The organism is Desulfobacterales bacterium (genome assembly GCA_034520365.1).
In the GTDB taxonomy this organism is placed as follows: domain Bacteria; phylum Desulfobacterota; class Desulfobacteria; order Desulfobacterales; family Desulfosalsimonadaceae; genus M55B175.
Window position 1 is genome coordinate 1148892 of the sequence record JAXHNP010000006.1, and the last position, 115343, is coordinate 1264234.

Here is a 115343-nt window from a genome sequence, read left to right on the forward strand (position 1 = left end):
GGCAAGCGGATATGAACCGGCTCTACCTGCGGGTCCGGAAACAGAAAGACTGGTTTGCCGTATCCGGGGAGCTGAAAGTCGATTCCGACCTGGTGCTTTCCATGGAAGAACTTTTATCCCTGCTGGAAGAAACACCGGGCCGGTTCATTCCATTAAAAGACGGCCAGTTTCTGGCATTGACCGAGGCTTTCCGGAAGCGGCTGGAGGAACTTCGCACCTATTCGAAGCCGGCCGGGAAAAACCGGTTGTTTCACCCGTTGGCCGCGCTGCCGCTGGAAGCGTGGGCGGACGATTTCGGCGGCTTTCAGAGCGATTCCCATTGGAAAGCCCAGTTGAAAAAGGTAAACGACGCCCGCTCTTTACAGCCGCAGGTCCCTTCGACATTCAAAGCCGAACTCCGGGATTATCAGATAGAAGGGTATAACTGGCTGGCCCGGCTGGCTCATTGGGGAGTGGGGGCCTGTCTGGCCGACGATATGGGGCTCGGCAAAACCATCCAGGCCCTGGCCATTGTACTGGGCCGGGCGGCCGAAGGGCCGTCCCTGGTGGTGGCCCCTACATCGGTATGCATGAACTGGGAAACCGAATCCCGGCGGTTTGCGCCCACGCTTTCGATCGTCACCCTGACCAACGGGGATCGCGAAAAGATTATGGCGGACCTGAAACCGTTTGATTTTTTATTGGTCAGCTACGGTCTGCTGCAGCAGGAAAAAGTGGCGGAGATGCTGGCCAAGGTGCGGTTTGAGACCATCGTGCTCGACGAGGCCCAGGCCATCAAGAATCTGACCACCAAACGGTCCCAGGCGGCCATGAATCTCAATGGCGGGTTCAAGCTTATCACCACCGGAACCCCCATCGAAAACCATCTGGGGGAATTGTGGAACCTCTTTCAATTCATCAATCCCGGTTTTCTGGGATCGTTTGCGGAATTCAATGAAAAATTCGCCATTCCTATCGAAAAGCATCAGGACCGGAACGTCCGAAGACGATTAAAGCGGCTGGTGCAGCCCTTTATTCTGAGGCGGACCAAGCATCAGGTGATAGAAGAGCTGCCCCAGCGCACCAACATTTTGCTGCACGTGGAATTAAGTGACGAAGAGCGCGCCTTTTATGAGGCCCTGCGGCAAAAGGCCCTGGACAATCTGGACAAGGAGGCCGGGGGCAATGCCGGCAAAAGCATGCACCTGCGGATTCTGGCCGAAATTATGAAGCTGCGGCGCGCCTGCTGCAACCCCCAACTGGTTCTGCCTGATACCGGACTGCCCAGCGCAAAGCTTTCTTTGTTCGGTGAGATTGTTTCCGAACTCCTGGAAAACGGGCATAAAGCCCTGGTATTCAGCCAGTTTACGGGGCATCTGGACCTTATCCGGCAATATGTGGCGGAAAAAGGGATTGCCTATCAGTACTTGGACGGCAGCACCCCGCAAAAAGAAAGAAAGAAGCGGGTGAATGCCTTTCAGGCCGGGGAGGGCGAGCTGTTTTTGATCAGTTTGAAAGCCGGCGGGCTGGGCTTGAACCTGACAGCGGCCGACTATGTGATTCACATGGATCCCTGGTGGAATCCGGCGGTTGAAGACCAGGCGGCCGACCGGGCGCACCGGATCGGGCAGAAACGGCCGGTCACGGTCTACAACCTGGTGGCCCGGCAGACCATTGAGGAAAAAATCGTGGCCCTGCACCGGCATAAGCGGGACCTGGCCGACAGCCTGCTCGACGGCGCGGACATGAGCGGCAAAATGTCCGCAGATGAACTGCTTCGGCTGATTCGGGATCAGTGATAATAAAACTCTGTCCCCGACACCGCACCGTGGTCTTGGGTGAATTTGAAAATCTTTTTAAACCTAATACCTAATACCCAAAACCTAATACCCAAAACCTAATACCCGCAGTTACTTAAAAAACATATTCCAGACTGACATAGAACAGCCGGTCGTCCCGGTCGATATCTTTTGGCTCGCCATAAAGCCCTGAGAGAAGGGATTCCGTATAATCTCGGCTGATAAACTGATAACCGGTCCGCATCTGTAGGGTTTTTTCAACCAAGGGCTGATTCCAGTATACCTCATAGACGCTGCCCCGCGTATTCAGTTTTTGATAGGGGTCGGTTGCCGCGATATTTAACCCCACCCAGTTCTCCGAACCGTTGAAATATTCAAGGCCGATTTTCGGGTTACGCAGTTTTTCAAATGGCAGATGATACCGAAGGCCCAGATATAGTGCCCATCCGTCCTCGGAACCTTCATTGTCGGCAGAGCCCAGATAGGGGCCGGCATTGCCGTAGATCTCCTGCTGGATGCCGTTGAGCACCTCATTTAATTCCGGCGGCATTTTATCGGAGTTGAGCGGCAGGCCGTTGACCCGAATTTTATCTCCGTTTGGCTTTGTTTTGCTGTAGGCCGCACTGGCAAAGACATCAAGCGGCCAGTCAAACAGCCGGTCATTGGAGACTTGAAGGGTGTATTTATCCACATGGCCGAGTTCATCGGGGAATTGGACATTTGGCAATGCGTTTATTGGGGTTCCTTTAAGCATCAAAAACCGGTTCAGATTGTCCCTGAAGGCGTCATCGCCGGTGGGCCGCAGGTTGTCCACCCGGAACCACTGAAGCACGCACAATGAATTATCCAGAAACGGCAGGCGGTTATTCAACTGGACGGTGTAGAAGTCAATATCTTCAAGTCCGTCCGGATCTCTTAAAAACGGGCTGGCATCAATATCATCCTCGCTTCTGGCGTAGACCAGGTTCAGGGATTTGGCAACGGACTGATTAAAATAAAAAGTGAGTGCCGCCCCGTCGGACTCGGCATTAAATGTCAGGTCCGGATAACTGGTCATGCCCGGCCGGTTGTACCGGTATTTGGTTAAATACCCGCCTGAGGTGGGCAGCCGGCCGAAAGTTAAATTAATCTTTCGATTAAGCCATGACGGGCGGTAGTCAACATAGGCCCGTTTAACCTTGAGCGCGGAGTCCGCGGGCTTGTTGGAATAGTGAAAATCAGCGGCCCTGACATCTTCCGGGGTGTTCCAGGTGCCCCAGAGTTTGTACATGGTGAGGGTGGCGTGAAATCGCACCTCCTCACTGGGATCGGCCGAGAATTTGAGATCAAAATAGTTGACAAACGCGTTATCGTATCCTTCCTGGTCCGCGTCGTTATCTTCGCGGTTCAAATCAAAATAGGAGGAACGCAGATAGGCTTCGTTTCCCAGTCGGTATTTTTCGATCAGGCCGGCATCTTTAATGGTCTGTTTGTAGACATGGGTCATATGCTGTTTGAGCGTTTTGATCTGCTCCTGCTGATCAGTGACCTGATTTTCAAGATCACCGGACTCCTTTTTCTGCCGTTTCAGCTTTTGATTCAGTTCATTGACCTGTTTTTCAAGCCGGTCTATTTCTTTTTGATCGTGATCCGCCGCTGCTGCCGGTGCAGCCATCAGGATCAGGCATAAAAAACAGGCGAAAAGGGCGAAGCGTTTGGCATATTGCATTGCTCACCTCCGAATTAAATGTGAATATTTAAATGGGTACTTACCATACCCCGATGCCTTCGGATTCCGGTTCAGCATTATCTGCATGGGTTAAAAGATATTGAAGAATTTTTTCTTTCTGCTCCGGGCTCTGCCACGGGATCTCGGCAAAAATGGCGTGTCCGTTTTTTTCAATCAGCATTCGCCATAAGTTTTTGGGCTTATCCTTTGGTGAGATGCTTTGGGGGGCATGACATTTGCGAAAGCAGATGGCGTTGTCAAAATCCTGCCGGGTGAAGCCTTCTTGGCTGTTTTTTTCCTGGGCCATGGCGACCAGTACAGCGGCAAACAGAATGCATGTGCAAAGCAGTCCGATCCGCAGCAAAGTTTCAGGAATGCGCATTTTCCCCTCCAGTGGTAAACGGCTTATAATCAACTAATCCCAGATACCGATGCCTTCTTTAATGCCATTTGCATCCCGGGCATGGCGCAGTAGATAGATAAGAATCTGATCCTTTTGTTCCGGGCTTTCCCAGGGGATCTTCCGGAAAATGGCATGACCGTTTTTTTCAATCAGAATAATCCACTGTTTTCGGGTTTTCTGGGACGGTGAAAAATCCTTTTCCGTATGGCATCGTTTAAAACAGATGGCGTTTTTAAATTCATTCTGGGGCAGGGGAGGGAGGGATTTTTCTTTTTCTTCGATTTCTTCCATCAGGGAGGGGGACAATTCGATTAATGCTTCCTCATCCAGGGGGGTCAGGGCGTTTATCGGTTTTGACGTAAAAACGGCCAAACAAACCATCATTAAAACAGCGCTGATAACAAAAGCTCTAAACTGATAGGGTTTTATCATTAATTACCTTGCCTGAAGAATTGCATCAATACGTTTAACATTAAATGGCCCTGCGCCGGGTGTCAGCTCATAGTTTCGCGCGGGTCAACAATAAATGGCGCAAAAACTTTCTTTTAGAATCTGACACATGTATCAAAAAAATTTTGGGATTTCAAAGATAAAATAAAAAAAATCATGGGTTACGAAGTTCCCCGTTGGTAATTGGATGCGGCCGGTATTAATTTATACTGAACTGGGGTATGAATGAAAAATCCATGACAGGGGGTCATTCGATGAAAGGATTCAGCGCACTTGGTATATTAACGATCAGCTTTTTGGGACTTGTTTTGATCCTATCCGGCTGCGGCAGGCCGGATACCGGTTTAACCAACGGCCGGTTTTTGCCCTGCCCGGATTCACCGAACTGTGTGTCTTCCATGGCAGAAGGCGCCAGGCACGCGATTGAGCCGATTGCCTATGAGGGAAGGCGCGAGGCGGCCAAAAAGGCGATGCGCACTGTCATTCAATCCATGAAGCGATCCCGGCTGATTGCGGATTCGGAAAATTATATTCATGCGGAGTTCCGCTCGCTCATATTCCGGTTCGTGGATGATGTGGAGCTTTTCTTCCCTGAAGATGCCAATGTGATTCATATGAAATCCGCCTCCCGGACCGGGTATTCGGATTTGGGAGTAAACCGCAAACGCCTGGAGGAAATCCGCCGGCGGTTTAAGTCTATAACCTCAAGGAGTGAATCATATGACACTTAAAAACGCTTGATAGTGACGCGCGGTTTCTCTCGGCTTTTCAATCATGGGCAAATGGCCGCAATTTTCAATCAGGGCTTTTTTGATGCGCGGCGCTTTTGCCGCCAGAATATTTGCGCCTTTGGGGTGCAGAATCCGGTCTTTATTGCCCCATATGACGAGAACCGGCCCCGGATAGTCCAGAATATGGTTTTCCACCGCATAGGGGTTTTTCAGGATATTATCCATGGCCTGTTCGAGAAAACCCCTGTCTGCCTGCATCTGTTTGGCCATATAGACGCGGATCGGACGCGGAATAAAGGGCACCTCAGCAAAGGCCATCTCCATTAATTCGCTGTAGTCTCCCCTATTTTCAAGTAAAAATGGGTTTTCACCGTTCTCTATCATTTGGAAAAGTTCGGAAGGAGGCGCACTGCTCACATGCCCCGGGGCCATCAGGCAAAGGCTTTTTACCTGCTCGGGATGCCGCGCGGCGTATGCGGTGGCAATGCCCCCGCCCATGGAATTTCCGGCCAGATGGAATGATTCGATCTCCAGGGCCGTGATAAAGTCGTGAAGCCTTGAAGCCTGAGCGGGCATTGAGTAATCCCACTGCGGATTTCTCGTCGATTCGCCAAAGCCCGGCAGATCCGGAATAATAATTTTATAATGATCGGTTAAGCGGCCAGCCAGGCGGGTGAAATTATCCTTGTTGCCGCCAAAGCCGTGGAGCAGCACCATCACCGGGCCATCGCCGCCCGTAAGGTAGGCGAATCGTATATTATTCGTGGTAAGCGACCGCTTTGCAATCCCCGCCCTGAATCGTTCAAAGGCAAGGGCGGATCGGCCCATCCAGTCCGGTGACAGATAATAGAGGGCGGCAAGCCCCAACAGCAGCAGCAGGATCAACGTCCCGATAATGGGTTTCAGGCTTTTTTGACGCAAGGCGGTTCCTTCTGATTATTCGTTGAAAGTTTAAGACCCTAAACTCTATTCTTTTGATATCCACTGAACAGCGGGTTTTTTTCTGGACACCGTGTGGCTGTAGTCGTATTTGGGGTGCCCAAGCACAAGGCTGGCATGGATTTTCCGGCCTTCGGGCAGTTCGATAGTTTGGGTTAGCTGCTTGCTGAACCGGCTGGCCAGGGTGACAAAACCGATCATGCAGGTGCCGAGGCCCAGTGCGTGGGCGTAATTCATGATGTTTGTCGCCGCGATATTGCAGTTGGCGGCGCCGAAAAACGAGCGGGCCGGGGCGTGGATTAAAATCAGGACGGGCGCATTGTGAAGGATCAGATCCCGTCCGGCATCCATCTGGGCGATGTAATCATCCATGGGGTCAATGTATTTTTCAAACAGCCGCGCCATTGCCGGGTAAAGCTTTAAGCCGCCAAACACCATTCTGCCGGGCGAGGTTTGGGCCCAGTCATAAATTTTTCGGCCAATGGCAAACACCTCTTCTGACACCTTGTTTAATCGAGCCGGATCTGTAAGCACAGTATATTCCACATGCTGGCTGTTGGTGGCGGTGGGCGAATACCCGGCCAGATCGATGATATTTTGTACAGTCTTGCGCCGTACCGGTTTTTTTAGATACTGCCGCACACTCCGGCGGGTAATAACCGTTTCCCGGCAGGCATTGGGATCAATCCGGTTTTTATCAATCGGCCGGACCTGGCTGGGGTCCAGCTTATCATGGACGATCGCTTCCGTGGGGCAGACCGCTACGCAATGGCTGCACAGGTTACACCGTTCCGGGAGAGCCGCCACCGGCTCCTCGTTTTCTATCTGCCAGACCCCGGATATGCAGTCGCTTACACACCGCATGCAAAGGTTGCATCTGTCCGCCATGCGATAAATCGCCATCGTTCCCGCCTTGTCTTTTGAGTTCTTTGTGGTTGGTGCAGGATATGCGACCGTAACCTAAATTGAGCGTTTCAAATTTTTGAAAATTTAATTTTTAAATTAATTTTAGGATATTGAATAATTTTTCAGTTCAAAAATTTGAAACCCTCCGGGATTTTCAATTTAGGCGTAATTATGTTTTCCGGTGTCGTTCTGTATCGGGGCCACAGATCCGCTAAAATATTTAATTTACTATAGCTTCCCTGATAAATAAACCCCAAATTCCGATTGAACAATACTTCTGAATGAAGGACGAAGATCATGGCTTAATAAAATCGAGTATATCGCCATCCCTGTGGCGCTCACTGGGAGTGTTGGCCAGCGCATTGGCTGTGGCCATGCCCACCGCGGTTTCAATCTTTTTCGAAGAGATGATAAAATCGAGCACTTCTGATGCCGGCCGGCCTTCCAGAGGCAAGACACCGGTAAACAGACTGCAGCGCTCGGGCATGTCCCGGTGAAACGTAAACCCCAACCCGGTCTGGCCGTTATCCAGCATGACCGCGGTGTATCCCAGACCGATCCGCACATCGGCGATGGTTCTGTCGTTTGCGGCGGATTGAAGCGGGCCTTTGATTTGACTGCGAATATCCATGGATACAGACGTCTTCCTTATTTATAATATAATCTGTTATTTCAACTTATTCTGATACTGCCAGTTTGCCGGTGAGGATTCGGCAAGCATCTGTTCACGTCTGCCTTTGGCGGTGATTTGCCCGTTTTCGAGTTTAAGCACATGCGTGATTGAATCCGGCAGCTCCGCCAGCCGATGGGTGACGTATAAAAGCTGGGCGGCTCCCTGACGGCACAGGCCATCCAAGAGATTAATGATACGGCCGCGATAGCAATTATCAAGGCCCAGGCAGGGCTCGTCAAGTATCAAGAGCTGCGGGCGCTTCACCAGCGCCCGGCAGATTAGCACCAGGCGCTGCTCCCCTTCAGAAACCGAGTGAAAAAGATGGCCCGGGAGATGATCCAGGCCCATGGCATGCATCCATTCGGCTGCGGCATCAAGCTGCTCTTGATCCGGTTTCTGGTAGAGGCCTATGGAATCAAAAAAGCCTGAGCAGACCGCCTGCAAACAAGAAAATCCACGGCTGTAGGCGCGCTGGAGTTCCGGCGCCACCCAGCCCATATGCCGTTTGATTTCCCAGATACTTTCCCCGCACCCCCGGGTTTTGCCGAATAATTTGATGTCATTGGCATAGGCCTGCGGGTTATCAGCCAATACCAGGCTGAGCAGCGTGCTTTTTCCCGCACCGTTGGGGCCCAATATGGCCCAGTGCTCACCGGTACGCATCTGCCAGGTGATATCCTTGAGCACTGTTGTGCCCTGATACCGGATAGAGACTTTTTTCATCACCACAAGCGGCGCCTCGTCTGCTTTCAAAGGTCTAAAAGGAGCGGGCAGGCGTCTGATCGGGTTATTGTTTCCGCACTGATTCCCGGCAAAAACCGCTTGCATACAGGACTTGCTGAGTACGCTGTCTTTTTTGCCTTTGGCCAGTATCTGCTTGTCAGAGATGCATAGCGCATGCGTAATGCCGGCCGGAAGATCCGCCGCTGCCGATGTGACCAGCATTATTTTCGTATCAAACGATGCCAGAAGCTTTTCCAGAACATGATCCATCGCCTTTCTGGAGGCGCTGTCCAGGCCGGCCAATGGATTTTCGAGGATGAGCAGTTTGGGGGACTGCATCAGGGCCCGGATAATTTTTATTTTCCGGAATTCCCCGTTGGACAGATGGATCATCCGCCGGTTGAGCAGGTACCGGGCGGACATCTGCTCAAGCAGCATATCCCGCCTTTCAAGTGAGGCGGGGGCATCGGTTTGATGGCCAATGATTTCATAGGGTGAGTGTTTTTGAATATTCGCCGGGTTCAGGTAGTCGCTGACCCTGGCCGAGGCTTCTGTTTCCGCACTGTGCCACCGGGCCTGATGGAAACTCTCCGTTTCATGAGTTTCAATCGCCGCGCGTAGGATTTCCCCGCGCTCCAGATACCCGCGCGCGCGGGATTTGCCGGAAGCCTGACCATCAAAGTAGTATTGGATAACTCCGTCTGCCAGGGGGACTTTTCGCTGAATGGCCTTTACCAGAAGCGATTTGCCGGCGCCTGTGGGGCCGATAACAGCCCAGTGCTGATCCGCAAGGATCTCCCAGCTTAAGTTTTTAAAAAATGGTTTTTCCCCGGTTCGGACGGTGATGTTTTTTAAAACGATAAAGGGCCTGCCGGGGGATAGCGAAACGTTTTCGGAATTTTGGCCCCGGCTGTAGATATGCTGGCGGCGGCAGACCCGGCATCGGCTGTCGCTGCACATCTGGCAGCAAAAGCAGTCCGGGCAGCTATGCTTTTTGGGCGCATCCGGGCTTTGCTCTGGTATGTAGACTTTTCCGGGAAGGCCCGGGATTTCTTTAAACGGCAATCGAAGAGCTCCTGTCAGTCTGCAAAAACCCGGTCCTGACCGCAGAAAATCATGAGTTTTTGATTTTTGGTGCAGGCTAAGGTCATGCCGACGGATCGGGCCAGATCAATGGCCAGGGCGGTAGGCCGGGAGATGCCGATCAAGACTTCCAGCCTCGCACGGGCGGCCTTCTGGACCAGCTCATAGCTGAGTCTCGAGGACATGGCCCCGAAAACGGCCTCATGGAGCCTGTCATCGATTACCGTCCGGCCGATGGCTTTGTCCAGAGCGTTGTGCCGCCCCACATCCTCGGCAAAGGAAAGGGGGGCGAGGGCCTTATCAAATATCATGGCCGCATGGGCGCCGCGGGTTTTTTTGTAAAGCGTCTGATACTCGGGCAGCATATTGATGGCGTGAAACATCGCCGCAGTTGAAAAGCGGCAGTTATTCGGGGCAGGGGTGAGGATCTGGCGGATGTCTGCGGCCATCTCCTTTCCGCAGATGCCGCAGCTGGTCTGGCTGATAAAGCCTTTGCGGTCCAGGATATCCGCGATTTTTTCCCGTCTCTCCGGGGTCAGCAAAACCGTGGCCACATTTACGCCGTCTTCGGTACAGAAGCTAAGCTCCCGTATATCCCGGGCATGATCGATAATGCCTTCAGAAAGGCAGAAACCCGCCACATGGGCCTTTTCATCTCCCGGGCTGCGCATGACGAGGGAGTAGGAGGACCCGTCGATACGAATGGAAAGCGGTTCTTCAATGATTATGGCTTCACTGACCGTCTGCCGGATATTGTCTTCATATACCGTAATCGGCTCTTCCCGATAATTTTGGCTGTCACTATTCACAGTATTCACAGGAATCATCACATTCTTTTTCAGTCAGAATATCCATGACATACAGAATCCGCCGGGCTTTTTCCCGCCGCTTTTCCGTGACCGGCTTCAGATCTGCGGTTTTTAATGCCGCAATGGCGGCGTCTCTGGATGGGATGGCGGCAAATCCCTCGCCAATCATTTTGCCGGTATCCGTATCCAGCACATGCGCATCAATTCCGTTTGTCACAATGGTGACCGGCACCGTGTAGGGCTCGATCAGGCAGGCAGCGGCAATGGCCGGCTTTTGGCGGGACACCAGCGAGCCCGGCCCGTATATCACGATGGCATACACCGTATCGTTTATGCGGATACGGAAATCAATCCGCGCATGGCCGGTGTTGCCGTCTACAGTGACCGGCAGTTCCAGGCGCGGGGTGAGTTCGTTTTTCTGATACCCCTTTTCTTCAACCAGATAGCGGACAATTTTTTGCCTGGCCTGCTCATCATGGGTCAGCGCGATGGTTTCGCCGGTTAAATAGTCCGTGGTTTCACCGAGTATGACGTAGCCTTTGCCCATATTTCTTTCCTATTGACTGTCTAAGCGGCTGATCAGATAAATCCCGTATGTTGCCCGCAAATTCGGCATGAACGCAACATAATTGCCGGTTTTATCCTCCCGGTCCGTATTAATGGTGGCCTCTTTCAGGATGTTAAACCCCACCTCTTTGGCGAATGTCCGAAAATCCTTAATGGAGAGCACCCGGATGTTGGGCGTTTCATACCACTGATAGGGCAGCTGCGGGGTGATCGGGGCATGGCCGGTAAACAAGAGCTGCAGGCGGACGAACCAATGCCCGAAATTCGGGAAGCTGACAATCACCTTCCGGCCGATCCGAAGCATTTCGTGCACCAGCGTCAGGGGTTCGTAGACCTGCTGCAGGGTCTGGCTTAAAACCGCGTAATCAAACGCATCATCCGCGTAATCGTGGATTTCTTCGTTGATATCGCCCTGAATGACCGTAAGCCCTTTGTTGATACACTCCGCCACCCGGGATTCCACAAGTTCAACCCCGGTTTCTTTAACCTGTTTCTCGTGCTTGAGATACTGCAGCAGTTCCCCCTCGCCGCAGCCCAGGCCGATCACCTTAGAGCCGGGCTTGATCCAGGAGGCGATGATTTGCAGGTCATAGCGCACCGCGGTGCTATGTAAGCTGTTCATAGACACTGTCGATAAATCCGCTGATCAGATTGGAAAGCCGTTCATTTGGAAGCAGAAACGCATCATGGCCCCATTCGGCTTCAACTTCGCAGAAACTCACGTCCAGCCCGTTTTTTTTCATGGCCTTTACCATGTCCCGGGACTGGTAGGTTGGATAGAGCCAGTCCGATGTAAAGGAGATCACCAGAAAACGGGCCAGCGCCCGGGCAAAGGCATCCACGGCTGATGTCTGATGCCCCTGCCGGGTGAGATCAAAATAGTCGGCCGCTTTGGTGATGTAAAGAAACGAATTGGCATCAAAGCGTTCAACGAATTTGGCCCCCTGGTGCCGGAGATAGCTTTCCACCTGGAAATCGCCGTCAAAATTAAAAGACAGGTCCTCCCGGTTCTGAAGCCGCCGGCCGAATTTCCGCCGCAAGGCCTCATCAGAGAGATAGGTGATATGCCCGATCATGCGGGCCACGGACAGGCCCAGGTTCGGCTGCGGGCCGTCATAGTAGTTGCCGTTATGCCAGTTCGGGTCTGCGATGATGGCCTGCCTGGCCACCTCGTTGAAGGCAATGGCCAGGGCCGAATGCCGCATGGTGGTGGCCAGGGGGATGGCGGAGTTCACCATCTCAGGGTATTGTAAGCACCATTGCAATACCTGCATGCCGCCCATGGAGCCGCCGGTCATGGAGAGTATCTCTTTTATGCCCAGGTGGTCGAGCAGCGCTTTCTGGGCCCGAACCATATCAGCGATGGTGACCATGGGAAAATCCAGCCCATAGGGTTTTCCGGTTTCCGGGTTAATGGAGGCCGGACCGGTGGAGCCCATGCACCCGCCCAGAACATTGGAGCAGATGACAAAATATTTATCCGTGTCAATTCCCTTGCCTGGCCCCACCATGTTATCCCACCAGCCGGGCTTGTCATCGTTTTCCGAATAATAGCCGGCCACATGGGAATCTCCGGTCAGCGCATGCAGCACTAAAATGACATTGCGTTTATCCGCGTTTAAATGGCCCACTGTTTCATAGGCAATGGTAATGGGCCCGAGCCGGCGGCCGCTGTCTAACACCATCTCATGGGGCGGTTCGGCAAAGGTAAAATATTTTTTTTCAACCCGGCCGACGGAGCGACCGGACTGCGCGTGGGTGATGTATTCGCTCATACACCGACTTATAGAACAAATAAGGGGGGATATCAATCCCCCCTTTTATGGTTCACGGTAAATTTATGGTTCACGGTAAATTTGTTCTATCTATTTTTCAGGCGGGCACGGTGGCCCGCCCTACGCGACAATACCGACATTTTGTAGGGTCGGCCACCGTGCCGACCAAACATGCGAACAACCCCATGGTTATTGGGTTGTTCGCCAGAACAAATTCACCGTGTTTATGGTGTTGTTGGTCTGCGGTCTTAATTTTACAGCAGCAATCGCTTAGGCCATTTCGCGGCGGTCGGACATATCCACCAGCACGCGCTCCCGGGCCTTGTCAATGCCCAGCTCTTTTCGTTTTTTGTCGATATGGGCGACCATCATGGCAGCCATTTCCTTTGGATCCGGGGAATATCCCCATTTGCCGAGGCCCTGCTGTTCCAGGCCGCTGAAGAGCAGGTCATGGAATTTGGTTTCTTCAACAATCGGGAAGGTCACGCCGAATACCGTGTATACGCCGGATGCGACAAAATAGTGCCCGATGGAGATGGCTTTTTCACTCATCCATTCCGGTGCGGCACCGGCAACCGGCAGATCCGCCATGCTTTCGCCAAGGCCGCCGGCATTCACCATTTCCGTGGCCGCAATCAGGATTCGGCTGTTATCCACGCAGGAACCCATACCGAGCACCGGGGGCATACCGACTGCTTCGCAGACCTCCCGCAGGCCGGGACCGGCCAGGTAGGCGGCCTCAGGCGTGAGCAGCCCGGCTTTGGCCAGGGATATCTGCGAACATCCGGTCTGAAGCACCAGCACGTCGTTTTTGATGAGTTCCTTGACAAGCTCCACATGCACATAATCATGCTTTACCCGTGGGTTGGTGCAGCCGACCACGCCGGCCACGCCGCGGATGCGGCCGTTTATAATGTTGTCGTTTAACGGGGTGTAGCTGCCCCGGAAGGAGCCGCCCAGCATATAATTGATGTACTCATGGGAAAACCCGTGAATCCCGGTATTGGTAATTTTGGGGATTTGAACCGGCATATTCCGGTTTTTAAACCGCGAAATCGATTTAATGACGATTTCATCAGTGGTTTCTTTGGGCGTATGCTCATGGAGCTCGATGTGCTGCGCCCCCTCTATGTGGCAGCGCGGGTTGGTGGTAAACAGATACGTTCCATAGCACTCGGCCACCTTGGCCAGTCCCTGCTTGATGCACTGGACATCCACCGCCATTGAGTCCACCGCGCCGGTGACGAGTATTGCCTCTGTGGACATAAAGTTGCCTGCATGCGGCACCCCATGCCGGGAGAGCATTTCAGCCCCGGAACAGCACATGCCGACCAGGTTGATGCCGTCCGCACCGGCCGCCTTGGCCTCCTCGATCAGGGACGGCGCATTAACTGATTCCAGCATGGATTCAAACAGATTGGGCTCATGGCCGTGGACAATGATATTGACCATGTTCTCCTTCAAAACACCCATGTTTACATCCGCTGCCACGGGCACCGGGGTTCCGAAGAGGATATCGGAAATTTCGGTGGCCACCATGGAGCCGCCCCAGCCGTCCGAAAGGGCTGTGCGGCTGCACTGGCGCGTAATGTTTTCATAGTGCTGATCAACGCCCATGTGGGTGCGGTGCATAAGTTCCATGATTTCCCGCATGGCACCCCGGGGAACGATGCCGAGTTTCCGCCATGTTTCCAGGGTCTTTGCCGGCACCCGCTTCATGAACGGGATTTCGCCATCAACCTGCGTGTAAGTCCGCTCAAGTTCTTCATAGAGTTCCCGGGCGATTTCCTCGGGGTCTTTGCCCTCCACTTCAATCCCAACGCTGCGGGCTACAGCCTCCAGCTTAATGGTGTCCTTCACCTTGTAGTCGGTAATTTTGCCGCTTACCACCTCCCGAAAAACATCCAGCATGGACATCCCGTGGTCAGTATGGGCAGCCGCGCCGGAAGCCACCATTCGGCCGAAGTTTCTTGCCATAATGGTATCAATGGTGGCCCCGCATACACCGACTTTGCTGTATGGATCTTTGGCATTCAGCCGGCATGGGCCCATTGAGCAGTGCTTACAGCATGCGGAATCCGCACCGATCGGGCACGCTTTCATGCTGGCGGCGCGATCGAAGGCCGTTTCCACGCCATCTTTTCTGGCTTTGTCCAGCATTTGGGCGGTCGCATCACAAATGGTGACGTCTTTTAAATCCAAAACCTTTTTTTCTTTTTTTTCTTTGCCTGCATCCCTGGATTTGTCTGGCATATATCCTCCTGTTATTTGCTGTTATGGTTGGCTTGAATCATCCGCACCCTAATGAAGCCCGGATGAGGTTTATTTTAATGATACATTATTCAAACTCCATGCCACAATGTAGTATAAGACTCACCACCAAAAATTCAAGCCGAAATCTTCAAAAATCGCGTCATTATGTATTTTTTAAAGAAATGGGTTGTTTGCCTGCAAGCCTCTTTGATCATCTCGGCATAATTTGAATCATATATTTGAAACATTTATGTATCAAATATGGTTTAAATGTTTCAATAACTCATCCAAAGCTGCAAAGGGGATGCCAAAAAAGATTCATACACCGGGCAGCCGGATAAGCATAATAAACCTAATCCCATACAGCCTGTTTGGCAAACCGGCATTTTAAAATCCTGGGTCCCGGGCAAACGGCCCGGGGGAAATACTTAGCGCATAAATACCCCGCGGTCGCGCTGAACGTTTTTACGGATTTGGCATGAGCTGTGCATTATTTGGGAATGTAGATGTTTGCGTAAACAGATATCAATATTAGTCTAAGGGGAAAGGGGAGCGACTTATGATGACGCAAATTGATGAGCTTAAGAAGCAGAAAAACCTGATATATTCAATAGATTGGGATATGACTCCGGAGGAGGCGGTTACTTTGTACCTGGAATGGGGCAATAACTGGGCCCACGGCTACGTCATTCGATCCAAGGATGATTTTTCCAATTATTTCGTCGTATACGCATGGGATGCAGAGCCGGTTATTTACCTGATCCGGCGAAACTCAGAAAAGGCTGAAGAGCTTGCCGAGATTGGAATGCCGGCGGATGTGAAAGAGTGGTTTCTGGACTCTATCGGCCACAACAAGGGCGTATATGCGATAGACGGCCGCGTTAAGCAATGGCTGCAGGAAGAGCTGTACGAAAATTAAATACAGCTTCGGCAAATGAGACAGCAGGGTTTAGATTATGACCGAAGAGAAGAAATATACGGCATATAACCGCCTGATTAATGAAAAAAGTCCCTACCTGATCCAGCATGCGCATCAGCCGGTAAACTGGTATGCATGGGGCAAAGAGGCCTTTGAACGGGCTCATAATGAGGATAAGCCCTTGCTGGTATCCATTGGATATTCAACCTGCCACTGGTGCCATGTAATGGCTGAAGAGTCCTTTGATGACTCGGAAATTGCGGAACTGATGAACAGGTATTTCGTGTGTATCAAGGTGGATCGTGAGGAGCGTCCGGATATCGACGCCCTGTACATCACCGCGGTTTCGTCTTTGACCGGATCGGCGGGCTGGCCCCTGAATGTATTTTTAACCCCTGAGGCAAAACCCTTTTTCGGCGGCACCTATTTTCCGCCGCAGTCCAGGCGGTATATGCCGGGCTGGCCGGATATTTTAGCTCAGGTTTATAAGGCCTGGACGGATCCGGAGCAGCGGAAAAAATTAGAGGACTCGGCGGATGCCATTGTCCGGCGCCTGAAGCAGCATTTGTCGGATCCGCCCGCTAAAGGCAGCGAAACCGATATCTCCCTGAATATGATAAAGGATGCGGCAAAGGCTTTTGCTGAAGATTATGATCCGAAAAACGGGGGATTCGGCAATGCCCCGAAATTTCCCATGCCGCCGATTTTAGAGTTTTTACTCACCTTTAATGGCTTTTTCGGAGAGAATTCCCAGGATGAAAAGCTTAATGAAAAGTCCCTTGCCATGGTCAAGTCAAGCCTGGATGCCATGGCCTATGGCGGCATCTATGATCACCTGGGCGGCGGTTTTCATCGGTATGCCACAGATGCGAACTGGCATGTGCCGCATTTCGAAAAGATGCTCTATGACAACGCCCAGCTGATATCCGTTTATATCAGCGCCTATCAGAAAACCGGTGACGCGCTTTATGCTGATGTTGCAAGGCAGAGCATCGATTATGTGCTGCGGGACATGTCCCATCCGGACGGCGGCTTTTATTCTGCCGAGGATGCGGACAGCGTGCCGCCGGATGCAGACGGTGAACATCCGGCCAAGCGCGAGGGCGCCTTTTATGTTTGGCCCTATCAAGAGGTCCGAAAGGTTCTGGAAAACAGCATGAATAAACAGGCGGCAGATCTATTCTGCTACCTGTTTGATATTCGGGAAGACGGCAATGTGAGCCAGGATCCGTTCGGTGAATTCAAGGGCCGAAATGTCCTTCATCAAATCCGTTCCATAAAAGAGGGAGCGGATTATACGGGGATAAGCGAGGCTGAGGCCCGGCAGTTGGTAGCTGATGCCCGGCAGCGGCTGTTTCAGGATCGCTTAAACAGGCCGCGGCCGCATCTGGATGACAAGATACTCGCTGCCTGGAACGGGCTTATGATCTCCGCCCTGGCGCGGGCGGCAACGGTTTTTGATTCGCCGGAGGATCTGGCAGCCGCTGAAAAATCCGTTAATTTCATCTACAATAATATGTACGTCCCGGAGTCCGGGCAGCTTTACCGCCGCTGGCGGGAAGGGGAGGCCGGGATCAAGGCGCTGGCTGATGACTATGCATTTTTAATCAACGGGCTGATTGATCTTTATGAAGCCGGCTCCCAGCCCTGGCTTTTGGAGTGGGCAACAGCGCTCATGCATCGGTTTTTATCCGATTTCGTGGATACCGCTACCGGGCTGGTTTACTTAACCCCCCAATCCTATGATCCGCATATCGCCTTTCAGGTAAAGGATCTCATCGACAATGTGACCCCATCGGCCGCATCCGGTGCCGCGCTTGGATTGGTAAGATTGTCTAGAATGACCGGCAGCCAAATATTTGAGACAGCAGTTGAAAATATTTTCAGGCATGCCGGTGGGGAAATCAGCCGTTTCCCGAAAATGGCGCCCTGTCTGCTGGTGGCGGTTATGGTATCCATGTCCGATAATTCGTGTAATTCATGAGACATGTCTGTTGCTGCTGTTTTTACCTGAAAAATTGCTCTATGCGTTTGAAACAGCGTTTAAATACATTATTATAATTAAAAGGAGGATTTGACGCATGGCAAAAAAAGATCGGTACCAAGTCCAAACGACATGTCCCCAATGCGGCTGCAGCGCGGTTTCCCATCTGAGCCGCGAAGAGATGTTGGAACGATTCGGCGATGTGCCGAATGTCGAGATGGAATGCACTGAATGCATGAAAAAATATACGGCGGAAATGAAGGATGCCTGCCCGGAGTGGGATCAGGAATGTAAAATGCAGGGATCGTGAGAGCACATCAGAGTGGCATCTGTTTTGCGTTATGTTAAACAGATACCGACGCGTTTGTTAACCGAAACAGAAAAATGAAGAAGAAGGAGGAGATTATGGACGTAAGAGATTTTTGCAATGGTATGGAAGCAGAGCTGACGGCATGGAAAGCCAAGCTGTTCGACGTGGTATCCCGGGCGGATCAGTTAGGTACGGGGGAAAAAGAAAAGGTCTGGGCCAATTTCAATGACATGAAAATGATCATTCAGGATTTGGAAGATAAAGTTGCCGAGTTAAAACATGAGTGTCCATCTGAATGGAGCCCGCAAAAGAAAGAAATCGAGGATGCGCATGTAGATATGCGGAGCAAATACAGCGATACGCTCGATTATATCGGCCAGGCAGCCCCGTATTCCGTACCCGGTTAATGGGTTGGCGAATGGATTAATAGATTAAAGAGCTTTCAAAAAAACGGCCTTCGGGCCGTTTTTTTGGAGTTCAGGTGTAATATCTTTTGAGTTTTTCCGGCGGCACCCCCAGGTAGTAGGCGCTTGACAGCACCCAGTTTCTCAGGGTGCAGGCAAGTACCCCCTCTTTTTCCCAGCGCCTGGCGGATGTATGAACTTTTTGCCGAATAATTTTGATTTTGCTGCCGGATTCCTTAATCCGCTGCATCAGATTAATATCTTCCATGATTGAAAGAGGCCGGTATCCGCCTAACTCCCGGAACAACGGGTGCTTGATAAAAATCGCCTGGTCCCCATAGGGTATCCGCGTCAGGCGCGAGCGCCAGGACGCCATCCGTTCAATTATCCGAAACGCGGGGCCAGGGGCATCAATTCCCAGTTCGAACGCACCGGCGGCAATATTTCGGTCTTTGACTGCCTGGCGAATCCGCGCAAGGGCACCTTCGGGCAGTCGTGTGTCTGCATGGAGGAATAAAAGGATTTCTCCCCGCGCAATATCTGCGCCGGCATTCATCTGGCGGCCGCGGCCCTTAGGAGCGGCAAGGGTTTTTATCGCGGGGTGTCCGCTTATTCCCCGAATGGTTGTTTTTTGCGGATCACCGTCCACCACAATGATTTCCGCCGCGGCATCATCATTTAGCTTTCTTAGCGTATCAAGCGTCTCACAAATAGTCTTTTCTTCTTGAAACACCGGGATGATAATGGATATGTCAGGCGTTTTCATAGCGGGGCTCTGGTATTGACATGCGATAACCCCAGTTCATTTATGAACCGGGTGGTTTCGGCTGCTACATGGCCGCTGGCATTTTTTTGCCGCTGGATAAAATCCATTAGATCCGTATACGTGTCAATATCCCACCACCGGGCCAAATAATGAACAGAGGTGTTATTGACTTCAAATAGTTGCGCGGTGTCGGAAAATACATGCGCAGTGCCCCACGCAATATCCGTGAACACCCCGGGGACAAATCCCTCCCGGTTGAAGCCAATCAGGTAATAGCCGCCGTCATGGCTTGGGCCGAGGACGGCTTCATTGATTAAAAGCGTATTAAATGCCTCATGGATAAAAGAGGCCGGCAGGTCCGGAAAATCCGCGCCTATAAGCAGGACCCGGCTGAAATGATTTGAAAACCCATGCTTGAAAGCAGCCGCCATTCGTTCGCCCAAGCCCCCATCCGCCTGGGGGACAAACTCATAGGCGCTGCCCAGCCATTGTTTCATTTGAAGCTCCGCATCAGATGGCGTAAAATGCACATGAATTGAATAATCGGTTTTGCCAAGCATTTGCAGAAGGTCGGCAACAAACGCCCGGTACAGGCCGGCTGCCGCTTTGGGACCGATATCCGCCGCCAGCCGGGTCTTGACCTGCCCTTCCACCGGGGCTTTGGCAAGGACAATGACGCATTCTTTCGAAGTTTGCATATAGATTTGCTTTTCTGCAGATGGCCTTTTATTATATAGTAGTAGATTAATTCTTAACATTACGACAAGTTAATTCCAATACAAGGGAGCTGGCAATAAATTTCGCTGAATTGCCGGCAACCCCGAGAAAGGAGCGTTTTGAATGGAGTTTCGGGATGTTGTCTACGGTCGGCGGGCGGTGAATTTTTTTGATCCGGACAAGGATGTGCCGGCGGAGCTTTTGCGGGAAATGGTTGAATTGGCTGCTCAGGCGCCCTCGGGCTTCAATCTGCAGCCGTGGAGCTTGATGGTGCTCCGGGATAAAGAAGAAAAGCTGCGGCTTCAGCAGCATGCATGGAACCAGCCCAAGGTCAGCGAGGCCCCTGTGACTTTGATCGTGCTGGCTGATACCGCCGGATGGAAACCGGGGCATCCGTTTGTTGAAAAAAATTTCAGCGAGCTGGTAAAGGCCGGCTTGATGGACGAAGGAAAGCGCGGATGGTTTGACGGGGTCTGTGAATCGATTTACGGCGCCTCAGAGGCCCGGCAGGTGGCCTATGCGTGCAAGAATACCGGGTTTTTTGCCATGGCCCTGATGTTGGCCGCCAAAAGTCTGGGGCTTGACACGCACCCCATGGATGGTTTTGATATGGCCAAGGTTCATAAGGAATTCAATATACCGGAAAGTTATTGGATTCCGCTGCTGCTGGCGGTGGGGTATTTCCGGTCGGACAAGACCCTGATACCGCCGAAATGGCGGAAATCCTACGATGAAATTGTGGTTTCATTCGAATAAACCGTTAAACGACAAGGAGAAGCGCACGATGACGACACCGGATGTTTATATTTACACGTTAAGCACGTGCAGCCACTGCAAATCGACCAAGAAATTTCTCAATGAATGCAATGTGGAATATGACTTTGTGGATGTGGATCTGCTTGACAGCGAGGAAAGAAAGGCAATTCTTGAGGATATCAAAAAGTTAAATCCCAAGTGCTCGTTTCCGACTATCAAAATCGGCGATCAGGTTGTCGTCGGGTTCAAGGAAAAACAAATCAAGGAGGCCCTCGGCTTATCATGAATGCAGAACAGCTATACGAACAGTTGAGAAAAGTCCAGGAACCCAAGGGTTATTATTTTAACAAGGACACAGACCTTGTCATGGATCTGCTGAACTCGCTTTTGGTCAACAAGGAGAGATACGGATACATGGTCTGCCCCTGCCGGCTGGCCGCCGGGGATAAGGAAAAGGACAAGGACATCATGTGCCCCTGCGTCTACCGTGAACCGGATGTCAAGGAATACGGCTCCTGCTACTGCGGTTTGTATGTATCCAGGGAGTGGAACGCGGAGAAAATTCCGCATGAATATGTGCCGGAGCGGCGTCCGCCGGAAAAGTTCGAGTTTTAGGGGTTGGCCACCGTGAAAGATGTAATACCACTGCAGGCAAGCATTGATATCGGTGACAGCGAGATCGGCTATCTTTACTACCCGGGCGAGGGCGAGCCCCTGGTCATGCTGCATGCCACGGGCTTTAATCCCTGGCTCTGGCATCCCATAGCCCGGGCGTTGAGTGGTAAATATCAAATTTACTGCCCGTATTTCTGCGATCATCGGGAGACAGACCCGGAGCAGGGCGGATTCAGCTGGCTGCTGCTGGCCGAGGATCTGGCGAAATTTTTAAATGCGCTGAGCCTGGATTCCCCTTACCTTGTGGGCCATTCCATGGGCGGGGCGGTGATTACGCTGGGCTGCGGCAAATTGGGTATCAACGCCCGCCGCATCATTTTGATTGAGCCGATCTTTCTGCCCCGGGAGTTCTATAATATTGAGATCCGGGTGGATGAGCATCCTCTGGCCGGCAAGTCCATCAAGCGCAGAAACGGATGGGAGGATACCAAAGAGGCGAGGCAATACCTGCGATCCAAGCCGCTTTTTCAGAACTGGACCGATGAAATGCTGGAGCTCTATGTCCGGTATGGCATGATAGGCTCGGATGCGGGCGGTCTTGAGCTGGCCTGCCACCCGCGACGGGAGGCGGCGCTTTTCATGGGCGGCATGAGCTACAATCCCTGGCCGGTGATGCCGCACGTCATCTGCCCGGTGCTGGTGCTGGAGGGCGAGCATACGGAAAATAAAGGTATAATCGATTTTCAAAAGGCGGCGGCCATGTTTGCAAACGGCACCTACCAATTGGTGGAAGACGCGGGCCATTTAATCCCTATGGAAAAACCGGAGCTTACCCTGTCGATGATCCGGGATTTTTTTGCCAAAGGCTGAAGAAAATCTGTCCGGAGGAACGCTCTCACTCATGTCTGCATTTGACAACACAAAAGATCTTAAGGTGCCGTTCAGCGGCGCTTACTGGGTATTTCCCGATTCGTTTCTGGCCGGATGCCACCCCTGCTTCTATGCCGCAGAGGATTGCGCCGAGCTTCTTTCCCGAATCGTTGATCACGGCATCCGCCATTTTATAGATTTGACCGAAGCCGAAGAGTGGATTCCGGGCATGAGCGTATTGGCGGATTATTCCGCTAAGCTCACCGAAATATCCGAGGTATTAAATTTAGAGATTCGGTATTCCCGGAAGCCCATCATCGACCGGTCCATACCCATGCGAAACGGCATGGTCCGGATTCTTGATCTCATTGATGAGTCTATCGCAAACGGCCTCCCGGTCTATGTTCACTGTATGGGCGGCATCGGCAGAACGGGGACGGTGGTGGGCTGTTATCTGGCCCGGCACGGTTATGCCGCCGGCCATGATTTGATTGCCCGGATTGCGGAATTAAGGAACCAGATCGATTTTATCGACCTGCCGTCTCCGGAAAGCCGGCCGCAGGTTGAGATGGTCGTATCATGGCAAAAAGGCGAGTAAAAAAGGAGGGTGTAATGGAAGCGATAAACATGGTTTATATGACCGCCGGCAGCAAGGACGAAGCCTTTGCCCTGGGCAAGGAACTGGTGGCCAATAAACTGGCGGCCTGCGTAAATGTCATCGACAACATGCAGTCGATTTTTGAATGGGAGGGCGAAGTCCAGCATGATACAGAAGTCGTGCTGATCGCCAAAACCACTGCCGCCCGCACTCCGGAACTGATTGAAATGGTTCAGAACAAGCACAGCTACGACTGCCCCTGCGTGGTCTGCCTGCCGGTCAGCAACGGCAATCCGGAATTCCTGGAGTGGATCGGCGAATCGGTAAGCCCGGCATAAAGGTGGGCGCATCCAGCCTTTTAAGTAACTTCACGGATTTTAGGTTTTGGGTATTAGGTATTAGGTTAATGAAATCAAGAATTTATGGTCGGCACGGTGGCCGACCCTACGATGGATCGGGTTTTTCCCCATTCGTAGGGCGGGCCACCGTGCCCGCCTGAAAAATAGTACGAATCAGTAGGGCGGATAAGCGACAGCGCATCCGCCAAATGCCTTTGAGTTCACAGTTCACAGTTCACAGTTCACGGTTCACGGTTCACGGTTCACGGTTCACGGTTCACAGTTCACGGTTCAATGTTATACAAACCTCAGTGCCTCAGTGCCTTTTTTTACCAAAGCCACCAAAATTGATCTTGCCAAATTATGATGAAGATCCTATATTTAATGTTTTGAGCTTATGCTTATATCATTCATTTCATGTTTTTTATAAAAGATCGACCTTTGGCGGCCCAACAGGATTTTCAGGAAGCCGTCAAGCGGTGTTTTTAAAAGGAGGAAGCAACTCATGTCAATGAATACACTGATTATCGGTGCGGTTGCGGTCGGTTCCAAGGCGGCCTGCCGATTTAAGCGATTAAAACCGGATGCCAATGTCACCCTGATCGATGCGGATGAATATATTTCCTACGGGGGCTGCGGCATTCCGTATTATATTTCCGGGGATGTGAGCGATGAAAGTCAGCTGCGCTCCACCAGCTTCCACATGGTACGGGATGAAAAATTCTTTAAAGAAGACAAAGGCGTTGATGCCATGCCCGGCACCCGGGCACTTAAAATTGACCGGGAGAACAAGACGGTCCGGATCCGCAAAAAGGACGGAACCGAATCGGACATGCCCTACGACAAACTTGTTTTAGGCACCGGCACCCGTCCGAAGAATCTGAATCTTCCCGGCCAGGGCTTAAAGAACATATACCGGGTCGGCAATCTCCATGACGCCATGCAGATAAAGGAGATGATCGTCTCCGGTCAGGCGGAAAAGGCGGTGGTGATCGGCGGCGGCTTTATCGGTCTGGAAATGGCGGAAGCCCTTTCAGATATGTGGGAGATTGAAACCTCGGTGGTGGAATACTGTGATCAGATCATGCCGGGATTTGTCAGCGGCAACATGGCCAAGATGGCCCAGAACCGGATGGAAGATAACGGGGTCACCTTTTATCTGTCTGAATCCGTAGAAGCCATCGAAGGCGAGGAAAAGGTTGAAGCGGTTAAGACCAACAAGCGGACGCTTGAGGCGGATCTGGTGATTATGGCCGTTGGCATTGAGCCCAATACCGATCTGGCCAAAGATGCCGGGCTTGACGTGTCGCCCCAGGGATTTCTGGTGGTCAATGACCGGCTCCAAACCTCGGACCCGGATATTTATGCAGGCGGCGACTGCGTGCAGATTCCGCATTTAATTACCGGAAAACCCGGGTTTTTCCCGCTGGGTTCCATGGCTAACCGCGAAGGACGCGTCATCGGTACTAACATGGCCGGGGGAGACAAGCGCTTTCAGGGCGGTGTCGGCAGTTTCGTGGTCAAGCTTTTTGACGGCGCCCTGGCCGGAGCCGGAATTACCATTGAAACCGCCCTTAAAGAAGGCTTTGACGCGGGCAGCGTCCATGTGGCCCAGTTCGATCGCGCCCATTTTTATCCGGAAAAAGAAATCATATACCTTGAGCTGGTATTCGATAAGCAGACCCGTCGCGTCCTGGGCATCCAGGGATTCGGCAGCGTGGAAAGCGGCATGTTCGCCCGGGTCAATGCCGTGGCGACCATCCTTCAATACAACCCCACGGTGGACGATATCAGTAATCTGGAATTGGCGTACTCTCCGCCGTTCGCCTCAGCCATGGATATCGTCAATGCGGTGGGCAATGCGGCGGAAAACTTTATTGAGGGCCGATTCAAGCCGCTTAACCCGGATGAATTCACGGAATGCTGGCTGGATGACGACAAAAACGGCTGCATGTTCCTGGACTGCCGGGCCAAGGCCGATGCTGAACCGTTTGAGGAGAAATACCCGGATGTCTGGAAGAGCATTCCCCATGATGAACTGCGCCGGCGGATGGATGAGGTCCCTAAGGACAAGAAACTGATCCTGGTCTGCAATACCGGCGTGCGATCCTATGAAGCCCAGCTCGATCTGGCATCCGAGGGTATCGAGGATACGGTGAGTGTCGCCCCCGGCATCGCCGGCCTCAAAGAGTGCGGCATGAAATTCTGAAATTCAGGCGCCCGGCTTCTGGGCCAGCAGGCAGGCCCAGCCGTGAAAATGGGGCCGACCGTGGGAATGATCCGGCTCCACGGTTTCATGGTAGGTGATTACTGAAAAATCTTTAAAAACGGCTTTCAGTTCCTCTTTGGCAAAGTAATGGGCAATGCCCGCGGCGGTTTCGCTTACATCGAAGAGGACCTGATCATTCCCGCCGCGTTTTTTGAGCTTGTAGCCAGGATCGGACACGGTAAACACATTGGCATAAAGGATGCCTCCCGGTTTAAGCGCTGATTTGATGCCGTTTATGGCGCGCCGCCGCAGTTCGCCCTCCAGGTGGTCCAGAATGGTGGCGGCCACAATAATATCGGTCGAGGCCGGGGCCGGATCAACCTCGGCGATATCCGCCGTTTGCGCGATTATCGGCAGATTTTGCGCTTCAGCCATTTTTTCAAGCTTTTCAACGCCGGTGCGGGATCGGTCCACACCCAGCACGCGGCATCCCTTTTTTGCCAGATAAAGAGCGTAACGCCCCTCGCCGCAGCCCAGATCGATGGCTGTCTGTCCGGATAGGTCCTTGTTTTGAAAATACTCAGAAAATTCCGGCCGCACGTCCAGGCCATAGTAACAGCCCCTGCCGCTGTAAACCGAGTTGAATGTCTGCTTCCGCCTGGAATCCATATTTGATTTCCCCTGATCCTGTGTTATTAATCCCATTAATTTTGAGACATAACACAATACGGCGCTTTTTGCTACCACGACTATTAAATACTCAGGGCTAATTTGTTCTGTATCCAAATCGAAATCGCTATCGGGATCGGGATCGAAAAAAATATGACCCTTGGACACGAAAAACTGGACGTCTATCGCCTTTCAATAGGCTACGTTGCATGGGTTTACGAGAAGGCCGACAGCCTGAACGGAGTCCATCGGCCCGCCCGGGATCAATGGCTTCGGGCCAGATCCAAATCGAAATCGAAATCGCTATCGGGATCGGGATCGAAAAAAATATGACCCTTGGACACGAAAAACTGGACATCTATCGCCTTTCAATAGGCTACGTTGCATGGGTTTACGAGAAGGCCGACAGCCTGAACGGAGTTTATCGGCCCGCCCGGGATCAATGGCTTCGGGCCAGCCAGTCGATACCGCTCAATATCGCCGAAGGTAATGGCAAGACCGCGGAAGCCGACCGAAGGCGTTATTTCGAAATCGTTCGTGGCTCCGCGTTTGAGTGCGCGGCGATTCAAGATGTGCTGGTTGTCGGCAAGGCGCTGGACAAGATGGAAAGCCGGAACCGCAAGGATGAACTCGACCGTATGGCCGCGATGCTCAGCCGTCTCGGCGGAAGAGGATACCAAGTTCGAGAGGATCAGGAAGTCTACAGCATCGATTTCGATCCCGATAGCGATTTCGATCCCGATTTCGATCCCGATAGCGCAGAAAACGAATCCCAACCTTAGCGTTAACAGGACCGGGGGTATGAATTTTGCGGTTAGAACAAATTAGCCGTGATTAAATACTCATTGATATTGACTTAGAAAAAGCAATTGGTTATGGAGGACACATTTAACAGCCATTGAATTCGAGGTCTTATGATACAATATCTGCCCGTTATGATGAAGGCTGCGGTATCAGCCGGCATTGCGGCCCTGGACGTCTATAACAAGGATTTTTCAGTGATCGAGAAATCGGATCACTCGCCGCTCACCTTGGCGGACACCCGGGCCCACGAAATTATCAGCCAGGCCCTGGAGCCAACCGATATCCCGGTTTTAAGCGAAGAAGGAAAAGACATCGCCTATAAAGACCGGAAGGACTGGGAGCGGCTCTGGATTGTTGATCCCCTGGACGGGACCAAGGAGTTTGTTAAAAGAAACGGGGAGTTTACCATCAATATCGCCCTGGTGGAAAACCATATGGCCGTAATGGGCGTTATCTATGTGCCGGTTTTATCCCTTTTGTATTTCGGCGTATTTGGCCGGGGCGCATATCGGGTGAAGATCGAGACGCCGGAAGCCGTCAAAACCGATACGGATGTGGACCGCCTGATTGAAACGGCAGCACGGCTTGAGGTGGAAATTGACCCCGCCGGGACGTATAAAATCGTCGGCAGCCGCTCGCACCTGACCCCTGAGGTGGAGGCCTTTGTGGAGGAGAAGAAGCGGATTCACGGGGATGTGGCGTTTGTCTCCGCCGGCAGCTCTCTCAAATTCTGCCAGATCGCGGAAGGCAAGGCGGATATTTATCCCCGGCTCGGGCCCACCATGGAATGGGACACCGCAGCCGGCCAGGTGATCGCGGAAACCGCCGGCGCCCGGATCTATCGTCATGATACGGGAGAGCCTTTGCGGTATAATAAGGAAGATTTGAAAAACCCATGGTTTATTGTAAGCAACGGACGCGATGAATAAAGAGAAATTTCCCTATGAGTGATACCATTTACGATGCACACGGCGGCAGTCTGGTGGATTTGCGGGTTGATGAGGAGCGGGCCGAGCTTCTCAAGGAAATCGCCCAGGATCTGCCGGATGTTAGTTTAAACGACCGTCAGCTATGCGACCTGGAGCTGCTGGCCATCGGCGGCTTCTCTCCGCTTGAAGGATTCATGGTGCGGGCCGATTACGAGTCGGTCCTTGACCGGATGCGGCTTCAGGATCAGACCTTGTGGCCGATGCCCATCTGCCTGGATGTCAGCGAATCCATCGCCTCCAATTTGGAGGCCGGCCAATCTGTTGCCCTGCGTGATCCGGAGGGCTTTATGCTGGCTGTGATGCATGTGGAGGACATCTGGCCGGTGGATCGGAAAAAGGAAGCTGACCGAATTTTTGAAACCCGGGATCCCTCCCACCCGGGCGTTGCCTATCTGTTTAGCAAAGCCGGGGACTATTACCTGGGCGGGCGCCTGGAGGTGGTGAGTCTCCCGCTTCATTTTGATTTCAAGCAGCTCCGCATGCCGCCCACCGAGGTTCGGCATTTTTTTGCCAAGCTCGGATGGCAGCGGGTGGTGGGCTTCCAGACCCGAAACCCACTGCACCGGCCCCAGTTCGAGATGACCACCAAGGCCATGCGTCAGGCCCGGGCCAATCTGCTGCTGCTTCCGGTGGTGGGCATGACGCGGCCCGGCGATTTTGATCATTACACACGGGTGCGCTGCTACCGGGCGGTGGCCAATCATTATCCCCCGGACTCCCATGTCTTGTCTCTGCTTCCGCTCGCCATGCGGCTTTCCGGTCCGCGGGATGCGGTTTTAGACAGCATTATTGCCAGAAATTACGGGTGCACGCATTTTATTGTCGGCCATGACCATGCCAGCCCGGGGCCGGACAAAAACGGCAACCCTTTTTATGAATGTGACCGCGCCAGGTGCGTGGCCACGGAATTCAGTGAAGAAATCGGGGTGGAAATCATTCCGTTTGAAGAAATGGTCTATCTTCCCTTCGAGGACGAATACCGGTCCGTGGATCGCGTGCCCGAGGGCAGCCAGAGGATTTCCTTAAACGGCACGGATATCCGCAAAAGAATCCGGGAAGGCCGGCGGATTCCGGAATGGGCCACATTCCCGGAGGTGATCACCGAGCTGCAGAAGGCCTATCCCCCGCCGCGGCGCCAGGGGTTTACCGTGTTTTTAACCGGACTGTCCGGTGCCGGCAAATCGACCATTGCCAAAGTGATTTACTCCAAATTTTTAGAAATCGGGGATCGGCCGGTAACCCTCTTGGACGGCGATATCGTGCGCCGCAATCTCTCCAGCGAGCTCTCCTTCAGCAAAGAGCACCGGGATATAAACGTTCTGCGCATCGGGTTTGTGGCCAGCGAAATCACCAAGAACCGGGGCATCGCCATTTGCGCGCCCATCGCCCCCTACCAGTATACCCGGGATGAAATCCGGCGGGTAATCGAGGAATACGGCGGGTTCATCGAGGTGCATGTGTCCACCCCCATCGAGGAATGCGAGAAGCGGGATCGCAAAGGGATGTATGCCAAGGCCCGGGCCGGCCTGATCAAGGGATTTACCGGGGTGGATGACCCCTATGAAACCCCGGCGCTTCCGGAAATCCGGGTGGATACCACGGATATGACGCCGGTTGAGGCGGCACAGGAAATTCTGCTCTTTTTGGGAAAGAAAGGCTATATTTAGTATGGATAGACAGGCGACAACGATTGCGGTGATCGGATTGGGCTATGTGGGGCTGCCCGTAGCAGTTACTTTCGGCCGGCAGTATGCCACAATCGGCTATGATTTAAAGGAAAAGCTGATTGAGAGCTGTAAACAGTATGTCGATCCCATGGGCGAGCTGACCGAGGCGCAGATGCGGGCAGCGGAACAGCTCGAATATACGTCTGATCCCCAGCGGATAAGGGAGGCGGACGTCATCATTGTGGCCGTTCCCACGCCCATTGATCAAGCCCGGCAGCCGGATCTGCGGCCGCTCATCGGGGCTACCGAGACCGCGGGCCGGCATATGAAAAAGGGCGCGACCGTGGTTTTTGAATCCACCGTTTATCCGGGCACCACCGAGGAGGTCTGCGTCCCCATTCTGGAAGAGCAGTCCGGATTCAACTGGAAAATCGATTTTCATGTGGGCTATTCGCCCGAGCGGATCAACCCCGGGGATAAAGATCACACCCTGGAAACGATCACCAAAGTGGTTTCCGGTGACAGTGACGAGACCCTGGAGCTGGTCGTGGATTTGTATGGATCAATCGTTACGGCGGGAACTTATGCGGCCACCTGCATTAAGGAGGCTGAGGCGGCCAAGGTGATTGAAAACACCCAGCGGGATTTAAACATCGCCCTGATGAACGAGCTGTCCGTGATATTTGACAAACTGGGCATTGATACCACGAATGTGTTAAAAGCCGCCGGCACCAAATGGAATTTTCTTCCCTTCCGCCCCGGCCTGGTGGGCGGGCACTGCATCGGGGTGGACCCCTATTATCTCACTTTCCGGGCCGAAATTGCCGGATACCACCCGGAAGTCATTCTGGCCGGCCGCCGCATCAATGACAACATGGGCAAATATATCGCGGAGAAGACCGTCAAACTGATGACCCAAATCTGCGGTAACATTAAAAAGGCGCGGATTGCTATACTGGGCCTCACGTTCAAGGAGGACTGTTCGGATTTGCGGAATACCGGGGTGACCGGTATCGTGGAGGAACTGGAATCCTACGGCATCATCCCCATGGTCCACGACCCCCTGGCGGATGCGGAAGAGGCCCGGGCCGCCTACGGGATCGTCCTCTCCCCCTGGGATGTGCTTAAAGGCCTGGATGCGGTGATCCTGGCGGTGGGGCATACAGCCTATAAAGAGATGCGCATCCGGGAATATGCGGATCTCTTAAATGCCGAAGGCTGCCTGATCGACGTCAAGGCCATCCTTGACCCCGGGGAGTTGAAAAAGAACGGCATTCAGTTCTGGCGGTTATGATATGGGTTAATAATAAATCCGTATCCCGCCGCGGACCTTTTTATAAAAAATGATTTCCGCCTCGATACCATCCTGCAGTTCCGGTTTGGTGATATAGGAGACAGGCTTAATGGAGACCGGCTTTGTCCCGATATAGCCGTCAATCCCCCGGGATTCCTCGGCAGGCTCGGCCAGGCGCCAGGTGTCATTCGTATCTTCTGCCAGCTCCTTTAGGATGCTTTTTTGGAACCGAATGCCGGTATATGTTTTGGCGAGCACCAGCTCTCTAATCCATTGATGCACCATTTCCCGGTCGATTTCCGCCATGGCGGCCCGCATCTTTTTGATCATTGCATAGGTCTTATCGGTTGCGGTTTCTATGGCATCCGGGTGTTTTTCCAAATACCATTTCACCCATCCGTCATACGTATCACCGGGGAACTCCTGAATCAGATCCGACATCTGGCCCACGTAGCGCGCCCGCGTGGCTTGCGAGTTCCGGTTGGCAATGTTTAAGAGCTGGGTGGTGTACTTGGGATAGGTTTCCACTTTTCCCACCACATCCCTCATGATTTCATCAAAACCCAGCTTGCAGGTTTCCATTTCGGATAAAGCCGCGGATTCCGATTCTGCGGCAACGTTGCCGGGCACACATAACATGCATATAACAATTACCAAAACAGCCATACCGGTCCGGATTCGTAGCAAAACTCCTCCTATTCATTTAAGGATTAAAATAAGAATGAGATAGTTATCCTTTAAGTCCCCCTTTAAAAGGGGGATTTAGGGGGATTTACTCCCTGCGTCATAAAATCCTCCCCAACCCTCCTTTTACAAAGGAGGGAGAAACACAATGGCAGCGTCAGGAAAAGCTCATAATCAGGGCGGGCATTAAAGCTTTATCGTCGCTGCCTTAAATTCCGCGGTCATCTTCCCGATCATTACCGGCAGATCCGGGCTGTTCAGGTTTTCTTCGATCATGCGTTCAAATGCGCTGCCGATCACTACGCCGTCGGCAAAATCGGATATGGCGCGCACATCCTCCGGCGTGGAAATCCCAAAGCCTACGCATATGGGCAGATCCGTGACCGAGCGCAGCGTGTCCGTATGAACGCGGATATTCGTGGTATCCAGGCCGTCGCTGCCGGTTACCCCGGTTTTGGATACCAGGTATAAAAATCCCGAGGCGTTCCGGGTGATCATGGCCATGCGCGCCTTGGGTGTAGTGGGCGCCACCAGGCGGATAAAGGCAAATTCTTCGGGTTTCCATTGGCCGATCAGTTCATCCGCCTCTTCAGAGGGCAGATCCACCACCAGCAGACCGTCCGCCCCGGCTTCCAGGGCATCCCGGTAAAATTCATCAATTCCGTAGGCCATAATGGGGTTGTAGTAGCTGAACAGGATGACCGGCACGGCATTGGTCTTCCGCAGCTCCCGAGTCATTTCCAGGACGTCTTTTAAGTGGACGCCCGCTTTTAATGCCCTTGTGGAGGAGCGCTGGATCACCGGCCCGTCCGCCGTGGGATCGGAAAAGGGAACGCCCAGTTCCAGAATATCCACCCCGCTGTCGCACATGGCTTTGATGATCGTCTGCGAGGTTTTGATGTCCGGGTCCCCGGCTGTGACAAAGCCGACGAGGGCGGTTTGGTGGTTTTCTTTTAGTTCATTGAATTTGTTTTGAATACGATTCATAAACGAAGTGTCCTCCCGGTCATTCCGAGGAGCGCAAGCGACGAGGAATCTTAATTTAAAGATTTCTCGCTGCCGCTCGAAATGACAGTTAACTGCAATTGATTAATTTTTAATCGTTTTTCATTTAAATCAACAAATGATACATGCCATAGCCATTCGATTAAGATTAAGAGCAAGATCAAGATTAAGACGGATCGGTGACAATCCCCAGATCCTTATCCCCCCGGCCGGAGAGGTTTACGAGGATGATATCCCCGGGCGCCCGGTTTTGGGCTGCCTGCATGGCCGCGGCCAGGGCATGGGAACTTTCCAGCGCCGGAATGATGCCCTCTTTTTTGCATAATAAATGAAATGCCGCAAGGGCCTCATCATCTTCCACCGCAACATAGCAAACCCGTTTGAAATCCTTTAAAAGGGCATGCTCCGGGCCGACCCCCGGATAATCAAGGCCGGCTGAGACGGAATGGGCTTCCTTGATCTGTCCGTATTCATCCTGCAAGAGATAGGACTTGGCGCCGTGCAGCACCCCGAGGTTTCCGGCGCAAAGGGTGGCGGCATGCTTGCCACTGGCAATGCCCGTACCGGCGGCTTCCGCGCCGAGCATCTCCACCGAAGCATCATTTAAAAACGGATAAAAAAGCCCCATGGCATTACTGCCCCCGCCCACGCAGGCCACCAACAGATTCGGCAGGCGGCCGGTTTCCTCAAGCATCTGCTGCCTGGACTCTTCGCCGATAACCTTTTGGAACTCTCGGACCATCTCGGGGTAGGGGTGCGGGCCGGCCACCGAGCCGATCACATAATAGGTGTCCCGGACCTCCGATACCCAGTAGCGGATGGCCTCGTTCATGGCATCCTTCAAGGTGCCGGTGCCGGAATCAACGGGCACCACCTCGGCGCCTAAAAGTTTCATGCGCTTGACATTCGGCGCCTGCCGCTCAATGTCTTCAACCCCCATGAAGATCTTGCAGTCCATACCGAAATAGGCCGCGGTGGTGGCGGTGGCCACCCCGTGCTGGCCGGCCCCGGTCTCTGCGATGATCTTTTGTTTGCCCATCCACCGCGCCAAAAGGGTCTGGCCCAGGGTGTTGTTGATTTTGTGGGCGCCGGTGTGGGTGAGGTCTTCGCGCTTTAGATAGATTTTCGCCCCGTTTAAATGCCGGCTCAATCGCTCCGCATAAAAAAGCGGGGTGGGCCGGCCGGTGTAGTTTTTCAGCAGTTCCTTGAATTCGGCCTGAAACGCGGGATCCGGAACAAACCGGCGGAATGCGTCTTCTAACTCGATTAGGGCCGGCATCAAAGTTTCAGCCACATATCTGCCCCCATAGGGGCCGAAATGGCCGTTAGGATCGGGAAACCGGCCGGTTTCATATTTTTCTTCGTATTTATCGCCCATCTGCATTGAAAATCCTCCTTATGGGGTATTGGCAGTTGTATTTTTGTACGGCGTGAATAAATGCCCGAACTTTTGCCATGTCTTTTTTGCCCGGGCCGGCTTCCACACCTGAGCTCACATCCACGGCATGCGGTTTGGCGTTGCAAATGGCAGAAGCAACGTTTTCCGGGTTCAAGCCGCCGGCCAGGATAAACGGGTGATTGTCCCCGAAACCGTTCGCCTCGCGCCAGTTCCAGGCCATAGCGTTGCCGCCCGGCAATTTGCCTTGGGCGCACTCGATTAAATACGCATCCGCGGCATATTGGTCCGCTTCGGCAATTGAGGGGCTGCCTTTTGTATAAAGCGCCTTGATCACCATTAGCCCCTTGTTTTTCAATTTCTCCACCACTTCCGGCGGCTCCTGGCCGTGGAGTTGTACGCCGGTGAGCCCGCTTTGCCCGGCGGTTTTTGCAATCGTATCCGCTGTTTCATTCACAAATATGCCAATCGTTTGTATTCTCTCCGGAAGCGCCCGGCTGATTTCAAGCGCCTGATCCGGCGTAACACATCGCCGGCTTTTGGGGAAAAATACCAGCCCGATCGCCTGAACCCCTAGTTTGGCAATTTCAGCCGCCGTCTCCGGCTCGGTTATTCCGCAAATTTTTATTCCGCAAATATTGTCCGCTTTATTCATCTTTTTTTCGTCTTGCTCTTAATTTTAATTTTACTCGAAAGCAGCCCATTATGCGCCACCCCCCACCCAATCCCTCCCCCGTGCCGGGGGAGGGGTAAGGACTTTAGGCTGGGTTTACCTCTCTCCACGCAGTGGGGAGGGATTGGGCGGGGCGGTCAGCTCCCGCAAAAACGCCTCCGGATCATCCGCCCTTACCAAATGTTCGCCGATCAGAAAATTGCAGATCCCGCAGGCCATATTTTTTTCAATATCACCCCTTGTCCGGATGCCGCTGGCCGCCACCGGTATCTGGCCCGGCGCCAGCCCCGCAGCCGCATTAATGGCGATTTGGATATCCGTCTCAAGCGTCCTTAGATTCCGGTTATTGATCCCGATCAACCGGGCGCGGCTCTCGACAACCATTTCCAGATCCCTGGGGCTGTGGATTTCCACCAGGGCATCCACGCCAGCGGATTCGCAGATTTCAAGATATTCATCAAGCTGTGCCGGTCCCAGGAGCGCAACAATCAAAAGCACCGCATCCGCGCCGGCAGCAGCGGATTCATAAATTTGATAGGGCTCAAATATAAAATCCTTCCGCAGCACCGGGAGACTTACGGCCGCCCGTGCCGCCTGAAGATCCGCGATGCTGCCCTTAAACCAGCGGGATTCCGTTAAAACCGAAACGGCCGCCGCTCCGCCGCGCTCGTAGGCTGCCGCCAGCAGTGCGGCGTCAAGGTCCGACCGGATATCGCCTTTAGACGGCGAGGCCCGCTTGACTTCAGCGATAATATGCACATCTCCGGCAGAGCCGGGCTTAAGCCGGTCAATAAACGGGCGCCGGTCTTGTCGGGCTTCCGCCTCCCGTCTTAAGCTTTCTTCGGTCCGGGTTTTTCTGGCCGCCTGGATATCGGCCTTTTTCTGTTCAAAGACCTTTTTTAGAAAATCCTCGTGCATCAGGTGTTCTCCCGGGTAAATGCGATCAGCGCGTCAAGCTTATCCCGGGCTGCACCTGAATCAATGGCGTGTTCCGCAACCGTAATCCCGTCAGAAAGTTTTTCCGCCTTGCCGGCCGCCACCAGTGCGGCTGCCGCGTTTATAAGCACCACATCCCGGCAAGGTCCCTTTTCGCCGCCCAAAATTTTTAGCGTGATATCCGCATTTTCTGCCGGGTCCCCGCCGGCAAGCGCTTCAGGTTCCGCCGGCTCCCTGAAAAACTGCTCCGGTGAGATGTCATAGGTCTGGATGCGGCCGTCATTTAACTCGGAAATCCGGGTTGGCGCGCATACGGAGATTTCATCCAACCCGTCATGGCCGTGAACCACGAAGACCCGCCTGGATCCGAGTTTTTGCATGGCCCGGGCAAACATTTCCGTGAGCTCCGGCGCGTAAACCCCCAGAATTTGGCAGTTGGCCGCCGCCGGGTTGGTGAGCGGGCCCAGCATGTTAAAAATGCTGCGGATCGCCACCTCCTTTCTGGCGGTGGCGGCGTAGCGCATGGCCCCGTGATACTTGGGTGCAAAAAGAAATCCAATGCCGATGTCCGTGACCGCCTCTTCAACAAGCTCCGGATCAAGATCCAGGTTCATGCCCAGAACTTCCAAAAGATCCGCGCTTCCGCACTGGCTTGAGATAGACCGGTTGCCGTGCTTGGCCACCGTGACCCCGCAGCCCGCCACCACGAATGCCGTGGTGGTTGAAATGTTAAATGTCTTGGCACCGTCACCGCCCGTGCCGCATGTATCCACAATGGTTGAGGCCGGTGTTTCGATCCGAATCGCTTTTCTCCGCATGGCAGTGGCCGCCCCGGCCAGTTCCTCGTATGTCTCGCCCTTGGTGGCAAGGGCGGCCATAAAAGCGCCGATCTGGGCGTCGGTGAGACTGCCGGAAAAGATTTCATTAATTATCTGCGCGGTTTCAGACGCGTCCAGATCCTCCTGCCGGGTAATTTTTCTTAATTTTTCAGTGAACATGACGGGTCTTCTCCTCCTTATGCGAATTCATGGGACATATTGACAAAGTTTCTGAGAATCCGTTTGCCGATGGTGGTCATGATCGATTCCGGGTGAAACTGGATGCCTTCGGTTAAGTGCTCCCGGTGGCGAAGCCCCATGATTTCGCCGTCCTCGGATTCGGCGGTGACTTCCAGACAATCCGGGAGATCGGACCGCGAGACGGCCAGGGAATGATAGCGCATGGCGGTAAAGGGCTTATTGATGTTTTTGAACAAGCCGCTGCCGTCGGCTGTGATGGTTGATGTCTTGCCGTGCATGATCCGCCGGGCGGAAATGATTTTCCCGCCGAATGCCGCGGCAATGGCCTGGTGCCCCAGGCAGACCCCTAAAATCGGCACTTTTCCGGAAAATTCGCGGATTACCGGGATGGAAAGCCCGGCGGCCTCGGGAACCCCGGGGCCCGGCGAGATCACTATCCCGTCAATTGAATCGGCATCCAGATCCGCCAGGGCAAACCGATCATTTCGGTGCACCCGGACCTCCGCATCCAGCTGGCGCAGGTACTGCACCAGGTTATAGGTAAATGAATCATAGTTGTCGATCATGACAATCATCGGTTCTCTCCTGTTTGATTGTGCCGGTTGATGAGTTCAAGGGCCCGCTGGATGGCCATGGCCTTGTTTACCGTCTCAACGCGTTCTTTTTCCGGATCTGAATCATAAACAATGCCCGCGCCGGCATTAACCGTGAGCTTGTCGTCTTCGATGCAGGCCGTTCGGATGGTGATGGCCAGATCCATGTTTCCGGAAAAGGAGATGTAGCCCACCGCCCCGCCATAGGGGCCGCGCGGGTATGCCTCCATTTCCGAGATAATCTCCATTGCCCGCACTTTCGGCGCGCCGGAGAGGGTACCGGCCGGGAAACTGGCGGCCAGCAGATCCCAGGCATCGTATTCCGGCCTAAGGTCACAAGTGATATTGGAGACCATGTGCATCACATGGGAATAGCGCTCGATAAACATCAAATCCGTGACCTGGACGGTGCCGGTTTCCGCCACCCGGCCCAGGTCATTTCTTCCGAGGTCAACGAGCATCAGATGCTCGGCCCGCTCTTTTTCATCTTTTAAAAGTTCGTCTGCCAGGGCCCGGTCCGCCTGTTCGGTTTTTCCGCGCTGGCGCGTGCCGGCAATCGGGCGAAGCGTGGCCACGCCGTTTTCAAGGCGCACCATGGTCTCGGGTGAGGACCCGACAAGGGCCATATGATCGAGTTTTAGAAAAAACAGGTAAGGGGAGGGGTTGATGTAGCGCTGGACCCGGTATAGCGACATAAGATCCGCCGGCGCCGCTGACACAAAGGGCTGGGAGACCACGGTCTGGATGACCTCGCCGGCGGTAATGTATTGGATGATTTTTTCCACCTTAGACCGGAATTCCGCCTCCGTATAAACCGGCTTTAAATCCAATGGGGTCTGACCGGCCGGCGACGGCAAATCCGTATAAGGCTTTGAAATCGCCTGATCCAGCCGGTCAATCCGCCCGATCGTCTGCGCATAAGCTTTTTCGGCATCCGCCTCGTCCGCGGTAAAGGCAATCGCGATAATCTGCAGGGTATTGCGGACATTGTCAAAAATCAGCACCTCATCCGGCATCACAAAATGCGCCAGGGGCTTGTCCGCCGGCCACTGGTTGGGGATTTCCTCGAAAAAGGAGACCGCTTCATAGGTGAGATAACCCACCAGCCCGCCCCAGAACCGGGGCAGGCCGGCGATATTTGCCGGCTTATAGCGGGCCATGAATTGGCGGAGAATGGCAAACGGGTCGTTTTTGTGCGCGATCTCTTCGGTGCCGCCGTTTTTCCGGATTTCCACCACCTCCCGGAATATTTTGACATGGGTTCGGGCGGAGGTGCTTAAAAAGCTAAACCGACCCCAGCGCTCTCCGCCCTCCACACTTTCCAGAAGCAGGGCCGGCCCGGTCTTGTCGTCGATTTTTTCAAGCACCGACACCGGTGTGTCCCGGTCGGCCAATATCTCCCGGCAGATGGGCACCACATTGTAAGCCTGGTAGAGCTGTTTGAAATTGTTCTTGTCCGGAAACTGCTGCAGTTCCATCATTTGCTCCTTATCGTCTATATCGTCTTAATCTTACTCTTAATCTTAATCTGAAACTCCGTCAAAACGTCTCGGAAATCCAATATTTACTTCGCCATCAAAAAAGGCCGTTGGGAGTTTCTTTTTCCCCACGGCCTTTAAAAATAAAAAAACCGGGGGCTTGGTCCGCCCCCGGTTTATTCAGTTATTTAGTCTTTTTAGTATGTTAGCTTAGATCAAAGACAGCCGTTGGCAGACCCGTTGATTTGAATCCACCACCACCAGCCACCGTTGTTGGAGATTTCTATTGTATGTATGCTCTTGGCTGTCATTCTTTTAAATAATCCTCAATTATGTTTAGTGTGTAAAGAATACAGATATTATTTGTCAAGCAATTTTTTATTTCAAGCTGACCAGGCCAAATAAATGCCGTTTTCTGATTTTGTCGCCTGTATAGGGTTTTCAAATTCTATGGTATGGCCTTCGGTGCGGTCAAAAACACCTGCCAGGATCCCGAGAAAGGCATCAGCGGGCGGGTCATTGGACCACAAGGCAAATAAGCCGCCGGGTTTTAGAAATGATTTCAGACGCGCCATGCCGGAAGCGGTGTAAAGGTCGCCGTGGCTGGTGTTTAAAAGATAATCCGGGGTATGATCGATATCCAGTAAAATGGCATCGAATTGATGGCCGGAGGTATCCGGATCAAACCCCGGCCCCCGGGCAAGGGCAAAAAAGTCGGCCTCATAATATATGCACCGCGGATCATTATTTAAAAAATCAGCGTTGGGTATGAGGCCCTGCCGGTGCCAGTCAATTACCGGGGCCAGCGCTTCAATGACGATCATGCGCCTGACCTGCTCAAATTTAAGCGCTGCCGCAGCCGTGTAGCCAAGCCCCAGACCCCCGACAACGATATCCCATCCGCTGCCGCCTATCTTTTCCAGCCCGATCTCTGCCAGCGCCACCTCGGAGGCGTGAAAAAGACTCGACATCAGATATTCATCTCCGAGCTTGACCTCGTAAACTGTCTGTCCGTCCAGGGAAATTATTTGGCGTCTCCGGAGGATCAGCTCACCCATAGCCGTTTTTCGGTAATCCAGTTCTTCAAAAAGAGGGGGCATAAAAACCTGACCTGTTTCAGTCCTTCTTAATCCGTCTTAATCTTACTCTAACCATTCGTAAGAATGCTGAATTCCGGCGCAGCAATTACTTTAATTCAAAAGAGTGCCTGCACCTGACAAACCCATCAGGGTTTATAACTCAATATAATGTCATGTCCAATAAATTCAATTCGGGCCTGCCAGTCACTTGCCAGCCATTGAAAGATGGGTCTGTAAAAGAAGCAGATGTGCGTGAGGTCGTTTTTGTAATGCCAGTTTTTAAAGGCCTGGCGGTCGATCACAAGATATTTTTTGACAACGATTAAAATGCGAATAGTTTTAATCAATACAAGGGAAAATCAAAATTGATTTTCTCAATACACTAAGCCAAAAGTGAAGGGGAGGGAGAAATGGACAAAAAGGATCTGAAAAAGCTCCTTGCCAGTGTGGGCATTGCCGGCTTGATCGGCATGGGTGGTATTTCTGTGCCCGGGGCGCATGCCGGCAGCGGCTGAGGGGCCAAAGAAGGTGCCGGCGGCACCGAGCGCCATGAAAAACACACAGGCGGCAGCGGGTGAGGCGGTTCCCGAGGCGGCGCAGGTAGCGCAGAAGAGGAACAGCACAAACACCAGCAGATGGAGCAGCATGAGGCGGATCAGGAAAAGGCCGAAGAGAAGGCCAAAGAGGCTGTAGAAGAAGAGAAGAAGCGGTTGAGAAAAAATCCGGAAAAAGCGGGTGAGGCGGATAACATCAAACATGCAGGATGCATGATCCGAATCGGCCCCATCATTGGTTTCCGGGTATCTTTTTCTTTAAAATCGACCAACACCTAATTTACCCCTAAATCCCCTCTTTTCCCGGGGGATTTAGGGAGTTTTTATTTGGATGCGAAATACCCATGCCGGAACTGTCTTTTGCAGGATGCCCCAGAGAAGCTTATCCGGTTTGCCTTTATCTGGTACCGGAGCTTGAAAAACGGCTTGAAGACGGGCAAACCCTGTCCGGACTTCTGACAAATGAACCGAAAGCCTGCGGTCCTTACCCATTTTTGCCTGATCTGGCAAAAATTGAGGAGGCAAAATGGCGGCTGCATTCAACTCAGCCGTCTATGCCGGAGCATTTAGATAAGCGGCAGGTCAACCCGGCGCTTGAGCTGATTCCGGTGGCGTGGTCGGGCCTCCCGGCTTTTATTTCGGATCGCACCCGCCCGCCCCATCCCGGCGCCACTTACGTACTGGTAATGATAAAGCCAGGCAAATCAAACGTTCAGGTTCGGGAGACCGATGCCAGGGATCTCCTGGCCCTTAAAATAATGGCCGAGGACATGGATTCCCGGTCAGCGGCGGCTGAAGGCGGCGTTTCGGTGGGTACCATTGACGAGCTCCTCTATTTTGCCGAAAAGCGCGGCCTGGTGCTCGCTCCGCCTTCACGCATCCGCCGTCCGCCGGATTTCCCCAAAGGCCGGATAACTGATCCCGACGTTTTTACATCCCCCACCTTCACCCTGCAGTGGCACGTCACGCAGGCCTGCGACTTAAACTGCCGGCATTGCTACGATCGAAGTGACCGAAGTGACATGACCCTGACCCAGGCCCTGGCGGTATTGGATGACCTCTATGATTTTTGCACAACGCATAATGTGTTCGGACAGGTTTCCTTTACCGGCGGCAATCCATTGCTTTATCCGCATTTTGACCGGCTTTACGGCGAAGCGGCAGACCGGGGGTTTATGACCGCCGTCCTCGGCAATCCCATGCCGCGGGCGAGAATTGAAAGCCTGATGAATATTCAGAAACTTGAATTTTACCAGGTCAGCCTCGAGGGGACAACAGCGCACAACGACTATATACGGGGAAACGGCCATTTTGACGGGACACTGAAGTTTCTGGCAGAACTGGGGGCTCTCGGTGTCTACCGCATGGTGATGCTGACGCTTACCCGGGATAACATGGCCCAGGTGCTTGAGCTTGCCGATCATTTAAAGGATCGGACTGAGCTTTTCACATTCAACCGGCTCGCTCCCGTGGGGCAGGGCGCACAGTTGGCTGCCGTGGATCCGGCGGATTTCCCCGAATTTCTGAAAAGCTATTATTCAGTCGCCCAAACCCATCCATTCATGTCCTTAAAGGACAACCTCTTTAACCTGCTTTGCTGGCAGCAGGGAAAGCAGGTCGGCGGGGGCTGTACGGGCCACGGATGTGGCGCGGCATTCAACTTCGTCTCCCTTCTGCCGGACGGCGAAGTCCACGCCTGCCGAAAGCTGCCCTCGCTTATCGGCAATATCTATGAAAAGCCCTTAAACGACATCTATCACGGGGATTTCGCCCGCCGCTATCGCGCCGGTTCGAGCGCCTGCAAAGACTGTGAAATCCGGCCGGTCTGCGGCGCCTGCCTGGCGGTGGGCTATGGCTTTGGCAACGATATTTTCAATGACCCGGATCCCTACTGCTTCCGCTTGTATGCGTGAAAAATCCTCCTGATCCTCATTTGGTGTCTAATTGTTTATTTATCCCGTACGATCAAAATATAATAGGGGAATCGATCCGGCCCTTCAACAAAGGCTACCTTTTTTTTCATGGGATTCATTTTAGCCACATATACATCCCCGCTTTTCTGCTGATAACTGCTTAACGTCAGGTATTCGCCCCTTTTGATATCAAACGCGGAGAACGGAAACGGATCGCCAAGGCTTTCCAGTTCAGACTTAGTCGGCAGGCGCCAGTCAGTATGCCCCCCAAGATTTGATTTTTCCGCATAGGTCCACGCATGGGACAGGTCTTTTTTAAGGGTGGACGCCTCTTTGGACCACATCAGATCCGTTCCATTGTCAGTGACCGTGCCGTCGCCGTTATCAACAAATCTGTCAGCCGCCCATCCCGAGCCGGCCAGACAAAAAACCGCTGCCGCTACAAGGAGCAATGTAAAAAATCGACGTATGCCGGAACGGTTTGCATGGCGGGGCTGAATTCGCATTTTTATACCTCCTCTCAATTGTTGAACCGTTTGCTTAATGCGCTTATTGCCTATTTTATAGCTTAAGTTTCAGAAGCAAAATAATATAAAACTCCCTGTCTGCTACCTATTCCTCCATTCTACATTGGGTTTCTTTTCCAGAAACGCCTTGATGCCGATTTGCGCATCTTCCGCCAGGTTGTTTAATGCGATGGTGTGCTTGGCAAAATGAAGCGCTTTGTCATCTGTCTGGTCCATCTGGGTGTAAAAGCCCTGTTTGCCGAAACTCAGCGCAAAGCGGCTTGCTTCGCTGATTTTTTGGGCCAGCGCATCCGTTTCTGCGGTCAAGTCTTCCAATGGCACCACCCGATTGACCAGGCCGAGTTCCTTAGCCTCCTGCGCCGGAAATTCACGGCCGGTCAAAAGCATTTCCATGGCCATTTTGCGGCCAATGGCCCTTGAGATGGCAACCATCGGGGTGGTGCAGAAAAGGCCGATTTTAACTCCGGGTGTGGAAAACCGGGCATCTTCGCTCGCCACCACCAGATCGCACCAGGCCGCCAGCTGGCATCCGGCAGCCGTGGCAATGCCCTGGACTTGAGCAATCACCGGCTGCGGGATTTCATGGATGAGCTGCATCATTTTGGTGCACTGATCAAAAATGGTCTTATACTCTTTCACGCCTGAATCCACCATTTCGGATAAGTTGTGCCCGGCACAGAAATGCTTGCCCGCCGCCCGGATGATGACGACCTTCACCGATTCGTCTGCTGCCACATTTGACAAGGCATCAATCATCTCTTCGATCAGGTTTTTGGACAGGGCGTTTATGGTTTTCGGGCTGTTTAAGGTAAGCACGCCGATCGGTCCCTGGGTTTCAAAAAGGATTTCCTGATAGGTCATTTTTTCTCTCCATGCTGTTTATGCGGTATTTGTAAACATTATTTTACAATAGCACCGAAGGCCCTGCCGTGGCAAACCTAAACAAAAAATTAAGCATACGACGAGATCCTGATTATTCATTGCTCCAGTGAATTGAGCGATAACTATAAAAATGCGCTCAAGGTACAGGAGGAGTTCCAGAATCACCAGTGCCGGGTGGAGATCATAGATTCCCGTTCATGCAGCATGGGCTACGGGCTGGCCGTGGTTGAGGCGGCCAAGGCGTTTAAAAAGGGGATGGAATTCGGCAGCGTGGTCTACGAGGTCAACCGCATGCTGAGGCAGACCACTTCCTACCTCACCATTCCCACGCTCAAATACCTGCGGAAAAGAAAAAAAATCGGCGGATTTAAATCCATGCTCGGCCTGACATTAGGAGCCAAGCCGGTTCTGGGGCTTGAGGATGGCAGGCTTGAGGTAAAGACGAAGCTCTTCGGCAAACAGCCCAACATGATTTTGTCCATGCTTGATATGATCAAGACGGATATCGGCAAAAAGCCCATTACGCTGGCCATTGTGCACGGACGGGACAAGAGCGTGGTCAAAAGCCTGAAAGAGGTTTTTCAGCACAATTTTAACTGCCGGGAGATCCATCAGGCCTATTTCGGCCCGTCAATTACCATCAACGCCGGCCCGGATGCCATCGGCGTGATGTACACGAAATACGACAGGTAACCGGCTGATCCCTTCTTCCCCCGGGAGAAGGTCATCTATCCCGAAAGCGCCGCCACCAGTTCCCGGCAGAAATCCGGAATATCGGCTACCACGCGGCCCCACACCAGATTGTCCTCCCGAAAGGCGGATGCATCCACCCACGTGGCGCCGGCGTTTTCCATGTCATCCTTGATACCGACGCTGCCGGTGGCCTGTTTGCCTTTGCAGATGCCGGCGCTCGCCGCCACCCAGCCGGCATGACAGATAAAGCCCAGGATTTTTCCCTCATTGTTCATGGCCCGGATCAGCTTTAAGATATTCGGATCCCGCCGCAGCTTGTCCGGCGCCCAGCCGCCCGGCACGATCAGCGCATCAAATTCGTCAGCCGTAACCCCTTTTGCATCCGCATCGCTGGTGGCCTCTAATCCGCCGCTTTTGCTGGGATAGGTCTCGCCCGCCCGGGTGCCAATGACTTTAACGCTCGCCCCTTCTTCCTTCATTCGCATATAGGGCACCCAGAATTCCAGGTCCTCGAATCCGGGGCCCACGAAAATGCCGATGGTCTTGTCTTTAAGCCGCATTGCCGCCTCCTTACGACCCTCTTTTAAAAAATAAACCCAACATCCTTGCCTGCTGAAGCCCTTACATGCGATAAATCGTGGGTTTCTCATCCATGTCGATATCAATGCAGATCATATCGCCGGTTTTAAAGCCCAGGCGATTGAACTCTTTTACGATCTGATCCTGTTTTTCAGATTTCCAGTACACGAACCACACGGGGTTTCGCACGGAGTCGATCCCGTAAGCATCGTGCGTGCAGAGTTTCAGGTGCATCCGGTCCTTGGCGATAATGGTATCGGCTTCGGAGAGAAAATAGTCGATTTTGTACTGATTCTCATAGAGCGCTTCGCTCAATTGTTTCTGGAGTTCGGGCATATCATCCAGATAATGGTTGGCGATTTGGAAAAGATCGTTGGGGATTTTGATGGAAAGCCCCAGGACGGCGAATCTCTCATGTTTCAGCGCAAATTCCGTCAGTTCGGCCTCGTAGTCTGAAATGACCTTCAGGACGTCCTCTATGCTGCGCTGCCCGCCGCCCCATCCGTGAAGCAAATCTTCGCACCGGTCAATGATTTCCAGATAAAAAGATTTATGATCCATGACATAGATGATCCGCTCCCGGTAGTTTCTTCGCTTGCGGATTCGGCGGATGCCGTCCAGTCTCAGGCTCCGCCGGCTGATGTTTTCATCCAGAAGCTCTACCTTTGAGATGTCTTTTGCCTGGACCACATAAATGTCGCTTCGGGAAACGATGAATTCAATCTCGCACGGAAAGCCGAGCCGTTCCTGAATGTCCTCCGAGAGCTGGAGCAGTTTCATGTCATGGGGGGTCTCGGTGATATAGGATTCGGAATAAATTTTATGGGCGTACTCGTTTGTATACCCGAATTCCCAGCGCGGTCCCATCTTTTTGGCCATAACCTTTGTGCCCTCGATAAAGGGCATGATAATGACCCCCATGTCATTGGGATCGATGTCAGGAGAGTTATTGAATTTCTGCTGCCGCTTGATTTGAAGCTTTTTTGTGGTATTGGCAAGCTCGATGATCCGCTTCCGCGCGTACTTGATGCCCGGGATGTCCGCGTTGATTTCAATAGAGTCGAATGTACCGCTTTTAAAAAAGGATTCAAGCGGGTGGGCGCTTCTGACGATAACCTTGAAGCCTTGTGCGCTGTTTCTGAAAAATTCATCCAGGCGGCCAAAGTTTTCATTCTTGAAATCCTCGGCCGTCAGATAGACATAATCCGGAACATCAAACCCCTCTTTTTTTAATACTTCCAAAAGCCTGATTTTCTCAGGCAAAGACTGATCCATTGGTATTCCTTATAGCTCCTGCTTTAAAACGGAATCCGATTCCATTAGCTTCTGAGCCTGGCTGCGATATCCCCGGCGATTTCGGCGATGCCCAGCTCTTTTAGCTTTTCTTCCGCCGGGATGCCCTTGTCCCGGCTCCAGCCTCTTTGCGCCCAGTACTGGGGCAGGCATTCGTCAAAAAGCTTTGCAGTGTCGCCGCCGAAAGCGGTTTTGCCCTTGTATGGGCCGGTGGGCAAGGGCTCTTTAAACCATCGGGCGGGAAACATGTCCGGGCTGTCCCATTCTTTTCTGGGATCTTTAATGTTCTGGGACCGGAGATTAAAGAGCCTGGAAAGGGCATAGGCCCGCTCGCCGACTTTGAGAAAATCTTTTTTGTCAAAATCGCTCCAGCCGGTCACCGCCTTGACCAGTTCCACGTTGCCTTCGTCGCCCCAGAAGCCGCTGGCAAAAAGACAATAGACCATGGAATTGACGGCGGCATTGAAATTCTGGCCGTTTACCGCCCCTTCATAGTCGATCGGGTCTTTCATAAAAGCCTTGGAGCCGCCGCCGGTATGTTCGCAGGGCCGGACCACAGTGACGTAATCCAGGGCATTGCGGTCATGGTTGCTCCTGGCGCCGTGGGCGGGCTGTGCATACCGTTTGCCGGTCATGCTGTAGTACATGATCTCATCGTTTTCCTTTTTGCGGCTGAGATACCTGGCCGTCTCATAGGTGCCTTTGGCCAGAACCGCTCCGATGCCGTCCCCGGAAACCGTCTTTTCCAAAACGGCTTTAACGGATGTTAAATCCCCCCATTTTATATCAATGCCGTCCAGATCCGCGGGTTCGATCAGATCCCTTTGCCGCAGTTCCATGAGCAGGCCCAGCAATGCGCCGCCTTCAATAAAATCCATGCCGGTATTGTCAGAAAACCACGTGGTATACTGGGTTTTGGCCGCATTTTCCGTCATATCCTTGAAGGTGCCGCCATAGGGATCGCCCGGGTCCGTGCCTTCGGCTTCCAGGTAGCCGATGTTGCCGCCGACCATGCCCATGGCTTCCCAATCCGGCATATCGGTGATGGTCTCATCCATCATCTCGTCGTCACTGCTGATCCGGGCGGGATAGAGACAATGCAGGGCGCAGCCCGGGCAGGCCTGTTTGCGGACAAAGCTTAGCTGGTCCACAAAGGGGCCGGACAATGCCTTTACGGTTCTTGGATCCGCCCAGGATTCCCACTGCCAGTTCCGGATGGGGTATCCGCCCATTACATTGCTTTCCTTGGCGCTGATTCCGGCAGTGCCGTAGGTTCGCCAGAAATGGCTGGTCTTCTCGCGCTTTTGGATATTGGCCATGATCTGTGTAAATTTCTTTTTATCAGCGAATTTCTGGCCCCGGGTGCCCCTGACGACAATGCCCTTCAAATTTTTCGCACCGGCCACCGCACCGGAGCCGTAACGGCCGTGAGCCCTGGCGCCTTCCGTGACCATGTTGGCAAACCAGACTTTGTTTTCTCCGGCCGGTCCGATCACCCACGTGCTGGCCAGCCGTTTGCCGCCGATTCCCTGATTTTTGGGCGGCCTGAGCTTCGCCCATTTTTTCGTCAGGTCGGATTCTGTGAGGGTGCTGCCTGAGGTCTCTATGGGGGCAAGCACGCTTTTCCGCATCGCCATCTCTGACTCTTCGGTCCCCATGCCCCAGAATTCCGTGGCATCCCGGATTTCGATATCATCGTCTATTACGGCGATATATACGGGCTTATCCGATTTGCCCACGACCTGGATGCCGTCCCAGCCGGCAAATTTCAGGTTGGCGCCGCCCTGGCCGCCGCATAGGGTAATACAGTTGAATCCGTACGGGCTTTTCGTCACAATGGCGGTTCGCGGGTTCGGGGCGATGCCGGTAACCGGACCCACAAGAAGCTGCAGCATGTTTTCAGGCCCCAGCGGATCTTTATCCGGTTCTGCAAGGCCCTCCTTGAAAAGGTAATACATACCCAGGGCCCATCCGCCCAGGTATTTTCGGTATACTTCTTCCGGCGGCTCGACGGTGGTCACCGAACCGGCGGAAAGATCGATTCTGGCAATTTTTCCCGTGAATCCGTAATATACACTCATTATAACGCCCTTTCCTTGTTAAACATTTTCTTATACAGGAGTTCAGCGGCATGGTCCGGACTGTTGGCATAGTAGCGGCCGTTGACCTGTACCGGAATAAACTGCAGGGCATCTTCCGGACAGGCTTTTACGCACTCCGGGTCCCCGCCGCAGCGGGTGCATACCTGCGCCTTGCCCTCGACGGGATCAAAGGATATGCCGCTTCCGAACTGGTCTTCGCAGACTTCCAGGCACCGCCCGCAATTGTCGATGCCAAGACACAGTCCACGGTCCACGGTCATATATCCCATGCCGGTATAGCCTTCTTTGCCTTCTCCTTTTTTGACCCGGTGAAGGGCGCCGGTCGGGCAAACCGCCTCGCACGGGTGCTGCTCGGTGCCTTCCGCCCATTTGATCAGTTCGCAGTACTGGCAGACATTGACAAAATCCACAAACTGGAAGCGCATGGGCCGTATCCGGGCAAACTCCAGGTTGATGGTATGCCGGGCCTGTTCGGGGGCGATTTGCTGCATGTACTTGTCAGCGCATGCCATGGCGCAGGACATGCAGCCGGTACACCTGGCGGGATCAAATATGATCGTGTAGCCCGGCTGCGTCCCTGAATTGCCGGCTTGTTCCGCCGCCGAGGCCATATCCATAAAAATGCCTCCGGCAGAAACCGAAATCCCCAGGGCGGTCAGCATCCTGATAAATTCCCGGCGATTTATGACCCCCTTTTGGAATTTGGTTTTCAGTTCCGAAATTTGCTCCTCCTGGTTGGCATCTGCGTTGGAATCAGCCATAATAACCTCCATCTGCGATTTATTAATAAAAAGGGGCAGGGAAATACCTTATTTGTATTAATCTAATCCCCAATTCATTGCTTTTCAAAATAAGTGGTTGTTGCCGTCAATAGGGTAGGCCCCCGTGCCGACCTTACATGAGAATAGCCCCATGGCGAAGCCATTGCTCTGCTCATTAAATTAGAACCCCCAAGTATTTTTTGAAGAATCTTTCGTCTTTTCATAGTTCATCTCTTATAGGCCGAACGACGGGCATCAGCAGCCGCGGCTTTTTGCGGTCTGCTGAATGCCCTGGTTCTGCAAATTAATTATATTCTGTCATAATGCTCTGGCTTTGAATCCGGCACTTTTTTAAGCACTTTCTCAAATTTCTTTATACTTCCCTTTTTAGCTCTTGCCTCAATATATTCTTCGGTTAATAGGGCGGCCATTTTTTCAGCTGCTGCTGACGCAACAAACTGATTGATAGAGATACCTTCCCTTTTGGCAAGAAGCCTAATCTGTTCGTGTAGCGAGTTTGGGATTCGTAAACTTAAAGTGCTCATTTTAGTCCTCCTATTTCAATAAGAAATTCCTTCGGATCGTAAACGTTTAATCCAAATCTCTTGGCATGTTTAAAATGTTTTTTGTTATATGTGATAATCGCATCGCAATCTCCGGCTACCGCGACTTCCAAAATAAGATCGTCAGATGGATCAGGCAAGCAAGGTCGCCAAAGAAAAAAAATGTCTTGCTTGTTCCCAATATGGCAAAGAAAGTCAATAACATCACCGATGTCTTTTTCAGATATCGATGCCGGTAGTTGGCCTCTCATCAGTACGGATTCATATTCAATAATCAGAGGGACGGATATCGCAATTGAAAACTTTTTACTCGGCAAAAGTGAGAGCAGACGAAACGAGGCCCCTTTCCGAGAGTTTAAACCCGTGAAAATAACATTTGTATCTAAAACAATTTTCATGTGGTATTACATACCATACCAATAAATGACGGTCAAGTCTTTTTGCAGAACGACATGATCACTTGGCCCTAAGGCCGCCAGGCCTTTGGGATCAGGTGCATCATTTTTGTTCTGTGTCATTTTTTTGTGTTTCAGTATTATCCGTTCTCTAATATTGCTATTAGCACACCACAGCAACCTACAAAGAGGAAATAGAGTGGAATATGCCAACCTGACCAACGAATTTGTTTTTTATACTTTTCTACAATAGGGTCATTAAAATTGTGAACCGGTTTTTTTCCATACCGCCGATTTGATAGCATCCGCCGAGCCGTTATATTTCAATATAAGCTATTAAATTTTTTTGGATGATTTTATCCAAATAGCTCAATTGAAAAGCAGGAGGCTATATGAAAATCGGATTTATCGGTATGGGTATTATGGGCCGGCGGATGGCGGCCAACCTGGCCAATGCCGGCTATGATCTGCGGGTCTATAACCGGACAAAGATTAAACCGCTCCCGTTCATGTGTTTGAAGAACGCCCAGTGGATGGAATCGGCAAAGGATGTGGCGGCGGCCTCGGATGTGGTTTTTACCATGCTGTCAACCCCGGCGGTGGTTTATGAAGTGGCTGCCGGGGCAGAGGGGTTTCTGGGCGCCATGTCAGCGGGCTCCCTATGGGTGGACAGCAGCACGGTGAACCCCGCGTTTTCCAGAAAAATGGCCGCACTTTGCAAGGAGCAAAACATCCGTTTCCTGGATGCACCGGTGGCCGGCTCCAAGCAGCCGGCAGAGCAGGGGGAACTCGTTTTTCTGGTGGGCGGGGATGGAGCGGCTGTACAGGAATGTGCACCGCTTTTTGAGATCATGGGAAAAAAATACATTCATGCCGGGGAAAACGGCATGGGCACGTCCTTTAAAATGGTATTTAATCTGCTTTTGGGTGAGGCCATGATGGCCTTTTCCGAGGGGCTTGTGCTTGGCGAATCCCTTGGGCTCTCCCGGGAGAAGATGCTGGATGTGCTGCTGCAGTCCCCGGTGGCCGCCCCTTTTCTGCAGGGAAAGCGAAAGAAGCTTGAGGACGGGGATTACGAGCCCGAGTTTCCGCTGCAGTGGATGCAGAAAGATCTTCATCTGGCCGCCCAAAGCGCGTTTGAGCAAAATCAAGCGCTCCCGGCATTAAACGGGATCAAGGAGATCTATGCCCTGGCCAAACAGAATGGCTGGGCGGAAGCTGATTTTTCAGGTATCTATGAATTTCTGCGGCAGAAGAGGGATGGGGATTAGGGTGTTAAAAACTTTTCTCAACCAAAACCGTGGCGTGAACATAGGTCTGCGTGTGCCCGTTATCATGGGCAAGTTTGCGAAAGGTGGTGCCAGATTTGATGTTTGGGGGGATTTCCAGAACAAGGCTTTTCTCAAATTGGACGGCGCCGGCACCGCCACATGCCGGGCAGAACAGCCGGGCCAGCAGGCCGCCGTGGCCGCAATGGGGGCAGGGGATGGATATGGGCACGGCAATTGAGAACTGACCGCCGGCCCGGGCCTCCTCAGGCGATAGAATCAATTCCAGCCGCCGCTCCTGCAGGTTTTTTGGAGCCCCCCGGCCCCAATCATACATGCTGTCCGTGGTGTCCTGCAGCGGGGATCGGCCCGGTTTGCGCCCGGAGAAGCCGGAAGGCCGGGAGGTATCTACGGGTATGCTGCGGCCCGAGCCTTTCTGTTTGATCTTTCGGTCATACTCGGCGCGTTTGGCATCATCGGACAGTGTGTCATAGGCCTCTTTGGCTTCCATGAATTTTTTTTTGTTTTCGGTTGAGTCGCACTTGTCCGGATGATGCGCTTTGGCTTTTTCCCGGTATGCCTGCTTGACCCGGTCTTTGCTCGCCGCTTTGGGCAGCCCCAGTATGATGTAGTAGTCTTTTATCATGAAAATCCCCCTTTTGTCCCCCTTTTGAAAAGGGGGACTTAAAGGAATTCTCACCATTTTAATTTAAACGCGGGTGTTTAGCCGGCCTTAACTTCAATTTTTCTGGGCTGGGCTTTTTCCGCCTTGGGCAGCCGCAGGTGCAGTACGCCCTCAGCTAAGTTGGCTTCGATTTTATCCTGATCAATGATTTCGGATAAAGTAAACTGCCGGTAATATTGGCCCACCTCGTACTCGATCATCAGGTCCTCTTCATCCGGATTCTCAAACGGCTCGATATCGCCGGAAAGCGTCAGCACTCCTTCATTTAGATCAATATTGAGGTTTTCAGATGTAACCCCCGGAAGATCCGCCAAAAGGGTAATCTCCTTATCTGTTTCAAAAATATCCACTGCCGGGGTAAACACCGGGACGGGCCGCGTCTGCTCCGCCTGACCGACTTCCTGTTTTTCTTTTACCTGCATTTCCCTGTTTTTTGTATCAGCCATATTGCTCCCCTCCTTTCTTTTTGCCGTGATTCGGTTGGCTTACTTGATTTCGATTTGTCTCGGCTTGGCGGATTCAGCCTTGGGAATTGTAATGGTCAGCATGCCGTCGGCCAGGTTCGCCGAGATTTTATCACTATCGACCTTACCGGGGAGGGTGATCGCTCTTGAAAAGCGGCCGAAATCGCGCTCCCTGCGATGGAACCGGGCATTTTCATTTTCTTCGGGTATTTTCCGTTCACCGTTGATGGAGATGTTGTTATCCGTCGCATTAATTTCCAGGTCATCGCTTTTAACTCCCGGCAGCTCGGCTCTCAGATAATAGTTGATGTCGTCTTCGGTTAGGTTCAATAGCGGGAATACGCCTCTGCCAGGCCCGCGAAAGGGCTGGGATTCGGTCTCTCCCATCATGCGGTCCAGCTGCCGCCGCATGCGATCGAGTTCGTCAAAATGGCTGCGCCATCCGAATGCGGGCCAGTCAAAAAAACGTCGGGTAATCATAGTGCATGCCTCCTTTCAGTTTGCAGGTTATTTTCGCTCACATCCACGTGCGGCCACCATTGGCTTCGGTTAAACGGGTGGAACGCGGATAAGAACGGTTCATCAAAAAACCGGTCAAAAGAGCTTGCAAGGTCTTTGCGAGAGGCGGGCTGGTCTTTTTTTCGTTTCCACGGGACCAGGTTAACCATGTCAATCACCTCCTTTATAATCCGCCTGTCTGCCTCAACCGGAAAATAAGCAGATAAAAATGGCAAACCTAGATAAATATACAATTAAATCAAATTATTAACTGATTTTTGATATTAATAAAGTAATCACAAAGCTTTTAGTGTCAAGAGGCGGGTGGGTTTTTTTGAGGTGTCAATTGGAAGACTTATCGCTTCTAAGTAACTTCACGGGTATTCGGTTTTGGGTGTTAGGTATTATGTTAATGAAATCAAGAATTTATGGTCGGCACGGTGGCCGACCCTACGATGGATCGGGGTTTTTCCCCATTCGTAGGGCGGGCCACCGTGCCCGCCTGAAAAATAGATAGAACAAATTTACCGTGCCTCAGTGCCTTTAAAGTTATTGATAGGCTCGGTCCCGGGCAAACTCGTGCTCGCACTCGGAAAAATAAAACCCGAGTACGAGCACGAGTACGAGTACGCGTACGAGTACGCGTACGAATAGTGGACCGTGCTGGGTTTAACAGGAAGCTTTGGCCAGGCGGGCTCAGGCAAAGGAGAAGTTTATTTTGACGTCTTCGCGGTGTTCGGGTTCGATCTGCCAGACTTCCCGGGGCTCCAGCCGCATCATGTTGGCAATAAAGACATCGGGGAACTGCTCGATGCGAATGTTGAACATATTGACGCTTTCATTATAGAACTCCCGGCGGTCGGCGATTTGGTTTTCAAGCTCGGATATTCGGGACTGCAGCTGCCTGAAGCCGCGGTCCGCTTTCAGGTCCGGGTAATTCTCCACCACCGCGAAAAGGGAGCGCAGGGCGCTGGTAATGGCGTTGTTGGCATCGTGGACTTCCTTCTGGGAGCCGGCATTGTCGAGCTGTGACCGGGCTTTGGTAACATTTTCCAGAGTGGCGCGTTCGTGTTTCATGTAGCCTTCGCAGACGCTGACCAGTTTGGGGATTTCATCGTAGCGCTGTTTGAGCAGGACATCAATGTTGCTCCAGTTTTTGGTGATATTGTGTTTTAACTGGATCAGGCCGTTAAAGATAATGACGCCGTAAACAATAACGGCAATGATAATGGCCAGCAGAATTAAAAGGATAATGGTGGCTGCCATAGCTTCGTCCTTTCCTTTTTAGTTATAATAAAGGGTATAAGGTTTAGGGTCTAAAGTTTAAGGTTAAGAAGTTCAGGGTTCAGGGTTCACAACAGCATGCCAATGCCGCAGGCAAATGCCAGGGCGCCGCAGGCGAAAAACAGCCAGGACCGGATGGCGAATTTTCTTAGCAGGCCTTTTTCCGAGTCCGCCACGATAAACGGCAGCACGCCGAATTTCGGTTTTTCAATCACCACGGTCTCGTAAGAGCCCCTGCCGGCGGTCAAAGACTCCGCATATACGCTGTGCTCGATATCCTCCCGGGCCGCATCCCACTCCTCGGCATCAATATGGCCGTCCCCGTCCTGATCATAGCGGGCCATTTGCGAAGGGTCCTGCTTGACCGATCGCACCTTGTCCATCAAGCGCTCCCTGTGGGTTTTGCCGTGCCGCTGCAAGTGGGCCGAGCCCAGCACATAGACTTTAGCGCCGATGGCAATTAGGTCTTCGATGACCCGGGTATTGGGATCATCAAGCCTGATGGCCAAATCCGGGATAAACCGGCCCCGGACGGTCTGTCTGGACCGGGAGAGCGAATAATAGGCGCCCTTGGGATTGACAAGTACCCGGCCGGTGTCGTCTTCAATATAGAACGGCAGCTTACCTGAGCTGACGGTGCGCGTCAGCCGCCACTGATGCGCGTTATCGATGCGCTGATATTTGTAATAGCGGCATATGAAAAAAATGCAGCGGGTCAGGGTATGGGTTGTCCGCAGATCGTAGTAGGGCCGGGTCCGGCCGGTCAGTTCGGTCATGCCCATGGCGTGGGATCGAATTTTTGAGGTGGGGGTGTTTTCCACCACGCGCTTATAATATAGCAGCAGCAGGGAGTAGCAGAAGATAGCAGCCCCGCATGCGGTGACGAGTATTCCCACCACCACCTGCCAGAGCCCGGGATGGCTGGTGATCGTTTCAATGCCGGCGGCACCGAAAAAAAATAGCGCCGCCATGCCGATGACCGATATGATTACCTCTGCTGTGGAGCCCTGGATCAGGCCAAGAAACCGGGACTGCTCAACCGGGGGCGGCGGCTCCAGGCCGTCGGTGGCTTCTTCATCTGCGCCCTCCGTATCATCCCATGTTTCCTCGCGCACCGCTTCTTCGCTTTTTAAAGCGGGATCCGGCGCAGCAAACAGTCCGTTTCTGTGGGCGGCCAGCATGTAATGGGAATAGACACCGAGCCGTCGCTCAATGGCGGTACTGCCCCCATCCCAGTCTGGTTTTGCTCCGGGAAGGGCGGCAATGCCGAAATAATAATCCACGGCATGATGGTTTGACAGGCGGATGGCCTCATCCACCAGGGTACGGAAGTTCACGGCCACACTGGGAGAAAGCTTGTCATTTAACCCTAAAAAAGTAAATGCCGTGGAATCGATAAAGACGCCCGTGGCCGGATTCTCCTTTATGTCGTAGAAAACTGCGGCCGCACTTGACATGGAGATTTTCCTGAGCACCTCTTCAAAAGGCTTTTCCTGAACCTGGCTGGTGTAGGCGATGGTGGTCATGATCTGCTTGACCGCTTTGCCGGAAATATCCGTGAGGATAATCAGCAGCTCGCTTGTCTCATCCACCCGGAAGACGGGCTCCTCTTCGGCGGTCTGAAATTCCATGAAATCCTCTGCCAGGTAAATCCGCTTGGCCTGGGGCGGCAGCTCGGGGATGGCGATATCCGATTTGGCCACTACCGCGGCCGGGATGCCGAAGTCCGCCATGTCCGCGATGCATGCATCAAAGGCATCAGAGGAAACTTTGGGCCGCAAAAGTCCGAATCCGGGCCCGGCCAGCCGGTAGCGCAGGTCGCTTTGATCAACACCGGAGGCGGTCTCTAATATTTGAAGCATGTCGCCCGGATCTTTGGGCATCTTCGAGAGCCGGCGGAACAGGATAAACCGATCCTTTGCCGGCGCTTCTTCTGGAGCCGAGGCGTCCGGTTTTTGATCCGGCTGTTGTCCCGGGGTCAGCATTTCGGTCGGGTTTATCATTGTTATAGTCTTCAGGTCAGTTGGACAGTCACGCAGGGAATAGCACGTAACCTTCTCCCAGAGGGAGAAGGTGATAAATGGAAACCTTAAGTTAATAATATTAACTTTTACATAGCATAAAAGGATGCACGGAAAAACCGATATTTTAGGGATAAACCCCGGTCAGCATCCGCCAGAAATGTTTCAGGGTCTCCGGATCAATCTGGTCAAAATATTTGAGTTGAGAGCGCTTTTCCGGATTTTGCGGGTGAACCACAAGCCCCCATAGGGGCTCAATCTCATGGGGCAACATGGAGTATCTGAGATCGCCGATGATCAGGGGCTCTTTGGTGTAGGCAAATACATACCCGTCGGCAAAATGGGAAAATCCCAGAATATTTCGGCAGACCGCTGTTTCCCCTGAACCTGAGGCGCATTCATCGGCCGGAAATTTTTGGACAACTGGGCCGGCATATACACGGTGCGGTCCAAGGAGGCCAAGCCGAAGCCCATTTACATGGAACCGGCCATTGCTCTCATATATTCCCCGCCACAGGATCAGGTTGCCGATGGTCGGCATCACGCGGAGGTGCTCGATTTGATGGCCCCGTCGGTCGGCTGTATCCTTTAGCACCCGGGTCGCTGAATTTTTTGCTGCCACCCCGATCATCAGGTAGCAGAGCGCTAAAATCAGACCGATACCGGCATATCGCCGGGCCTTTTTCCGAAATGCAATAACAATTGAAACCAGGAGAATCAGCGAATAGGCCGGATCAATAATCGCAATGTTGTCCCAGGCCACCCGGTAATTTGAAAACGGCCAGTAAAGGTAGGTGCCGTAGCTGGTGCAGGCATCCAGCAGGCCGCCGGTGGCATATCCCAGGGTGGCAAACAAATAGGTTTTCAGAAATCCAAGCCGCCGTCGCAGGAGGAGCCAGGTTATGACCGCGGCAATCAGGCCGCCAATGGGAATAAAAATCAGGGAATGTGTGAAATGCCGGTGGATCAGCAGGTTAAACAGCGGGTCGTTGGGCGCATGAATGAATATATCCGCATCCGGCAGCATCCCGCCGATAAGGCCGGCCACCGTGGCTTGCCGGATGGTCTTTTTATCTGCCGGCGTTTGAGCGGCAATTATACCGGTCAAACCCTGGGTGAAGGGGTCCATAGAAGCGATTCCATCCTGTGGCTAACAATATCATTGCTATTCGAGCGCCGGGTCATTTATCGAGCGTCAGCGAGAAATGTTATTTTTTGCCTTTAAAAGATTTCTCGCCGCATGCGCGCCTCGAAACGACAGCCGGCCGACTCTTAGATTGAGCGCAAGCCGGTTGCATCGCTTATGTACACGCTTCGGCAGGGTAGGGCAATGATTTTAAGCACGGTAAATTTCTTCCGTCTTTTTTTAGGCAGGCACGGTGTCCTGCCCTACGGCGACATGCCTCGTAGAGGCGGCCACCGTGCCGACTCATCTGTCCGTTAACAGGACTGTGGTTATGGGCTTTTCGGTTAGAACGAATTTGCCCCGGGATTTTAAACCTAAATTGAACGTTCCCAAATTTTTAAAAAGTATATTTTTATATTTTTTTTGAGCGGATAGAAAATTTTTTTGCGATCTCAAAAATTATTTCTTGATTTTTATTTTTGGAAAAAATAAATTGTCCTCAGATAATAAATAAAAATGAGGAACATTCAATTTCTGCCCAGCCAATGACAAAAACAGAATATAAACGACAGGCCATTCTCGACTCAGCTACCCGGGTGATCTCCGAAAAGGGGTTTGCCGAGGCCACCGTGTCCGAGATCGCAAGCGGTGCGGGCATGGCCGGATCCGGCATCTATACCTATTTTAAAAGCAAGGAAGATCTGCTTTTTGCCATTATCGACAATTTCCTCTCTGCCTGCCGGGACGGGCTTAAAGACCATCTGGCCGGCATCCAGGGAGCGGAAAACAAACTCAGAAAGGCCATCTGGTTTCACTGTAAGGTCTATTCGGGCAATAAAAAAGAGATCAAGATCATCCTCGAATCCCGCTCCTACCCGCGGTTTTATTCCTCGGCCGCCTATAAGACCCTTCGGGCGTATGCCGGTCTGATCACCGATATTATCCGGGAGGGCATGACGGAAGGGGCTTTCAGCGGTTTGGCCTCACCCACCATACTGCGGGATATGATTCTTGGCACGGTGGATCATATCGCCATCAACTGGACCATCAAGGATTCGCCCAATTCCCTGGATCATGCGGAAATGATCGCGGATTTGATGTTGAATGCGGTGAAAAACAGCCGCAAGAAACCGGTTCGTCAATCCAATAAAAAGGATGCCAAGGAAAAGCGGGTGATTAATTCCGCGATTGCCCTTTTTGCCGAAAACGGCTTCAACGACACCAGCATGCTGGAAATCGCGCGCCGGGCGGGTGTCGCCGAGGGAACGGTCTACGAATATTTCAAAAACAAGCAGAACCTTCTGATCAGCATTCCCAATGAAAAACTGGGCGAGCTCTATGACCATATCAGCGGCAACACCCTGGAGAATGAAATCCGCGAGATTATTGCCAAGCTTTTCCGCTTCTACAACGATGAGAAGAATTATACCACCATCCTGGTGCTGATGCTGCGGACCAACAAGGAGTTCTACCGTTCCGAGGGAATACAGATTATTGAAAAGATTTTTCGGGTCATCCGGGACGTGATCGCCCGGGGGCAGGCGGAGCAAATTTTTAAACCGGATCTGGATATGGATCTGTGCCAGGATCTTTTGTTCGGAACGATCGACCACATCACCATCCCCTGGATCATATTCAATCGGGACTATGATCTGCTCAAGGTGGGAGATGAGGTCTCGCGGTTGTTTATCAATGCGATTCGGGCGTGAGCAAAATCGAGGTGTGTTCATTATTTGTTTTTTCCGCGATTTTTCAGGCAGGGGAGAAATCAGTTGGCAGTATTCATTGGACTTATGATATTTCATGCTTAAATGGAATTCAACCAGGCGGGTGGAAGGAATGAGGCGAATTCAAATCGACTTTTTTCCCGCCCGGGTGTTTGAAATTCCCAATGATTAAATAAGGAGGTCTGTTTTGGATTTTGACCTGAATAAACAGCAGGAGATGATTCGCAAAGAGGTCCGCAAGTTTGCCGAAAAGGCAATCGCGCCGGTGGCGATGGAACTCGATGAAGCCGAGGAATTCTCTCCTGAATTGACCAAAAAAATGGGGGGAATCGGGCTGTTCGGCATGTTCGTGGATGAAGCCTACGGGGGGCAGCACCTCGATTATATCTCCTACATCATCGGCGTTGAGGAGATCGCCCGGGTGGACGGCTCCCAGGCAGCCACCATCGCGGCGGGCAACTCATTGGGCATCGGCCCGATTTATTATTTCGGCAGTGAAGAACAGAAGAAGAAATACCTGCCGAAATTGTGCACCGGCGAAGCCTTGTGGGGATTCGGCCTGACCGAACCGACCGCCGGATCGGATGCCGGGGGCAGCAAAACCACCGCGGTTAAAGACGGCAATGAGTGGGTGATCAACGGTTCAAAGATTTTTATCACCAATGCCGCCTGCGAGATGTCCATGGGGGTGACCGTACAGGCCATTACCGGTCAAAGGGATGACGGCCGGCCCGAATACACCTGTTTTCTGGTCGAACACGGCACGCCGGGGTTTAAGGCCGTCGCTATGCATAAAAAAATGATGTGGCGGGCCTCCAACACGGCTGAGCTCTATTTTGACGATGTGCGGGTGCCGCATGAAAATGTGCTGGGCGCGCAGGGAAACGGGTTCCATCAGATGCTGCAGACCCTGGATGGCGGCCGGCTTTCCATCGGCGCCATGGGGCTTGGCGGCGCCCAGGGCGCCTATGAGGCGGCGCTCAAATATGCCAAAAGCCGGGAGCAGTTCGGGAAACCCATATCCAAATATCAGGCGGTCGGTTTTAAGCTGGCGGACGCGGCCATTGAGCTCGAATGCGCCCGAAATCTGCTTTATAAGGCCTGCTGGCTGAAGGACAAGGATCGTTCGTTTCAAAAGGTCGCTGCCATGGCCAAAGTGTACTGCTCCGAACTCATGGGCCGGGTAGCCAATAACGCGGTTCAGATCTTCGGCGGCTACGGCCTGATGAAGGAATACAATGTCGAGCGGTTTTTCCGGGACCAGAAGCTCTTAGACATCGGCGAAGGCACCTCGGAAATCCAGCGGCTGGTGATTTCACGCTATATCGGATGCTAGAAAAAAGTGTTCAGTGTCCAGGTTTTAGTGTTCAGGTGGAAATCACCTTAAACCCTAAACCTTAGACCTTAGACCTTAAACCTCATCATAATGGAGGCCCTCCATGACGGAAAACGTGCTGCAAATGGAAACAGCGGACCAGGTGGCGGTAATCACCCTGAACCGGCCGGAGGTCATGAATTCGATTAATTTTGAGCTACTTAAAACCCTGCAGGATGTGATCTGGCAGATCCGGTTTCAAAAGGATATCCGGGCGGTCATTATTGCCGGGGCCGGGGAGAAAGCCTTCTGCGCGGGGGCTGACTTAAAGGAGCGGGCCGGCATGACCCAGGAAGAGGTCAAAAAATATATTTATACCATCCGGACCCTGTTTACCGAGATCGAGTCCCTGAACAAACCGGTCATTGCCGCGGTAAACGGGGTGGCACTGGGCGGCGGAACAGAACTGCTCCTTGCCTGCGACATCCGGATCGCATCTATGAATGCCACCATGGGGCTTACTGAGACTCGGCTTGCCATTATTCCAGGTGCCGGCGGCACCCAGCGCCTGCCGCGCTTGATCGGCCGGGGAAAAGCAAAGGAGCTGATTTTAAGCGGCCGCCGGGTGGATGCCAAGGAGGCCCACGCGATTGGCCTTGTTAATTCGATTTGCGAGCCGGAACTGTTGATGGATGAGGCCCGGAAAATGGCGGCCATGATCTGCGAGGGCGGGCCGATTGCCATTGAGCAGGCAAAATATGCCATTGATGCGGGCCTTGAGACCGACTTGCACACCGGGCTTAGCATCGAGTCCAATGCCTATTGGATTACGATCCCCACCGAGGACCGGACCGAGGGCCTGGCCGCGTTTCGGGATAAAAGAAAGCCGGTATATAAAGGAAAATGATTTCAAAACCCCATCTAACATCCAATAACGGCGTTGCGGTCTTCTTCAAAATGCTCACATACTTCCATGTATGCTGCGCTTTTTCATCAGACCGCGCCTTGTTCTTGGATGCGATCTGAGGTTTTGAAAGCATTTTTACGTATGGAGCGTGAGCAGTTACTTTAAACCTTAGACCCTATACCCTATTCAAAGGACATATCATGAGCGAAGAGGCAGGAAAAAATCGTAAGCACTGGGAGTCCGAGGAAGCCAAGCTGGATGAGCGGATCAACGAGACGCTTTGGCCCGGCGGAGAAAAAGCCGTGGAAAAGCTTCGCAAGCAGGGCAAGCGTCCGGTGCGTGAAATAATCCAGATGCTGATTGATCCGGGCACCAAGTTTTTTGAATTGAGCCAGATCGCCGGGTTTGGCATGAACTATCCCGGTGTGCCGGATGTGCCATGCGGCGGGGTGGTGACCGGCATCGGCAGGATCCGCGGCAACTGGACCATGATATTTGCCAATGACTCCCGGGTAAAGGCGGGCACCTATTTCCCCATTACCCTTAAAAAGCATATGCGGGCCCAGGCCATTGCCGAGGCAAACGGGCTAAACTGCGTCTATATCGCGGATTCCGGCGGTGCGTTTCTGCCCATGCAGGCGGATGTGTTTCCGGATGACCAGCATTTCGGGTCCATGTTCTATAACATGGCCCGGATGTCAGCCAAGGGCTTAAAGCAGGTGACGCTTTCCACGGGCGGCAATACCGCGGGCGGGGCATATATCGTTTTCATGGCCTGTGAGGCCGTGATGATCGACAAGTTCTCCTATTCCTTCCTGGGCGGGCCGCCCCTGGTGAAGATGGCCACCGGCGAGGTCATCACCGCAGAGGAACTGGGCGGCGCCAAAGTGCACACCCAGGTGTCCGGCGGGGCGGATCATTTCTGCAAATCCCAGGATGAGGCCATTGACAAGGTCCGTGAGATCCTCTCCCTCGAGGCCCCGCAGACCCTTCACATCCACCGCTATGAAGAGCGCCCGCCCAAGGTACCGGCGGATAAGATCTATGATTTGATGCCCACTTCGGCCAGCCAGGGCATTGACGCCCGCGCGATTCTGGAAACCTTTGCAGATGACAGCTACTTTAGCGAATACAAAAAAAACTACATGATAGGAAAGGCGGATAACATCCTCACCGGTAAAATCCGCTTAAAGGGCTTTCCGGTGGGCGTGATCGCGGCCAACCGGATCGGCATTATTTTTGAGGAAGCCGCCCGGAAGGTTGCTGAATGGGTTGTCCGGTGCAGCTATGAGAAAATTCCGATTCTGTTTATGCAGAATTCGCCCGGCTATATGGTGGGCTCGGATGCTGAAAGAGCCGGTATCGGCAAATACGGTGCGGATATGGTCCGGGCGGTTTCCTGCGCACAGGTGCCGAGGATTCAGCTGGTCATCGGCCCGGACAACGGAGCGGCCAACTACGGGATGTGCGGCCGGGCGTATCGTCCGAATTTTCTCTTCACCACCATGCGGGGCCGGACGTCGGTGATGAGCGGCCGGGCCGCCGGAGGGGTATTGTTGTCGATCGAGGAGCGAAAACGCGAGGCCCAGGGTAAACCCATGAGCCAGGAGGAGAAGGATGCGTTTCACCAGAAAATGGTAGATAAATACGACGGCGAGGCGCATCCGTTTTTCTGCGGCGCTCGCCTGTTAAACGACCGGGTACTTAAATTTTCTGAAATTCGCGAGTGGCTTAGCATGGCGCTTGAGGTCAGCCTGATCAAGCCCATTGGCGAGCCGTCTTTCGGCAATTTCAGATTCTAACAAACCAAATAAAAAAACAAAAAGTAGGAGGCCAGACATGACCGAATATGATCTTTGGAAAGTTTTTCCACGCATGCCGAAAAAGGTGACCATCGGTGACATTACCATAAGGGATGGGTTTCAGCATTTGGAGAAATTTATCTCCACGCGGGCGAAAATTTATTATGCGGAACAGCTCATTTTTGCGGGCTGCCGCTACATCGAGGTGACCAATCTGGGCAATCCGTACCTGCTGCCTCAGTTCAGCGATGCCGAAGAGGTGCTCTCCCATCTTCGGAGTGAGCAATTCAAGCGGCGCTGCGCCAAAAGAAATATCAATTTTGACGATATCTGCGTAACCGCCGTGACCATTCGCGAACCGGCTGTGGATCGGGCCATTGAGCTCAAGGAAAAGGGGATCGGCCCGGACCGGGTGCTGATGATGGTCTCCACTGAGGAGGAGCACCACTTTGCCAATTCCGGCGTCACGCTGCCTATGTACTGGAAGGAGGCCGAGCGCAGCATTAAAAAGTGCCGCGATGCCGGTATTAAGATGTGCGGCACGGTCAGCACCATCTGGGGCAGTCCCATTGCCGGTGCCACGGAATTAAAGGATGCCGTGGAGTTCACCAAACGCTGGCTGGAGATCGGCGCATCTGACATCGAGCACGCCGATCATGACGGCAGCGCTTCCGCCGCGGAGGTGTACCGGTATTTTGCCATGATTTTAGATGAAATCCCGGATACCAGCGTCCACATCGCCCATTTCCATGAGACCAAACGCGTAGGCGCAGCTTCCATTCTGGCCGCGCTTCAGGCCGGCATCAACAATTTCGAGGCGACCATGGGCGGCATGGGCGGGCAGCCCGCCAACTTCCTGGATGACTGCCCGGTGCCCGGGACCGGTGAATACTATTATGAAGATCCCCGCTACGTGGGGCTTACCTGTTTCGAGGACATGCTGGTTCAGATCGATGAGATGGGGATTGAGCACGGCTATGACGTGGATCACGTGCTCAAGCTGGGCCGCCTGATGGAAAAGACCGCGGGCCATCGGCTGCGCAGCGAGGCGGTGATCAACGGCCGCACCCTTAAGGAGGGGCATATGAAGTTTGCCCGCCCGGGCTTAAAGCCGCTCAAAGAAAAGCAGGGGGAAGAACCGAAGCAGCTCCTGCCCAAGGAATGGGGCGACAATGCCGTGCTGCCGGAAAAATATCAACCTAAATAAAGGCAGGCACGGTGGCCTGCCCTGCGGCTGCTTAATTAATTCTCTACCGACCGTTGGCAATGTCATTTCGAGCGGCAGCGAGAAATCTTTTATCTTAAGATTCCTCGTCGCTGCCGCTCCTCGGAATGACATCAGCGGAAAGTAGCAGACCTTCTGTTTTCTGGAGGCATGTCAAAAAATTTAAATCTAAGGGGATGCCGATTATGTCAAAGATCTTATGGCAACCGAGCGAAGAACAGATCAAACAGACCAACATGTACCGGTTTATCCAGTACGTAAACGGCCGGTATAATCTGTCCATATCCAATTATCCCGAGCTCTACCAGTGGTCCGTGGACCAAATCCCGGATTTCTGGGCAGCCATGTGGGACTTTGCCGATATCATCCACTCCCAGCCCTATGAGCAGGTGGTGGATGATCTGAACAAAATGCCGGGGGCCGAATGGTTCGTCGGCGCCCGGCTCAATTTTGCCGAAAATCTGCTCCGCTACCGGGATGATGAGCTGGCCATCATTTTTAAGGGCGAAAACCAGGAACCCGTGCGGCTGACCTATGCAGCTCTCTATGATGAGGTGGCGCGCATGGCCGCCTCATTGAAGGAAATAGGGGTCCGGCCGGGCGAGCGGGTGGTGGGCTACATGCCCAATATGCCGCAGACCATTATCGCCATGCTGGCAGCCACCAGCCTGGGCGCCAGCTGGTCTTCCTGCTCACCGGATTTCGGGTTCAAGGGGGTGATGGACCGGTTCGGCCAGATTGCCCCGCGAGTCCTGGTATCCGCAGACGGATACTTTTTCAAGGGCAAACGCATTGATTCCCTTGACCGGGTGGGGGATATCGTCAAGCAGATCCCCTCCATCGAGCGGGTGGTGATTGTGCCGTATACCCAGAGCGCGCCGGATATCTCAGGTATAGACAAAGCCATGCTGATGGATGATTTCAAATCTTCTGAATCCGGGCTTTCAATCGATTTTGCGCAGCTTCCGGCCAATCATCCCCTGTACATCATGTACTCTTCCGGCACAACGGGGCTGCCCAAATGCATGGTGCAGGGCAGCGCGGGGATTCTGATCAATCAGTTAAAGGAGCATATCCTGCACACCGACGTCAAACGCCGGGATGTGGTGTTTTATTTCACGACCTGCGGATGGATGATGTGGAACTGGCTGACCTGCGCCTTAGGCACCGGGGCCACCATCGTGCTCTATGACGGCAATCCTTTTTATCCGGATGAGGGGGCGCTCTGGGAGATGGCACAGAATGAGAAGCTCACGGTATTCGGCACCAGCGCCGGCTACATTTCCGCCCTTCGAGACACGGGCCTTCGGCCCGGAGATAAATATGACCTGCGCCATCTGCGGGCCCTTTTATCCACCGGCTCGCCCCTTTCCGAAGAAGGCTTTGCGTATGTCTATGATGCGGTAAAGTCCGATCTTCAACTGGCCTCGATTTCCGGCGGCACGGATTTAAACGGCTGCTTTGCGCTGGGTAACCCCATCGGACCGGTCTACGCCGGTGAGCTCCAGTGCCGGGGATTGGGCATGAAGGTAGAGGCGTTTGACCAAAACGGCAAGCCGGTGTTAGACGAGCAGGGTGAGCTGGTTTGCACCGCGCCTTTTCCCTCTATGCCGCTCTATTTCTGGAATGATCCGGACAATCAGAAATACCATGACGCCTATTTCAGCGTATATTCCGGGGTATGGCGCCACGGAGACTATATTGAGATAAACGATCACGGCGGGGTTAAAATCTACGGCCGCTCGGATGCCACCCTAAATCCCGGCGGCGTGCGCATCGGTACTGCGGAGATCTACCGCCAGATGGAGATGATCGATGAAATCGAGGACAGCATCGTGGTCGGCCAGAGCTGGGAAAATGATGTGCGGGTGATTCTTTTTGTGAAAATGGGGGACGGGCACCAGCTTACCGATGAGCTCAAGCAGCATATCAAGAAGGTGATCCGCAGCGAGGCCTCCCCGCGGCATGTGCCGGCCAAAATTATCGAAGTGCCGGATATTCCGTACACCCTGAACATGAAAAAGGTGGAGCTGGCTGTTAAGAAGACGATTGAAAACAAGCCGGTTAAAAACAAGGATGCGCTCAAAAATCCCGGGGCCTTGGATTATTATCAGGATATGGAAGAGCTTAAGACATAAGAACGTTCGTATTATAGCGCCTGTTTCATTGCCATTGTGAGACGGGCCTTTGCTCTTGTCATTCCGAGGAGCGAAAGCGACGAGGAATCTTGTTTAAAAGATTTCTCGCTGCCGCTCGAAATGACAGTCGAAAGCGAGTAAATAAAAATTTTGGATGGACAAGGAGCAATCATGCCGGGTAACGTTAATTCATTAGATGAGCTGTCCAATGAGGATTTGGCCCGCTACGTGATCAATCTTTTTCACCGGATCATCATGCACTATGCCTTCTGGTTTACTGAAGTGCGGCACCAGCTGCGCATGGACCGGGCTTTGGATGTGCTGGATGAGGCATCCAGCAAGAGTTTTAACATTCAAATGAAACGGCTTTCCAAAACTTTAGGGTTTGACATGGCGGCAGACGATCTGCCCGCCCCGCTCGCCGAAATGCCGCGGGAAAAACTGATGGCGCTCTTAAATACCGTATCCGTCAACTGGCTGGTCAATGACGGGGTCTGGTTTCAGTCGGTTGAGTTCGAGCACGGGATGAATGACGCCAAACGGTGCAATGATTCCTGCTGGACCCAGTTTTCGCCGTTTGAGGCCTGGACCATCAAACGCTTCTTTAACATGGCCGAGCGCCCCGGCCTGGAGGGGTTGAAAAAGGCCCTGGGGTTCCGCCTCTATGCCAATATCAACCAGCAGTCTTTTGCCGAGGAGAAGCCGGACAGTTTTGTTTTTCAGATGAACGACTGCCGGGTCCAATCGGCGAGAAAACGGAAGGGGCTTGAGGATTATCCCTGCAAAACCGCCGGCCTGGTGGAATATACCTATTTTGCCCGCTCCATCGATGATCGGATTAAAACCGAATGCATCGGCTGCCCCCCGGACCCGCATCCGGAAGAGTGGTACTGCGCATGGCGGTTTTATATTGATCAATAATAATAATAGAGGAACTCGTATAAGCGATTTGTCGTCTTACTCTTACTCTTACTCTATACAGGGCGTCATTCAATGCCGTTAATTTAACCTAATAGGTTTAAGAGAGGAAATGGGCTAAATTGTCATTTCGAGCGCCAGCGAGAAATCTTTTAATGGCATGATTCTTAAGATTTCTCGTCGCTGCCGCTCCTCGAAATGACAGGGGCGGAAAGCTAAGGTTAATGCCATTGAGGCTAATTTTTTCGAATAACTCATTTTGAGCGATACTTATATCACCATGAAGTTCACGAAGCGCACAAAGAAAAATAACTTAAAGTAAAAACCTTCGTGATTTTCGTTTTCTTCGTGGTTGTAAAGGAAAGACAATGGAGCACGAAGAGATTCTGCATCGGTGTTTTCGGTGCGGGTTTTGCAAACTGCCCAGCGACTACTCGGATATTAACTGCCCGGCTTATCTGCGCTACCGGTTTGAGTCATTTTCCCCCGGCGGCCGCATGTGGCTGTTAAGGGCCTGGCTGGACAATGAGATTGAAGCGGATGCGAGGCTCCAGGAGGTCTTTTTTTCCTGCGCCACCTGCAATAATTGCGTGGAACACTGCATTTTTAGCAAATTCAAGGATCAAATACTAAGCGCCTTTATTGCCGCCAAGGAGGAAATGATCGAGCAGGGCACGGTGCCCCCGCCGGTGAGGGATTATCTGACTGCATTATTTGAGCACGGCAACCCCTATAAGATGCCCCGTAAAAAGCGGGGCGACTGGGCGCAGGCGGTAGGCCTTAAAGCCTATAAAGATCAGGAATACCTTTTTTATGCGGGAGATGTGGGCGCATTCGATGCGCGGGGAAGCGAAATTGCGCGGTCTGCGGCCGGCCTCCTTGACCACCTGGGGCTCTCATTCGGCATCTTAGGGCCGCAGGAAGGCTCGGATGGAAATGATGCCAAGGCCCTGGGCGAATCAGAGCTCTTCCGGCATCTGGCGGAACAGAACATTAAAACCTTTCATAAACTGGGTGTTCAAAAGATTGTCACCCTCTCGCCCCACGGCTACAACGCCTTAAAAAATGACTATCCGGAACTGGACGGGGAGTTTCAGGTGTTCCACTATACGCAGGTGCTGGCCCGTCTGTTATCTGAAACCAAGCAGCAGGACGGGCCCGCGGCTGAATCGTCCCGGCGGGTGACCTTCCATGACCCCTGCTACCTGGGCCGCCATAATCAGGAATACGTAAGTGCCCGGCAGGTTCTGGCAGCTCTGCCCGGCATTGAACTGGTGGAGATGCCCCGCAGCCAATCAGACGCCCTGTGCTGCGGCGGCGGAGGCGGCAATTTTTTTACGGATCTGGTCTCAAGCGGACCCGAGACATCGGCCAAGGTGCGGGTGAGGGAGGCGGCTGATACCGGGGCGGAGATATTGGTGACGGCCTGCCCGATATGTACGCTGATGTTTGAAGACGCGGTGAAATCCCAGAACCTCGAGGGTCGCCTTCAGGTCCGGGAGATTTCTGAGCTGGTGACAGAGGAGCTTCTATGAGTATTTATGAGGCACTAACGAATATTGTCGGGGCTGAGCGGGTATCCAACAATCCCACCGACCTCTACCTCTATTCCCGGGATTCCGGCGCGCAGCCGCCTGGACAGGCGGAATATGCGGTGCTGCCGAAAACGGCGGAAGAGATTCAGCAGATCGTCCAGCTCGCCAATCGCGAGAATATCCCGATTACCCCTCTGGGCGGGGGGCTTACCCTCTCCGGCCTGGTGGTGCCCCGGCGCGGCGGAATCGTCCTTGATATGAAGCGGATGGACCAGATTCTGGAAGTGGACGAGATGAACCGCTACGCCTTGATTGAGGCCGGGGTCTCGCAGGGGAAATTAAGGGAGTATCTGAAAAAACACCATCCCCGCCTGCAGCATTCCACCCCGGAGGCGCCGCCCACGGCCACGGTGACAGGAAACGCCCTGATCCACGGCCACGGGCATATCTCCCCCAGATACGGGATCAATTCGGATATGATCGCCGGCCTGGAGGTGGTGCTCCCGACGGGCGAGATCGCCCGCATCGGCTCCTGTGCGCTGGATCAGAAGTGGTTTACCAAAGGCCCCATGCCCGAACTTGCCGGCCTTTTTGTCGGGTGGTACGGCACCACCGGGATTGTCACAAAACTCTCGCTCAAGCTTTTTCCAAAGCCCGAGTTCCGCGAGGTGATGGCGTTTCAAACCGATGATATCGATCTTTTGCCCGAGGCCATATTCGAGGTCATGCATCTGGATCTGGCCGAGGATTTTTTCCTGATCACCCAGGAAAAGCCGGACTGGATGAACCATGCCTTTCTGGTGGTGATTGTCTCCGGCCACTTCAGGGAAGAGGTCGAGTTTAAGAAAAAGGTCTATAAAGAGCTGTTTGCGACGTTTAAGGGCAAAAAAACGATTCAATTCGTGGAAAATCTGCATCCGGCCCTTGAAAAGCGGTTTCTGGACGTGCCGCCCCTGGCGGCTTTGGCCGCGGATTTCAGGGAGGGCGGGGGTTTTCAGTACACCGGGGCCATTCTGCCGGTGGACAAAGTGCCGGAAGCCTGGCGAAAGGGATTCGAGATCGCCCATAAATACGGAATGGTCTGTTCCTACGTCCATCAGGTGCTGCAGGGCAACAGCATCATGTTCGGATTTAACTATTCATTTAACCGGGCGGATGAGACCGATATTGAAAAAACAAGAAATGCGCTGGCGGATTCCAACCGGGCGACCCTGGAGATGGGCGGTATGATCTGGAAAGGGGAAAAATCCGCCCAGCAGATGGTGCTGGAAAAGATGAATCCGAATACCGCCGAGCTGATCCAGCGGGTCAAAGGGCTTCTGGATCCCAAGGGAATTATGAACCCGGGCAATTGGGAAATAGGTATTGGGTAATGGGTATTGGGTATTGGGTTTTCTTCTAACACCTAATACCTAATACCTAATACCTAACACCTAACACCTATAACCCCTTCCTAAATTTCTGGATATTAAGGAAATCAAAATGGGATATCAGGAGATTATATTTAAAAACCGTGACGGTGTGGCCATCCTCACGCTTAACCGGCCGGATATCCGAAACGCCATCACCGGCGAGGCGATTATTTCCGAGGTCGAGGATGCGGTGGGCCGGGTCAATGCGGATATGACCTGCCGGGTGCTGATTATTACGGCGGCCGACCCTGCATTTTCCGCCGGCGGCAACGTCAAGGACATGGCGGCCAAAAAGGGCATGTTTGCGGGCACGCCCGCCCAGGTGATGGAAGGCTACCGGAAAAATATTCAGCGGATTCCGCTGGCGGTCTATGGCTGTGCGGTGCCCACGATTGCCGCGGTAAACGGCCCGGCCATCGGCGCGGGCTGCGATCTGTCATTGATGTGCGATATGCGCGTGGCGTCTGAAAAGGCCAAATTCGGAGAAACTTTTGTCTCTGTGGGGTTGATTCCGGGTGACGGCGGGGCCTATTTTCTGCCCCGGGTGGTGGGCATGGCCCGGGCCTGCGAGCTTACATTTACCGGCGAGGTGATTGCGGCGGACCGGGCCCTTGAAATGGGCCTTGTCAATTATGTGGCGCCCCATGAAGCGCTTATGGACAAGGCCCGCGAGCTCGCGGACCGGATCGCGGAGAAGCCGCCTGAGGCGCTTCGCATGGCCAAACGCCTGCTCTATGCCGGACAGGACATGACGCTTCGGCACCTGCTGGATCAGTCCGCCGCCTATCAGGCGCTCTGTCATCATACCGATGACCACATGGAAGCCTTAAACGCCATGTTTGAAAAGCGTACGCCGGATTTTAAGGGAAAATAACAACGGAGACTTGCCATGAACACCTTGAAATGGAGTTTGATGCTGGCCATCGGGATAATTTTAGCGGCTGTGCCGGCGGCATTTGGAGACGTCACTGAAAATTTAAGCGATGAAACCCAGAGCTGCCTGGCTTGCCATCGCAGCATGACGCCCAATATCTATGAAAACTGGGCCAGAAGCCGCATGTCCCGCATCACCCCGGCAGAGGCCAACAAGAAGCCCGAGCTTGAGCGCCGCGTGTCCTATCAGAATCTTTCTGAAAAATATCAAAACGTCGTGGTCGGCTGTGCGGAATGCCATACCATGCGGCCGGACAAACACAAGGACACATTCGATCATCAGGGCGCCAGGGTGCACACCGTGGTAACACCGGATGACTGCGCGGCCTGCCATCCGGTTGAACGCGAAGAGTATTCCGGAAACTTGATGTCAGAAGCCCACGGGAATCTGGAGAACAATCCGGTTTATGCGGATTTGGTAAAATCCACCAACGGGCCTTTGACGTTTGAGAATATGACGCTTTCCCATGGTACGCCGGACGCCCGGACCAGCGCCGATTCCTGCCTGTTCTGCCATGGGACGCGCTTAACCGTGGAAAAGTTTGAAACCCGCTATACCGATATCGGTCCCATGAAATTTCCTAAGATTTCCGGATGGCCGAATCAGGGGGTGGGGCGGATCAACCCGGACGACAGCAAGGGGTCCTGTTCCGCCTGTCATACAAGACATGAGTTTGCCATTGAAATGGCCAGAAAACCCTATACCTGCTCAGAGTGTCATAAAGGACCGGATGTTCCGGCATACAAGGTCTATAAGGTAAGCAAGCACGCCAATATTGTGGACTCCCTGGCGCATGGCAAAGACTGGGACTTTAATTCCGTCCCCTGGACCGCGGGAGAGGATTTTACCGCGCCCACGTGCGCCACCTGTCATGTGAGCCTGGTGACAACCCCGGACGGCCGAGTGCAGGCGAAGCGTACCCATCAAATGAATGACCGGATGGCGTGGCGGATTTTCGGGTTGATTTATGCGCATGCCCATCCCAAATCCGCAGACACCACCATCATTAAAAATAAGGACGGCCTGCCGCTGCCCACCGCCTTGGACGGAACCCCGGCGGCCGAATACCTGATTTCAGAAAAAGAGCAGGAAAAGCGGAATAATACCATGAAAGGGGTCTGTCAGTCCTGCCATACCCGGGGCTGGGTGAACGGCCATTTCGAGCGGTTTGAACACACCATTGAAACCACCAACCATCAAACCGGTGTAGCTACTCAGATTATGGCCAAGGCGTGGGATCAAAAAGCCGCGGATCAGAATGACAGCCTGTTTAATGAGTCCATTGAGCGGCGCTGGGTGGAACAGTGGTTGTTTTACGGAAACTCCACGCGGTTTGCCTCGGCCATGATGGGCGCGGATTACGGGGTGTTTGCCAGCGGCCGGTGGTATCAGTCAAAGAATCCGCATGATATGCTGGAGCTTTTGAAGGTGAAGCTGAAACAGGCGGAGGATAAGGAGAGTAAATAGACTGACCCTTTTAATCTCGCAGAGGCGCAGAGACCGCAAAGATTTTTGGGCCATAAACCCTCGGCGCTCTTTGCGCGCTTGGCGAGGGCGTCTAAGTAATTTGACAGTATTTTTATTTATTCCAAAACGTTGTGCTGCTGTCATTCCGAGGAGCACCAGCGACGAGGAATCTTATTGCAAAGATTTCTCGCTGCCGCTCGAAATGACAGTATGGACGGATTTTCAGGGCTTTTTTGAGTTACTTTCTGCAAAAATGCCGTGTTGTCGGCATAAACCGCTTTTTTAGAGTAAGATTAAGATTAAGAGTAAGAGTAAGACGAAGGGGAGGGTTTAATGCAGATCAAGCAATTCAGATACGGGGCGGATAATCTGGGATACTTGGTCTATGGCGAAAAATCCGCTGCAGCGATAGACGGCGGGGCGGCAGCGGCGATTCTCTCTTTTTTAGAGGAACAAAATTTGACCCTCGCCCATGTGACCAACACCCACTCACATATGGATCATCTGCTTGGCAATCAGGCGCTGCTTGACCAGAGCGATGCAAGTTATTTGGATTTTGATGCGCTAATGGCAAGCCCCGAAATTGAGATTGACGGGGAATCCCTTGGCTTGATGCACACACCCGGGCACACCCGGGATTCGGTATGCTTTTATTTTGACCATGTACTGATCTCCGGGGACACGCTGTTTAACGGCAAAGTGGGGCGCTGTTTCACCGGCGATGTGGACGGATTCTTTCAGTCCATCCAGAAGATTTTGGCATTTTCGGATGACACCCGGGTTTATGCCGGCCATGATTATGTTGAGGAGTACATGGGATTTGCCAGGGCGCTGGAGCCGGATAACTCCCAAATTGATAGGTATTTGGCCGAATATGACCCGGCCCATGTCTGTACAACGCTTGGCGAAGAGAAACAGGTGGACCCGTTTCTGCGGTTCAATGATGAAAAGATAATTAACATATTGCAGCAAAAGGGGCTTTCCACGGAAACAGAACTGGACCGGTGGCGCTCTTTGATTTCCCTGATGTAGAGGAAAAGCCCGCCGACGGGGTCGGCGGGCGGTATAAGCATTTTGAACCGGGGCCCGGACTGACGTATCTGGCGGATCAACCCATCTATCCGGACTGAAACAACGGCTGTCAATCGCCACGGACACATACGGCTCGATTTACGCGCCTTTAATCGCTCTTACCGCTTCAACCAGTTTCGGCATGGCTGTGCCGGCATTCATGGGAATATAGGCGTCGGAGACCCGCGAAAACGGATTTTCATTGGGATTTACCACAATGACCGGAGCCCCGGCATCTTTGGCTTCAAACGGAAGATACGCCGCCGGATATACCACGCCGGAGGTGCCGATGGCGAGCATGGCGTCGCACTGGCGGGCCGCATCAAAAGCTCGGGGGATGTCCTTTACCATTTCCCCGAACATTACCACATCCGGCCGCATGAGTGCCTCGCAATGATCGCATTTCGGCATTATCGTGGCCATGGTGGAGAGGTTGTATTCCCGCAGTTCCTGGATTCTGGTTTTGATTTCAGCGATCAGTTCCCGCCGCTGCCGGGTCTTTAGTTTGCCGCAGCTGATGCAGCTGAGCCGGAACCCGTTGCCGTGCACCTCCACCACGTCGGTATTGCCCGCTTCCTGATGCAGATTATCGATATTTTGGGTGATCACGGTCTTTAGGATGCCCATCTCCTCAAGCGCGCCTAATGCCATATGGGCCGGATTCGGGTTTGACTGCTCAAAGGCTTCCAGAAGCTCGATAAAAAACGGAATCAGTTTCCGGCCATTGCGGTCCAGGGTGTTTAGAAGCCCGGCGGTGGTGCCGACCTCTGCGGGGTTTAGTTTGTCCCAGACGCCGCCCGGATCTCTGAATGTTGCGATACCGCTTTCAGCCGAGATCCCGGCCCCGCAGGATGCTGCGGCCTGCTTGGCATTGGCTATAATTTCGGCGGCTTTTTGGATTTCATGTTCAACCGTCATAAAATTTGCCTCCAAACGGGGTAAATATTTATCCTTGATTTTTCCATTCTTTATATATTTTTAGATCCTTTTCCATGAGGTATAGGCATAAAAGGGCAAGCATCGCATCGTCAATCTGTCCGTAGCCGGGAATAAAATCGGGGATGATGTCAAACGGGAAAAGGATATAGAGAATAGCGAAAACCAGGAGCCCGATCGACCATAAAGGGATTTTCCGGTACCTGCCAGTCGCTATATCTTTGATCATGGCCCAAAGCAGGCGGGCATCCGAGGCAAAGCGTTGAATAAGCGTGAGCAGGTTTAATCGGCCGGGCACATTGCGACGCATCAAATCTCATCCCTCAAAAATTACTTATCAATCAGATATAAATATAGCAGTTTGTAAAGGCGGGTGCAAGATGATCCCAACAGATGATCACGGCTAATTTGTTCTAACCGCAAAATCCATACCCCCGGTCCTGTTAAAGCTAAGGTTGGGATTCGTTTTCTTCGCTATCGGGATCGAAATCGGGATCGAAATCGGAATCGGAATCGAAATCGACACTGTAGACTTCCTGGTCCTCTCGAACTTGGTATCCTCTTCCGCCGAGACGGCTGAGCATCGCGGCCATACGGTCGAGTTCATCCTTGCGGTTCCGGCTTTCCATCTTGTCCAGCGCCTTGCCGACAACCAGCACATCTTAAATCGCCGCGCACTCAAGCGCGGAGCCACGAGCGATTTCGAAATAACGCCTTCGGTCGGCTTCCGCGGTCTTGCCATTACCTTCGGCGATATTGAGCGGTATCGACTGGCTGGCCCGAAGCCATTGATCCCGGGCGGGCCGATGGACTCCATTAAGGCTGTCGGCCTTCTCGTAAACCCATGCAACGTAGCCTATTGAAAGGCGATAGACGTCCAGTTTTTCGTGTTTAAGGGTCATATTTTTTCGATTTCGATCCCGATCCCGATAGCGATTTCGATTTCGATTTGGATACAGAACAAATTAGCCGTGAACAGATGATTCCAAGTCAGAATTACGGGTTCTATGCATGCCTCTGGGAGGAGGTAAACATCAATTCCGGTCCGGCTTTATTTAAAATGACCGCTTCGTCGATTACGCATTCAGCCACGTTTTTATAGCCGGGCAGGTCATACATAATATCCAGCATGCAGGCTTCCATAATCGCGCGCAGCCCCCTGGCCCCGGCCTTGCGTCTGATCGCGGCCGCAGCAATGGCCTGCAGGGCATCTTCGGTGAATTTGAGCGTCACCCCTTCAATTTCGAAGAGTTTTTGATACTGCTTAATCAAGGCGTTTTTGGGCTCTTGCAGGATTCGTATCAACGCGGCTTCGGGGAGTTCATGGAGCGGGGCGATGACCGGGAGGCGGCCGATAAATTCGGGGATAAACCCATACTTCAGGAAATCTTCGGTCTGGACCATGGGCAGCACATCGTCCTTTGCCCCTTGATTCGCCCTTTTCGCATTAACCCCGAATCCGATGGTTCTCGATCCCAGGCGATGCTGGATCAGCTTTTCAATACCGCTGAACGTGCCGCCGCAAATAAAGAGAATATCCGTGGTATCAATCTGGATAAAATCCTGCTGCGGATGTTTGCGGCCGCCTTTGGGCGGCACCCGGGTAACTGTGCCCTCCAGTATTTTGAGTAAGGCCTGCTGAACCCCTTCTCCGGAGACATCCCGTCCGGAACTGGTGTCAAATCGCCGGGCGATTTTGTCGATCTCATCGATGTACACGATCCCCTTGCGGGCCCGTTCGATATCATAGTCGGCATTTTGCAGCATATACAGGATAATATTTTCAACATCCTCCCCGACGTAGCCGGCCTCCGTCAGGGTGGTGGCATCGGCAATGGCAAACGGGACGTTCAGCATCCGGGCAAGGGTCTGGGCCAAAAGCGTTTTGCCGGTGCCGGTGGGGCCAATGAGCAGAATATTGCTTTTCTGGATTTCCACATCCCTGGTATTCGGTTTGGCCGCAAGGCGCTTATAGTGGTTATAAACAGCGACGGAAAGAATTTTTTTGGCCGGTTCCTGACCGATGACATAGGCATCCAGCTGCCGCGCGATTTCAGAGGGCCGGGCGATGGCCTGCAAGTAACTCGTATCACTGGCCAATTCCCTTTCAATAATTTTTTTGCAGCTTTCCACACACCGATTGCATATGTAGACAGACGGCCCGGCGATCATTTTGTTGACTTCGGTTTGGGGCTTGCCGCAAAAAGAGCAGATCAAATGATAAAAATCATTTTTTCGGGGCATGGCTTGCTCTCCACCTGAAAAGTGGAATAATTATTAGGCAGCTGGATTGTCAGTTTCGCCTCTAAAATTAAAATACGCCTTTTCATCAGGGGTGGCAATTAACTTTTACTTCAATTTGTGTTTTGGGACCTATGGTCAGGTTTTTTAATTTTTTCGCTGCCGGTCATGAGGGAGAGAATTCGTTCTTGTATTCAAATCCCAGCCGTATTAATTGGTAGATGTTTAATCATCAAAAAGGTTTACCCTGAGGTTTCTTTTAGGAATAGCTCATGCGGCGCGTTAATCTCCCAATTTTTTGGATGCTTGTTCTTGTCTTTTTGGGCGGCATCGCAGCTCCGGCGCCTGTCATTTGGGCTGACGCGGGCCTGGATTCGGATGCCCGGATTCTGATTCTTAACTCCTATCACCCCCAGTACAACTGGACCGATCAAATCGTCCGCGCCATCACCCGGGAATTTGAAGATGTACTGCCGCGCGAGAACATCGACATCGAATATATGGACAGCCGCAAGCGCGAGGATGCGGCCTATTATGAGCGGCTCTACCAGTTGTACGAATTAAAATATCAGAGTGAGGAGACCGCGCGCGATGTGATCATCACAACCGATGACAATGCCTTTGATTTTTTGTCCAAATACCGGCAGGAGTTGTTTCCGGGCGTCCCTGTGGTGTTTTGCGGTATCAATTTTTTTGACCGGGTAAAAGATCAACCGGAGCGGTGGTTTACCGGCATTGTTGAATCCGACGCCATTTCCGAAAATATCCGCTTGATCGAGAAAATCCATCCGCAGTCCGAACGTGTGGTGGTGATTGCCGATACCACGAAGCTGGGGCAGTCACTTTCCATGGTCACCCGGGGGCTGATGGATCAATCGGCGGATATCGGCCCGGAGGTTGAATTGTGGAATCAATTCTCCCTTGATGAACTATACACCCGGCTCGGCCGGCTTTCCTCAGATACCATTGTCTTTTTAAATATTCTGCAAACCGATAAAAACGGCCGCTATTTTTCCTATACGGATGATTTGCCGCATTTGAGCCGTATCTGCCCCGTGCCGGTTTACGGGCAGTGGGGGGTTGAACTGGGCTACGGGATTGTCGGCGGCGTTTTAAACGATGCCGGCCGGCATGGGAGAAATGCCGCAAAGCTCGCCAAAAGAATTTTAAAGGGCGAAAATCCGGCGGAAATTCCCATTCAGTCCGCGGTCTACAATCCGGAATTTGATCATGCGCAGCTCAAACGGTTTGGTATCAAAAAATCTCAGCTGCCGCCGGACAGCCGGATCATCAACCAGCCGGTCAGTTTTTACGAGACCCATAGAGAAGTGATTCTCGCCACCAGCGCCATCATCGCCGGCCTTGTGATCGTGGTGCTTACACTGCTGGTCAACATTCGGCGGCGGCGCCACAGCGAATCCGCCCTGCGGGTGAGTGAGGAGCGGTATCGCCGGTTTTTTGAAGAGGATTTGACCGCTGATTTTATCGCCACCCCGGAGGGCAGCCTGATTGACTGCAATCCGGCCTTTGCCCGCCTGTTCGGATTCCGCTCCATTATTGAGGCGATTCAGTCCCGCCTGCCGGAGCTTTTTGCCAGCCCGGCCGATTATGAAACCTGTATGACCATGCTCCGCGGGCAGGGCCATATCGAGGGCTACGAGGTTGAATTAATCGGCAAGAAAGGCACCCGCATCCATGTTATCGCCAATTTAAGCGCCAGCCGGGGCGGGGACGGCACCCTGAATCAGATCAAAGGCTATCTGTTTGACATTACAGAGCGAAAACAACTTGAACAGCAGCTTTTACAGTCCCAGAAGCTGGAAGCCTTAGGCCGGCTGGCCGGAGGCGTGGCCCATGATTTTAACAACCTGATCACCACCATTCTTGGCTACAGTGAAATTGCGCTGCTGAAGCTGCCGGAATCCCAGGAATACCGCAAAAATTTTGAGTTGATCTTTGATGCCGGCAGCCGGGCCGCAAAACTGACCCGGCAGCTCCTGGCATTTTCGCGCAAACAGGTCATGGAGTTTAAAACCCTGGCCATCGAAGATATTGTCAAAAATCTTTCCGCCATGCTCCAGTCCCTGGTCAATGAAAATGTGAGCCTGCGTTTTGATATCGATCCATCGACCCGGTATATTCAGGCGGATGCCGGTCAGCTTGAGCAGATCCTGCTGAATCTGGCGGTCAATGCCAATGATGCCATGCCAAAAGGCGGCACATTGACCATAGAGGTGCGGGATATTTACCTGGATGCATCCTCGGTCGGTATGAGCCAGGACATGGTGCCGGGCGTCTATGTCCTGCTGCGGGTTTCGGATACGGGAATCGGCATGACGCCGGAGGTACGGCAGCATATTTTTGAACCCTTTTTTACCACCAAAGATGACGGCACCGGCCTGGGATTATCCACCATACACGGAATTGTGAAACAGCATAAGGGCTATATTTTTATTTATAGCGAACATGGCAAGGGCACGGCATTTAATATTTATTTTCCGGCTGTTCAGGCGGAGGCCCCTGAAAAAGACCGGGAGGTGGAGGCCTCGCTTGCCGCCGGAACGGAGACGATCCTGGTGGTTGAAGATGACCCGTCAGTCAGCAATCTGATCAAAGACAGCCTGGCCCCGCTCGGGTATTCGGTTTTAACCGCTTTCAGCGGGCAGCAGGCCCTTGATATCGGCCGCACGCATTCGGAGCCGATCGATTTGCTGCTGACCGATGTCATGATGCCCGGGATGAACGGCCGGGAACTGGCCGCACGCTTCCGGGAATTGCATCCCGAAACCCCGGTGGTTTTCATGTCCGGGTTCTCGGATCAAAAGGCATTTGATGGGGATGAAAGTATGCCGGATGTTGATTTTATCAGCAAACCCCTGGTGCCGAGCCGGCTTACCGCCAGGATCCGGGAGGTGCTGGACCGGATGTAATGGACGGGCACCCCCCGGTTAAATAAGATTTGCGTAGCCGGCTTATTCGGCGTTTCTGGCCGGCGGTGCCATAAACTCCGGGCCCACAGGGTCCTTGATATTTTTTTCCAGGATGCCATCGATTTCCCGGAAATCATCCTCTGTTAACTGCCAGCCGAACATGCCGGGCAGGGGATCCATCTCATCCGGCCGCCGGCCGCCCCATAGGGCCACGCTGGCGCCCTTATCCAAGACAAAGCGCACCGCCAGATGGATGACTTCCCTGGCGTGGTTGGCCTCGGCAAATGCCCGGAGATCCTCGACCGCGGCCAGGTATTGATCAAACCGCGGCGGCTTGAATTTGGGGTCAACATTTCGCAGGTCATCGCCCGGAAATTTGCGCTCCCGGTGCATTTTGCCGCTTAACAGGCCCCGGCAAAGGGCGCCGTAGGTCAGGGTGGCAATGCCGTTTTCCAGGCAATAGGGCAGCACATCCTGTTCGATCGCGCGTTCGAAGAGGTTGTAAGGGGGCTGGCAGACGCCCAGCGCGGCGCCTTTTCTGAATGCATCCATCTGCTCCGGGGCGTAGTTGCTGACCCCGGCCACCTTGATTTTGCCCTCCGTCTGAAGCTGCGCCAGGGTGCCTGCGGTCTCCTCAAAAGGCACATTCGGGTCCGGCCAGTGGACCTGATAGATATCGATCACATCGGTCTTAAGCCGCCTCAGGCTGTCCTCGATTTCCTTTCGGATCCTTTCCGGGCTTGAATTTCGCCATACGGCGTTTTGTTGTTCCGGCCATTCCAGGGCGGTTTTGGTGGCGATCACGATCTCATCGCGCTGGCCGTATTCTTTTAAGGCTTTGCCGACAATTGCTTCGGAGGTGCCAAAGCCGTAAACCGGGGCGGTGTCAATGATGTTGATGCCTTTATCCAGGGCCGTATGGATAGTTTTAATTGATTCCGCCTCATCCGTGCCGCCCCACATCCAGCCGCCGATGGCCCATGTGCCTAACGCCACGCGGGTGACTTCCTTGTCCAGTCCGGGAATCTGCGTGTATTCCATTTTAGATGCCTCCTTATAAGTTCATGGGGTTTAGGTTTTGGGTATTTCAAGGTTTCAGTGTTCAGGTTTCAGGTTTCAGTACGAGTAGGGTGGATAAGCGATAGCGCATCCGCCAAATATTTCTATTTTTGTAAAATATATAATCATAATCTTGGTTTCGTCAAAATATGGGCGGCTATTCGGATGGAACAAATTTGTCGTGGCGGGGATCACGGCTAATTTGTTCTAACCGCAAAACCCATAACCACGGTCCTGTTAACGGACAATTAGTCGGCACGGTGGCCGACTCTACGACGCATGTGGCCGTAGGGCAGGCCACCGTGCCTGCCTAAGAAAAGACAGAACAAATTTGCCCTGTGCCGGGGATACTGGCATTTGACAGCCCATGCTGGAATTGGTATGGCATAAACGATGATAGCTCCATTTTAACTGCCAAGTCAGGGGATAAAAACTTATGAAGCGTTGTTACGTTCTGGTTGTATGCCTGTTAAGTGCCGCGATGATCAGCGGATGCAGTACCCGCTGGGTGCAGTCGCCGGTAGTGGATGAAAAAAAATTGACGGTCAGTCTTGAGCACCGGGTGGTAAAGGGAGAGATCGCCCAAAAGCAGTTTAACCACCCGTATGATATGGATTCCCGGGACTTAAAGATTCTTCTGGCCCGGCTGGATTATCTTGAAGCGCCGGCCTTCTATGGTGATCCGGAGACAAGGCCGGTGTTTCAGAAAGAAGAGATCGAGCGGCTGGTGCCTGCTCTAACTGCAGCCCTGGACCGGGCCGCGCCGCATCAGCGGGTGCGGTTTGTTTCATACAACCGCGGGGGCGGGCTGTTTTTTAGAAAAGACCGGAAGACCCGGGGCGTGCTTTTTGTTAAGCCGGGCAATCGCCTGAACCTGGCCTTCAGCTATGTGAATCATGAGATCCGGGAAGGAGAGCTGCAGCGGTTTTCAAAAACCGAAAAGACACTGAATCCCCTGGAAATCAAATCCTCGGACACCCCGATCGCCGCACCGGACTATGCAGGGCACAAGCGGACGGAAGATGGTGAAAAATATCCCATGTGGCTTGTCGCGGATATTGAAAAGATTGAGCAGGCGAGAATGCAGGAAGAAAATGCCGCAGAGCCCGGAAAGGCGGGTGAATCCGGGGCGCCTGCGCAATCCCCGGCCGCTGAATCCTTATCAGAGACTGAACCATCATCCGACAGGTCAGTACCGGAGCAGACAGCGCCCGCAGTTCAACCTGAAACCTCTGCCAAAACTCCGGACGATTCCTGGAAATCCCGCAAGGCAGATATCAAGGAGCGCCTCGAGTATTTAAAAGAGCTCTATGAGTCGGATCTGATCGATGCGCAGGAGTATGAGGCCCAGAAAAAGAAGCTGCTTGAGCAGCTGGAGTTAAAATAAGCCTTGCGCCGGTATTATTCCTGGACCATCAGATTCAGGGTCTCGATGTATTCCGGATCTTCCGTATCAATGATGGCAATGATGTGCTTGTGCATGCGGCGCTTGTGCTCCCCGAAGATGCCGCGTTTTTTGTCAAAGGAGCGGGCAAAAGTCATGGTTTCGGCCATCAGGTGTTCGGCATTGTCGCAGGCCTTTTCAATTACATGATGGGCCTCAAGCTCGGGTGCGGTGGCCCGGCGGCCGGTCAGCTTGAGTTCATTGAATTTATACTGGGGAATCGCCTTTTCGACAAACGCATCCATGCCCGGCAGAAAGGGAATCCCCAGATCCACCTCGGGAAAACAGAAAAATCCGCGGTCTGACTTCATGAACCGGAAGTCGCAGGCGCAGGACAGGATAGCACCGTTTCCAAAGGCATGGCCGTTAATCGCGGCAATGGTGGGCACGGGCGCGAGCAGCAGTTTTTTAAATACCGCGTCCATCCCGTACATAAAGTCTTTGATCAGCTGGGAATCCTCGGCGGCAAAGCGCTCCCCCAGCCATTGGACGTCAATGCCGTTGGAAAAGAACTTTTCATCCGCGCTGGTCAGTACTATGGCTTTGATATCTTCGTCAGCCATTGCCTCATCAATAACGCCATTCATTGCCTCAGCAAATGCCAGGTTCTGAAGGTTCTGGCTGTTGTTCATTTTTATAATGGCCACGGTTTTATCTTTTTCCCAGAATGCGACTGCCATGATATCCTCCGTTTTTCACTTGCGCTTAAAGATGTGGGATCTTTGCCCTTATATATGCTAAAATTTAAATTTAGGTAAAAATAGTTTGCAAACCGGATTTTTGTCGAATATGGCAAAAAGCCGGTGTGATTGCAACCAAAAGCTGATTCAAACCCTGACAGTAGCCCTCGCGAACAGGAGATGCGATGATTTTTGCCTACGTAACGCTTGTGTTTATTTTTTTGGGTATTGTTTTATGGGGAGTAGCGGCGTTTGTGGACAGTCGCGCCCGGCGGATGAAAAGCGCGCACCGCCGAAAATACCAGACGGCCGCCCGCTGCCTGGGTATTGCAGCCAAGATCAGCCTGCTGCTCTGCGCTTTGTCTTTTGTTGTCGCCTATATCATGATCCAGGGCGCGCAGGGATAACCCGCTGAATATGGGGATTTTAATGTTAAACGCCGCCGCTGTTTTACTGACAGTTGTTTTTCTTTATATCTTCTTTATTGAACGCTTCATCATCCGGGTCAATTATTATCAGATCCTGGTTCCCCATCTGCCGAAGGCTTTTGCGGGTTTTCGCATGGTCCAGCTCTCCGATCTTCACTATGGGCTGCTGCAGCCGCTTTTAACCGCTAAATATGCCGTCTGGCGCGCCAACCGTTTAAATGGGGATATTATCGTATGCACGGGCGATTATGTGCTGGAGACAAACAGCCATAAACGCATTGACCGCATCTGGCACATACTGGCCCGGCTTTATGCGCCTGAAGGCGTATACTCAGTGCTGGGCAACCATGATCACTGGGCGGACACGGCCCGCTCTATTGAATGGCTGGATCAAACCGGTCAGAACCTTAGAGGGCAGAAAAAGGTATTTGAGCGTGCCGGTGAAAAACTGTGGCTTGCTGGTGGCGGCGATCTCTGGGAGGACCATATGGATTTTGATGAGCTTCTATCCGGGATTCCGGAAAATGATTGTCGAATTGTGCTTGCCCATAACCCGGACAGCGCGGATACGGCGTTTAATCAGCGGATTGACCTGATGATCGCCGGCCATACCCATGGCGGACAATTTGTGCTGCCTCTTTTCGGGCCGCCCTCGAATCCGGTGGAAAATAAAACCTATACCAGCGGTCTTAAAAAGTCGAAAAGCGGCGGGCGGGTGTTTATTTCCAAAGGGATCGGCTGGGGGACGATACCGGTAAGACTGGCCTGTTTCCCGGAAATCGCCGTACTTGAGCTTTTCCCGGATGAGGCGTCTGACTGAAGGCGCCCGCCTGCCTGCCATGGTTCTTTCCGGACTATCCGCCGCATTTTTATCGGATGAAACAGTTGAAATGCGGATTATGGTTTTTATACTTTATTTATAAGCGATTGCCAAAAAGCCATTTTCATAATCAATGGCAGGGGCCGACTGAGCCACGGTGAATTTGTTCTGGCGAACAACCCCATAACCATGGGGTTTCTCGCATGTGAGGTCGGCACGGTGGCCGACCCTACAAAATGTCGGCATTGTCGCGTAGGGCGGGCCACCGTGCCCGCCTGAAAAATAGATAGAACAAATTTACCGTGCCGACTGACCGGCTAATATTTTTTATATCACGATAAAAGGAGGCATCCTTATGACAAACCATATGGATTATTTTGACAGTTTATGCAAAATCAGCCGGGCGTTTGCCGCGGCTGAAAAACGGGACACGCTCCTTACGCGGATTGTCGAAAGTGCCGTTGATACCATGAATGCAAAAGCCGCCAGTCTTTTTCTTGAGGATTTGGAAACCAATACATTCGTGCCGGCCGCACAGACCGGATTGTCGCCTAATTACCTGCATGCCCCGCCGGAGAAGGCGGCTGAGCATTTGGATATCCTTAAAAAAGACGGCCATGTCTATATAAGGGATGCGACCACGGATGAGCGCTCGGCCAATCATGACGCTAAAGAGTCGGAAGGTATTAAATCCATTCTGGCGGTGCCGGTTATTATCAATAACCAGCTAATGGGGGTATTATCGCTCTATACAGCTGAAATTCGGGAGTTTAGTCCTGACGAGGTCAAATTTCTGACAGCATTGGCCGAGCAGGGCGGAATGGCCATTGACCGGGCCCGGCTGATTACCCAGCTGCGCCATAATGCCCGGATGTTCCGGGATCTGTCCGCCGGAATCAATGCCTCCCTGGACGTCGACGCGATATTGCGGGTGATGACCGAAGAGGTGGGCAAAGCCCTGAACGCCAAGGGGGCTACCATCCGACTGATTGATGGTAAAGAGAATAAGTTAGTGCTTCGCGCCAGCTACGGGTTGAGCGATACCTATCTGAACAAAGGGGATGTGTCCGAGGACAAGGGCGTTGTCGAGGCGATGAACGGCAAGACCACTATTATCAATGATGTTTCCGCTGCTGACGGCATCAAATACCTGAAAGAAAAACAGAAGGAGGGAATTGTCACGATTCTTGCCGTGCCTGTCTGTGTAAAACACGATGTGATCGGCGTTCTGCGGCTTTATTTCGGCGCCCGTCGCCAGTTCTATGAGGATGAAATCATGATGGTTGAGGCCCTTGGCCATCAGGGGGGCCTGGCCATTCAAAACGCTAACTGTTATTTGCAGCTGGAAAGGGGGATGAAGGGCTTTAATGAGGATGCTCGGGGGAAACGGCGCTGATAAGAAGGCTGGTGGTAAGGAAATTCTTTCGAATTATTTAAAATTCTTTGGGGGCATCGCACAAATAGGGTTGGCCGGGGTGATCATGGGCGTCTTTTTTTTAAGCCCCCAGTCAACTGCCGCACAGGATAAATCCCATGCGGTGTTGGGCCAAACTGCTTTGAATCAGCACCCGCCTTCTGAAGCAAATACGCAATACTCTGATAAATTTTCACATTCGGCGCCCTTGGGAACCGGCTGGAGGGCCATGTTTGCACCGGGGACTCACCTTTATCCCGTTCATCTGGCAGATCCCCTGCATCCCGTCACAGCTTTGAATGCGGTTAGATACGGGGATACGGAGATTCCCAATGCAGGCGAGAATCGGTATGTATTTCGGATTGGAGGGCGGCTGGGGCTGCTTCGCATATCCCCGGCCGACGATTTGAACCGCGGCATTCAACTCAATATCCACGGCACCTTTCTCGGCATGTTTGACCGGGAGCATTCTTTGGACAATATCGGCTGGGATGGTTTGTACGGCATTGATTTAACCTGGCGCAATGCCGATGGATACGCCCTGAAATTCGGTTTGAACCATGATTCCAGCCATGTCGGGGATGAATTCGCCGAGCGCACCGGCATCCGGCGGGTCGATTATACCCGGCAGGAATACGTGCTGGGGCTTAGTTTTCCCATATGGCGGGATTTTCGGGGTTATGGGGAAGCCGGCTGGGCGTTTGATCTCCGAAATGAAGATTTGCAGGAGAAATGGCGCGGGCAGGCCGGGCTGGAATATGTGAATGCAGACTGCCTCTGGGGCGGGCGGATGGGCTTTTATGCGGCCCTGGATCTGACCGCCTATGAGGAATCGGACTGGGAGCCGGATATCACCGCGCAGACCGGACTGATGATTCCCGTGCAGCGCATCAACCGAAACTTTCGAATCGGGCTGGAATACCGGGACGGCCGATCGCTTATCGGTGAATTTTCAAGATTTGAGGAGACTTACTTGGCCTGGGGCTTTTGGATTGATTTGTGATATGCTTTGTCCCGGGCGTTAAAAGTTTTCAAAATTTTCGGGTGAAATGCTGCGGTTTCCGGCTTCAATTTCCTTGATCATCCGGATGACCTTATCATTGACCGGCACAGGCACATTAAGCTTTCTGGCCTTATCCGTAATATATCCGTTCAAATAATCAATTTCCGTCGGTTTGCCGCGCTCAAGGGATTGGAGGCTGGATGATTTGAGCCGGCGGTATTTAAAACCGATCAGCCGGATCATCAGGTGCCGCCGCAATTGGGCTAAAGTGCCGGAGCCGGCCATAAACCGGTAATAGTTCATTCTTCCGCCGAGGGTTTCTACATGTAAATCCATGGCATCTGCAACAGCCATGGCCTCATGCATGATGTCGATAAAAATATTCCGGATTTTCCGGTCCGCCAGCATCTGGCCCATGTAAAGGCCGCATATGGCGCCTAAAGAGGTAATACAGGAATTGACGATCAGCTTGGCGTAGAGACTGCCCAGGATATTTTCTGAAATATGGCAGGGCACCACCTGATCAAAAATTTCTTTTATGGCTTGGAGCTTCGGTTCGGGGCGCTTGTCTAAGGTGCCGATAATAAACTCGCCGCCGGAAGTCATTTCCAGTTCTCCTGGAGAATTCATGGTGGCGCCCCAGCCCACTACGCATCCGATCACCCGGTCGTGGCCCACCACCTCACCAAGGGTTTCCTCGCAGATGCCGTTCTGCAAAGACACCACCAGGGTGTCCGGGGTCAGCAAAGGAAGCAGCGCCCGGGCGGCCGGCACCAGATCCGTGGCTTTGGTGGCCAAAAGGATCAGATCCTTATCCGCCTTCATATCCTTGATTTCTGAAACAGCGGGCATCGGTACCCAATGATCACCGCAGAATCCCTGTATATGCAGCCCGTTTTCATTGGTTTGACGGGCAACATTTTCATACTTGCACACAATTTCAACATCATAGCCGGCCTGCCTGATCAGGGCGGCGGTGATACCCCCGATGGCGCCGGCCCCGATAACCCCGATGCGCGGGTTGGTCCAGGACATGTAACCTCCTTGTTATTATTTACACCAAATACGTAAAAATAGAATAAACTGGAGAAAAGGTCAATCAGGGAAACGCATTCAAGACACACGGCAAATGGGTATTTTTAAAAATCGCTTTATTTGTTAGCATAGTTCATGTGAAGATGGAGAGTATTTTATATATAAAGGAGATGCAGCTATGAAAATTGCGATCAGTTCCACCGGGCAATCTTTGCAGGATTCCTTAGATCCGAGATTCGGCCGATGCGCCGGTTTTGTCATCTATGATTCAGACAGTCAGACCAGTTCTTTTTTGAGCAATTCGCAGCAGCAAAACCTGCCTGGCGGAGCGGGTATTCAAGTCGCGAAAATGATCGCCAACGAAGGTGTGGATGTAATTATTACGGGGCAGATTGGTCCGAAAGCCATGCAGGCGCTTTCCCAAACGCAAATCCAGGTCTTTTCCAGTTCCGCAGGGACCGTGCAGGAGGCGGTTGAGGCCTGGCAGCGCAATCAACTGCCGCCTATATCAACCGCAACCGGCCAGCCCGGATCTGGTATGGGAATGGGCGGCGGTGGGGGCAAGCGCGGGCGCGGCCCGGGACAGGGCGGCCGCGGCATGGGCGGCGGTGCACGCGGCCGGGGTCCCGGCCAGGGCGGACAAGGCCTTGGCGGTGGCGGACAGGGTAAGGGTCCGGGTCAAGGCGGCCGGGGTCAAGGCGGCGGGGGTGGAGCCTAATCGTACTCAGTCCCGCGTTTCTAAGTAACTTCACGGGTTTTAGGTATTAGGTGATAGGTATCAGGTATTAGGTGTAAAACTCAAGGTTTCAGTGTTCAGGCTTGCAAAAATTTTAGTTCGCTCGCAAAATATTTCCTGAAACCTGAAACCTGAAACCTATTATTCGTTCTCTCCCTCTCAGACTCAGTAGGGCGGATAAGCGATAGCGCATCCGCCAAATGACTCGTAATCGTACTCGAAAAAATCAAAAGCCGATTACGAGTACGAGTACGAGAACGAGTACGAGTACGAATCAGCAGAGATTGAATTTTTAACAAATTTATATCATTAAGTTATTTTTAGCCCGGTCCCGGACGTACGGCCCGGGGGGAATACTTCCGAAAGTGACGGGGGTCTCGAATACATCGGAAAAATGTTCAATAAATGTTGAAACCACTGTCTCCATGGGGATCTCGCGACCAAGTATATCCGCCATTGACGCGGCTTTTCGATCCGTAAACCCGCATGGATTGATAAAGGCATAATGCACCATATCCGGGGCCACATTAAGGGCCAGGCCGTGCATGGTGACCCAATTTTTGACACTCACACCGATGGCGGCGATTTCTTCCCTATCAATCCATACGCCTGGATGCGCTTTATCTCTTCCAGCAGAAATGCCAAAGTCTTTTAGCGTTCGTATGGCCGTCTCTTCAAGATTGCGGACATACTGTCGCACATCCTGGCCCCTGTTTTTTAGGGATAAAATCGGATATGCCACCAATTGGCCGGGACCATGATAGGTGGCATCCCCGCCACGGTCTGAGCTAACGAGGCAAATTCCCTCCTGCTGAAGCCGGCTGGCCGGCACGAGGATATTTTCCATCCGGCCCGTCTTGCCGAGGGTCAGGGTGGGCGGATGTTCAAGGAGCAGCAATACGTCGGGGATGGTTCCATCAATTCTTTGTTGCTGCAAATCCCTCTGCAGCTGCAAGCATTCGCTGTATTCAATCTGCCCGAGCTGATAAACAAGGCACTTCACGAAGCAGCTTCCTAACTGATATTTTCGAGGTAAAAAGTAATGAGAAAAATCCCGCCTTTTTCAACGTAATAGTGCAGCTTATGGGTTTTTACTTTCAGATCATTCTCAATTTTTTGCTGCGCTTAACGGCCATCAAACCCCATATCCGTCAAGAACTGATACCACGCGCGGCCCCGCTCCCTGGGATGCAATACCAGCCAGTGGCCGCCGGTCATAAAATGATGACGGGGCCAGGCCCATTTTTCACAAAGGGCTTTAACGTGTTCATAAGGGCATAGTTTGTCGCCCTGTGATGCGATAATGAGAATGTTTTGAGTCGAAATGCAAGGGGTAAAATTTAAGGGGGAATGAAGGGTCCACATCTGCTGCATTTTCGCTGACAAGGCCTCTGACGGCGCAAAGGGCAGTTTGGCCGTATCCGGGCCGAACGGCTTTGAAAAATTAACCGCCGGCACCATCATGGCGGTAAAGGCCATGATATCGGTGAGCCCGGTAAACAGGGCGGCATTGTATCCGCCGAGGCTGGCCCCGAGGATCCCGACGGGGCCGGCACCGAGCCGGGCAAGTATTTGCATGGTAGCATAGAGGTCGTGCATGGCCTGGCCGAAACACTCACAGGTCATGACCACATCGTCCGGCTGCAGGAAAATTCCCCGTTGGGAAGCGTTCTTCGGCGCCCTTTTCCAGTGAAAGGGCGTTATAAAAAGGGCGACGTCAAGCCCCATGCGGTATAGCCTGCCAACCTTGAACATTTTTTCCGCCTGCCCGGGATCGCCCAGCATATACCCGTGAAGGCACAATACGGTTTTTCTTTTCCGATCACCGTGCGTCCATCTGAGAAAATAGCCGGTTCGATTGTTTTTGTAACCGAGGTATTGCTCCCGGAGCATTGGATTACGCGGTGTATAACCGCTTATAAATTGGAACTCCTGGTATTTCCCGTCCAGATAGGGACCCTCGCCGGCCATTCGAAAATCCGGCGGGTTTTCAGGAAAACAGAAGAAGGTTTCCGGGTGGGCAACAAAGCCCTGGTCAAAATAAAAATTCACCTGTTCTTCATAAATGTCCGGATCAATCGCTCGTTTGGGGCGAAACGGGGCGAGTATTTTGGGCGCAAGCAGAAAAGCTTCATCAACCGCTGCGCCCAGGAAGTTCATTGCGGTATGCGTAAGCGCTGGATTCACGGTATGGCCTTGTTTGTGCTTCTAAATCAATCGGTTAATAAGCCGAAGTTTTTTCATGGGCACCATTCCCAGAAGTGCCTGGATATGCTTGGCGTCCCGGAAGCGTTTTTCCTGGCCGAAATCCTTCATGTAGCCGACGCCGCCCAGGATCTGAATGCCGTCCGTGGTCAAATCGCAGGCATTTTTCTGGATCTCGATCGCCGAAGCCCGCGCGTAATCCTGCCAGCCGGCTTCATCGTTGTCAACGGCCCGGCAGACACTTGCAAGCATGGCCTCTGCGGTTTTGACTTTGACGGTCATTTCAGCCAGGAGCATACGCACTTCCGACCAGTTGACGATTTCCCGGCCGCCCTGAAACCGGCCCCGGCTGAATTCCAGAGCCTCTTTGAACGCGCCGGCCATGATGCCGGCAGACATGGCCGCCGCCGCGGCAGACATCCGGTCGCTCATTTTTTCAAAACAGATACGGCCTTTCCCTGTATCTCCAAGAGGGGCGCCGGGCGCACTGTTCATGGTGATATCCACCGCCGGGCATGCATGAAGTCCCAGGCTGTGAACGGGTTCGGAAACCGAGACGCCCTTGCCGGATAAATCGACCAGAAAGAATGAAAAGTCCGATGAGCCCTCAATTTTTGCGGGGATCAACGCATGGCGGGCGATACTGCCGACAACCACATATTCAACGCAGCCGGAAAGCAGATAATCCCCGTTTTTCATGACAGCATCCGCGGTGTTGGCAATGTCGACGGGGTTGTTGAATATGGGCGCTGCAATCAAGCAATCTGCTGCCGTCTCAGGGGTTTTGGTAATGGCGGTCAAGAGATCTTCAGCCCCGGCGGCAAGAAGCATTTCCTGGCAGGCGGCATTTGTAAACACAATGCCGCCCAGACTGCTGTCTTCCCGGCAGATATTGTATAGGATCACGCAAAGGGCGGTGATTCCCTGCCCCACCCCGCTGCAGGTTTCCGGCAGAACGATGTGGAAAAAATCCAGGTCATAGGCTTTTTTTAATACCCCGTCAAAAAAAGGGGCGAAGGGATAGGCGTCATTGTCCTGCCGCGCCGGGGCGAGTTCCTTTCGGGCAAATTCTGCGGATGCCTTGTCCAGCATCTTTAACTCCCTGTCCGAGCCTGCAATCATGGCGACCTCCTGAGGTTATTCGGCAAATACGACCGCTTGCGGAAAATCTTTGGCAATCAAGCATTTGAAAAGGTTTAGCCGGTTGAGCTGATTGGTTCCTTCATAGATCTGGAGAAGCTTTGCATCCCGCAGCATTTTTTCCACCCGGCTGCTGTGGCGCAGCCCGTGCTGGCCCATAAGTTCTAGCGCCATTTGGCAGTTACGGATACCTATGTCGGTGGCGCAGAATTTGCTGAGTGACCCCCAACCGGAGGTTCGGTGAATCTCTTCGTCGGTTTGGCCGTCCAGCTGAATTTTCCGAAAGGTCTTTGTCATAAATGGTTTTTCCGTTATTGGCGCAATTACCTTGTCGAAGAATTTGGCGGGCATCAGCTTGTAGTAGTAATACATGGGCTTTCTCTGAAGTTCCCGGAAAGCGCCGTACAGGCCATTGGCGTAATTGGCCTCAACATAGGTCAGGCGGGCGATCATAACATTTTTAAGCATTTCGGCCAGCATGCACTGGGCCCATTCATGATTGATGAGCAGTTTGCCGCCGACAGTTGTTTCAGAGGCGAATTTCAAGGCCTCGGCGTAGGCGGCCCGTGCCGCGCCCGTACCGAAAGCCCCCACACCGGCCCGGGTGACCGCGACCACGTAATCGATCATCTGCATGGCCGATTCCCGGACCGGACGCTTAAGGAATCGAACCTGATCCGGGTCAAAGCAGATATATTCGTCCGGCACAAAGCAGTCCTTGAATATCAGTTCGCTGGCCGGACATCCCTTCTGACCCATTTTCCGTTCCATTCGGCCGAAGGAAAATCCCTTGTCGCCGGTTTTTACCGCCAGGACCACCGTATTTTCAGAGGGTTTGGCCAAATCCGAATACGCGATGACCATGTGCCAGGTGGAGATGTGGCCGTTTGAAATAAATACCTTGGTGCCGTTAATGTTGTAGCCGCCGGCCACCCTTTCCGCATGGCAGGCAATATTTGCCTTGTCCACCAGGTCAATTTCTTCCACATCCGTTCCGGCACCGGGTTCGGTAATGGCAAGGGACACCAAACAGGGACTATGGGTTTTTTCGCCATTGGCGACGTCCCGGCAGATTTTATTGATCAGGCGAACGTTTCCCGTGGCGGTGAGGGTGGAGACGCCAAGATAATGAACGCCGATCAGGTTGGCCATGGCCAGGCACTCTGATGCGATTTCTTCGATAAAATAGGACATGGACGGCATATTCCACCCCTTGCCCCCGAATATTTTCGGAATCCACCCCGTATAAAACCCCCACTCATTGGCCTGCTCCACAAAATCCCAGGGAATAAAATCCGGCGATGCCTGCATCTTTAAATCAAGCTCCAGGGCATAGGGCCGGACGACCTCCTGATTGAATTTTCTGGCCAGGGCAATAATTTTTTTGGTTTCTCTGCCCATGGTTTTGGGCTGCTTGGGAATTGAAGGGAGACTGCAAATGCTGTCTTCAAATAAAGGCGGCTTGGCCGAATACTGCTTGATTTCGCTTCTTGAAATCATAGGTGGGGTCTCCTCTCCGTCTTAATCTCCGTCTTAATCTTACTCTTAATCTTACTCTTACTCTTACTCTTAATCTTACTCTTAATCTTAATCTTTATTTGCATCATAGGTATCCGACGTTATGCCCTGGACTTCAAGTTCGCGCTTGATGATCCGGTGGGAGGTGGTTTTGGGAAATTCATCAACAAAGCGCACGTACCGGGGAATCGCGTATTTCGCAAGTTTTTGGGATAAGAAATCCCTTAATTCCCTGCCGGAAAGGGTGTGTCCGTCTACCAGCTTCACGGCCGCCATGATTTCATCCTCGCTCATTTCCGAAGGCACCGCATAGACGGCGACGTCTTCAACGGCCGGATGCTTCATAATCACGTGCTCGACTTCGTAGGCGGACACATTTTCACCTGATTTACGCATGGATTCGGTGTTTCTGCCCACGAAATAGACGAATCCCTCCGCATCCTGCCGGACCAGGTCGCCGGTATAGAGCCACCCATCTTTTGCTTTTTCCATGGAAGCTTCTTCGTTTTTGTAATATTCCACGCGGCTGCCGCCGGTTTTAACCTTGAACAGCAATTCGCCGGTCTCTCCGGTCGGCACTTCCGCACCGCTGTCATCCACGATTTTTATGTCGCCCGCCCGGTTCGGCTTGCCAAGAGACCCGACCGGCGCCGTACCCAGGTTCATGATGCCCTTGCCGCCGCCGTCCACTGCACCGTAGCCTTCATAGAGGGTCACCCCGAATCGCTTTTCAAACGGCTCCCACATATCCGCCGGGCATGCAGCGGAAAATACGCAGCGGACGTTGTTCTGCCGGTCGGTTTCTTTTTCCGGCTGCTTCATGAGAATCGGGATGATGGAGCCGATGGTATTGAAAATGGTGGCGTCATAGGCCCGGATCTGATCCCAGAACCGGCTGGCGGAGAATTTTCTGGAAAGCGCGACCGTGGCTTTTCGCGCCAGGGACATGGTGGTGGTGATCAAGAGGGCATTGCCGTGGCACAGGGGGAGGCAGGTATAATAGACGTCATCTTCTTTTAGCAGCACCTGGGCATAAAACATAAGAAGGCGCACAGAAGATGTTTTGTAGCGATATACCACCCCCTTGGGCCGTCCGGTGGTCCCTGAGGTATAAATGATCAGGCACATGTCCTCCGGGTTATAGCCAATTCCCGGATTGTCCGGAGTCACGGCATAGGCCTGGCTTAATGAAATATAATGATCGGGCACCCCAAATCCGGCCGCCGCTTTTTCAATATCATCGACAATAAATTTGGAAACTTTATCAAGGGGATCGGATATGTTTTCAACCGAAGAGATGAGTTCCGCATCTGCGGCCAGCATCTGGATGTCACTGTGGTTGATCAGGTAGGCCAGGCCTTCCCCCTTAAGCTCCGGGTTCATGGGCACCAGGTACATCCCGATTGTCTGGGCGCCGAAAAACAAGTCAAGGAACCGGGGGGAGTTTTTCATATAAATACCCAGCCCCACTCCCTTGCCCCCGCCGTTGGCCAGCAGGAAATTGGCCACCCGGTTGGCATTCTCATTCATCTGCCGGTAGGTGAATGTTTCGTCCTCATATAAAAGAAATTTTTTCTCCGGCACCTGCCGGGCCCGCGATTCCAGAAGTTCCGCCCAGGACAGATCGCTGGATTCCTTTCGCCACTTGGCGGAAATGTTTCTAATAAATCGACCTTCGCGGATATCATCGGCCGTCATGCGAACAGCCCCGGTAAGGGCTGCGCGCAATAGCTGCACGCGGCGCAATTTCAATTTGCGCACATCCGTTTTTGGCGTTTCCCCGCCGCCGGGCTTTACTGCTCTTTCCTGTGACTTTTCAGTGGAAGTTTCACCGGCAGGGGGGATCAGGTGCGCATCATACTGTTTGGGAAAAGTCAGATCCTGGGTCTGGGTCAGGCGCTGGTAGAAGTATCCCGGGTTAAACGGGCGCTTGATGGAAATAGCCTCCTCCGGGCATGCTGTCACACAGCAGCCGCAGGCAATGCACTCGGTGATGCCGGGATAGGAATAAATCAGCCGCGGCATGCCGCTGCGCCAGGCGCCCGGCCCCTTTTCGATCTGAATGGAGCGGGCAGGGCAGATAAATGAGCAGATACCGCATTGCTTGCATTTTTCATTGTCAAACAAAAGCAGACCGGTCTGCATATCCTGCGGGTTATTGTAATCGGGAATTCTTGTCCACCGGGTGACGTTTGCGTCTGCCATTTTACTCCCCCTGTCTTTCAATTCTCGGGTGATCGGACATGCCTCCCTCGTACCACTCAACTTTCTGCACCTCCCGCGGCACCTGGCCGTCGGACTCGACTTTCGGCCACCCAACGGCAAGGCAGTTGTTCAGTTTGTAGGGATATTTGACGCCAAAGAATTTTTTCCATTTCCGCTCATACATGAGCAGCTTGATCAATCCGATCCAGCAGGTGGCCGCGCCCATGCTGTGGGATGCAAGCACCATATTCTGACCGCAGATGCCGCTGTCAGTGGCCGGGGAGGAGACCCCGCGCTTGTCTTCGAACAGCAGAATCAGGGTGGGCGCATGATGGAAGATCGGCGCCCGGTCCTTTGCAACGGCCGCCAGCAAACCGAATGGCACGGGATGGAGTTCATTGTGCCGAAGCCGGATAAAAAATTTGGATATGGGTTTTAAAAAGAGCTGCCGCATGCGGCTCCGGGTATAGTCGAGCACGAACATCATTCGTTTGCAGGTTTTGACGGCATCCTGCTCCATTGCCGCAAGAATCTCCGGGTTTTTTACCACAGCGAACCGCCATGGCTGGGAATTCCCGGCTGACGGCGCAAAGCGGCCGGCTTCCAGAATCCGGCGGATCATGTAGTCCGGAATGGGCTCATTTTTAAAAGCCCGCGTGCTTCGGCGGCTGAGGATAACCTTTTCTACCTCAGTCCATGGCATCTCAAAGGAGATATCCCTGGCGGCGGATGTATTCATGTGATTCGTCCTCCATGCTGCTGGTTTTTTGCAAAATAGGCGTCTTCAAAATATGCCATTGATTTTTTGATGTTTTCAATGCCGAAGGCGTCCAGCCGGTTGTTGACGGCAAGGGTAGATACAAGCATGATTTTACCAAGCATCTCCCATGATATGACCGCCGGGTCGAATGCCTGATCGAAAAACCCGCGGGCCTGGTCCCGGGCCAGGTTGTCCTTGTTAAATTCGTGGAATGCCATACAGCACTCGATCCCTTTTTCGCGGATCTGGGGGTCGATGGCGAACATGGCCTTCAGGATACAGGCAAACATGTTGACTTCAGGGCTCTGGATGCGCTGCAGGTATTGGCCGGTCAACTCGCGGATGATACTTTTGTGCTGATTCTCCGGCTGAAAAACCGGATTCTCCCGGTAAATTTGCAGGCGATAGTCAATGAGATAATCCAGGGTGGCGAGCTGGAGTTCGGTTTTACTCGAAAAATGGCGGTAAATCATTGCCTCGTTCACCCCCGCCGCTTTGGCGATGAGGGCGGTGGTGGCCTGGTCGTAGTTCAGCCGGGCCACCACTTCGATAGTGGCATCAATTAGCGATTGCCGGCGTTCCTCTGCAGTCATTCGTTTATTTGTCAAGCGATGCCCTTTCCAGAACATGGATACACATGGCCGCCTCCCCGGCGCCGATAGTGCCGCCGCCATTTTCAGCCAGAGCGATTTTGGGGTTCCGGACCTGGCGCTTCCCGGCTTCTCCCCGAAGCTGGGCGGCGAGTTCATAAATCTGGGCCAGACCGGATGCGCCGATGGGATGTCCGCGGGAGAGCAAGCCGCCGCTTGGATTTACGGGAAGCTTTCCGTTTAGGGCCGTCGCTCCGTTTTCGGCAAAAATGCCGCCTTCCCCTTCGGGACAAAACCCCAGTTTTTCCGTCTGATAGAGTTCGCCAAAGGCGGTGGCGTCATGGACTTCGGCCACATTTATATCTTCCGGTCCCAGTCCGGCCATTTCATAAGCCGCTCGGGCAGCCCGCTCGGAAATGGTGTTTTCGGTCCAGGCGCCGGATCGCAAAACAGAGGCCCGGATCAAGATCGCCCGGGACGCGGGATGCGCTTTTAAAAATTTGTCCGAGCACAATATCGCGGCAGCCGTGCCGTCGCCCACGGGCGAGCACATGGCCCGGGTCAGGGGGTGGGCGACCTCATAATCGGCGAGCACCTGCTCTACGGTCTGGGGAAAGGTATATTGAGCCAGCGGGTTCAGGGTAGAGTTGTTGTGTGCCTTGGCGGCAATCACCGCCAGCTGCCGCTGGGTCGATCCGTATTCCTTCATGTGTTTTCGGGCACCCATGGCGTAGAAATCCATGAATACGGAGTGCCCTTCTTTTTTTTCTTTGCTTTTGCCGGATTGGCTCTCTGCCCCGGCTTTTCGCCGCGCTTCCTGCTTCATCTGCTCGATATACTGGGTGGTCACTTCCACGTCAGTGCCGGACAGGAAACCTTTCATCATGAGTTTTCGGTCTTCGCTGTAGACTTTTTCGGTACCGATGGCCAATACGCAGTCGTAGAGACCGGCTTTTATGGCTGTCCATGCCCCGTGGAGGGCGGTGCTCGCGGATGCGCAGGCATTTTCGACGTTGGTAATGGGAATTTTATCAAGTCCGTTCGCAGACAGGGCGACCTGTCCCCGAATGCAATGCTGGAAGCTGTTCATCCCCCAGCCGGTGTTGGAAAACCAGGCTGCCTGGATATCCGCCGCTGAAAGATTCGCGTCTTTTAACACCGCTTTAAGGGATTCACCGGTCAATTCCTTGATGCTTTTATCCAGGTATTTGCCGAATTTGTTCATTGCGGCGCCGATAATGTAGACATTGTTACTCATCGCAGAGCCTCAGTAAAATAATCTTGGGTTTCCATAACTTAATGTAAAAATTATATTTTCAAAAATTTGAAACGCTCAATTTAGGTGAAATATAGAATGTATTGGCGAATCGGAATAATGTAAGTAAGTATTTACTTAGTTTGCATTTTAAATAAAATCAAGTTAAAAATTTCAATATCTGGAAAATTTTGCCTTAAAAATATTGTTTGGTTTTTGGATAAATAACGGCTATTAATAGGAATTAATTGCCGGCACCAATAACACGCACGCTGCTCGATTACATGCATGTGGCGCCGATAACGCTTAAGGAAAGGCTGATCGATAGCATGATGGGCGGTTTTCAGGCGGCCATTTACGCGCATGAAGGGAGCATTGCTTGAAACAGCCGCTGATACTCGAAATCAAAGGAAATGCCCTGGATGACGGCCCGGGCATCCGCTCCGTGGTATTTTTTAAGGGCTGCCCGCTCTCCTGCTTGTGGTGTCATAACCCGGAAAGCAAGCGCATGGGGATGGAGATCGGGTTTGAGGCCAAGACCTGCGTGGGATGCGATACCTGCATCAGCCTGTGTCCCGAAAAGGCCCTGTCCCGGGAAAACCCGTTTTTTATCGACCGCGATGTCTGCACCCTGTGCTTTGCGTGCGTGGATGCCTGTCCCTCGGGTGCGCTCTCGCGCATCGGAACCCATATGAGCGTTGAAGAAATCGCGGAGCAGGTGCTTCGGGATAAGCCCTTTTACGACACCTCGGGCGGCGGGGTGACGCTTTCCGGGGGCGAGCCCGCCCTTTTCACGGGGTTTGCCGGCGAACTGGCGGCCGGGCTTAAGGCGGGCGGCATCCACATTCTGCTTGAAACCTGCGGCCTCTTCGATCTCGCCGGGTTTGATGAAGCGCTTTATCCGTACCTGGATCTCATCTACTTTGATATCAAGCTGATGGACGCAGTGCTTCACGCCCGGTATTGCGGGGTTTCCAACGAGATAATTCTTAACAATTTCAGGGCATTGCATACCCGGGCCAGAAACGGCGGCGTTCCGGTTGTGCCGCGAACCCCTCTGATCCCCGGCATTACGGACACCCCGGAAAATATCCATGCGATTGTGGATTTTCTATCATCCTGCGGCGTTTGCGAGGCGCGGCTCCTTCCCTACCATCCCCTATGGCAGGAGAAAAATGAAAAGATCGGGATTTCCATGGAAAAAGACCGTGCGCCGGAGATGGATAAATGGCTGGACCGCAACGTCCTTTATGAATGCCGACAGGTATTTGAGACCGCCGGCATCGCATTAACTTAAGGTTGCCATCAATCTCCTTCTCCCTTTGGGAGGAAGGCTGGGATGAGGGGAAAAATGGCTTAAGTTAACGGCATCGCCGTTTAATTAAATTTTAAACAAGGGAGGTCCCCCCATGCTCCTTAAGACAGACCCTGCCGCGCCTATGACGACCGAGGCCAAAACCGGCAAAACGCTCACCCATCTGCTGGTTAAGACCCTGCTTCGCACCGTGGCCGCAAACTTTAATTTCCGGCCCGGTCTGAAAAAGTATTTAAAGACCGACCAGGGGTTTTTTGACTTCACGGTGGGCATCCGAACAGAAAGCCGGTCGGTGGAGACTGCCATCCGTTTCCGGGGCGGCCGGGTGACGGTGCTTAAAGCCTTACCCGAAGACTGCGAGGTGACCCTGATTTTCTCATCCGATGCGGCGGTCCGAAGACTTTTGGGCGCCACCCCGACAGAGCAGATTTTCATGCTCATGAAAAGCGATTTGAGAACCACAGGCAACCAGTCCTACATGAACCTGTTTTTCTTTTATCTGTCCCTGCTTTTAAACAAAAAGCAGAAAAAGCAGATGGCCCGGGAACGGGATGCCGCCCAAAAGGATTTAAAGAAAACCGCGCCCGAGCCGAACACGGGACTAAGCGATGGGCTTAAAAACCGAAACACCTATCATATGCGGGCAGACAGCATTGATCCGGGAATAAAATATTTAGATGATCCCTATCTCTCCGGATACGGGCTTGAAAATTTTCCGCGAATCAAGGATTTTCTGGAAATCCATTTCACCGCCACGCCCGAGGTCTGTCCGGAGCGGCCCAAGCTGGTAACCGACTGGTTCAAGACCCATGGGTTTGAAGCCGATAAACAGGGCAACCCCTGGATACCGGAGCTGCGGCAGGGCCATGCCTTCAAATACCTGATGGAAAACCGCGCCCCGATCATCCGGAAAAACGATCTGATCGCCGGCACCACGACCACCAGGGAAATCGGCGTGGTGGTCTATCCGGACAGCCACGGCACCATGATCTGGGGCGAACTGCTCACCGTACCCCACCGTTCCCTGAATCCCTATGATATCTCGCCGGAAACGGTGGATCTTTTGCACGGCGAGGTGTTTCCCTTCTGGATTCACCGCAATTTCAAAGAATGGGTCAGAGACCACTACGACAGTCCACTCTGCCAGGCCATTGACGAGCGGTTTGCGGTTTATTTCATCTGGAAGCAGGCCGCGTTATCCCACACCATTCCGGATTTTCCCAAAATGTTAGAGATGGGCGCCAAAGGCATCATCGAAGAAATCAGGCAGGCGCTGGCCAACGGTGCTCAGGACGAGGCGCAGACCGCCACCCGGCAGGGCATGATCCTATGTCTGGAAGGGCTTATCGCCTACGGGGAAAACCTTGCCCGGCAGGCCGAGACGGATGCGGCGGCTGAGGCTGATCCGAAGCGGAAGGCCGAGCTTACCCGTCTGGCGGATATCTGCCGACGGGTTCCGGCCCATCCGGCCCGGACCCTGGACGAGGCCATCAACGCCATGTGGATTACCTGGGTGGGCCTTCACATGGAAAACACCAATGCCGGGCTCTCCCTCGGTCGCTTGGATCAGTGGCTCCAGCCCTTTTTCGAGGCGGACATGGCCGCATTGGAAACCGAACAGGCGCGCCGGGATTATATCCGGCATGCCATTGAAATGGTGGCCTGTTTCTACATGCGCTGCACGGACCATTTGCCCCTTACCCCGGATCTGGCCAACTGGTATTTCGGCGGCAGTTCCTCGGACCAGGCCATTACCCTGGGCGGGGTGACCCCGGACGGGGAGGACGCGGTCTGCGACATGACCTATGTTTTCCTCAAAGTAACGGAAATGCTCTCCATCCGGGACCCCAACGTCAACGCCCGGTTCCACCCCGGCATTAACAGCGATACCTACCTTAAGCGGCTCTGCGAGGTTAATCTCATCACCGCGGCCACCCCGTCCATGCATAATGATGCCGCGGTTATGGCCTCGCTCGAGGAATTCAATTATGCGCCCAAGGACCTGCGCAACTGGTCGGCCACCGGCTGCGTGGAGCCGACTTTGTCCGGCCGGCATATCGGGCACACCAATTTTCAGATGATGAATATGGTGGCGGCCCTGGAAATGGCGCTGCACAACGGCCGCCATCCGCTGATGAACTGGAAGCTCGGCCCGGATGTCGGCCGGGTGGAAAATGATGATTTCAAGACGTTTGACCAGTTCCTTCACGCATTTTTTGATCAGTTCGGCTTCCTGATCGAGCAATCCATTGAGTATAACAACATGCTGGGTATCGCCCATCAGGCCATCCGGCCCACGCCGATGCTTTCCGCGCTGATAGGCGATTGCATTCAAAAGGGTCTTGATGTGACCCACGGCGGCGCGCGCTACAACAGCTCCGGGGCCGCCTGCATCGGGCTGGCGGATGTAACCGATTCGCTGATGGTGATTAAAAAGCTGGTGTTTGACGAAAAGCGGGTGAACTTTGCCGAACTCAAAAAAGCGGTGGATGAAAACTTCGCGAACGATCCGGCCCTGTATGCGCTGGTCACCAAAAAGGTGCCGCTCTTCGGCTCCGGCAGTGATGAGGCAGTGGAAATGGCCGAACGCGTGACAAAATTTGCCCATGATTTTTACGGCAGGCATACCAACTACCGCGGCGGCCCATACACCGCCGGGTTCTGGTCCATGTCAAACCACGTCATCTACGGGACGCTAAGCTGCGCCCTGCCGTCCGGAAAGCTTACCGGCAAACCCTTTACCCCGGGCCTGACCCCGGAGCCGCATGCGTCTGCCAATCTGCTTGACAACATCCGGGATGTGGCGCGCCTAAATCCGCGGCACATGAACAACAACATCGCATTTAACGTCAAGGTGGTGCCCGGGGGCGAGGATAGGCGCGAATCGATTATCGACCGGATGTTCTCCTACGTGAAGACCTATTTTGATCTGGGCGGCATGCAGATGCAGATGAATGTGGTGACCTCCGAGACCCTGAAAGATGCCATGGCGCATCCGGAAAACTACCGCAACCTCCTGGTGCGGATTTCCGGCTATAACGCCTATTTTGTGACCCTAAACAGCGATCTTCAGAAGGAGCTGATCGAGCGGGCGGAATACGGTTTGTAAAAGCTAAACGCCCGGCCCCTGGTAGTATTTCCGGATCTTGGCATCCGTGATGGCGCGCCCGATTCCGGGGAAATGCCGGTTCAGGCGGGTCAGCGCTTTCGTGATAACGCCCGGGATGATTTCAAACCGGTTTTGCTCAATACCGCGGATGACCGCGTCAGCCACCGCCTCAGCAGTCATGACGGGAATGGTATGGGTGATTTTTTCATTTTCCGGGGTTCGATCGGCATTGATGGCATCCACCATGGGAGAATCGAATTCCGGCGGGCAGACCAGATGAATGCGAATGTTCTGCGGCTTTAGTTCCATCCGCAGGGCGGCGGTTAGGCCGACAATGGCGTGCTTTGACGCGCAGTAGGCGGTGTAGCCGAATACCCCGATCAGCCCGGCAACCGAGGCGATATTGACAATCCGGCCGCCGCCCGCGGTTTTCATATAGGGAAGCGCCGCCCGGATGCAGTGCAGGGTGCCGAAAAAGTTGATATCCATTACTCGCCGAAAGACATCCAGCGTATGGGTTTCAAAATAGCCCTCCTCCAGAATCCCGGCCGAATTGATAAGCATATGGGGCACGCCGAAGTCGCTGGCAATCCGTTCAAAAGTCGTTTCTACCTCGTCGGCATCGGCCACATCACATGAAAAACAGGCGATCTGCTGTTGTTTTCCTGCCCTCGATCGGACCTCCGCTGCTACTGATTCAAGCTTTTCCGGACCCCTGGCGATCAGTGCAATGTGGGCGCCCCGTTCGGCCAATCTGCCGGCAAGCACCCGTCCGACCCCGGACGAGCCGCCGGTAATGATGATATGCTTTTTATTAAATATGTTCAAATCAATCCTCTTGTTCTTCGATACCGCAGAGATTTTTGGCCGCCTTCTGCTTTTCCGGCATGTTGGCAAGCCGCGAAATCATGATGCGCTGGGCCTGCGGGGACCCCGCCCCGTGCATGGATTCGGTCAGATACCCGACGGCGGCCGCGCCCAGGGTCAGGTTTTCAATCAGCCGAAGGATGCGCATGCGGTTTTCAGCCGGGGTATCGCTTCGGCCGGCAAAATATTTTTTGAGCCATCTGCCGGTTTCCGGGGCTTTCAGATCGCTTTCAGACGGCATGGTCACCATCAGCCCGCCGGCCACATCCTGGGCGATGCGGGAGATTTCATAGGGAAAGCGGGTCACGTTCTGCTTGTGCACATTGGCAAGCAGGGTGTTGACGGCGTATGTGCCGCTGGGTTCCTGATGCCCTTCGGATGCGCAGGCGAGACAGCCGCAGTAAAGGGTTTCATTGAGGTGGTTCATCTCAATCACCTTGTCTTTTATATGCGAGGCACCGGCCACATTGTTATACTCAGCCGCGGTCTGGGCCGCACCGATTAAAACATCCCCCACGCCCACCTTGCAGGCATAGCTCTGCCGGTGGTAGGCCGCGAATTTTTCAACGAGTCTGCCGGCGAATTCATATTCCCCGCACATGAATACCCGCTCCCATGGAACAAACACGTTGTCAAACACCACCAGGGCCTCATGGCCGCCGAATAAAACGTTGCCGCGGTCCATCAGGCCGTCCTCAAGCTTTCGGGTATCGCAGGACTGCCGGCCCATAATGTAGATAATCCCGTCGGCATCCGAGGGCAGGGCGAATGACACCGCGTAGTCCTTATCCGCCTCGCGCATGGCGAGGGTGGGCATCACGATGATTTCGTGGGAGTTGACCGCGCCGGTCTGGTGCGCCTTGGCGCCGCGGACGATGATGCCGTCTTCCCGCGTCTCCGCCACATGGAGGTAGAGATCAGGGTCTGCCTGCTTGTGCGGCGGAAGCCCCCGGTCCCCCTTTGGGTCGGTCATGGCGCCGTCGCAGGTCAAATCGTTTTCCTGGACGTATTCAAGGTATTTGAGAAACCGGGGGGAATATTGGGTGCCGTGTGCCTGATCCGTATCATAGGTGACAATGGATAGGGCATTCAAGGAATCCATGCCCACGCAGCGCTGAAAACAGCAACCGGTTTCCCGCCCCAGAAGGCGGCCCATTTTACTTTTTTTGATCAGATCCGTGACATTCTGATGAATATGGGTGAACCGGTTAATTTTCCGGCCGGTCAGATGCGAAGTCGCTGTCATGATGTCTTCATGCTCGGGGCGGTGGGCCAGCTCATAGGTTTTGGCAACCGCTGCCATGGACGGCCGGATGATGGGATGATCCACGGAATTCTCAATCCGTTTGCCGAACATGTAGACCACAAGGTTTAACTCCCGCAAACTGTCTTCATATTGTTGGGCGGTTTTAAGGGCCATGTGTCGCCTCCGTAATTATTAAGAATGGTTACCCCCCATTTTTTTGATCCGGATTTTGGTGGATTTCATGCGCAGCCATCCTTGATGATGTGGGATATTTGATCCGAAAAAAGAGGGAATAGAGGACCGGCACCACAAAAAGGGTCAGCACGGTGGCAAAGGCGAGACCGAACATGATGGTCACCGCCATGGACGAGAACAGGGGGTCTGTGACTAGGGGCGCCATGCCGCAGATGGTGGTAAGGGAGGTCATGGACACGGGCCGCATCCGGTTAACGGCGGAATCCTGAATCGCAGTGCCCGGATCTTTGCCGCTTCGGATTTCAACATCAATTTCATTAATCAGCACCACGGCGTTTTTGATCAGCATGCCGATCAATGCATAAGTTCCCAAAATGGCGAGAAATGAAAAATTCTCCCCCATCAGGAGCAGGCCGGCGGATATGCCGATCATGGCCAGCGGAATGATCAGGATAATGATAAGCGGCTGGCGAAGGGCGTTAAACAGCGCCACCAGGATAAAGAGCATGACGATTAATATCACCGGGAGGTATTTCTGTGTCGCGGCCCGGGATTCCTGGGAATCTTCATAGATGCCCTCCCATTCCAGCTTATAGCCGTTCGGCAGATCCATGGCCTCGATTTGCGGCCGAACCCGCTGGAGCAGGGTGTCCGCGGTCACCCCGAGAACCGGCTCGCACTGGGCCCGGATCACATGGCGCCGGTTATAGCGCCGGATAATCGGGTCCTCCCACTGGTTATCGTACCGGGAAAGGGCCTGCCGCAGGGGAACGGCGGATTCTCCGTCGCCCCAGACCGGAAGCGTGTCCATGTTTTCTATGTCCTGGTGATTATATCGGATCCGCACCGGAATCAATTCCTCATTTTCGCGGTACATCTCAACGGTCATCCCGTCGGTGGCGCTCTGAAGGGCATATCCCATGTGCCGGCGCTCCACGCCGGCAAGACGGCCTTTCTGCTGGGAATAGGCCATGCTGGCGATCATGACCCGCTCCCGCCAGTCGTCGCAGACGTTTCTGGCCAGCGGATCATTTCGCATCACAGTTTTGGCCTTTTCCGCAAGGACCCGCAGCTTTTGCGGGTCCGGGCCGCTGATGCGGGCCTCGACATCATAGTCGGCATTCGGGCCGTTAATGTATTTCCAAAGATGGGGGGTACCCTTGGGCAGATGTTCGGGGAACCATTCCGATAAGTGGCGGATCAACCGGTCAATGGTACGGTAATCATGGACATTGACGATGATCTGGCCGAATGAGGCGTTTCGCGGCTCCGGGGTGATTGAAACGGCAAAGCGGGGCGGCCCCTGCCCGACACAGGTGGCGTAGCTGCGCACCTCCGGCAGGGTTTCCAGATGGGCCTCCACCTTTTTAAGATCTTCGGACACCGCCTGCTGGCGAACGCCCTCGGGCCGGCGGTAGTCAATGAAAAACTGCCGCATATCCGAGTCGGCAAAAAAAATCTTGGGAATATGGCCGAATCCGATATTGCCCAGAATAAACAGAAAAAGCACAAACGCCAGGGTCATGACCCGGTGGCGGAGCGTCCACATGAGAATGCGGCGGTAAATGCGATACGGCCGGGTTGAATGCGGCTCTGTGGCAGCCGCCTTTTTGGAGAGCTTCAAAAATCCGTAGCTGAAAACCGGGGTCTGGGTCATGGAAAAAAACCAGCTGAAGAGAAGCGCAATGGTCACTACCTGAAACAGACTGGCGCAGAATTCCCCGACATTGCTGGGGGCGAGATAAATCGGGGCAAAAGCCAGGCAGGCGATCACCGTGGCGCCGAGCAGGGGCCAGGCCGTGCGTTTGGCGGGTCCGGAGGCCGCCTTGTCCCGGGGCAGGCCGCGCTGGAGATCCACCAGGGAGCCTTCGGTCACCACAATGGCATTGTCCACAATAATCCCCATTACCAGGATCATGGCGGCAATGGAGATCCGCTGCAGGTTAATACCCCAGACCATCATGACAATCAGCGTGCCCATGATGGAAAAGACCAGGTTGCCGGCAATGATCATGCCGCTTCGAAGCCCCATGGCCACAAGCAGTACCAGAATCACCACGCCCACCGAGGCGAGCAGGTTGGTCATGAACTTTTTGATGGAATCCTTGACAAACTTGGACTCATAGTAGACCCCGTCAATGGAAAGACCGGCGGGCAGATCCTGCATTAGTTGATCGATGCGCCTTCCGACCGCCTCGCCCATCTCCACCACATTGGCGCCGGCTGCCGCGGAAATGGTGATGCCTATGGCCGGGACGCCATTAAACCGCATGATCGGCTCGGGCGGCTGGACATAGCCCCGGCTGATTGCCGCCAGGTCTTTTAACCGGAACTGCTCTTCACCGTAACCCTGGATGACCAGTTCGCCGATATCTTTTTCCGAAGCGAAGGTGTCAGATGCGGAGTCGATCCGGATGCGGTAGTCGCCGGAAATGATCTCGCCCTGGCTGATGATCTCATTTTGGCTCTTTAAAAGCTCGACAATCCGGCCGGGCGGGATACTCATTTCAGCGCTTTTGGCGCGGTCAATGTTCACTGTGATGCACTCGGTTTGGATGCCATAGAGCTGAATCCGCTTGACGTCTTCGACAAGGGAAACCTCGCGTTTTATATAGTCCGCATATTTCTCAAGCTGGGCGTTGGAAAACCCGTCGCCGGTCAGTGCCAGAAAAATACCGTAGACGTCGCTGTAGTCGTCATGCACCACAGACGGGCCGGCACCGGCGGGAAGCTCTGGCTGGGCGAGCTGCACTTTTCTGCGCAGAATATCCCATAGTTGCTGGATGACACCGGATTTATTGTATTCGTAAAGATCCACGTAGACCATGGAGACGCCGGCCCGGGAGGTCGAGCGGATGGTCTTTACCTCATCTGCGGCCTGCACATACTCTTCGATGACCCGGGTGACCTGCTGATCGACTTCACCGGGGGAGGCGCCGGGATAAGGCGTTATGACCAGGGCGGTTTTGATGGTAAATACCGGATCCGCGAGTTTTCCCATGTTAAAGTAGGCAAACAGGCCGCCTGCAAAAATCAGAAACAGGGCGAACAGGGTGACCGTTCGATTGCGGAGGGCATAGTCGGGCAGGTTCATTTAAGCTTTACTTTCCCCTTATAACTCATTGCCGATATTGGTTTCACTGGGCGGTTCCATCACGCGGACCTTTTGATCCGCGGTCAACGTATGGGCACCGGCGCCGGCAATCAGCCGGCCGGCGGTCAGGTGCCCGGATATTTCGATAAAGCCGTTTTGGCGGGCCGACCCCACGGTCACCGGCTGTCGTTTCAGTGTTCCGGCTTCCGGGTCGACGATCCAGACAAAGGACTGCCGGTCACTGCCGTTTACTATGGCGGACATGGGCACTCTGAATTTCGGTTTTCCATTTTTTTCTTTGATGGTGATGGCGACCTCCGCTGCCATGCCCGGGCGGATCGGCATGGGCTCATCGCTGTCAATTACCAGGGTCAGGGGATAGGTGCGGTTTGACGGATTCGGCTGTTTGCCGATTTCCTTGAATTCTGCCGGGTAGACGTTATCCGGCAGGGCGGTAAACCGGCAGGCATAGGACTCGAACCGTTCGACCGCCGGAAGGAGGTCTTCGGGTACGGCGATTTTAATTTCCATGGCGGACAGATCAAGCATGGAGACAATTGGCTGGCCGGCTTGCACCATTTCATTGTTCTCCGCGTATTGGTGATGAATATAGCCGGAAAACGGGGCGTACAGCGTGGTGTCTTGAAGCGCGTTTTTCGCATCTTCAAGGCCTTTGCTGTCCGCATTGACCTGGGCTTCGGCGCTTTCAAATGCGGCTTTCACCCGGTCGAAGTCCGCCCTGGCCGCGGCATTGTCGGCAACCAGCTGCCGGTACCGGTCATACTGGAGCCTGGCTTCGGCATAATTGGCTCTTGAGGCTGCAAGCCGGGCTTCCATGCTATCGATGCGGATTTCAAAATCACGGGGATCAATGCGGGCAATGACATCTCCCTTCTGGATGCGGCGTCCGGTTTCTGCATTCAGGGCGATTAATGGGCCGCCCACCCGAAAGGAGACTTTGGTGTGCTGAAGTGCCTGGGCCGTGCCTGGAAATTTCCGGAGCCGGCGGTTTTCATTCTGTTTGAGTTCATAGACCTTGACCGGCCGCACCTGCTCGACAATCGCCTTATCGGCATCCGCCTCCTGCGTATCTGCTTGGCAGGCGATGAACACCATCGGAAGCATCAGCAAAAGCACCGCTGCCAAAAGCCGCTGTCCGCCGGGGTGATATTTCATGGCGTGTCTTCCTTTCCTATGCATTTTTGCCATTGGGGTCTCAGCCCTGTCATTTTTCCATGCCCCAATATACCTGAGGGTTTAAATTGCTCAATAGTAAAATTTGCCGGGTAATGTCATTTGCTTAAGATTAAAGATTCATCGCAGATTCAAAAAAACGGCCCGGATCTTCTTCTAAGTAACTTGACGGGTTTTAGGTATTAGGTATTAGGTATTAGGTATTAGGTATTAGGCGAATGAAATCAAGAACTTATGGTCGGCACGGTGGCCGACCCTACGATTAATCGGGTTTTCCCCATTCGTAGGGCGGGCCACCGTGCCCGCCTGAAAAATAGATAGAACAAATTTACCGTGCCTCAGTGCCTTTAAAGTTATTTTTAGCTCGGTCCCGGGCGCACGGCCCGGGAGGAATGCTTCTAAGACCCTGCCGCAATTATTACAATAGGGGCGGTTAATATTTTTTGCGAAAGGACCTTTGATGTTCGATGGGGATAAAGGTGAGACATGTTGAGAGGTAAGTCCATATGATTATTATTTGTATAAAAAAAGATTACTTATTGTTTTTATATAATGTAACGGTTTAACTACATGATGCAGGGAAGGAGGGATAAATAATGACAGAAGGTTATTCATCCTGGCAGGTATAACCCCATTGATTTGATTGCCGGACGCGCCGATTGACACAACCGTTCAATCAGTTTCAAAGGAATCGATGACGACCTCGATTTCTTCCGGAATTTCAGCGGGCTTTTCGCCGCCCGTGGCCCAATAGTAGGCGACTTTTTTCCCATAACGGCGACTGCCGTTATCGGAGAAATGCCAGGTAGTTACGTTAATGGCACAGACAATGTAGCGGAAGCCTTTAGGCTTCCATAACCAATAGCAAAATCAAATTTAAAGAAGTCTACCATCAAATTCTCAGTAAAAAATTTTGAGCGTGATTCCAATCTAAAAAAGCTACTCTTAATAGCCACTATCCCCTAAAGCTTTTTGGCTAGGATAAATTTTTTTTAACAGAGGTGCAATTAACACCTATTTGACCAACTTGATTGCCGTCTCAGTTGCCTTTTCTATCGAGAGTTTGCTCATGTTGAGGACCAGATGGTAGAGCATGGGATCATTATAGTCTTCTTTGCCGAACTTGCGATACAGGTTGCGCCGTCTTTTGCTGTGTACGCGGATGGTATTTACCGCCATGTCCTCGGTCAAATTATAGTTTTCCATCATAAACCGGACCCGGTCTTCATAGCCTGAGACCAAAAGCAGATGAAAGGCATCCGCATGGTCGCGCAACACATACTGTCCGCCCCGCCCCACGATCACACAGTTGACTTCCTCGGCCAGATCCGTGATGATCTCCGTCAGTGTGTTCACATAAATTTCTTCATCAAGATAGCCCCGCTGGTTGTCCAATAGACGGTTAATCTGGCTTTGTGGGACGATGTAGTTCATAAACTTCATCAGCGACCCCCCGGCCTCCTTTTCCATAGTCTTTACGGTCTTTTTGGAAACCTTGGCGCGTTCGGCAACCATCTGCACAATATCCTCATCCACCACTGTGTAGCCTAACTCTTTGGCCAGGTTTTTGCCCAGGGTTCGCCCGCCGGCTCCGAATTCCCTTGAAATTGTAATTACTGCCATAATGCGTTCTCCTTATCTCTGTCTTGAAGTTGATAATCAGGATATATTGAAATTGTTGAAAAACCGGCTATTCCTCCAAAAGCGGCTCAATATGCGGGTGCTTGGATATGACCCGGGCAAACTGCTCGGTCCGCAAATCAAGCCGCCGCTGAACAATGCGGATCAGCTCTTTATAGATTAAATACCCCATATGCGGATCAGCTTCCATTTGCTCATGGGCCTCTTTGGCATTTAATGTGTAAATAACCGAGGGCTCCGAACAGACCGCATCCAGCCGCAAGGGTTCAGTAAGCATGGCTGACCAGCCGAATGAGAAGCCGGGCTTTATCGAGGCAATGGAAATCGTGATCTTGCTTGATATCCGCTTTTCAAGCAGCACCTTGCCTTTTTTCAGCATGAAGAAATGCTCGGACCGGTCGCCCTCCCGAAAAATAATCTCTCGCGCCCCATATTGCTTAGGGGTAATGTGGGGGATCAGTTTATCCAGCATTTCATCGGTCAGGTGCTCCAGAATACGGATTCCGACCAGTGATTCCTTGTGGATCATTAACGCTCCTTTAGTTTTCAGGATGCCATATTTTTTTGTATTTTATCAAAACAAATACAGTTTAAGGCATAGAAAAACAATAAACAAGACCGCCAGTATCGGTCCGATACCGATCGGCAGCAGACCGGCGTTTACGACAGCATCGGTTTCTGCGTCTACCCTTGAAGCATCGGTATCCGGACGGCCGCCTTTTCTGCTGCCAAACAAGCGCTGAATTTGTTTGATGATAAGTGCGGGCAGCCGGTTAAAAATTTTTTGCAGTAAGCCCGGCAGGCTGCGCGCAAACAATAAGTCACACAGCCGGTTTAAATTATTCAGGAAATAATCGAACCCGGCGGCGAAAATGCGGCCGCCTTTGCGGTAAAACCAGTCTGCATCCAGGTTGACAGCCCGCATTTCCGCCGGGTACTTCCCGGAGAGAATCAGCAGGCAAAAGGCCAGTGCGCCAAACAGGAGCAGCTGGAGCTGACCGACCACGTGTGCCCCGGTATAGGGCGAATAATCGGCGGTGTAGGGAAGGATGGCATAAAGCAGATCAAAACGGATTCCCAGAAATATGCATAACAACGCCGTCAAAAACATGGCAAGCAGCATGTTAAACGGGGGTTCTTTTGCCCGAATCCCCGAGTCCTGTCCGAAAAACATGTAAAACGGCACCTTGATCCCGGCGTGGTAGACGGCACCTGCGGAAGCAAACTGCAATATTAGCCATACGATGGCCATTTTATGATGCGCCGCTGAACTGATAACCATCGATTTGCTGATAAATCCGCTAAACATTGGAAATGCGGAAATCGAGGCCGCCCCTACAATACAGAAAAGGCAGGTCAGCGGCATGGTTTTGTACAGGCCGCCAAGATCCGTGCATTTAATTTTACCGGTGACATGAAAAACCGCGCCTGCGGCCATAAACAGCAGGGCAATGTAGAGGATACAGCAGAATGCGTGAGCTACCGCGCCGTTGATGGCCAGCGCCGTTCCGATGCCGACCCCGCAGATCATAAACCCCCCCTGGCTGATCAGGCTGTAGGCCAGCACCCGGCGGATATCATTTTCCAACAAAGCATAAAAAATCGGAACAGCCGCCATAATCGCGCCCAAATAAATGAGCAGCTCGGTTCCGGGAAAAACCCGGGCCATCACATAGACCGCGCTTTTGGTGGTAAAGGCGCTTAAAAATACCGCACCGGTTATGGTGGCTTCCGGATATGCATCGCTCAGCCATGCATGAAGCGGGATGATAGCGGCGTTTACCGCCACACCGATAAAAATCAGGATGCCTGCCGGACCGGACAGCTCCATGACCGAAAATTGGGCGGTTCCGGTGTTATTCACATAAAGGACGATGCCGGCCAAAAGGCACAAACCGCCGAACACGTGCACCATGATATACCGGAAGGCAGCGGCCTGGGCCGCCTGTGTTTTGCGCGCGATGATTAAAAAGGCGGAGGCAACGGCCATGATTTCCCAGAAAACATAAAGGGAGAACAAATCCCCGGCAAGGGTGACGCCTAGCGCGCCGCCGGCATAGGCAAAGCCGGCGGTGTGCTGAACGTCGTCATCCAATTTCAAGGCAAAAATGACCGAAATAAAGGAAATAAGCGTAAATATGTAGGCGAATACACGGCTTAAGCGGTCCAGCCGTCCGAGGATCAGGTCATATCCGAGAAATTCGAACTGCCAGTGCTGGCCCAATGGCGTATAGAAAACGATGATAAATGCGAGCGCCGGCAGAATAAGCATATATGCGGATTTTACCCGGCCCTTTAACGCCGGGATCAAAAATCCGCCAATGATAAAAAGCAGGGCGGGCGGTATATTTAAGTTTAACACGTCAAAGTTCATCAGTCACTCACACTTGTACGCGGTGATTATCGCTCATAGTAGTCCTCATCCCTTTTGACCCAGAGCCTTAACAGCTTGGCGATATAAATAAGCAGCACGCATGAGATGAATCCATAAACCGCAAAAAAGTTCGGGTAGCCCTCCCATTCGAATGCGGCATGTTTATGGATAAAAAAATCAATGATCAATAAAACGATCAGGCCGGCAAAGAAAACGACCCGCAGGATATTAACGTTTCTTGGATTATCGAAAATTTTCAATTCTTTTTTCATGGCTGATCCCGTATTATATGCTGCTTATAAAGATAAATGCCAGATAGGCCGCGGCAATGGCCGTTACCACGTAAAATGCGGCTGGCCAGCCTTTAACCGGTTCATGGGAGAGCACCATTTTTTCATTTTCTTCTGTGGTCTTGATGTTTTCAGCCTCCTAAAATGCGAGTGACCGCAAGCTGGGACAGGTTCAGAAACGGCTGCGGATAAAAGAACAGCAGCACCGAGATCACAGCCGTAAGCAGCGGCGGCGCAAGGCACCAGCCCGGGGCCTCATTAAACCGGTTTTCATACATAGATTCGCCTTCCGTGCAGAAAAACGCCCGGTATACGATGGGCAGGAAATAGGCCGCGTTTAAAAGCGAGCTGATTAACAAAACGGCGAGCATGGCAAACTGCTCCGCCTCAATGGTGCCGATGGCCAGATGCCATTTGCTGATAAACCCGCCGCAGGGCGGAAGCCCGATTACAGAGAGCGAGCCGATAAAAAAGGCGGCCATGGTAAACGGCATCTGCCTGCCGATGCCCACCATCTCCGAGATATTCTTAACACCTGTGGCCACCACAATGGCGCCGGCGCAGAAAAACAGCGTGATTTTGCCGAATGCATGCATGGCGATATGGAGCAGCCCGCCCGTCATACCGGATTGGCTTAAAAGGGCGGCGCCTAAAACAATATAGGAGAGCTGCCCAATGGTTGAAAACGCCAGCCGGCGCTTGAGATTGTCCTGGGAAAGCGCAATCAGCGAAGATACGAGTATGGTGACGGCCGCGATCACGCATAAGAGCGTCCCAAAATCAAAGGCCTCAAGCATTTCCGGGCCGAATATGCCGGTAATTACCCGGAAAACGCAGAATACGCCAACTTTTACCACAGCCACCGCATGCAAAAGCGCGCTGACCGGTGTGGGCGCCACCATAGCCGCGGGCAGCCAGGCATGCATGGGCATAATCGCGGCCTTGGAAAACCCGAATACAAACATCAAAAGCAGGGCAAGCGCCGGACCGGCGGCCATGCTGCCCCCAAAAATACCGCCGTCTGCAAAGTCCAGCGTGCCGGTCATCAGGTAAACGACCACCATGGCCGGAAGCACCAGACCGATGGAGCCGCCTATGATATAGAATAAATACTTGCGCCCCGAGCTTCGGGCCTCCGGGTCCTGATGATGGGTCACCAGAGGATATGTTGAAAGTGAGAGTATTTCATAGAAGATATACATGGTCAGCAGGTTGGCGGAAAACGCCACGCCCACCGTTGCACTCAGGGCTGCGGCAAAAAAACAGTAGTAGCGGGTCTGGCTGTGTTCATCCAGGCCGCGCATATAGCCGATGGAGTAGGCGGAGGTCACAATCCACAGAAAGGAGGAGACCAGGGCAAAGAGCAGGCTGAAGGCATCCACCCGCAGCTTGAAATCAATCCCGGGAAAAAACGTAACAATGGTAAACTCAAACGTGTGTCCGCCCAGGACCGCCGGCACCATGGAGGCGATAATGGCGAATTTGATGATTGCCGCGGTAAACGTCCAGGCTTCCCGGACATTGGGTTTTCGGCTGGAGGCCAGCACCGGAATGACCAGCAGGGAGACCAGGACCGCGATAAGCGGTTTTATCGATATCATCGTTATCATAGGCTTCCCAGAAGAGACGGCAGAACCGCGGGTTCAATAAATCGGGTGACCAGGCTGTGCGCATAGATTCCCATGGCAATCAGCAGACCGGCAGTGATCATCAGCGGCACCAGCATATCCAGGGACGCCTCCTGCATGGGGGGCTTGGGGTGATGGTTGTGGCCATTATGGGTGTTAAACGGCTCGAAATAGCCGATCTCAATCACCCGGAAAAACAGCAGCACATTCACCAGGCTGCTGATGATCAGGGCGGCCACAAACGCGTAATGGCCGGCATTAATGCCGCCGCTGATCAGATACCATTTGCTGAAAAATCCGCAGGTCGGCGGCACGCCGATAATTGAGAGGGCGCCCACCACAAAGGCGATCATGGTAAAGGG

Annotated in this window: 108 protein-coding genes and 1 pseudogene (2 of these 109 cut by a window edge); 45 read left to right on the plus strand and 64 right to left on the minus strand. The window is 53.0% G+C overall.

Annotation, left to right across the window (positions count from 1 at the left end; translation table 11 throughout):
- Positions 1–1778 carry the final stretch of a DEAD/DEAH box helicase gene (locus U5L07_13080; protein MDZ7832681.1) on the plus strand. Its footprint begins 2488 nt before the window's first position, so 1778 of the gene's 4266 nt are visible here — the last part of the coding sequence; its start codon lies beyond the left edge, outside the window; it ends in the stop codon at positions 1776–1778.
- Between the two features lie 115 nt (positions 1779–1893).
- Here U5L07_13080 and U5L07_13085 read toward each other — a convergent pair whose 3' ends face one another.
- Genes U5L07_13085 through U5L07_13095 form a run of 3 tightly spaced genes read right to left on the minus strand, consistent with a single transcriptional unit; the run spans position 1894 to position 4321 of the window.
- Complete coding sequence (locus U5L07_13085) at positions 1894–3486, minus strand: DUF3373 family protein (protein MDZ7832682.1); 1593 nt, start codon at positions 3484–3486, stop codon at positions 1894–1896.
- A gap of 40 nt (positions 3487–3526) precedes the next feature.
- On the minus strand, positions 3527–3868 hold the full coding sequence (locus U5L07_13090; protein MDZ7832683.1) for a hypothetical protein: 342 nt from the start codon (positions 3866–3868) through the stop codon (positions 3527–3529).
- A gap of 33 nt (positions 3869–3901) precedes the next feature.
- A complete protein-coding gene (locus U5L07_13095; protein MDZ7832684.1) occupies positions 3902–4321 on the minus strand; it encodes a hypothetical protein in 420 nt (139 codons plus the stop codon).
- 272 nt (positions 4322–4593) lie between these two features.
- Here U5L07_13095 and U5L07_13100 point away from each other — a divergent pair, with 272 nt between their 5' ends.
- Positions 4594–5070: a DUF1499 domain-containing protein gene (locus U5L07_13100; protein ID MDZ7832685.1), complete on the plus strand. Its 477-nt coding sequence runs from the start codon at positions 4594–4596 to the stop codon at positions 5068–5070.
- On the opposite strand, the gene U5L07_13105 is transcribed toward U5L07_13100, so the two are convergent.
- The 9 genes from U5L07_13105 to cooS form a co-directional block, all read right to left on the minus strand.
- The gene (locus U5L07_13105) at positions 5056–5991 is read right to left on the minus strand and encodes an alpha/beta hydrolase (protein ID MDZ7832686.1); all 936 of its coding nucleotides are present in this window, start codon (positions 5989–5991) and stop codon (positions 5056–5058) included. The two genes, U5L07_13100 and U5L07_13105, sit on opposite strands and share 15 nt — an antisense overlap.
- Before the next feature lie 45 nt (positions 5992–6036).
- The gene (locus U5L07_13110; protein MDZ7832687.1) at positions 6037–6912 is read right to left on the minus strand and encodes a nitroreductase family protein; all 876 of its coding nucleotides are present in this window, start codon (positions 6910–6912) and stop codon (positions 6037–6039) included.
- Between the two features lie 298 nt (positions 6913–7210).
- The gene (locus U5L07_13115) at positions 7211–7546 is read right to left on the minus strand and encodes a DUF4213 domain-containing protein (GenBank protein MDZ7832688.1); all 336 of its coding nucleotides are present in this window, start codon (positions 7544–7546) and stop codon (positions 7211–7213) included.
- A gap of 36 nt (positions 7547–7582) precedes the next feature.
- Complete coding sequence (locus U5L07_13120) at positions 7583–9376, minus strand: ATP-binding cassette domain-containing protein (protein ID MDZ7832689.1); 1794 nt, start codon at positions 9374–9376, stop codon at positions 7583–7585.
- A gap of 14 nt (positions 9377–9390) precedes the next feature.
- Complete coding sequence (gene fdhD, locus U5L07_13125; protein MDZ7832690.1) at positions 9391–10212, minus strand: formate dehydrogenase accessory sulfurtransferase FdhD; 822 nt, start codon at positions 10210–10212, stop codon at positions 9391–9393.
- Positions 10196–10750, minus strand: a complete 555-nt coding sequence (locus U5L07_13130) for a type I restriction enzyme HsdR N-terminal domain-containing protein (GenBank protein MDZ7832691.1) — start codon at positions 10748–10750, stop codon at positions 10196–10198. The genes fdhD and U5L07_13130 overlap by 17 nt, the downstream gene beginning before the upstream one ends.
- 9 nt (positions 10751–10759) lie before the next feature.
- Positions 10760–11392, minus strand: a complete 633-nt coding sequence (gene metW / locus U5L07_13135) for a methionine biosynthesis protein MetW (GenBank protein MDZ7832692.1) — start codon at positions 11390–11392, stop codon at positions 10760–10762.
- Positions 11376–12545 carry a homoserine O-acetyltransferase gene (locus U5L07_13140; protein MDZ7832693.1) on the minus strand — a complete coding sequence of 390 codons (1170 nt, stop codon included), beginning with the start codon at positions 12543–12545 and terminating at the stop codon, positions 11376–11378. The genes metW and U5L07_13140 overlap by 17 nt, the downstream gene beginning before the upstream one ends.
- A gap of 270 nt (positions 12546–12815) precedes the next feature.
- A complete protein-coding gene (cooS, locus tag U5L07_13145) occupies positions 12816–14798 on the minus strand; it encodes an anaerobic carbon-monoxide dehydrogenase catalytic subunit (GenBank protein ID MDZ7832694.1) in 1983 nt (660 codons plus the stop codon).
- Positions 14799–15357: 559 nt separating this feature from the next.
- On the opposite strand from cooS, the gene U5L07_13150 reads away from it, so the two are divergent.
- The 4 genes from U5L07_13150 to U5L07_13165 all read left to right on the plus strand — a co-directional run bounded on the left by U5L07_13150 (position 15358) and on the right by U5L07_13165 (position 18418).
- Complete coding sequence (locus U5L07_13150; GenBank protein ID MDZ7832695.1) at positions 15358–15717, plus strand: hypothetical protein; 360 nt, start codon at positions 15358–15360, stop codon at positions 15715–15717.
- A gap of 37 nt (positions 15718–15754) precedes the next feature.
- Complete coding sequence (locus U5L07_13155) at positions 15755–17701, plus strand: thioredoxin domain-containing protein (GenBank protein MDZ7832696.1); 1947 nt, start codon at positions 15755–15757, stop codon at positions 17699–17701.
- Between the two features lie 97 nt (positions 17702–17798).
- The gene (locus U5L07_13160) at positions 17799–18011 is read left to right on the plus strand and encodes a hypothetical protein (protein MDZ7832697.1); all 213 of its coding nucleotides are present in this window, start codon (positions 17799–17801) and stop codon (positions 18009–18011) included.
- A 95-nt stretch (positions 18012–18106) separates the two neighbouring features.
- On the plus strand, positions 18107–18418 hold the full coding sequence (locus U5L07_13165; GenBank protein MDZ7832698.1) for a hypothetical protein: 312 nt from the start codon (positions 18107–18109) through the stop codon (positions 18416–18418).
- Positions 18419–18488: 70 nt separating this feature from the next.
- Here U5L07_13165 and U5L07_13170 read toward each other — a convergent pair whose 3' ends face one another.
- Positions 18489–19181: a TIGR04283 family arsenosugar biosynthesis glycosyltransferase gene (locus U5L07_13170; protein MDZ7832699.1), complete on the minus strand. Its 693-nt coding sequence runs from the start codon at positions 19179–19181 to the stop codon at positions 18489–18491.
- Positions 19178–19879: a TIGR04282 family arsenosugar biosynthesis glycosyltransferase gene (locus U5L07_13175; GenBank protein ID MDZ7832700.1), complete on the minus strand. Its 702-nt coding sequence runs from the start codon at positions 19877–19879 to the stop codon at positions 19178–19180. Before U5L07_13175 ends, U5L07_13170 begins: the two co-directional genes overlap by 4 nt.
- A gap of 142 nt (positions 19880–20021) precedes the next feature.
- Between U5L07_13175 and U5L07_13180 the strand changes: the two genes are divergently transcribed.
- The 7 genes from U5L07_13180 to U5L07_13210 all read left to right on the plus strand — a co-directional run bounded on the left by U5L07_13180 (position 20022) and on the right by U5L07_13210 (position 25284).
- Entirely contained in the window at positions 20022–20654 is a 633-nt protein-coding gene (locus U5L07_13180; protein MDZ7832701.1) for a nitroreductase family protein, read from the plus strand.
- 28 nt (positions 20655–20682) lie between these two features.
- Positions 20683–20940, plus strand: coding sequence for a glutaredoxin family protein (locus tag U5L07_13185; protein ID MDZ7832702.1), 258 nt, complete (start codon positions 20683–20685; stop codon positions 20938–20940).
- The gene (locus U5L07_13190; GenBank protein ID MDZ7832703.1) at positions 20937–21269 is read left to right on the plus strand and encodes a ferredoxin-thioredoxin reductase catalytic domain-containing protein; all 333 of its coding nucleotides are present in this window, start codon (positions 20937–20939) and stop codon (positions 21267–21269) included. The genes U5L07_13185 and U5L07_13190 overlap by 4 nt, the downstream gene beginning before the upstream one ends.
- A 12-nt stretch (positions 21270–21281) precedes the next feature.
- Positions 21282–22139, plus strand: coding sequence for an alpha/beta hydrolase (locus U5L07_13195; GenBank protein MDZ7832704.1), 858 nt, complete (start codon positions 21282–21284; stop codon positions 22137–22139).
- Between the two features lie 31 nt (positions 22140–22170).
- Positions 22171–22737 (plus strand): protein-tyrosine phosphatase family protein, encoded by a 567-nt coding sequence (locus U5L07_13200; GenBank protein ID MDZ7832705.1) that lies wholly within the window; start codon positions 22171–22173, stop codon positions 22735–22737.
- A 14-nt stretch (positions 22738–22751) separates the two neighbouring features.
- The gene (cutA, locus tag U5L07_13205; GenBank protein MDZ7832706.1) at positions 22752–23075 is read left to right on the plus strand and encodes a divalent-cation tolerance protein CutA; all 324 of its coding nucleotides are present in this window, start codon (positions 22752–22754) and stop codon (positions 23073–23075) included.
- A gap of 505 nt (positions 23076–23580) precedes the next feature.
- Positions 23581–25284 (plus strand): FAD-dependent oxidoreductase, encoded by a 1704-nt coding sequence (locus U5L07_13210; protein MDZ7832707.1) that lies wholly within the window; start codon positions 23581–23583, stop codon positions 25282–25284.
- 3 nt (positions 25285–25287) lie between these two features.
- Here U5L07_13210 and U5L07_13215 read toward each other — a convergent pair whose 3' ends face one another.
- Positions 25288–25953 carry a class I SAM-dependent methyltransferase gene (locus tag U5L07_13215; protein MDZ7832708.1) on the minus strand — a complete coding sequence of 222 codons (666 nt, stop codon included), beginning with the start codon at positions 25951–25953 and terminating at the stop codon, positions 25288–25290.
- Positions 25954–26055: 102 nt separating this feature from the next.
- Here U5L07_13215 and U5L07_13220 point away from each other — a divergent pair, with 102 nt between their 5' ends.
- From U5L07_13220 to U5L07_13240, 5 genes are all read left to right on the plus strand, one after another.
- Positions 26056–26286: a hypothetical protein gene (locus U5L07_13220; GenBank protein MDZ7832709.1), complete on the plus strand. Its 231-nt coding sequence runs from the start codon at positions 26056–26058 to the stop codon at positions 26284–26286.
- On the plus strand, positions 26283–26735 hold the full coding sequence (locus U5L07_13225) for a four helix bundle protein (protein MDZ7832710.1): 453 nt from the start codon (positions 26283–26285) through the stop codon (positions 26733–26735). The genes U5L07_13220 and U5L07_13225 overlap by 4 nt, the downstream gene beginning before the upstream one ends.
- Before the next feature lie 132 nt (positions 26736–26867).
- Complete coding sequence (cysQ, locus tag U5L07_13230; protein ID MDZ7832711.1) at positions 26868–27686, plus strand: 3'(2'),5'-bisphosphate nucleotidase CysQ; 819 nt, start codon at positions 26868–26870, stop codon at positions 27684–27686.
- A gap of 14 nt (positions 27687–27700) precedes the next feature.
- Positions 27701–29413: a bifunctional sulfate adenylyltransferase/adenylylsulfate kinase gene (locus tag U5L07_13235; GenBank protein MDZ7832712.1), complete on the plus strand. Its 1713-nt coding sequence runs from the start codon at positions 27701–27703 to the stop codon at positions 29411–29413.
- 1 nt (position 29414) lies between these two features.
- A complete protein-coding gene (locus U5L07_13240) occupies positions 29415–30707 on the plus strand; it encodes a nucleotide sugar dehydrogenase (GenBank protein ID MDZ7832713.1) in 1293 nt (430 codons plus the stop codon).
- A gap of 6 nt (positions 30708–30713) precedes the next feature.
- Here U5L07_13240 and U5L07_13245 read toward each other — a convergent pair whose 3' ends face one another.
- The 9 genes from U5L07_13245 to U5L07_13285 form a co-directional block, all read right to left on the minus strand.
- Entirely contained in the window at positions 30714–31394 is a 681-nt protein-coding gene (locus U5L07_13245; protein ID MDZ7832714.1) for an MjaI family restriction endonuclease, read from the minus strand.
- Between the two features lie 183 nt (positions 31395–31577).
- Positions 31578–32378: a tryptophan synthase subunit alpha gene (gene trpA, locus U5L07_13250; GenBank protein MDZ7832715.1), complete on the minus strand. Its 801-nt coding sequence runs from the start codon at positions 32376–32378 to the stop codon at positions 31578–31580.
- Positions 32379–32562: 184 nt separating this feature from the next.
- On the minus strand, positions 32563–33780 hold the full coding sequence (trpB, locus tag U5L07_13255) for a tryptophan synthase subunit beta (protein ID MDZ7832716.1): 1218 nt from the start codon (positions 33778–33780) through the stop codon (positions 32563–32565).
- Positions 33764–34447 carry a phosphoribosylanthranilate isomerase gene (locus tag U5L07_13260; GenBank protein MDZ7832717.1) on the minus strand — a complete coding sequence of 228 codons (684 nt, stop codon included), beginning with the start codon at positions 34445–34447 and terminating at the stop codon, positions 33764–33766. The genes trpB and U5L07_13260 overlap by 17 nt, the downstream gene beginning before the upstream one ends.
- A gap of 114 nt (positions 34448–34561) precedes the next feature.
- Positions 34562–35383, minus strand: a complete 822-nt coding sequence (trpC, locus tag U5L07_13265) for an indole-3-glycerol phosphate synthase TrpC (GenBank protein MDZ7832718.1) — start codon at positions 35381–35383, stop codon at positions 34562–34564.
- On the minus strand, positions 35383–36399 hold the full coding sequence (gene trpD, locus U5L07_13270) for an anthranilate phosphoribosyltransferase (protein ID MDZ7832719.1): 1017 nt from the start codon (positions 36397–36399) through the stop codon (positions 35383–35385). The genes trpC and trpD overlap by 1 nt, the downstream gene beginning before the upstream one ends.
- A 17-nt stretch (positions 36400–36416) precedes the next feature.
- Positions 36417–36995, minus strand: coding sequence for an aminodeoxychorismate/anthranilate synthase component II (locus U5L07_13275; protein ID MDZ7832720.1), 579 nt, complete (start codon positions 36993–36995; stop codon positions 36417–36419).
- The gene (locus tag U5L07_13280) at positions 36992–38491 is read right to left on the minus strand and encodes an anthranilate synthase component I family protein (GenBank protein MDZ7832721.1); all 1500 of its coding nucleotides are present in this window, start codon (positions 38489–38491) and stop codon (positions 36992–36994) included. The genes U5L07_13275 and U5L07_13280 overlap by 4 nt, the downstream gene beginning before the upstream one ends.
- A gap of 383 nt (positions 38492–38874) precedes the next feature.
- Entirely contained in the window at positions 38875–39591 is a 717-nt protein-coding gene (locus U5L07_13285) for a spermidine synthase (protein ID MDZ7832722.1), read from the minus strand.
- A 389-nt stretch (positions 39592–39980) separates the two neighbouring features.
- On the opposite strand from U5L07_13285, the pseudogene sbtA reads away from it, so the two are divergent.
- The 3 genes and pseudogenes from sbtA to sbtM all read left to right on the plus strand — a co-directional run bounded on the left by sbtA (position 39981) and on the right by sbtM (position 42037).
- Positions 39981–40145 (plus strand): annotated as a pseudogene (gene sbtA, locus U5L07_13290) (SbtA family thio(seleno)oxazole RiPP natural product precursor).
- Positions 40146–40205: 60 nt separating this feature from the next.
- On the plus strand, positions 40206–40403 hold the full coding sequence (locus U5L07_13295) for a hypothetical protein (protein MDZ7832723.1): 198 nt from the start codon (positions 40206–40208) through the stop codon (positions 40401–40403).
- Positions 40404–40468: 65 nt separating this feature from the next.
- Entirely contained in the window at positions 40469–42037 is a 1569-nt protein-coding gene (sbtM, locus tag U5L07_13300) for a thio(seleno)oxazole modification radical SAM maturase SbtM (protein ID MDZ7832724.1), read from the plus strand.
- A gap of 35 nt (positions 42038–42072) precedes the next feature.
- On the opposite strand, the gene U5L07_13305 is transcribed toward sbtM, so the two are convergent.
- A complete protein-coding gene (locus tag U5L07_13305; GenBank protein ID MDZ7832725.1) occupies positions 42073–42543 on the minus strand; it encodes a DUF1566 domain-containing protein in 471 nt (156 codons plus the stop codon).
- 102 nt (positions 42544–42645) lie between these two features.
- On the minus strand, positions 42646–43425 hold the full coding sequence (locus U5L07_13310; GenBank protein MDZ7832726.1) for an enoyl-CoA hydratase: 780 nt from the start codon (positions 43423–43425) through the stop codon (positions 42646–42648).
- A gap of 108 nt (positions 43426–43533) precedes the next feature.
- Between U5L07_13310 and U5L07_13315 the strand changes: the two genes are divergently transcribed.
- Positions 43534–44139 carry a DegV family protein gene (locus U5L07_13315; protein MDZ7832727.1) on the plus strand — a complete coding sequence of 202 codons (606 nt, stop codon included), beginning with the start codon at positions 43534–43536 and terminating at the stop codon, positions 44137–44139.
- 35 nt (positions 44140–44174) lie between these two features.
- On the opposite strand, the gene U5L07_13320 is transcribed toward U5L07_13315, so the two are convergent.
- The 6 genes from U5L07_13320 to U5L07_13345 all read right to left on the minus strand — a co-directional run bounded on the left by U5L07_13320 (position 44175) and on the right by U5L07_13345 (position 49835).
- On the minus strand, positions 44175–44699 hold the full coding sequence (locus U5L07_13320) for a type 1 glutamine amidotransferase domain-containing protein (protein ID MDZ7832728.1): 525 nt from the start codon (positions 44697–44699) through the stop codon (positions 44175–44177).
- A gap of 61 nt (positions 44700–44760) precedes the next feature.
- The gene (locus U5L07_13325) at positions 44761–45993 is read right to left on the minus strand and encodes a hypothetical protein (protein MDZ7832729.1); all 1233 of its coding nucleotides are present in this window, start codon (positions 45991–45993) and stop codon (positions 44761–44763) included.
- A 44-nt stretch (positions 45994–46037) separates the two neighbouring features.
- Positions 46038–48092 carry an aldehyde ferredoxin oxidoreductase C-terminal domain-containing protein gene (locus tag U5L07_13330; protein MDZ7832730.1) on the minus strand — a complete coding sequence of 685 codons (2055 nt, stop codon included), beginning with the start codon at positions 48090–48092 and terminating at the stop codon, positions 46038–46040.
- A complete protein-coding gene (locus U5L07_13335; protein MDZ7832731.1) occupies positions 48092–48874 on the minus strand; it encodes a 4Fe-4S dicluster domain-containing protein in 783 nt (260 codons plus the stop codon). The genes U5L07_13330 and U5L07_13335 overlap by 1 nt, the downstream gene beginning before the upstream one ends.
- A gap of 308 nt (positions 48875–49182) precedes the next feature.
- Positions 49183–49419 (minus strand): toxin-antitoxin system HicB family antitoxin, encoded by a 237-nt coding sequence (locus U5L07_13340; protein ID MDZ7832732.1) that lies wholly within the window; start codon positions 49417–49419, stop codon positions 49183–49185.
- Positions 49416–49835 carry a putative toxin-antitoxin system toxin component, PIN family gene (locus U5L07_13345; GenBank protein MDZ7832733.1) on the minus strand — a complete coding sequence of 140 codons (420 nt, stop codon included), beginning with the start codon at positions 49833–49835 and terminating at the stop codon, positions 49416–49418. The genes U5L07_13340 and U5L07_13345 overlap by 4 nt, the downstream gene beginning before the upstream one ends.
- Before the next feature lie 389 nt (positions 49836–50224).
- Here U5L07_13345 and U5L07_13350 point away from each other — a divergent pair, with 389 nt between their 5' ends.
- A complete protein-coding gene (locus U5L07_13350) occupies positions 50225–51103 on the plus strand; it encodes an NAD(P)-dependent oxidoreductase (GenBank protein ID MDZ7832734.1) in 879 nt (292 codons plus the stop codon).
- Positions 51104–51107: 4 nt separating this feature from the next.
- On the opposite strand, the gene U5L07_13355 is transcribed toward U5L07_13350, so the two are convergent.
- From U5L07_13355 to U5L07_13380, 6 genes are all read right to left on the minus strand, one after another.
- The gene (locus tag U5L07_13355) at positions 51108–51746 is read right to left on the minus strand and encodes a DnaJ domain-containing protein (protein ID MDZ7832735.1); all 639 of its coding nucleotides are present in this window, start codon (positions 51744–51746) and stop codon (positions 51108–51110) included.
- A 77-nt stretch (positions 51747–51823) separates the two neighbouring features.
- Positions 51824–52231 carry an Hsp20/alpha crystallin family protein gene (locus U5L07_13360; GenBank protein ID MDZ7832736.1) on the minus strand — a complete coding sequence of 136 codons (408 nt, stop codon included), beginning with the start codon at positions 52229–52231 and terminating at the stop codon, positions 51824–51826.
- A 39-nt stretch (positions 52232–52270) separates the two neighbouring features.
- Positions 52271–52729, minus strand: a complete 459-nt coding sequence (locus U5L07_13365) for an Hsp20/alpha crystallin family protein (GenBank protein ID MDZ7832737.1) — start codon at positions 52727–52729, stop codon at positions 52271–52273.
- Between the two features lie 714 nt (positions 52730–53443).
- Positions 53444–54013: a LemA family protein gene (locus U5L07_13370; GenBank protein MDZ7832738.1), complete on the minus strand. Its 570-nt coding sequence runs from the start codon at positions 54011–54013 to the stop codon at positions 53444–53446.
- An 86-nt stretch (positions 54014–54099) separates the two neighbouring features.
- On the minus strand, positions 54100–56034 hold the full coding sequence (locus U5L07_13375) for a GIDE domain-containing protein (protein ID MDZ7832739.1): 1935 nt from the start codon (positions 56032–56034) through the stop codon (positions 54100–54102).
- A gap of 145 nt (positions 56035–56179) precedes the next feature.
- Positions 56180–57181: a metal-dependent hydrolase gene (locus tag U5L07_13380; GenBank protein ID MDZ7832740.1), complete on the minus strand. Its 1002-nt coding sequence runs from the start codon at positions 57179–57181 to the stop codon at positions 56180–56182.
- 542 nt (positions 57182–57723) lie between these two features.
- On the opposite strand from U5L07_13380, the gene U5L07_13385 reads away from it, so the two are divergent.
- The 12 genes from U5L07_13385 (at position 57724) to U5L07_13440 (ending at position 73590) form a co-directional block, all read left to right on the plus strand.
- Positions 57724–58887 (plus strand): TetR/AcrR family transcriptional regulator, encoded by a 1164-nt coding sequence (locus tag U5L07_13385; GenBank protein ID MDZ7832741.1) that lies wholly within the window; start codon positions 57724–57726, stop codon positions 58885–58887.
- A 205-nt stretch (positions 58888–59092) separates the two neighbouring features.
- Positions 59093–60241 carry an acyl-CoA dehydrogenase family protein gene (locus tag U5L07_13390; GenBank protein MDZ7832742.1) on the plus strand — a complete coding sequence of 383 codons (1149 nt, stop codon included), beginning with the start codon at positions 59093–59095 and terminating at the stop codon, positions 60239–60241.
- Positions 60242–60344: 103 nt separating this feature from the next.
- Positions 60345–61127, plus strand: coding sequence for an enoyl-CoA hydratase (locus tag U5L07_13395; protein ID MDZ7832743.1), 783 nt, complete (start codon positions 60345–60347; stop codon positions 61125–61127).
- 200 nt (positions 61128–61327) lie between these two features.
- A complete protein-coding gene (locus tag U5L07_13400) occupies positions 61328–62929 on the plus strand; it encodes a carboxyl transferase domain-containing protein (GenBank protein ID MDZ7832744.1) in 1602 nt (533 codons plus the stop codon).
- A 37-nt stretch (positions 62930–62966) separates the two neighbouring features.
- On the plus strand, positions 62967–64136 hold the full coding sequence (locus U5L07_13405) for a pyruvate carboxyltransferase (protein MDZ7832745.1): 1170 nt from the start codon (positions 62967–62969) through the stop codon (positions 64134–64136).
- A gap of 203 nt (positions 64137–64339) precedes the next feature.
- Positions 64340–66292 (plus strand): acetoacetate--CoA ligase, encoded by a 1953-nt coding sequence (locus U5L07_13410; protein MDZ7832746.1) that lies wholly within the window; start codon positions 64340–64342, stop codon positions 66290–66292.
- Positions 66293–66463: 171 nt separating this feature from the next.
- On the plus strand, positions 66464–67213 hold the full coding sequence (locus U5L07_13415) for a DUF6125 family protein (protein MDZ7832747.1): 750 nt from the start codon (positions 66464–66466) through the stop codon (positions 67211–67213).
- 365 nt (positions 67214–67578) lie between these two features.
- Positions 67579–68745, plus strand: a complete 1167-nt coding sequence (locus U5L07_13420) for a (Fe-S)-binding protein (protein MDZ7832748.1) — start codon at positions 67579–67581, stop codon at positions 68743–68745.
- Positions 68742–70118 (plus strand): FAD-binding oxidoreductase, encoded by a 1377-nt coding sequence (locus U5L07_13425; protein MDZ7832749.1) that lies wholly within the window; start codon positions 68742–68744, stop codon positions 70116–70118. Before U5L07_13420 ends, U5L07_13425 begins: the two co-directional genes overlap by 4 nt.
- 109 nt (positions 70119–70227) lie before the next feature.
- Positions 70228–71031 (plus strand): crotonase/enoyl-CoA hydratase family protein, encoded by an 804-nt coding sequence (locus tag U5L07_13430; GenBank protein MDZ7832750.1) that lies wholly within the window; start codon positions 70228–70230, stop codon positions 71029–71031.
- Positions 71032–71046: 15 nt separating this feature from the next.
- Positions 71047–72558 carry a multiheme c-type cytochrome gene (locus tag U5L07_13435; protein ID MDZ7832751.1) on the plus strand — a complete coding sequence of 504 codons (1512 nt, stop codon included), beginning with the start codon at positions 71047–71049 and terminating at the stop codon, positions 72556–72558.
- A 333-nt stretch (positions 72559–72891) separates the two neighbouring features.
- Positions 72892–73590 (plus strand): hydroxyacylglutathione hydrolase C-terminal domain-containing protein, encoded by a 699-nt coding sequence (locus U5L07_13440; protein MDZ7832752.1) that lies wholly within the window; start codon positions 72892–72894, stop codon positions 73588–73590.
- Between the two features lie 138 nt (positions 73591–73728).
- Here U5L07_13440 and U5L07_13445 read toward each other — a convergent pair whose 3' ends face one another.
- The 5 genes from U5L07_13445 to clpX all read right to left on the minus strand — a co-directional run bounded on the left by U5L07_13445 (position 73729) and on the right by clpX (position 76809).
- Positions 73729–74547 carry a Sir2 family NAD-dependent protein deacetylase gene (locus tag U5L07_13445; GenBank protein MDZ7832753.1) on the minus strand — a complete coding sequence of 273 codons (819 nt, stop codon included), beginning with the start codon at positions 74545–74547 and terminating at the stop codon, positions 73729–73731.
- A 28-nt stretch (positions 74548–74575) separates the two neighbouring features.
- Positions 74576–74875: a DUF1232 domain-containing protein gene (locus tag U5L07_13450; protein MDZ7832754.1), complete on the minus strand. Its 300-nt coding sequence runs from the start codon at positions 74873–74875 to the stop codon at positions 74576–74578.
- A gap of 139 nt (positions 74876–75014) precedes the next feature.
- On the minus strand, positions 75015–75224 hold the full coding sequence (locus U5L07_13455; GenBank protein MDZ7832755.1) for a hypothetical protein: 210 nt from the start codon (positions 75222–75224) through the stop codon (positions 75015–75017).
- A 3-nt stretch (positions 75225–75227) separates the two neighbouring features.
- Positions 75228–75467 carry a four helix bundle protein gene (locus tag U5L07_13460; GenBank protein ID MDZ7832756.1) on the minus strand — a complete coding sequence of 80 codons (240 nt, stop codon included), beginning with the start codon at positions 75465–75467 and terminating at the stop codon, positions 75228–75230.
- Positions 75468–75570: 103 nt separating this feature from the next.
- Positions 75571–76809 carry an ATP-dependent Clp protease ATP-binding subunit ClpX gene (gene clpX / locus U5L07_13465; protein MDZ7832757.1) on the minus strand — a complete coding sequence of 413 codons (1239 nt, stop codon included), beginning with the start codon at positions 76807–76809 and terminating at the stop codon, positions 75571–75573.
- A 269-nt stretch (positions 76810–77078) separates the two neighbouring features.
- Here clpX and U5L07_13470 point away from each other — a divergent pair, with 269 nt between their 5' ends.
- A complete protein-coding gene (locus U5L07_13470; protein MDZ7832758.1) occupies positions 77079–79736 on the plus strand; it encodes a response regulator in 2658 nt (885 codons plus the stop codon).
- 42 nt (positions 79737–79778) lie between these two features.
- Here U5L07_13470 and U5L07_13475 read toward each other — a convergent pair whose 3' ends face one another.
- Entirely contained in the window at positions 79779–80777 is a 999-nt protein-coding gene (locus U5L07_13475) for an aldo/keto reductase (GenBank protein MDZ7832759.1), read from the minus strand.
- Between the two features lie 454 nt (positions 80778–81231).
- Between U5L07_13475 and U5L07_13480 the strand changes: the two genes are divergently transcribed.
- The gene (locus U5L07_13480; GenBank protein ID MDZ7832760.1) at positions 81232–82182 is read left to right on the plus strand and encodes an SHOCT domain-containing protein; all 951 of its coding nucleotides are present in this window, start codon (positions 81232–81234) and stop codon (positions 82180–82182) included.
- Between the two features lie 14 nt (positions 82183–82196).
- Here U5L07_13480 and U5L07_13485 read toward each other — a convergent pair whose 3' ends face one another.
- Positions 82197–82919 (minus strand): enoyl-CoA hydratase/isomerase family protein, encoded by a 723-nt coding sequence (locus U5L07_13485; protein ID MDZ7832761.1) that lies wholly within the window; start codon positions 82917–82919, stop codon positions 82197–82199.
- A 185-nt stretch (positions 82920–83104) separates the two neighbouring features.
- On the opposite strand from U5L07_13485, the gene U5L07_13490 reads away from it, so the two are divergent.
- The 4 genes from U5L07_13490 to U5L07_13505 all read left to right on the plus strand — a co-directional run bounded on the left by U5L07_13490 (position 83105) and on the right by U5L07_13505 (position 86584).
- The gene (locus U5L07_13490) at positions 83105–83326 is read left to right on the plus strand and encodes a hypothetical protein (GenBank protein MDZ7832762.1); all 222 of its coding nucleotides are present in this window, start codon (positions 83105–83107) and stop codon (positions 83324–83326) included.
- Positions 83327–83348: 22 nt separating this feature from the next.
- Positions 83349–84167, plus strand: coding sequence for a metallophosphoesterase (locus U5L07_13495; GenBank protein ID MDZ7832763.1), 819 nt, complete (start codon positions 83349–83351; stop codon positions 84165–84167).
- A 355-nt stretch (positions 84168–84522) separates the two neighbouring features.
- Positions 84523–85563 carry a GAF domain-containing protein gene (locus U5L07_13500; protein MDZ7832764.1) on the plus strand — a complete coding sequence of 347 codons (1041 nt, stop codon included), beginning with the start codon at positions 84523–84525 and terminating at the stop codon, positions 85561–85563.
- 247 nt (positions 85564–85810) lie between these two features.
- Positions 85811–86584, plus strand: coding sequence for a DUF1207 domain-containing protein (locus U5L07_13505; GenBank protein MDZ7832765.1), 774 nt, complete (start codon positions 85811–85813; stop codon positions 86582–86584).
- An 18-nt stretch (positions 86585–86602) separates the two neighbouring features.
- On the opposite strand, the gene U5L07_13510 is transcribed toward U5L07_13505, so the two are convergent.
- The gene (locus U5L07_13510; protein ID MDZ7832766.1) at positions 86603–87619 is read right to left on the minus strand and encodes a 2-dehydropantoate 2-reductase; all 1017 of its coding nucleotides are present in this window, start codon (positions 87617–87619) and stop codon (positions 86603–86605) included.
- A gap of 178 nt (positions 87620–87797) precedes the next feature.
- Between U5L07_13510 and U5L07_13515 the strand changes: the two genes are divergently transcribed.
- Complete coding sequence (locus U5L07_13515) at positions 87798–88337, plus strand: NifB/NifX family molybdenum-iron cluster-binding protein (GenBank protein ID MDZ7832767.1); 540 nt, start codon at positions 87798–87800, stop codon at positions 88335–88337.
- A 319-nt stretch (positions 88338–88656) separates the two neighbouring features.
- On the opposite strand, the gene lipB is transcribed toward U5L07_13515, so the two are convergent.
- From lipB to U5L07_13555, 8 genes are all read right to left on the minus strand, one after another.
- Complete coding sequence (gene lipB, locus U5L07_13520; protein MDZ7832768.1) at positions 88657–89358, minus strand: lipoyl(octanoyl) transferase LipB; 702 nt, start codon at positions 89356–89358, stop codon at positions 88657–88659.
- Positions 89359–89480: 122 nt separating this feature from the next.
- The gene (locus U5L07_13525) at positions 89481–90542 is read right to left on the minus strand and encodes a YqiA/YcfP family alpha/beta fold hydrolase (GenBank protein MDZ7832769.1); all 1062 of its coding nucleotides are present in this window, start codon (positions 90540–90542) and stop codon (positions 89481–89483) included.
- 21 nt (positions 90543–90563) lie between these two features.
- Positions 90564–91682, minus strand: coding sequence for an acyl-CoA dehydrogenase family protein (locus tag U5L07_13530; GenBank protein MDZ7832770.1), 1119 nt, complete (start codon positions 91680–91682; stop codon positions 90564–90566).
- Positions 91683–91697: 15 nt separating this feature from the next.
- Positions 91698–93200 (minus strand): acyl-CoA dehydrogenase family protein, encoded by a 1503-nt coding sequence (locus tag U5L07_13535; protein ID MDZ7832771.1) that lies wholly within the window; start codon positions 93198–93200, stop codon positions 91698–91700.
- An 87-nt stretch (positions 93201–93287) separates the two neighbouring features.
- Positions 93288–95423 carry an AMP-binding protein gene (locus tag U5L07_13540; GenBank protein MDZ7832772.1) on the minus strand — a complete coding sequence of 712 codons (2136 nt, stop codon included), beginning with the start codon at positions 95421–95423 and terminating at the stop codon, positions 93288–93290.
- 1 nt (position 95424) lies between these two features.
- Positions 95425–96162, minus strand: coding sequence for a nitroreductase family protein (locus U5L07_13545; GenBank protein MDZ7832773.1), 738 nt, complete (start codon positions 96160–96162; stop codon positions 95425–95427).
- Positions 96159–96791: a TetR/AcrR family transcriptional regulator gene (locus U5L07_13550; protein ID MDZ7832774.1), complete on the minus strand. Its 633-nt coding sequence runs from the start codon at positions 96789–96791 to the stop codon at positions 96159–96161. The genes U5L07_13545 and U5L07_13550 overlap by 4 nt, the downstream gene beginning before the upstream one ends.
- Positions 96781–98031: a thiolase family protein gene (locus U5L07_13555; protein MDZ7832775.1), complete on the minus strand. Its 1251-nt coding sequence runs from the start codon at positions 98029–98031 to the stop codon at positions 96781–96783. The genes U5L07_13550 and U5L07_13555 overlap by 11 nt, the downstream gene beginning before the upstream one ends.
- Before the next feature lie 245 nt (positions 98032–98276).
- On the opposite strand from U5L07_13555, the gene U5L07_13560 reads away from it, so the two are divergent.
- From U5L07_13560 to U5L07_13570, 3 genes are all read left to right on the plus strand, one after another.
- Complete coding sequence (locus U5L07_13560) at positions 98277–98411, plus strand: hypothetical protein (GenBank protein MDZ7832776.1); 135 nt, start codon at positions 98277–98279, stop codon at positions 98409–98411.
- The gene (locus tag U5L07_13565; GenBank protein MDZ7832777.1) at positions 98408–99325 is read left to right on the plus strand and encodes a glycyl-radical enzyme activating protein; all 918 of its coding nucleotides are present in this window, start codon (positions 98408–98410) and stop codon (positions 99323–99325) included. Before U5L07_13560 ends, U5L07_13565 begins: the two co-directional genes overlap by 4 nt.
- 112 nt (positions 99326–99437) lie before the next feature.
- Positions 99438–102452, plus strand: coding sequence for a pyruvate formate lyase family protein (locus tag U5L07_13570; protein MDZ7832778.1), 3015 nt, complete (start codon positions 99438–99440; stop codon positions 102450–102452).
- 3 nt (positions 102453–102455) lie between these two features.
- On the opposite strand, the gene U5L07_13575 is transcribed toward U5L07_13570, so the two are convergent.
- From U5L07_13575 to U5L07_13620, 10 genes are all read right to left on the minus strand, one after another.
- Positions 102456–103280 carry an SDR family oxidoreductase gene (locus U5L07_13575; protein MDZ7832779.1) on the minus strand — a complete coding sequence of 275 codons (825 nt, stop codon included), beginning with the start codon at positions 103278–103280 and terminating at the stop codon, positions 102456–102458.
- Position 103281: 1 nt separating this feature from the next.
- Positions 103282–104739: a 4-hydroxyphenylacetate 3-hydroxylase family protein gene (locus tag U5L07_13580; protein ID MDZ7832780.1), complete on the minus strand. Its 1458-nt coding sequence runs from the start codon at positions 104737–104739 to the stop codon at positions 103282–103284.
- 28 nt (positions 104740–104767) lie between these two features.
- Positions 104768–107854 carry an efflux RND transporter permease subunit gene (locus U5L07_13585; GenBank protein ID MDZ7832781.1) on the minus strand — a complete coding sequence of 1029 codons (3087 nt, stop codon included), beginning with the start codon at positions 107852–107854 and terminating at the stop codon, positions 104768–104770.
- Positions 107855–107872: 18 nt separating this feature from the next.
- Entirely contained in the window at positions 107873–109030 is a 1158-nt protein-coding gene (locus U5L07_13590; protein MDZ7832782.1) for an efflux RND transporter periplasmic adaptor subunit, read from the minus strand.
- Between the two features lie 1032 nt (positions 109031–110062).
- Entirely contained in the window at positions 110063–110671 is a 609-nt protein-coding gene (locus U5L07_13595; GenBank protein ID MDZ7832783.1) for a cytidylate kinase-like family protein, read from the minus strand.
- A 67-nt stretch (positions 110672–110738) separates the two neighbouring features.
- On the minus strand, positions 110739–111218 hold the full coding sequence (locus U5L07_13600) for a cyclic nucleotide-binding domain-containing protein (protein ID MDZ7832784.1): 480 nt from the start codon (positions 111216–111218) through the stop codon (positions 110739–110741).
- A 45-nt stretch (positions 111219–111263) separates the two neighbouring features.
- Positions 111264–113063: a Na(+)/H(+) antiporter subunit D gene (locus tag U5L07_13605; protein MDZ7832785.1), complete on the minus strand. Its 1800-nt coding sequence runs from the start codon at positions 113061–113063 to the stop codon at positions 111264–111266.
- 26 nt (positions 113064–113089) lie between these two features.
- Entirely contained in the window at positions 113090–113335 is a 246-nt protein-coding gene (locus tag U5L07_13610) for a hypothetical protein (protein ID MDZ7832786.1), read from the minus strand.
- Positions 113336–113484: 149 nt separating this feature from the next.
- A complete protein-coding gene (locus tag U5L07_13615) occupies positions 113485–114963 on the minus strand; it encodes a monovalent cation/H+ antiporter subunit D family protein (protein MDZ7832787.1) in 1479 nt (492 codons plus the stop codon).
- Positions 114960–115343, minus strand: the final stretch of a protein-coding gene (locus tag U5L07_13620) for a monovalent cation/H+ antiporter subunit D family protein (GenBank protein MDZ7832788.1). Its footprint extends 1119 nt past the window's final position; the window shows 384 of its 1503 coding nt (coding positions 1120–1503); its start codon lies beyond the right edge, outside the window — the gene reads right to left on this strand; its stop codon occupies positions 114960–114962. Before U5L07_13620 ends, U5L07_13615 begins: the two co-directional genes overlap by 4 nt.

Bases quoted from the DNA above. Each gene is read 5' to 3' on its own strand.
- U5L07_13210 (MDZ7832707.1), top strand. From the start codon at position 23,581: ATGTCAATGAATACACTGATTATCGGTGCGGTTGCGGTCGGTTCCAAG.
- U5L07_13480 (MDZ7832760.1), top strand. From the start codon at position 81,232: ATGAAGCGTTGTTACGTTCTGGTTGTATGCCTGTTAAGTGCCGCGATG.
- U5L07_13150 (MDZ7832695.1), top strand. From the start codon at position 15,358: ATGATGACGCAAATTGATGAGCTTAAGAAGCAGAAAAACCTGATATAT.
- U5L07_13440 (MDZ7832752.1), top strand. From the start codon at position 72,892: ATGCAGATCAAGCAATTCAGATACGGGGCGGATAATCTGGGATACTTG.
- U5L07_13540 (MDZ7832772.1), bottom strand. From the start codon at position 95,423: ATGGCAGACGCAAACGTCACCCGGTGGACAAGAATTCCCGATTACAAT.
- U5L07_13190 (MDZ7832703.1), top strand. From the start codon at position 20,937: ATGAATGCAGAACAGCTATACGAACAGTTGAGAAAAGTCCAGGAACCC.
- U5L07_13310 (MDZ7832726.1), bottom strand. From the start codon at position 43,425: ATGACCTATCAGGAAATCCTTTTTGAAACCCAGGGACCGATCGGCGTG.
- U5L07_13130 (MDZ7832691.1), bottom strand. From the start codon at position 10,750: ATGGGCAAAGGCTACGTCATACTCGGTGAAACCACGGACTATTTAACC.
- U5L07_13350 (MDZ7832734.1), top strand. From the start codon at position 50,225: ATGAAAATCGGATTTATCGGTATGGGTATTATGGGCCGGCGGATGGCG.
- U5L07_13380 (MDZ7832740.1), bottom strand. From the start codon at position 57,181: ATGGACCCCTTCACCCAGGGTTTGACCGGTATAATTGCCGCTCAAACG.
- U5L07_13115 (MDZ7832688.1), bottom strand. From the start codon at position 7,546: ATGGATATTCGCAGTCAAATCAAAGGCCCGCTTCAATCCGCCGCAAAC.
- U5L07_13530 (MDZ7832770.1), bottom strand. From the start codon at position 91,682: ATGATTGCAGGCTCGGACAGGGAGTTAAAGATGCTGGACAAGGCATCC.
- U5L07_13400 (MDZ7832744.1), top strand. From the start codon at position 61,328: ATGAGCGAAGAGGCAGGAAAAAATCGTAAGCACTGGGAGTCCGAGGAA.
- U5L07_13605 (MDZ7832785.1), bottom strand. From the start codon at position 113,063: ATGAACTTTGACGTGTTAAACTTAAATATACCGCCCGCCCTGCTTTTT.
- U5L07_13320 (MDZ7832728.1), bottom strand. From the start codon at position 44,699: ATGCGGCTTAAAGACAAGACCATCGGCATTTTCGTGGGCCCCGGATTC.
- U5L07_13160 (MDZ7832697.1), top strand. From the start codon at position 17,799: ATGGCAAAAAAAGATCGGTACCAAGTCCAAACGACATGTCCCCAATGC.
- U5L07_13355 (MDZ7832735.1), bottom strand. From the start codon at position 51,746: ATGATAAAAGACTACTACATCATACTGGGGCTGCCCAAAGCGGCGAGC.
- U5L07_13085 (MDZ7832682.1), bottom strand. From the start codon at position 3,486: ATGCAATATGCCAAACGCTTCGCCCTTTTCGCCTGTTTTTTATGCCTG.
- U5L07_13180 (MDZ7832701.1), top strand. From the start codon at position 20,022: ATGGAGTTTCGGGATGTTGTCTACGGTCGGCGGGCGGTGAATTTTTTT.
- U5L07_13225 (MDZ7832710.1), top strand. From the start codon at position 26,283: ATGACCCTTGGACACGAAAAACTGGACATCTATCGCCTTTCAATAGGC.
- trpD (MDZ7832719.1), bottom strand. From the start codon at position 36,399: ATGTTCACTGAAAAATTAAGAAAAATTACCCGGCAGGAGGATCTGGAC.
- U5L07_13325 (MDZ7832729.1), bottom strand. From the start codon at position 45,993: ATGGATCAGTCTTTGCCTGAGAAAATCAGGCTTTTGGAAGTATTAAAA.
- U5L07_13260 (MDZ7832717.1), bottom strand. From the start codon at position 34,447: ATGAATAAAGCGGACAATATTTGCGGAATAAAAATTTGCGGAATAACC.
- U5L07_13365 (MDZ7832737.1), bottom strand. From the start codon at position 52,729: ATGATTACCCGACGTTTTTTTGACTGGCCCGCATTCGGATGGCGCAGC.
- U5L07_13155 (MDZ7832696.1), top strand. From the start codon at position 15,755: ATGACCGAAGAGAAGAAATATACGGCATATAACCGCCTGATTAATGAA.
- U5L07_13100 (MDZ7832685.1), top strand. From the start codon at position 4,594: ATGAAAGGATTCAGCGCACTTGGTATATTAACGATCAGCTTTTTGGGA.
- U5L07_13275 (MDZ7832720.1), bottom strand. From the start codon at position 36,995: ATGATTGTCATGATCGACAACTATGATTCATTTACCTATAACCTGGTG.
- U5L07_13340 (MDZ7832732.1), bottom strand. From the start codon at position 49,419: ATGAGCACTTTAAGTTTACGAATCCCAAACTCGCTACACGAACAGATT.
- U5L07_13345 (MDZ7832733.1), bottom strand. From the start codon at position 49,835: ATGAAAATTGTTTTAGATACAAATGTTATTTTCACGGGTTTAAACTCT.
- U5L07_13490 (MDZ7832762.1), top strand. From the start codon at position 83,105: ATGATTTTTGCCTACGTAACGCTTGTGTTTATTTTTTTGGGTATTGTT.
- U5L07_13615 (MDZ7832787.1), bottom strand. From the start codon at position 114,963: ATGATAACGATGATATCGATAAAACCGCTTATCGCGGTCCTGGTCTCC.
- U5L07_13610 (MDZ7832786.1), bottom strand. From the start codon at position 113,335: ATGAAAAAAGAATTGAAAATTTTCGATAATCCAAGAAACGTTAATATC.
- cutA (MDZ7832706.1), top strand. From the start codon at position 22,752: ATGGAAGCGATAAACATGGTTTATATGACCGCCGGCAGCAAGGACGAA.
- cooS (MDZ7832694.1), bottom strand. From the start codon at position 14,798: ATGCCAGACAAATCCAGGGATGCAGGCAAAGAAAAAAAAGAAAAAAAG.
- U5L07_13305 (MDZ7832725.1), bottom strand. From the start codon at position 42,543: ATGCGAATTCAGCCCCGCCATGCAAACCGTTCCGGCATACGTCGATTT.
- U5L07_13280 (MDZ7832721.1), bottom strand. From the start codon at position 38,491: ATGGAACTGCAGCAGTTTCCGGACAAGAACAATTTCAAACAGCTCTAC.
- U5L07_13430 (MDZ7832750.1), top strand. From the start codon at position 70,228: ATGGGATATCAGGAGATTATATTTAAAAACCGTGACGGTGTGGCCATC.
- U5L07_13425 (MDZ7832749.1), top strand. From the start codon at position 68,742: ATGAGTATTTATGAGGCACTAACGAATATTGTCGGGGCTGAGCGGGTA.
- U5L07_13555 (MDZ7832775.1), bottom strand. From the start codon at position 98,031: ATGAGTAACAATGTCTACATTATCGGCGCCGCAATGAACAAATTCGGC.
- metW (MDZ7832692.1), bottom strand. From the start codon at position 11,392: ATGAACAGCTTACATAGCACCGCGGTGCGCTATGACCTGCAAATCATC.
- U5L07_13410 (MDZ7832746.1), top strand. From the start codon at position 64,340: ATGTCAAAGATCTTATGGCAACCGAGCGAAGAACAGATCAAACAGACC.
- trpB (MDZ7832716.1), bottom strand. From the start codon at position 33,780: ATGCAGATGGGCGATAAATACGAAGAAAAATATGAAACCGGCCGGTTT.
- U5L07_13395 (MDZ7832743.1), top strand. From the start codon at position 60,345: ATGACGGAAAACGTGCTGCAAATGGAAACAGCGGACCAGGTGGCGGTA.
- U5L07_13420 (MDZ7832748.1), top strand. From the start codon at position 67,579: ATGGAGCACGAAGAGATTCTGCATCGGTGTTTTCGGTGCGGGTTTTGC.
- U5L07_13415 (MDZ7832747.1), top strand. From the start codon at position 66,464: ATGCCGGGTAACGTTAATTCATTAGATGAGCTGTCCAATGAGGATTTG.
- U5L07_13140 (MDZ7832693.1), bottom strand. From the start codon at position 12,545: ATGAGCGAATACATCACCCACGCGCAGTCCGGTCGCTCCGTCGGCCGG.
- U5L07_13475 (MDZ7832759.1), bottom strand. From the start codon at position 80,777: ATGGAATACACGCAGATTCCCGGACTGGACAAGGAAGTCACCCGCGTG.
- U5L07_13405 (MDZ7832745.1), top strand. From the start codon at position 62,967: ATGACCGAATATGATCTTTGGAAAGTTTTTCCACGCATGCCGAAAAAG.
- U5L07_13235 (MDZ7832712.1), top strand. From the start codon at position 27,701: ATGAGTGATACCATTTACGATGCACACGGCGGCAGTCTGGTGGATTTG.
- U5L07_13515 (MDZ7832767.1), top strand. From the start codon at position 87,798: ATGAAAATTGCGATCAGTTCCACCGGGCAATCTTTGCAGGATTCCTTA.
- U5L07_13185 (MDZ7832702.1), top strand. From the start codon at position 20,683: ATGACGACACCGGATGTTTATATTTACACGTTAAGCACGTGCAGCCAC.
- U5L07_13090 (MDZ7832683.1), bottom strand. From the start codon at position 3,868: ATGCGCATTCCTGAAACTTTGCTGCGGATCGGACTGCTTTGCACATGC.
- U5L07_13505 (MDZ7832765.1), top strand. From the start codon at position 85,811: ATGTTTGCACCGGGGACTCACCTTTATCCCGTTCATCTGGCAGATCCC.
- U5L07_13450 (MDZ7832754.1), bottom strand. From the start codon at position 74,875: ATGCGTCGCAATGTGCCCGGCCGATTAAACCTGCTCACGCTTATTCAA.
- trpC (MDZ7832718.1), bottom strand. From the start codon at position 35,383: ATGCACGAGGATTTTCTAAAAAAGGTCTTTGAACAGAAAAAGGCCGAT.
- U5L07_13335 (MDZ7832731.1), bottom strand. From the start codon at position 48,874: ATGGCTGATTCCAACGCAGATGCCAACCAGGAGGAGCAAATTTCGGAA.
- U5L07_13535 (MDZ7832771.1), bottom strand. From the start codon at position 93,200: ATGATTTCAAGAAGCGAAATCAAGCAGTATTCGGCCAAGCCGCCTTTA.
- U5L07_13295 (MDZ7832723.1), top strand. From the start codon at position 40,206: ATGGAGCAGCATGAGGCGGATCAGGAAAAGGCCGAAGAGAAGGCCAAA.
- U5L07_13215 (MDZ7832708.1), bottom strand. From the start codon at position 25,953: ATGGATTCCAGGCGGAAGCAGACATTCAACTCGGTTTACAGCGGCAGG.
- U5L07_13500 (MDZ7832764.1), top strand. From the start codon at position 84,523: ATGACAAACCATATGGATTATTTTGACAGTTTATGCAAAATCAGCCGG.
- U5L07_13435 (MDZ7832751.1), top strand. From the start codon at position 71,047: ATGAACACCTTGAAATGGAGTTTGATGCTGGCCATCGGGATAATTTTA.
- U5L07_13445 (MDZ7832753.1), bottom strand. From the start codon at position 74,547: ATGACGGTTGAACATGAAATCCAAAAAGCCGCCGAAATTATAGCCAAT.
- U5L07_13600 (MDZ7832784.1), bottom strand. From the start codon at position 111,218: ATGATCCACAAGGAATCACTGGTCGGAATCCGTATTCTGGAGCACCTG.
- sbtM (MDZ7832724.1), top strand. From the start codon at position 40,469: ATGCCGGAACTGTCTTTTGCAGGATGCCCCAGAGAAGCTTATCCGGTT.
- U5L07_13200 (MDZ7832705.1), top strand. From the start codon at position 22,171: ATGTCTGCATTTGACAACACAAAAGATCTTAAGGTGCCGTTCAGCGGC.
- U5L07_13165 (MDZ7832698.1), top strand. From the start codon at position 18,107: ATGGACGTAAGAGATTTTTGCAATGGTATGGAAGCAGAGCTGACGGCA.
- U5L07_13585 (MDZ7832781.1), bottom strand. From the start codon at position 107,854: ATGAACCTGCCCGACTATGCCCTCCGCAATCGAACGGTCACCCTGTTC.
- U5L07_13545 (MDZ7832773.1), bottom strand. From the start codon at position 96,162: ATGAATACATCCGCCGCCAGGGATATCTCCTTTGAGATGCCATGGACT.
- U5L07_13385 (MDZ7832741.1), top strand. From the start codon at position 57,724: ATGACAAAAACAGAATATAAACGACAGGCCATTCTCGACTCAGCTACC.
- U5L07_13570 (MDZ7832778.1), top strand. From the start codon at position 99,438: ATGCTCCTTAAGACAGACCCTGCCGCGCCTATGACGACCGAGGCCAAA.
- U5L07_13170 (MDZ7832699.1), bottom strand. From the start codon at position 19,181: ATGAAAACGCCTGACATATCCATTATCATCCCGGTGTTTCAAGAAGAA.
- U5L07_13175 (MDZ7832700.1), bottom strand. From the start codon at position 19,879: ATGCAAACTTCGAAAGAATGCGTCATTGTCCTTGCCAAAGCCCCGGTG.
- U5L07_13240 (MDZ7832713.1), top strand. From the start codon at position 29,415: ATGGATAGACAGGCGACAACGATTGCGGTGATCGGATTGGGCTATGTG.
- U5L07_13370 (MDZ7832738.1), bottom strand. From the start codon at position 54,013: ATGGCAGCCACCATTATCCTTTTAATTCTGCTGGCCATTATCATTGCC.
- U5L07_13510 (MDZ7832766.1), bottom strand. From the start codon at position 87,619: ATGTCCTGGACCAACCCGCGCATCGGGGTTATCGGGGCCGGCGCCATC.
- U5L07_13590 (MDZ7832782.1), bottom strand. From the start codon at position 109,030: ATGAAATATCACCCCGGCGGACAGCGGCTTTTGGCAGCGGTGCTTTTG.
- U5L07_13285 (MDZ7832722.1), bottom strand. From the start codon at position 39,591: ATGCCCCCTCTTTTTGAAGAACTGGATTACCGAAAAACGGCTATGGGT.
- U5L07_13360 (MDZ7832736.1), bottom strand. From the start codon at position 52,231: ATGGCTGATACAAAAAACAGGGAAATGCAGGTAAAAGAAAAACAGGAA.
- U5L07_13460 (MDZ7832756.1), bottom strand. From the start codon at position 75,467: ATGACCCTTAAACACGAAAAACTGGACGTCTATCGCCTTTCAATAGGC.
- U5L07_13470 (MDZ7832758.1), top strand. From the start codon at position 77,079: ATGCGGCGCGTTAATCTCCCAATTTTTTGGATGCTTGTTCTTGTCTTT.
- trpA (MDZ7832715.1), bottom strand. From the start codon at position 32,378: ATGAATCGTATTCAAAACAAATTCAATGAACTAAAAGAAAACCACCAA.
- U5L07_13110 (MDZ7832687.1), bottom strand. From the start codon at position 6,912: ATGGCGATTTATCGCATGGCGGACAGATGCAACCTTTGCATGCGGTGT.
- U5L07_13580 (MDZ7832780.1), bottom strand. From the start codon at position 104,739: ATGGCCCTTAAAACCGCCCAACAATATGAAGACAGTTTGCGGGAGTTA.
- U5L07_13330 (MDZ7832730.1), bottom strand. From the start codon at position 48,092: ATGAGTGTATATTACGGATTCACGGGAAAAATTGCCAGAATCGATCTT.
- clpX (MDZ7832757.1), bottom strand. From the start codon at position 76,809: ATGCCCCGAAAAAATGATTTTTATCATTTGATCTGCTCTTTTTGCGGC.
- U5L07_13095 (MDZ7832684.1), bottom strand. From the start codon at position 4,321: ATGATAAAACCCTATCAGTTTAGAGCTTTTGTTATCAGCGCTGTTTTA.
- U5L07_13375 (MDZ7832739.1), bottom strand. From the start codon at position 56,034: ATGATAAACCCGACCGAAATGCTGACCCCGGGACAACAGCCGGATCAA.
- U5L07_13485 (MDZ7832761.1), bottom strand. From the start codon at position 82,919: ATGGCAGTCGCATTCTGGGAAAAAGATAAAACCGTGGCCATTATAAAA.
- U5L07_13595 (MDZ7832783.1), bottom strand. From the start codon at position 110,671: ATGGCAGTAATTACAATTTCAAGGGAATTCGGAGCCGGCGGGCGAACC.
- cysQ (MDZ7832711.1), top strand. From the start codon at position 26,868: ATGATACAATATCTGCCCGTTATGATGAAGGCTGCGGTATCAGCCGGC.
- U5L07_13495 (MDZ7832763.1), top strand. From the start codon at position 83,349: ATGTTAAACGCCGCCGCTGTTTTACTGACAGTTGTTTTTCTTTATATC.